Source organism: Noviherbaspirillum album (genome assembly GCF_035916955.1).
Classification (GTDB): domain Bacteria; phylum Pseudomonadota; class Gammaproteobacteria; order Burkholderiales; family Burkholderiaceae_D; genus Noviherbaspirillum; species Noviherbaspirillum album.
On the sequence record NZ_JAWIIV010000008.1, the window covers coordinates 1 to 112,628 of the forward strand.

At 62.0% G+C, this 112,628-nt stretch carries 110 protein-coding genes (1 of these 110 running past the window's edge); 53 read left to right on the forward strand and 57 right to left on the reverse strand.

Features of this window, described 5'->3' with window-relative positions; all coding sequences use genetic code 11:
* Positions 1–92: 92 nt before the first annotated feature.
* The 4 genes from pstB (at position 93) to RY831_RS11275 (ending at position 3,543) form a co-directional block, all read left to right on the forward strand.
* Positions 93–875: a phosphate ABC transporter ATP-binding protein PstB gene (gene pstB, locus RY831_RS11260; protein ID WP_326506438.1), complete on the forward strand. Its 783-nt coding sequence runs from the start codon at positions 93–95 to the stop codon at positions 873–875.
* Between the two features lie 18 nt (positions 876–893).
* Positions 894–1,604: a phosphate signaling complex protein PhoU gene (phoU, locus tag RY831_RS11265; protein WP_326506439.1), complete on the forward strand. Its 711-nt coding sequence runs from the start codon at positions 894–896 to the stop codon at positions 1,602–1,604.
* Between the two features lie 140 nt (positions 1,605–1,744).
* The gene (locus RY831_RS11270) at positions 1,745–2,287 is read left to right on the forward strand and encodes a type II toxin-antitoxin system HicB family antitoxin (protein WP_326506440.1); all 543 of its coding nucleotides are present in this window, start codon (positions 1,745–1,747) and stop codon (positions 2,285–2,287) included.
* 137 nt (positions 2,288–2,424) lie between these two features.
* Positions 2,425–3,543, forward strand: a complete 1,119-nt coding sequence (locus RY831_RS11275; RefSeq protein ID WP_326506441.1) for a glycerophosphodiester phosphodiesterase — start codon at positions 2,425–2,427, stop codon at positions 3,541–3,543.
* Between the two features lie 23 nt (positions 3,544–3,566).
* Here the strand turns inward: RY831_RS11275 and RY831_RS11280 are convergent, their stop codons facing one another.
* The 7 genes from RY831_RS11280 to RY831_RS11310 form a co-directional block, all read right to left on the reverse strand.
* Positions 3,567–4,565 (reverse strand): phytoene/squalene synthase family protein, encoded by a 999-nt coding sequence (locus RY831_RS11280; RefSeq protein ID WP_326506442.1) that lies wholly within the window; start codon positions 4,563–4,565, stop codon positions 3,567–3,569.
* The gene (locus tag RY831_RS11285) at positions 4,565–6,079 is read right to left on the reverse strand and encodes a phytoene desaturase (protein ID WP_326506443.1); all 1,515 of its coding nucleotides are present in this window, start codon (positions 6,077–6,079) and stop codon (positions 4,565–4,567) included. Before RY831_RS11285 ends, RY831_RS11280 begins: the two co-directional genes overlap by 1 nt.
* On the reverse strand, positions 6,040–7,203 hold the full coding sequence (crtY, locus tag RY831_RS11290; RefSeq protein WP_326506444.1) for a lycopene beta-cyclase CrtY: 1,164 nt from the start codon (positions 7,201–7,203) through the stop codon (positions 6,040–6,042). The genes RY831_RS11285 and crtY overlap by 40 nt, the downstream gene beginning before the upstream one ends.
* A complete protein-coding gene (locus RY831_RS11295) occupies positions 7,196–8,491 on the reverse strand; it encodes a glycosyltransferase (RefSeq protein WP_326506445.1) in 1,296 nt (431 codons plus the stop codon). The genes crtY and RY831_RS11295 overlap by 8 nt, the downstream gene beginning before the upstream one ends.
* A complete protein-coding gene (locus tag RY831_RS11300) occupies positions 8,488–9,183 on the reverse strand; it encodes a fatty acid desaturase (protein ID WP_326506446.1) in 696 nt (231 codons plus the stop codon). Before RY831_RS11300 ends, RY831_RS11295 begins: the two co-directional genes overlap by 4 nt.
* A 35-nt stretch (positions 9,184–9,218) precedes the next feature.
* Positions 9,219–9,698: a sterol desaturase family protein gene (locus RY831_RS11305; RefSeq protein WP_326506447.1), complete on the reverse strand. Its 480-nt coding sequence runs from the start codon at positions 9,696–9,698 to the stop codon at positions 9,219–9,221.
* A gap of 371 nt (positions 9,699–10,069) precedes the next feature.
* Positions 10,070–10,540, reverse strand: a complete 471-nt coding sequence (locus RY831_RS11310; protein WP_326506448.1) for a host attachment protein — start codon at positions 10,538–10,540, stop codon at positions 10,070–10,072.
* 156 nt (positions 10,541–10,696) lie between these two features.
* Here RY831_RS11310 and RY831_RS11315 point away from each other — a divergent pair, with 156 nt between their 5' ends.
* Positions 10,697–11,425, forward strand: a complete 729-nt coding sequence (locus tag RY831_RS11315; protein ID WP_326506449.1) for an SDR family oxidoreductase — start codon at positions 10,697–10,699, stop codon at positions 11,423–11,425.
* A 62-nt stretch (positions 11,426–11,487) separates the two neighbouring features.
* Here RY831_RS11315 and RY831_RS11320 read toward each other — a convergent pair whose 3' ends face one another.
* Positions 11,488–11,688 carry a hypothetical protein gene (locus RY831_RS11320; protein ID WP_326506450.1) on the reverse strand — a complete coding sequence of 67 codons (201 nt, stop codon included), beginning with the start codon at positions 11,686–11,688 and terminating at the stop codon, positions 11,488–11,490.
* Between the two features lie 235 nt (positions 11,689–11,923).
* Here RY831_RS11320 and RY831_RS11325 point away from each other — a divergent pair, with 235 nt between their 5' ends.
* The gene (locus RY831_RS11325) at positions 11,924–12,664 is read left to right on the forward strand and encodes a hypothetical protein (RefSeq protein ID WP_326506451.1); all 741 of its coding nucleotides are present in this window, start codon (positions 11,924–11,926) and stop codon (positions 12,662–12,664) included.
* A 138-nt stretch (positions 12,665–12,802) separates the two neighbouring features.
* On the opposite strand, the gene RY831_RS11330 is transcribed toward RY831_RS11325, so the two are convergent.
* Together RY831_RS11330 and RY831_RS11335 are read right to left on the reverse strand one after the other, a co-directional pair.
* Positions 12,803–13,765, reverse strand: coding sequence for a CvpA family protein (locus RY831_RS11330; protein ID WP_326506452.1), 963 nt, complete (start codon positions 13,763–13,765; stop codon positions 12,803–12,805).
* A 39-nt stretch (positions 13,766–13,804) separates the two neighbouring features.
* Positions 13,805–14,467, reverse strand: a complete 663-nt coding sequence (locus RY831_RS11335; RefSeq protein ID WP_326506453.1) for a GntR family transcriptional regulator — start codon at positions 14,465–14,467, stop codon at positions 13,805–13,807.
* Between the two features lie 307 nt (positions 14,468–14,774).
* Here RY831_RS11335 and RY831_RS11340 point away from each other — a divergent pair, with 307 nt between their 5' ends.
* From RY831_RS11340 to RY831_RS11375, 8 genes are all read left to right on the forward strand, one after another.
* On the forward strand, positions 14,775–15,752 hold the full coding sequence (locus RY831_RS11340; RefSeq protein WP_326506645.1) for a Bug family tripartite tricarboxylate transporter substrate binding protein: 978 nt from the start codon (positions 14,775–14,777) through the stop codon (positions 15,750–15,752).
* 28 nt (positions 15,753–15,780) lie between these two features.
* Positions 15,781–17,448, forward strand: a complete 1,668-nt coding sequence (mdcA, locus tag RY831_RS11345) for a malonate decarboxylase subunit alpha (RefSeq protein ID WP_326506454.1) — start codon at positions 15,781–15,783, stop codon at positions 17,446–17,448.
* A gap of 133 nt (positions 17,449–17,581) precedes the next feature.
* The gene (mdcC, locus tag RY831_RS11350) at positions 17,582–17,896 is read left to right on the forward strand and encodes a malonate decarboxylase acyl carrier protein (RefSeq protein WP_326506455.1); all 315 of its coding nucleotides are present in this window, start codon (positions 17,582–17,584) and stop codon (positions 17,894–17,896) included.
* Positions 17,893–18,828, forward strand: coding sequence for a biotin-independent malonate decarboxylase subunit beta (locus RY831_RS11355; RefSeq protein ID WP_326506456.1), 936 nt, complete (start codon positions 17,893–17,895; stop codon positions 18,826–18,828). Before mdcC ends, RY831_RS11355 begins: the two co-directional genes overlap by 4 nt.
* A complete protein-coding gene (mdcE, locus tag RY831_RS11360) occupies positions 18,825–19,541 on the forward strand; it encodes a biotin-independent malonate decarboxylase subunit gamma (RefSeq protein ID WP_326506457.1) in 717 nt (238 codons plus the stop codon). The genes RY831_RS11355 and mdcE overlap by 4 nt, the downstream gene beginning before the upstream one ends.
* Entirely contained in the window at positions 19,513–20,226 is a 714-nt protein-coding gene (gene mdcG / locus RY831_RS11365) for a malonate decarboxylase holo-[acyl-carrier-protein] synthase (RefSeq protein ID WP_326506458.1), read from the forward strand. Before mdcE ends, mdcG begins: the two co-directional genes overlap by 29 nt.
* Before the next feature lie 50 nt (positions 20,227–20,276).
* Positions 20,277–21,170 carry a triphosphoribosyl-dephospho-CoA synthase MdcB gene (gene mdcB / locus RY831_RS11370; protein ID WP_437126260.1) on the forward strand — a complete coding sequence of 298 codons (894 nt, stop codon included), beginning with the start codon at positions 20,277–20,279 and terminating at the stop codon, positions 21,168–21,170.
* Complete coding sequence (locus RY831_RS11375; RefSeq protein WP_326506459.1) at positions 21,167–22,108, forward strand: ACP S-malonyltransferase; 942 nt, start codon at positions 21,167–21,169, stop codon at positions 22,106–22,108. Before mdcB ends, RY831_RS11375 begins: the two co-directional genes overlap by 4 nt.
* Before the next feature lie 30 nt (positions 22,109–22,138).
* Here RY831_RS11375 and RY831_RS11380 read toward each other — a convergent pair whose 3' ends face one another.
* From RY831_RS11380 to RY831_RS11395, 4 genes are all read right to left on the reverse strand, one after another.
* On the reverse strand, positions 22,139–24,487 hold the full coding sequence (locus tag RY831_RS11380) for a cytochrome P450/oxidoreductase (protein WP_326506460.1): 2,349 nt from the start codon (positions 24,485–24,487) through the stop codon (positions 22,139–22,141).
* Positions 24,488–24,948: 461 nt separating this feature from the next.
* Positions 24,949–25,557: a hypothetical protein gene (locus RY831_RS11385; RefSeq protein ID WP_326506461.1), complete on the reverse strand. Its 609-nt coding sequence runs from the start codon at positions 25,555–25,557 to the stop codon at positions 24,949–24,951.
* 139 nt (positions 25,558–25,696) lie between these two features.
* Positions 25,697–26,875, reverse strand: coding sequence for a YsnF/AvaK domain-containing protein (locus RY831_RS11390; RefSeq protein ID WP_326506462.1), 1,179 nt, complete (start codon positions 26,873–26,875; stop codon positions 25,697–25,699).
* Between the two features lie 209 nt (positions 26,876–27,084).
* A complete protein-coding gene (locus RY831_RS11395; RefSeq protein ID WP_326506463.1) occupies positions 27,085–27,927 on the reverse strand; it encodes an IclR family transcriptional regulator in 843 nt (280 codons plus the stop codon).
* 194 nt (positions 27,928–28,121) lie between these two features.
* Between RY831_RS11395 and RY831_RS11400 the strand changes: the two genes are divergently transcribed.
* Positions 28,122–29,096, forward strand: a complete 975-nt coding sequence (locus tag RY831_RS11400) for a Bug family tripartite tricarboxylate transporter substrate binding protein (RefSeq protein ID WP_326506464.1) — start codon at positions 28,122–28,124, stop codon at positions 29,094–29,096.
* Positions 29,097–29,161: 65 nt separating this feature from the next.
* On the opposite strand, the gene curA is transcribed toward RY831_RS11400, so the two are convergent.
* The 3 genes from curA to RY831_RS11415 form a co-directional block, all read right to left on the reverse strand.
* On the reverse strand, positions 29,162–30,202 hold the full coding sequence (gene curA / locus RY831_RS11405) for an NADPH-dependent curcumin/dihydrocurcumin reductase (RefSeq protein WP_326506465.1): 1,041 nt from the start codon (positions 30,200–30,202) through the stop codon (positions 29,162–29,164).
* A gap of 120 nt (positions 30,203–30,322) precedes the next feature.
* Positions 30,323–30,937, reverse strand: a complete 615-nt coding sequence (locus RY831_RS11410; RefSeq protein WP_326506466.1) for a TetR/AcrR family transcriptional regulator — start codon at positions 30,935–30,937, stop codon at positions 30,323–30,325.
* A gap of 75 nt (positions 30,938–31,012) precedes the next feature.
* Entirely contained in the window at positions 31,013–31,840 is an 828-nt protein-coding gene (locus RY831_RS11415; protein ID WP_326506467.1) for an NAD(P)H-dependent oxidoreductase, read from the reverse strand.
* 88 nt (positions 31,841–31,928) lie between these two features.
* On the opposite strand from RY831_RS11415, the gene RY831_RS11420 reads away from it, so the two are divergent.
* The 11 genes from RY831_RS11420 (at position 31,929) to RY831_RS11470 (ending at position 43,439) form a co-directional block, all read left to right on the forward strand.
* A complete protein-coding gene (locus RY831_RS11420; protein WP_326506468.1) occupies positions 31,929–32,822 on the forward strand; it encodes a LysR family transcriptional regulator in 894 nt (297 codons plus the stop codon).
* Between the two features lie 191 nt (positions 32,823–33,013).
* Positions 33,014–34,213 carry an NnrS family protein gene (locus RY831_RS11425; RefSeq protein ID WP_326506469.1) on the forward strand — a complete coding sequence of 400 codons (1,200 nt, stop codon included), beginning with the start codon at positions 33,014–33,016 and terminating at the stop codon, positions 34,211–34,213.
* A gap of 82 nt (positions 34,214–34,295) precedes the next feature.
* Positions 34,296–34,745: an RrF2 family transcriptional regulator gene (locus tag RY831_RS11430; RefSeq protein WP_326506470.1), complete on the forward strand. Its 450-nt coding sequence runs from the start codon at positions 34,296–34,298 to the stop codon at positions 34,743–34,745.
* Positions 34,746–35,033: 288 nt separating this feature from the next.
* Positions 35,034–36,650, forward strand: a complete 1,617-nt coding sequence (locus RY831_RS11435) for an AMP-binding protein (protein WP_326506471.1) — start codon at positions 35,034–35,036, stop codon at positions 36,648–36,650.
* 59 nt (positions 36,651–36,709) lie between these two features.
* On the forward strand, positions 36,710–39,121 hold the full coding sequence (locus RY831_RS11440) for a bifunctional salicylyl-CoA 5-hydroxylase/oxidoreductase (protein WP_326506472.1): 2,412 nt from the start codon (positions 36,710–36,712) through the stop codon (positions 39,119–39,121).
* On the forward strand, positions 39,118–39,900 hold the full coding sequence (locus tag RY831_RS11445) for an SDR family NAD(P)-dependent oxidoreductase (protein WP_326506473.1): 783 nt from the start codon (positions 39,118–39,120) through the stop codon (positions 39,898–39,900). The genes RY831_RS11440 and RY831_RS11445 overlap by 4 nt, the downstream gene beginning before the upstream one ends.
* Before the next feature lie 10 nt (positions 39,901–39,910).
* On the forward strand, positions 39,911–40,495 hold the full coding sequence (locus tag RY831_RS11450; RefSeq protein ID WP_326506474.1) for a MarR family winged helix-turn-helix transcriptional regulator: 585 nt from the start codon (positions 39,911–39,913) through the stop codon (positions 40,493–40,495).
* A 21-nt stretch (positions 40,496–40,516) separates the two neighbouring features.
* On the forward strand, positions 40,517–41,371 hold the full coding sequence (locus tag RY831_RS11455) for an enoyl-CoA hydratase family protein (protein WP_326506475.1): 855 nt from the start codon (positions 40,517–40,519) through the stop codon (positions 41,369–41,371).
* Positions 41,372–41,392: 21 nt separating this feature from the next.
* Positions 41,393–42,580 carry an acyl-CoA dehydrogenase family protein gene (locus RY831_RS11460; protein ID WP_326506476.1) on the forward strand — a complete coding sequence of 396 codons (1,188 nt, stop codon included), beginning with the start codon at positions 41,393–41,395 and terminating at the stop codon, positions 42,578–42,580.
* A complete protein-coding gene (locus RY831_RS11465; protein WP_326506477.1) occupies positions 42,577–43,050 on the forward strand; it encodes an acyl-CoA thioesterase in 474 nt (157 codons plus the stop codon). Before RY831_RS11460 ends, RY831_RS11465 begins: the two co-directional genes overlap by 4 nt.
* Positions 43,047–43,439 carry a RidA family protein gene (locus RY831_RS11470; RefSeq protein ID WP_326506478.1) on the forward strand — a complete coding sequence of 131 codons (393 nt, stop codon included), beginning with the start codon at positions 43,047–43,049 and terminating at the stop codon, positions 43,437–43,439. The genes RY831_RS11465 and RY831_RS11470 overlap by 4 nt, the downstream gene beginning before the upstream one ends.
* A gap of 3 nt (positions 43,440–43,442) precedes the next feature.
* Here the strand turns inward: RY831_RS11470 and RY831_RS11475 are convergent, their stop codons facing one another.
* The 3 genes from RY831_RS11475 to RY831_RS11485 are packed head-to-tail and all read right to left on the reverse strand — an operon-like array spanning position 43,443 to position 45,326.
* Positions 43,443–43,958, reverse strand: a complete 516-nt coding sequence (locus RY831_RS11475) for an SRPBCC family protein (protein ID WP_326506479.1) — start codon at positions 43,956–43,958, stop codon at positions 43,443–43,445.
* The gene (locus RY831_RS11480) at positions 43,942–44,277 is read right to left on the reverse strand and encodes a saccharopine dehydrogenase family protein (RefSeq protein WP_326506480.1); all 336 of its coding nucleotides are present in this window, start codon (positions 44,275–44,277) and stop codon (positions 43,942–43,944) included. The genes RY831_RS11475 and RY831_RS11480 overlap by 17 nt, the downstream gene beginning before the upstream one ends.
* Entirely contained in the window at positions 44,274–45,326 is a 1,053-nt protein-coding gene (locus tag RY831_RS11485) for a zinc-binding dehydrogenase (RefSeq protein ID WP_326506481.1), read from the reverse strand. The genes RY831_RS11480 and RY831_RS11485 overlap by 4 nt, the downstream gene beginning before the upstream one ends.
* 231 nt (positions 45,327–45,557) lie before the next feature.
* Between RY831_RS11485 and RY831_RS11490 the strand changes: the two genes are divergently transcribed.
* The 10 genes from RY831_RS11490 to RY831_RS11535 all read left to right on the forward strand — a co-directional run bounded on the left by RY831_RS11490 (position 45,558) and on the right by RY831_RS11535 (position 56,298).
* The gene (locus RY831_RS11490; protein ID WP_326506482.1) at positions 45,558–46,859 is read left to right on the forward strand and encodes a hypothetical protein; all 1,302 of its coding nucleotides are present in this window, start codon (positions 45,558–45,560) and stop codon (positions 46,857–46,859) included.
* Positions 46,860–46,927: 68 nt separating this feature from the next.
* The gene (locus RY831_RS11495; protein WP_326506483.1) at positions 46,928–47,266 is read left to right on the forward strand and encodes a hypothetical protein; all 339 of its coding nucleotides are present in this window, start codon (positions 46,928–46,930) and stop codon (positions 47,264–47,266) included.
* The gene (locus RY831_RS11500) at positions 47,263–47,712 is read left to right on the forward strand and encodes a hypothetical protein (RefSeq protein ID WP_326506484.1); all 450 of its coding nucleotides are present in this window, start codon (positions 47,263–47,265) and stop codon (positions 47,710–47,712) included. Before RY831_RS11495 ends, RY831_RS11500 begins: the two co-directional genes overlap by 4 nt.
* Positions 47,709–48,017 (forward strand): hypothetical protein, encoded by a 309-nt coding sequence (locus RY831_RS11505; RefSeq protein WP_326506485.1) that lies wholly within the window; start codon positions 47,709–47,711, stop codon positions 48,015–48,017. The genes RY831_RS11500 and RY831_RS11505 overlap by 4 nt, the downstream gene beginning before the upstream one ends.
* Before the next feature lie 20 nt (positions 48,018–48,037).
* A complete protein-coding gene (sctV, locus tag RY831_RS11510) occupies positions 48,038–50,131 on the forward strand; it encodes a type III secretion system export apparatus subunit SctV (protein WP_326506486.1) in 2,094 nt (697 codons plus the stop codon).
* A 227-nt stretch (positions 50,132–50,358) separates the two neighbouring features.
* Complete coding sequence (locus RY831_RS11515; RefSeq protein ID WP_326506487.1) at positions 50,359–51,585, forward strand: hypothetical protein; 1,227 nt, start codon at positions 50,359–50,361, stop codon at positions 51,583–51,585.
* 243 nt (positions 51,586–51,828) lie between these two features.
* Positions 51,829–52,611 carry a 5'-3' exonuclease gene (locus RY831_RS11520; protein WP_326506488.1) on the forward strand — a complete coding sequence of 261 codons (783 nt, stop codon included), beginning with the start codon at positions 51,829–51,831 and terminating at the stop codon, positions 52,609–52,611.
* Between the two features lie 205 nt (positions 52,612–52,816).
* On the forward strand, positions 52,817–53,518 hold the full coding sequence (locus tag RY831_RS11525; RefSeq protein ID WP_326506489.1) for a hypothetical protein: 702 nt from the start codon (positions 52,817–52,819) through the stop codon (positions 53,516–53,518).
* Between the two features lie 691 nt (positions 53,519–54,209).
* A complete protein-coding gene (locus RY831_RS11530) occupies positions 54,210–54,866 on the forward strand; it encodes a hypothetical protein (RefSeq protein ID WP_326506490.1) in 657 nt (218 codons plus the stop codon).
* A 700-nt stretch (positions 54,867–55,566) separates the two neighbouring features.
* The gene (locus RY831_RS11535) at positions 55,567–56,298 is read left to right on the forward strand and encodes a hypothetical protein (RefSeq protein ID WP_326506491.1); all 732 of its coding nucleotides are present in this window, start codon (positions 55,567–55,569) and stop codon (positions 56,296–56,298) included.
* A 324-nt stretch (positions 56,299–56,622) separates the two neighbouring features.
* Here the strand turns inward: RY831_RS11535 and RY831_RS33215 are convergent, their stop codons facing one another.
* Complete coding sequence (locus RY831_RS33215) at positions 56,623–57,066, reverse strand: substrate-binding domain-containing protein (RefSeq protein WP_367576087.1); 444 nt, start codon at positions 57,064–57,066, stop codon at positions 56,623–56,625.
* Between the two features lie 194 nt (positions 57,067–57,260).
* Between RY831_RS33215 and RY831_RS11545 the strand changes: the two genes are divergently transcribed.
* On the forward strand, positions 57,261–57,968 hold the full coding sequence (locus tag RY831_RS11545) for a hypothetical protein (RefSeq protein WP_326506493.1): 708 nt from the start codon (positions 57,261–57,263) through the stop codon (positions 57,966–57,968).
* A 226-nt stretch (positions 57,969–58,194) separates the two neighbouring features.
* On the opposite strand, the gene RY831_RS11550 is transcribed toward RY831_RS11545, so the two are convergent.
* Complete coding sequence (locus RY831_RS11550) at positions 58,195–59,292, reverse strand: substrate-binding domain-containing protein (RefSeq protein WP_326506494.1); 1,098 nt, start codon at positions 59,290–59,292, stop codon at positions 58,195–58,197.
* A gap of 457 nt (positions 59,293–59,749) precedes the next feature.
* Here RY831_RS11550 and RY831_RS33220 point away from each other — a divergent pair, with 457 nt between their 5' ends.
* The 4 genes from RY831_RS33220 to RY831_RS11565 all read left to right on the forward strand — a co-directional run bounded on the left by RY831_RS33220 (position 59,750) and on the right by RY831_RS11565 (position 64,737).
* Entirely contained in the window at positions 59,750–59,851 is a 102-nt protein-coding gene (locus RY831_RS33220; RefSeq protein WP_367576089.1) for a hypothetical protein, read from the forward strand.
* The gene (locus RY831_RS11555) at positions 59,845–61,443 is read left to right on the forward strand and encodes an NADH-ubiquinone oxidoreductase-F iron-sulfur binding region domain-containing protein (protein ID WP_437126261.1); all 1,599 of its coding nucleotides are present in this window, start codon (positions 59,845–59,847) and stop codon (positions 61,441–61,443) included. Before RY831_RS33220 ends, RY831_RS11555 begins: the two co-directional genes overlap by 7 nt.
* Positions 61,440–64,256, forward strand: coding sequence for a formate dehydrogenase subunit alpha (fdhF, locus tag RY831_RS11560; RefSeq protein ID WP_326506496.1), 2,817 nt, complete (start codon positions 61,440–61,442; stop codon positions 64,254–64,256). The genes RY831_RS11555 and fdhF overlap by 4 nt, the downstream gene beginning before the upstream one ends.
* Before the next feature lie 154 nt (positions 64,257–64,410).
* Complete coding sequence (locus RY831_RS11565; protein WP_326506497.1) at positions 64,411–64,737, forward strand: hypothetical protein; 327 nt, start codon at positions 64,411–64,413, stop codon at positions 64,735–64,737.
* Between the two features lie 386 nt (positions 64,738–65,123).
* Here RY831_RS11565 and RY831_RS11570 read toward each other — a convergent pair whose 3' ends face one another.
* The 8 genes from RY831_RS11570 to RY831_RS11605 all read right to left on the reverse strand — a co-directional run bounded on the left by RY831_RS11570 (position 65,124) and on the right by RY831_RS11605 (position 70,126).
* Positions 65,124–65,552 (reverse strand): hypothetical protein, encoded by a 429-nt coding sequence (locus tag RY831_RS11570; protein ID WP_326506498.1) that lies wholly within the window; start codon positions 65,550–65,552, stop codon positions 65,124–65,126.
* A gap of 122 nt (positions 65,553–65,674) precedes the next feature.
* The gene (locus tag RY831_RS11575) at positions 65,675–66,139 is read right to left on the reverse strand and encodes an AAC(3)-I family aminoglycoside N-acetyltransferase (protein ID WP_326506499.1); all 465 of its coding nucleotides are present in this window, start codon (positions 66,137–66,139) and stop codon (positions 65,675–65,677) included.
* 45 nt (positions 66,140–66,184) lie between these two features.
* A complete protein-coding gene (locus tag RY831_RS11580; protein WP_326506500.1) occupies positions 66,185–66,430 on the reverse strand; it encodes a hypothetical protein in 246 nt (81 codons plus the stop codon).
* A 19-nt stretch (positions 66,431–66,449) separates the two neighbouring features.
* Entirely contained in the window at positions 66,450–67,037 is a 588-nt protein-coding gene (locus RY831_RS11585) for a DUF3299 domain-containing protein (protein WP_326506501.1), read from the reverse strand.
* A gap of 66 nt (positions 67,038–67,103) precedes the next feature.
* Complete coding sequence (locus RY831_RS11590; RefSeq protein WP_326506502.1) at positions 67,104–68,375, reverse strand: ABC transporter permease; 1,272 nt, start codon at positions 68,373–68,375, stop codon at positions 67,104–67,106.
* Complete coding sequence (locus tag RY831_RS11595; RefSeq protein ID WP_326506503.1) at positions 68,372–69,091, reverse strand: ATP-binding cassette domain-containing protein; 720 nt, start codon at positions 69,089–69,091, stop codon at positions 68,372–68,374. The genes RY831_RS11590 and RY831_RS11595 overlap by 4 nt, the downstream gene beginning before the upstream one ends.
* A gap of 8 nt (positions 69,092–69,099) precedes the next feature.
* Positions 69,100–69,606 (reverse strand): DUF2796 domain-containing protein, encoded by a 507-nt coding sequence (locus RY831_RS11600; protein ID WP_326506504.1) that lies wholly within the window; start codon positions 69,604–69,606, stop codon positions 69,100–69,102.
* Between the two features lie 187 nt (positions 69,607–69,793).
* A complete protein-coding gene (locus tag RY831_RS11605) occupies positions 69,794–70,126 on the reverse strand; it encodes a hypothetical protein (protein ID WP_326506505.1) in 333 nt (110 codons plus the stop codon).
* A gap of 187 nt (positions 70,127–70,313) precedes the next feature.
* On the opposite strand from RY831_RS11605, the gene RY831_RS11610 reads away from it, so the two are divergent.
* Positions 70,314–70,706, forward strand: a complete 393-nt coding sequence (locus RY831_RS11610) for a VOC family protein (RefSeq protein WP_326506506.1) — start codon at positions 70,314–70,316, stop codon at positions 70,704–70,706.
* 183 nt (positions 70,707–70,889) lie between these two features.
* Here the strand turns inward: RY831_RS11610 and RY831_RS11615 are convergent, their stop codons facing one another.
* A complete protein-coding gene (locus tag RY831_RS11615; protein WP_326506507.1) occupies positions 70,890–71,234 on the reverse strand; it encodes a hypothetical protein in 345 nt (114 codons plus the stop codon).
* A gap of 193 nt (positions 71,235–71,427) precedes the next feature.
* Complete coding sequence (locus RY831_RS11620; RefSeq protein ID WP_326506508.1) at positions 71,428–71,772, reverse strand: BON domain-containing protein; 345 nt, start codon at positions 71,770–71,772, stop codon at positions 71,428–71,430.
* Positions 71,773–71,984: 212 nt separating this feature from the next.
* On the opposite strand from RY831_RS11620, the gene RY831_RS11625 reads away from it, so the two are divergent.
* On the forward strand, positions 71,985–72,473 hold the full coding sequence (locus RY831_RS11625) for a L,D-transpeptidase family protein (protein WP_326506509.1): 489 nt from the start codon (positions 71,985–71,987) through the stop codon (positions 72,471–72,473).
* A gap of 90 nt (positions 72,474–72,563) precedes the next feature.
* Here the strand turns inward: RY831_RS11625 and RY831_RS11630 are convergent, their stop codons facing one another.
* From RY831_RS11630 to bcsR, 7 genes are read right to left on the reverse strand one after another with little or no spacing between them, the layout of a single operon-like run.
* Positions 72,564–72,944: a tetratricopeptide repeat protein gene (locus RY831_RS11630; protein ID WP_326506510.1), complete on the reverse strand. Its 381-nt coding sequence runs from the start codon at positions 72,942–72,944 to the stop codon at positions 72,564–72,566.
* Positions 72,945–72,946: 2 nt separating this feature from the next.
* Positions 72,947–77,080 carry a cellulose synthase subunit BcsC-related outer membrane protein gene (locus RY831_RS11635; protein WP_326506511.1) on the reverse strand — a complete coding sequence of 1,378 codons (4,134 nt, stop codon included), beginning with the start codon at positions 77,078–77,080 and terminating at the stop codon, positions 72,947–72,949.
* Entirely contained in the window at positions 77,065–78,204 is a 1,140-nt protein-coding gene (gene bcsZ / locus RY831_RS11640) for a cellulose synthase complex periplasmic endoglucanase BcsZ (protein WP_326506512.1), read from the reverse strand. The genes RY831_RS11635 and bcsZ overlap by 16 nt, the downstream gene beginning before the upstream one ends.
* Positions 78,205–78,209: 5 nt before the next feature.
* Positions 78,210–80,606 (reverse strand): cellulose biosynthesis cyclic di-GMP-binding regulatory protein BcsB, encoded by a 2,397-nt coding sequence (gene bcsB / locus RY831_RS11645; RefSeq protein WP_326506513.1) that lies wholly within the window; start codon positions 80,604–80,606, stop codon positions 78,210–78,212.
* Positions 80,603–83,260: a UDP-forming cellulose synthase catalytic subunit gene (gene bcsA / locus RY831_RS11650; RefSeq protein WP_326506514.1), complete on the reverse strand. Its 2,658-nt coding sequence runs from the start codon at positions 83,258–83,260 to the stop codon at positions 80,603–80,605. The genes bcsB (RY831_RS11645) and bcsA overlap by 4 nt, the downstream gene beginning before the upstream one ends.
* Complete coding sequence (gene bcsQ / locus RY831_RS11655) at positions 83,260–84,024, reverse strand: cellulose biosynthesis protein BcsQ (protein WP_326506515.1); 765 nt, start codon at positions 84,022–84,024, stop codon at positions 83,260–83,262. Before bcsQ ends, bcsA begins: the two co-directional genes overlap by 1 nt.
* Positions 84,025–84,026: 2 nt before the next feature.
* On the reverse strand, positions 84,027–84,236 hold the full coding sequence (gene bcsR / locus RY831_RS11660) for a BcsR/BcsP family cellulose biosynthesis protein (RefSeq protein WP_326506516.1): 210 nt from the start codon (positions 84,234–84,236) through the stop codon (positions 84,027–84,029).
* A 216-nt stretch (positions 84,237–84,452) separates the two neighbouring features.
* On the opposite strand from bcsR, the gene bcsE reads away from it, so the two are divergent.
* The 3 genes from bcsE to bcsG are packed head-to-tail and all read left to right on the forward strand — an operon-like array spanning position 84,453 to position 88,005.
* Complete coding sequence (bcsE, locus tag RY831_RS11665; RefSeq protein ID WP_326506517.1) at positions 84,453–86,147, forward strand: cellulose biosynthesis protein BcsE; 1,695 nt, start codon at positions 84,453–84,455, stop codon at positions 86,145–86,147.
* Positions 86,144–86,323, forward strand: a complete 180-nt coding sequence (locus RY831_RS11670) for a hypothetical protein (protein WP_326506518.1) — start codon at positions 86,144–86,146, stop codon at positions 86,321–86,323. The genes bcsE and RY831_RS11670 overlap by 4 nt, the downstream gene beginning before the upstream one ends.
* Complete coding sequence (gene bcsG, locus RY831_RS11675) at positions 86,320–88,005, forward strand: cellulose biosynthesis protein BcsG (protein WP_326506519.1); 1,686 nt, start codon at positions 86,320–86,322, stop codon at positions 88,003–88,005. The genes RY831_RS11670 and bcsG overlap by 4 nt, the downstream gene beginning before the upstream one ends.
* A gap of 50 nt (positions 88,006–88,055) precedes the next feature.
* Here bcsG and galU read toward each other — a convergent pair whose 3' ends face one another.
* Positions 88,056–88,919: a UTP--glucose-1-phosphate uridylyltransferase GalU gene (gene galU, locus RY831_RS11680; RefSeq protein ID WP_326506520.1), complete on the reverse strand. Its 864-nt coding sequence runs from the start codon at positions 88,917–88,919 to the stop codon at positions 88,056–88,058.
* Positions 88,920–89,078: 159 nt separating this feature from the next.
* Here galU and RY831_RS11685 point away from each other — a divergent pair, with 159 nt between their 5' ends.
* Together RY831_RS11685 and bcsB (RY831_RS11690) are read left to right on the forward strand one after the other, a co-directional pair.
* Entirely contained in the window at positions 89,079–89,516 is a 438-nt protein-coding gene (locus RY831_RS11685; protein WP_326506521.1) for a surface-adhesin E family protein, read from the forward strand.
* A 73-nt stretch (positions 89,517–89,589) separates the two neighbouring features.
* Entirely contained in the window at positions 89,590–91,884 is a 2,295-nt protein-coding gene (gene bcsB / locus RY831_RS11690; RefSeq protein WP_326506522.1) for a cellulose biosynthesis cyclic di-GMP-binding regulatory protein BcsB, read from the forward strand.
* Positions 91,885–91,928: 44 nt separating this feature from the next.
* On the opposite strand, the gene RY831_RS11695 is transcribed toward bcsB (RY831_RS11690), so the two are convergent.
* The 4 genes from RY831_RS11695 to RY831_RS11710 form a co-directional block, all read right to left on the reverse strand.
* Positions 91,929–92,234, reverse strand: coding sequence for a hypothetical protein (locus tag RY831_RS11695; protein ID WP_326506523.1), 306 nt, complete (start codon positions 92,232–92,234; stop codon positions 91,929–91,931).
* Positions 92,235–92,382: 148 nt separating this feature from the next.
* Positions 92,383–93,324 (reverse strand): DMT family transporter, encoded by a 942-nt coding sequence (locus tag RY831_RS11700; RefSeq protein ID WP_326506524.1) that lies wholly within the window; start codon positions 93,322–93,324, stop codon positions 92,383–92,385.
* Positions 93,325–93,452: 128 nt separating this feature from the next.
* Positions 93,453–94,265 carry an AraC family transcriptional regulator gene (locus RY831_RS11705; RefSeq protein ID WP_326506525.1) on the reverse strand — a complete coding sequence of 271 codons (813 nt, stop codon included), beginning with the start codon at positions 94,263–94,265 and terminating at the stop codon, positions 93,453–93,455.
* Between the two features lie 64 nt (positions 94,266–94,329).
* Positions 94,330–95,736: an NAD-dependent succinate-semialdehyde dehydrogenase gene (locus RY831_RS11710; RefSeq protein ID WP_326506526.1), complete on the reverse strand. Its 1,407-nt coding sequence runs from the start codon at positions 95,734–95,736 to the stop codon at positions 94,330–94,332.
* Between the two features lie 563 nt (positions 95,737–96,299).
* On the opposite strand from RY831_RS11710, the gene RY831_RS11715 reads away from it, so the two are divergent.
* Positions 96,300–96,938, forward strand: coding sequence for a tetratricopeptide repeat protein (locus tag RY831_RS11715; RefSeq protein WP_326506527.1), 639 nt, complete (start codon positions 96,300–96,302; stop codon positions 96,936–96,938).
* Positions 96,939–97,081: 143 nt separating this feature from the next.
* Here the strand turns inward: RY831_RS11715 and RY831_RS11720 are convergent, their stop codons facing one another.
* From RY831_RS11720 to lspA, 3 genes are all read right to left on the reverse strand, one after another.
* Positions 97,082–97,411 (reverse strand): hypothetical protein, encoded by a 330-nt coding sequence (locus RY831_RS11720; protein ID WP_326506528.1) that lies wholly within the window; start codon positions 97,409–97,411, stop codon positions 97,082–97,084.
* Positions 97,412–97,484: 73 nt separating this feature from the next.
* Complete coding sequence (locus RY831_RS11725; protein ID WP_326506529.1) at positions 97,485–97,763, reverse strand: hypothetical protein; 279 nt, start codon at positions 97,761–97,763, stop codon at positions 97,485–97,487.
* Positions 97,764–97,896: 133 nt separating this feature from the next.
* Entirely contained in the window at positions 97,897–98,406 is a 510-nt protein-coding gene (lspA, locus tag RY831_RS11730; protein WP_326506530.1) for a signal peptidase II, read from the reverse strand.
* A gap of 277 nt (positions 98,407–98,683) precedes the next feature.
* Between lspA and RY831_RS11735 the strand changes: the two genes are divergently transcribed.
* Positions 98,684–99,034 carry a DUF1488 family protein gene (locus RY831_RS11735; RefSeq protein WP_326506531.1) on the forward strand — a complete coding sequence of 117 codons (351 nt, stop codon included), beginning with the start codon at positions 98,684–98,686 and terminating at the stop codon, positions 99,032–99,034.
* Positions 99,035–99,437: 403 nt separating this feature from the next.
* Here RY831_RS11735 and RY831_RS11740 read toward each other — a convergent pair whose 3' ends face one another.
* The 10 genes from RY831_RS11740 to RY831_RS11785 form a co-directional block, all read right to left on the reverse strand.
* Entirely contained in the window at positions 99,438–99,761 is a 324-nt protein-coding gene (locus RY831_RS11740) for a hypothetical protein (RefSeq protein ID WP_326506532.1), read from the reverse strand.
* A 481-nt stretch (positions 99,762–100,242) separates the two neighbouring features.
* Entirely contained in the window at positions 100,243–100,371 is a 129-nt protein-coding gene (locus tag RY831_RS11745; RefSeq protein WP_326506533.1) for a hypothetical protein, read from the reverse strand.
* A 2-nt stretch (positions 100,372–100,373) separates the two neighbouring features.
* Complete coding sequence (locus RY831_RS11750; RefSeq protein ID WP_326506534.1) at positions 100,374–101,075, reverse strand: ABC transporter ATP-binding protein; 702 nt, start codon at positions 101,073–101,075, stop codon at positions 100,374–100,376.
* 18 nt (positions 101,076–101,093) lie between these two features.
* Positions 101,094–101,861, reverse strand: a complete 768-nt coding sequence (locus RY831_RS11755) for an ABC transporter ATP-binding protein (protein ID WP_326506535.1) — start codon at positions 101,859–101,861, stop codon at positions 101,094–101,096.
* A complete protein-coding gene (locus tag RY831_RS11760; protein WP_326506536.1) occupies positions 101,858–102,913 on the reverse strand; it encodes a branched-chain amino acid ABC transporter permease in 1,056 nt (351 codons plus the stop codon). Before RY831_RS11760 ends, RY831_RS11755 begins: the two co-directional genes overlap by 4 nt.
* Before the next feature lie 3 nt (positions 102,914–102,916).
* Positions 102,917–103,789 carry a branched-chain amino acid ABC transporter permease gene (locus tag RY831_RS11765; RefSeq protein WP_326506537.1) on the reverse strand — a complete coding sequence of 291 codons (873 nt, stop codon included), beginning with the start codon at positions 103,787–103,789 and terminating at the stop codon, positions 102,917–102,919.
* 83 nt (positions 103,790–103,872) lie between these two features.
* On the reverse strand, positions 103,873–105,057 hold the full coding sequence (locus tag RY831_RS11770; RefSeq protein ID WP_326506538.1) for an ABC transporter substrate-binding protein: 1,185 nt from the start codon (positions 105,055–105,057) through the stop codon (positions 103,873–103,875).
* 25 nt (positions 105,058–105,082) lie between these two features.
* Complete coding sequence (locus RY831_RS11775) at positions 105,083–105,889, reverse strand: alpha/beta fold hydrolase (protein WP_326506539.1); 807 nt, start codon at positions 105,887–105,889, stop codon at positions 105,083–105,085.
* Positions 105,886–107,484, reverse strand: coding sequence for a benzoate-CoA ligase family protein (locus tag RY831_RS11780; protein ID WP_326506540.1), 1,599 nt, complete (start codon positions 107,482–107,484; stop codon positions 105,886–105,888). The genes RY831_RS11775 and RY831_RS11780 overlap by 4 nt, the downstream gene beginning before the upstream one ends.
* Before the next feature lie 228 nt (positions 107,485–107,712).
* Entirely contained in the window at positions 107,713–108,186 is a 474-nt protein-coding gene (locus RY831_RS11785; RefSeq protein ID WP_326506541.1) for a DUF4863 family protein, read from the reverse strand.
* 212 nt (positions 108,187–108,398) lie between these two features.
* Between RY831_RS11785 and RY831_RS11790 the strand changes: the two genes are divergently transcribed.
* From RY831_RS11790 to boxB, 3 genes are all read left to right on the forward strand, one after another.
* The gene (locus tag RY831_RS11790; RefSeq protein ID WP_326506542.1) at positions 108,399–109,304 is read left to right on the forward strand and encodes a helix-turn-helix transcriptional regulator; all 906 of its coding nucleotides are present in this window, start codon (positions 108,399–108,401) and stop codon (positions 109,302–109,304) included.
* Between the two features lie 277 nt (positions 109,305–109,581).
* On the forward strand, positions 109,582–111,240 hold the full coding sequence (gene boxC / locus RY831_RS11795; RefSeq protein WP_326506543.1) for a 2,3-epoxybenzoyl-CoA dihydrolase: 1,659 nt from the start codon (positions 109,582–109,584) through the stop codon (positions 111,238–111,240).
* A 28-nt stretch (positions 111,241–111,268) separates the two neighbouring features.
* A protein-coding gene (gene boxB, locus RY831_RS11800; protein ID WP_326506544.1) for a benzoyl-CoA 2,3-epoxidase subunit BoxB crosses the window boundary here: on the forward strand, positions 111,269–112,628 show its 5' portion. The gene runs 68 nt beyond the window's last position; 1,360 of the gene's 1,428 nt are visible here — the first part of the coding sequence; the start codon lies at positions 111,269–111,271; its stop codon lies off the right edge, out of view.

Sequence of the window (112,628 nt, forward strand, 5' to 3'; positions counted from 1 at the left end):
GCGGTGCGCTGCTGATCACCTTCAGCGTGCTGGGCCTCAATATCCTGTCGCGTACTTTGTTCAGCCAGAAAATTCCCAACTGATCACCTGACATGAATGCACCGAGCGAACCGATGACTCCCAACGCCACACTGCAGATATCCGGCCTTAATTTCTACTATGGCAGCTTTCAGGGCTTGAAGGATGTCAGCCTCGACATCTTCAACCGCAAGGTGACCGCCTTCATTGGCCCGTCGGGCTGCGGCAAGTCCACGCTGCTGCGCACGCTCAACAGAATGTATGAGCTGTATCCAGGGCAGAAGGCCGAAGGCAAGATTTTCTACCGCAACCGCAACATCCTCGACCCCGGCCAGGACGTCAACATGCTGCGCGCCAAGGTCGGCATGGTGTTCCAGAAGCCGACACCGTTCCCGATGTCGGTCTATGAAAACATTGCCTTCGGCGTGCGCCTGTATGAAAACCTGTCCAAGGGCGAGATGGACGAGCGGGTCGAATGGGCGCTGAAGAAGGCCGCGCTGTGGGGCGAGGTCAAGGACACGCTCAACAAGAGCGGCCAGAGCCGGGCGGGCGGCCAGCAGCAGCGCCTGTGCATCGCGCGCGGCGTGGCGGTCAAGCCGGACGTGCTGCTGCTCGACGAGCCGACCTCGGCGCTCGATCCGATCTCGACAGTGAAGATCGAGGAACTGATCCATGAGCTGAAGCAGGATTACACGATCGCCATCGTGACCCACAACATGCAGCAGGCGGCACGCTGCTCCGATTACACTGCCTACATGTATCTTGGCGAACTGGTCGAGTTCGGCGAAACGGACCAGATCTTCATGCAGCCTGCGAAGAAGGCGACGCAGGACTATATCACCGGGCGCTTCGGCTAGCCCTCATTGGAGAAACCCATGTCTGCCGATCATTCATCCACGCAGTACGATATCGATCTTGAAACCATACGGGCCAAGATGCTGATGGTCGGCGGCATGGTGGAAAACCAGCTGTACGATGCCATCGGCTGCTTTCGCACTGGGAACATGGGCCAGGCGGACAAGGTCATCAAGGGCGACGAGAACGTCAACCGGATGGAGGTCGATCTGGACGATGCCTGCAGCCATCTCATCGTCAAGCGCCAGCCCGCGGCCAACGACCTGCGCTCGGTCGTCGCTACCCTGAAAGTCATCACCGACCTGGAGCGCATCGGCGACGAGGCGGTCAAGATCGCCCGCACCGCCCAGGCACTGCATGAGCGCGGCCCGGTCAGCGTGCTCAATCATTACGAATCGATCCGCATCCTCGCAATGAGCGCGATCCAGCTGCTGCGCGATGCACTGGACTGTTTCGCGCGCCTCGACGACAAGCAGGCAATGCTGATCATTTCCCAGGATCAGAACATCGATCACGAATTCCGGGCGACGACGCGTGAAATGATCACCTTCATGATGGAGGATCCCCGCACGATCTCGGCGGCGCTCGATACGATCTGGGTTGCCAAGGCCATCGAACGCGTCGGCGATCATGCAAAGAACATCGCCGAGTATGTCATTTATGTCGTTGAGGGCAAGGACATCCGGCATACCGACTATGCCTATACCAGGCTCAACAGTGAGACGCCCTGACGTTCGGACACAGTTTCCGACGCAGTAAAGAATAGTAATACCAATCCCAAGCCAATCCATGACATAACATGACATGAGATCACGTCTTTTGACTTGGGATTGGTGCAAGTTCGCGATGCATTTGCATCCGACGTACCCGCATGCAGCTCAGACACTCCATTCACCTGTATTTTGACAATGGCAGATACATCGCCGTTGTTCCTGACCATCCCGATTGCCGCGCCGATGGCGCAAGCTATGCCGAAGCGCTGGGCCGCCTGGAGTCGATGCTGCAACGCTCGGCCCGCGGCCTGCCCGCGAATACCTCGAGTACCTCGAATACGTCGGATGTCTCCGGCGCCGCCGGCACCGATACCGGCAGCCGATGCCGGTCGAGCGCCATCAAGGCACGGCTCATGGCAAAGTTCGGCAGATTGTCCAACCGCCAGCTCGCGGCCAGGATTGGCATCGTCGCACCGGATGCGCCGGTGATGCTTTCGTCGGCGCTGGGCGGCCGGGGTTCAAGGCAGGTACGATGCGCGATTGCGCTGGCATTGGACGAGTTGCCATCGATCCTGTGGCCGGACTCCTCAAGCCGCGTCAGGGCAATAGACGACAGCTGCTTCCTCGATGCCCGACGAACCGTGAGCGAGGTATCGCCGTCCGCCATTGCACAGGCGGCAAACGGCGTCTATGCTGGTTGAAGAGGAAGGGGTGCATCAACGTCACTGATTAAAATCAATCCATGATCATGGCAATCGATTCCTGGCCGCCGTGACATGCGCCTGTCACGAAGCACCGGAATAATCGGGGCTCTTCTCCTCGATGCAAGGACAACGACATGAAACATGCATGGAATGCAGCATTGATCGCAGGTGCTTTCAGCCTGCTCCCCTTGAGCGCGCAGAGCGCCGACATCGGCGTGAAAGCCGCCCATCTTCCCGCCAAGCTGGTGGTCGGCCATCGCGGCGCGAGCGCATTGCGTCCGGAGCATACGCTGGCTGCCTATGAGAAAGCCATCGACGACGGTGCCGACGTGATCGAGCCGGACCTGGTCAGCACCAAGGACGGCGTGCTCGTGGCGCGCCACGAGAATGAAATCTCCGGTACGACCGATGTCGCCGCCAGGCCTGAGTTCGCCTATCGCAAGACCACCAAGACCATCGACAATGTTTCGTACACCGGATGGTTTACCGAAGACTTCACACTGGCCGAGCTGAAGACGCTGCGCGCAAAGGAACGCATTCCTGCAAACCGTCCCGCAAACACCGCCTACGATGGTCAATTCCAGATTCCCACCCTGCAGGAAGTGATCGATCTTGCGCAGCGCAAGTCGAAGGAAAAGGGCCGGACCATCGGCATCTATCCCGAAACCAAGCATCCCAGCTATTTCAAGGCGATCGGCCTGCCGATGGAGCAGCGCCTGGTCGATGCGCTGCATGCCAATGGCTATCGCGGCAAGAAGGCGCCGGTATTCATCCAATCCTTCGAGGTGGCGAATCTGAAGGAAATCCGCTCGATGACCGACCTGCCGGTTGTGCAGCTGCTGTCGGGCTCGGGAAAGCCTGAAGATTTCCGCCTGTCCGGCGACAGCCGGACGTATGCCGACATCGCCAGCGCCGCCGGGCTGCAGGAAGTGGCGACCTACGCGAACGGCATCGGTCCCTCCAAGGAAATGGTGATTCCGCGCGATGCCGGCAACAATCTTGCCTCGCCGACCAGCCTCGTCCGCGATGCGCATGCCGCCAAGCTGATCGTGCATCCCTATACCTTCCGCCCGGAGAATCCGTTCCTGCCCGCGAATCTGCGCCAGGGCAACCCGGCGTCGCCATCGGATCGCGGCGACATGGCGGCGGAACTGGAAGCGTTCCTGAAGGCCGGCGTCGACGGCTTCTTCACCGACGACCCCGCGATCGGCAGGGCCGTGGTGGATGCGCTTCCGAAGAAGGAAAGAAAATAATTCCGATTTAAGGCCGCTATGGTCTATGGTGCGTCGCCGCGCCATGCGCCCGGCAGGCGTCCGGGGTCGGATGCCTGCTGCGGCAATGCATGCGGGGCACGGGTCCATAGCCCGGTGCGCGGCGCGGTGTTCGCAGCCTGTCCGCGGCTGCGGGCACCGGCGGCCATCACGCCGCCATGGCACAGCCGCCACAGCTTGCGGCCGCTCGATACCTGCGTTCTTCCATCCCAGGCCTTGATTCCGGCCTTCCTCACCTGCAGCCCGATATCGCGGTAGATCAGCAAGGCGCTGGAAATGGCCCACGCGCATCGCCAGGGCAGGTGCGCGATGCCGACGCGGGCGGAGTCGTAATACCGCTCGGCCAGCTCCACCAGTTCACCGGCCAATGCATGAAGATTCGCCTGGTGCTCCGGAAGATGCATCTCCCCGCGCGGAATGCCTTTTGCCCGCAGCCATTCCTCCGGCAGATAGCATCGGCCGATGCCGAGGTCGTCCATCACGTCGCGCGAGATATTGGTGAGCTGGAATGCGATGCCGAGGTCGGCCGCGCGGTTGATCACATCCTCGTCTTCGGCGCCCATGATGCGCGCCATCATCACGCCGACCACGCCGGCCACGTGATAGCAATAGCGCAGCGTGTCGTCCAGCGTGACGAAGCGTACCTCGTCGGCATCCATCGCGAAGCCGTCGAGCAGGTCGAACAGATGACGCCGCGCGATGGCATGCTTGCGCACCACCTGCCGCAGTGCCGCGAAGGCGGGAATGTCGCTGTCGTGGCCGGCGCAGACGCGGTCCGTTTCCTGCCGCAGCAGGTCGAGCTGCCGTAGCTTTTCCTGCGCCGTCAGCGCCTGCGCTCCATGGCCCAATGCCTGGCCATCGATCACATCGTCGCAATAGCGGCACCAGGCATAAAGCATCATCACGCTGTTACGGGTATCGGCGTCGAACAGCATCGCCGCCCTGGCGAAGCTTTTCGACCCTTGCCGTATGGTGGCTTCGCTGTAGCTTGCCAGGTCCTGCATCAGGCAGCCCTCCTTGCCGGAAAGTCATCGAGGATGATGCGCGCCGTCGCCTTGGCCGAGCCGACCACGCCCGGAACGCCGGCGCCGGGATGCGTGCCGGCGCCGACGAAGTAGAGGCCTGGTATCTGCTGGTCCTTGTTGTGGGTGCGGAAATAGGCGCTCTGCCACAGCACCGGTTCCAGCGAGAACGCGGAACCGACGTGGGCATTGAGCTCGTTGCGGAAATCCGAGGGCGTGAAGATGCGCGACGTGACCAGGTCGCGCCGCAGATCGGGAATGGTGTGCTGTTCCAGGTAGGCGAGGATGCGGTCGCGGTAGCGCGGACCCTCGACCGCCCAGTCGATGTCGGCATGGCCGAGGTGCGGCACGGGCGCCAGCACGTAATAGGCGCTGTGCCCCGGCGGCGCAAGCGAAGGATCGGTCACCGTCGGCGCGTGCAGGTAAAGCGAAAAGTCTTCGGGCAGCTCGGCGCCGTGGAAGATATCCTTCAGCAGCTCGCGGTAGCGCGGCCCGAACAGCACCGTGTGATGCTGCAGGTCCTGGCGCACGCCGCGCAGGCCGAAATAGATTACGAACAGCGACATGCTGAATCGCTTCTTCTTCAGGCTGTCCGCCTTGCGCGTTGCCGGGCTGTGGTTGCGCAGCAGCTTGTCGTAGGTATGCACCACATCGGCATTGCTGGCGGTGAACAGGCAGGGAATGCGTTCGCCGGACTGCAGGCGCACCGCGCTCACGCGGCCCTGCTCGACGCAGATTTCATCGACTGTGGCGTTCAGGCGCAGCTCGCCCCCCAGTTCCTCGAACAGGCGAATCATGCCGCGCACCAGCGCGCCGGTGCCGCCCTGCGGAAAGAACACGCCCCATTGCCGTTCCAGCGCGTGGATCAGCGCGTAAATGGACGAGGTTTCGAAGGGATTGCCGCCGACCAGCAGCGAGTGGAAGCTGAACGCCTGGCGCAGGTGCGGATCGCTGATGAAGCGCGAGACGATGCCGTAGACGCTGCGGTAGCTTTCCAGCTTGATCAACTGCGGCGCCACCCGGATCATGCTGCGGAAATCCGGGAAGGGCACGTGGCCGAGCTTGACGTAGCCCTCTTCCAGCACCGCCTTCGAATAGTCGAGGAACTTGCGGTAGCCGTCGACATCCTGCGGCGACTTCAGTCCGATCTGGCGGTCCAGTTCCTGCTGATCATTGACATAGTCGAAGCGGTAGCCGTCCTCCCAGCAGAGCCGGTAGAACGGGCTCACAGGCAGCAGCTTCGCATAGTCGCCTAGATTGCGGCCCGACAGCGCGAACAGTTCCTCCAGGGCCGTCGGGTCGGTAATGACGGTCGGCCCGGCGTCGAAAGTGAAGCCCTGGTCTTCATAGACATAGGCGCGTCCCCCGGGCTTGTCGCGGCCTTCGAGGACGAGGGTCGGTATGCCTGCCGACTGCAGGCGGATGGCCAGGGCGAGGCCTCCGAATCCACTGCCGATCACGATGGCTTTGATGATGTTTCCTTTCGAAGATCGCATATCGCCCGCAGCGCGGCCGCCACGGGCACGGGCGGCTTGCCGGACAGGATGCGGAGTTGATCGAGCCGCGTCAGCCGTGCCGCATAGAAGCGCTCGATCAGCTGTTGCGGAAGGGTGTAGAAACGCTGCAGCACGCGGTAGCGCTGCGCCGGTTCGCCGGCGAAGAACAGCATGCGGTTCAGTGCGCGCAGGAAGCGCTGGCCTCGCCACTGATGCGCGGAAAAATGCCTGATGCGCTGGTAGACCTTGTCCGCATGCAGATCGTCGAGCGCGGCGATTTCGTCGGCCAGGCGCGCGGCGAACAGCAGCGAATAGCCGGTGGTCGCATGGAACAGTCCGGCTCGCAGGCCGCTGCGCGGCAGGACGTCGGGCTTGTCATCCCAATACCGCTCGATATCACCGGACAGCGCGATCGGCAGCACGCCGGTCTCCTCGCGCAGCATGCGCGCGATCCGCCAGCCCCGGCTGGCGGCATAGGCTTCGATATTCAGGCGCAGCGCGGCCGCATCGAGCGCCGGCGATGTGCTGTAGTAGGTATCCTCGATCAGGATGCGGCGCTCGTCGAAAGGCAGGGTATAAACAAAGCGGTAGCCGTCGCGCTGCGCGACCGTGGCATCCATGATGATCGGCATTGCCTGGCCGTGGGCTTCCTCCAGTTCCACTTCCCAGCCGAGGAATTTTTGCCAGGCATGGCGCATGTGAGCGGAGGATTCATGTCCGCGCCCGTCGATCACGGCGCGCGCCTCATGCCGCCAGCCGTTGATGACGGCGCCGCCGGCATCCATCTCGCCGACCTCGGCGCCGAGCATTACGCAATCGGCCAGGTCCTTCATCAGCACCGCATGGAAGCGCGCTGAGTCGATGCTGTAGCAGGCGGTGCGCAGCATGCGCCGGTGTGAAGGAAACCGAACTTCATAGGCCGGCCAATGCCGCACGACCAGAGGCGCGAGCCAGGCATGCTGCGCCGGCGTCAGGTCTTCCTGATAGAACGACCAGGTATGGTTGCCGCCGAGGGTGGATTCGCGTTCGACCAGCAGGATGCGGAGCGCCGGCCGCATCATCTTGAGCCGCCATGCGATGAGGCCGTTGGCGAGGCCGCCGCCGATGAGGATCAGGTCATGCATGGCCAAGCTGCTCCTCGATCTCGTCGCAGGCCCTGGCCACGCCGTCCTCTCCACGTGTTTGCAGCGCCGCCGCAGCGGCGCTTTCCTGCATCCGCCGGTCCGCCAGCACGGCTTGCAACGCATTTCGCAGCCTGCGCGCGCCGGTACGCCTGCCCGGAAGCACTGCGGCCACGCCCAGGCGCGAAAGCCGCAAGCCATTGTCGAGCTGGTCATGCGCATGCGGCACCACGATCTGCGGCTTGCCGGCCTGCAGCGCTTTGAACGAGGTGGCCACGCCGCCGGAATGCACGATCGCCGCGGCATGCGGAAACACCTGTTCGAAGGCGGCATAATCGACGCGCAGCGCCCACGGCGGCAAGGGCTGCGGCAGGGTGGCGCCAGCGGCGAGTCCGCCCATCACCAGCAGGGCCCGTACGCCAAGCGTTTCCGCCGCGCGCAGGCTGTCGCGGTAGAAATCGCCCGCATCGTTGCTGGCGGCCGATGACAGCGTGAATACCACCAGCGGCAGCGACGACTGCCGCAGGAAGCGCTGCAGCTCCGGCGATGCCGGCTGCTCCTGCCGGTACAGCGCGGTGCCGGTCTGAACCGCGGGCTGCGGCCAGTCCGGCTGGGGGCTGCCCAGCAGCGGCGAAAACATCGCCAGCACGCGGCTCGGTGAATGCTGGCCTTCATACATCGGATGATCCTGTGCGGCACTGCCGGCGATGCCGAGTTCGCGCTTCAGGTCCAGCACCGGCCGCACCCATTCCTCGGTATGCTTCCTGACGTAATGAAAGACGCGGCCGTGCAGTTCCGGCGAGCGTCCGCACATCCACGACAGGAGCGGCAGGGGCAGGTAGTTGGGCCGTTCATGCAGGGAGAAGAAAGACATCGGCTGCAGCACCGCCGAGATCCAGCGGATGCCGGTGCTGGCCGCCACCAGCGGCGCGGCCAGCGCCATCAGCGACTGGCTGACCAGCAGGTCGGCCTTGCCGGCGGCCTGCGCCAAGTCTTCATAGCTGGTGCGGATCGCCGGAGCCAGATAATGCCGGTAGACGAACTCGCCGCCGGTCTTCGGATGCATGTAGCGCGCATGGAAGGCCGGCGAGTCCTCCGGGTCCGGCCGCATGTGGTGGAAGTCCAGTCCGGCCGCCCGCACATGTTCGCGGTGGACGGCGCTGGTGGCCAGTGTTACCCGGTGGCCTCGCTTCTTCAGTTCATTGCCGAGCGCGAGGAAGGGATGGAGGTCGCCGAGCGACCCGGTGGTCGCGAAGACGACATGGCGGCCATTGGAAGGCACGGCGTTCATCGGCTGCGCGCTCCGGGCAGGCGCCACCAGGGCAGTCCGGGCTGCAGGTGATGCTCATGGTGATAGCCGAAATGAAAGCAGCTCAGCAGCGACCACAGGTAATGGTATTCGTTGCTGCGTGCCCGGTGGTGATCAATGAAAGGCGGCGCGCTGCCGTCAGGCGCATGCCGGTGCGGCAGATAGGTGCCGAAATAAAACAGCTGGAACGAGGACAGCAGGCCCGGCACGGCGAAAAACAGCAGGATGTTCTGCAGCTTCGCGCCAAGCAGCAAATAGACGCCGGCCCGCGCGGCAATGCCCAGCACCTCGCGCCGGCCAAGATAGGTAGTCATGAAGCGGCCGTACCAGGCCAACGGACGGTTCGCCGCCTCGGGCGCGAAGTCGGGATCATCGGCCGAGCCCGGATGGCGATGGTGCGACTGGTGCTTGGGCAAGAGTCTGCGGTAGGAAAAGCCTGCATACAGCCACAGCGCGAGCGTACCGGCAAGATCCCCGGCGCGCCGCTTGCCCGGCCAGAGCGAGCCGTGCATCGCATCGTGCGCGACGATGTATAGCCCGACGGAAAGCCAGACCAGTGCGATAACCGTCAGCAAGGCAGGCAGCCAGTGCCCGGAGTCCGCCAGATCGATGAAAAATACGCCGGCCACGTGCAGCGCGGTCCACGCCGCCATGATCAGCAGCGCCAAGGCCATGCCTATGCAAGCTTGGCGTCCTTGCGCGGCGACGTTCATCTTCGCGGACCATTGCGGCGCAGCTCTTCGCGTATGTCGTCGAGCGGCGGCGCGTAAAGAAAGCCGAAAGACACGCCGTTTTCCCGGGTCTTGACGGCATGATGCAGGTAATGAGCCTTGATCAGCCGCTGCAGATAGACATTGCGCGGCTTCCATTTCAGAGGCAGCCTGCGGTGGATCAGCACATCATGCAGGATGCCGTAGAGCAAACCGTACAATGTGATGCCGAATGCCACCCACCACAGCGGCGCGTGCTTGTCGCCTAGTGCGAACAGAAGAATGGTGGCAGCGGCGAACACGACGGCATACAGGTCATTCTTTTCCCACGCCAGGGCCCTGCCCCCGTGGTGATGCGAGGCGTGCCAGCCCCATCCGAACCCATGCATTACATGCCGGTGAAAGAGCGTAACAGCGACTTCCATGACCAGCAGGGTCACAACCACGATCAGCAAGCGGGAAAGGATCAGGAAGGTCATAGGAATCGTGAAAGTCTTGGGCCGTGCAAAGAACGGTGATTGCAGCGAACGATGCAGTCATCACAGGAAACGCGAATGTCGGGACGGAGTACCACGACGCAGCCATCCGTCCTTCTACGGCATCGTGCAGGAATCGGCGACATCACTGCTTGATCGTGTTCAATGTAAGGGTGTTTTGTCTTGGACAAGTTCCGGCATGCTCAGTTGCCTGGCATGAGAAATTCCCCTGCGGACGACGATGGCGGAAAAGAAGGCTTGCCTGGAAAGAATGCGTGACAATGCAGAACACTGCGGAAGCGCGGCAGTGAAGCATGGAGCAGCGGCCGCCACTCCATGCAGTTGAAAGGCGGGGATCAAGTCAGCGGGCCGCCTCAGCTCTTTGCCTTGTACGTCTCGATATGGTCGAGCAACTGTCCCGGGTTGAACTGCGTATAGTCCTTGTCGATTTCCAGGTTAATGGTGGACTGCACCTGGGGATCAAGCACCTTGCGCAGCATGCCGAGGAACTGCGGCGCAGCGACCACCGACAGCTTGTCGAAGCGACCGTCGCGCTGATTTTCCAGCAGGTAGCTGGCAATGTCCCGGGCGAACAGTTCCGCCTCGCGTACGTCCGGAGTGGTGGGCGGTTCGTACAGCTTGTTCGGCAAGGCGCCACCTGTGTTGTGCATGCTCTTCGTGCCGGCCATCGGGCCGCGCTTGTCGGACTCGGTGGGCTCCACCATTCTCAGGCGCGAGGCCGCGTTCACCATGTCGTTGACTTCTTCCAGAGGTTCGGTCAGATTGCCCTGGGAAAAGAACCTTGCTCGGCTTGCGTTTGCGGAAAGGATCCAAGTAGCGTTCATATCATCCTCGTGAGTCTATTGGTAAGGGGATTCGATGCGCGGACCAACGGAATGTTCCGGCTTCCCTGCCTGTGGCGCGCAGGCACTATCGGCAAACATGCCGACAGCAGCGGACGGCCGTTTTGCGTAGACTGGCACATTACTGGAGGGACCAACATGCTGAAGGCAATACTGACCGGCCACAGCCGCGGCCTGGGCGCGGCAATCTGCAATGAACTGCTCGGGCGAGCGATTCCCGTCCTCGGCATCTCACGCCGTGCGCTCGGCGATGTTTCCCGGAACGCGGAGTTACTGGAGCAGGTTGAACTCGATCTGTCAGCTCCGGCCGCACTTTCCGCCTGGCTGGCGGCGGGCGAACTGTCGCGGCGGCTGGAAGGATGCAGCCGCCTTCTGCTGATCAACAATGCAGGCATGGTGGAGCCGGTCGGACCGCCCGGCGTGCAGGACCCGGCGGCGGTTGCGCGCGCCGTCAGCGTGAACGTGGCGGCGCCGCTGATGCTGGCCGACGCCGTCTGCGCCCAGCAACGCGCGGGCGAAGTCCGCGTGCTGCATGTATCGAGCGGCGCGGGCCGCAGCGCCTATCCCGGCTGGAGCATCTACTGCGCGACCAAGGCCGCGCTCGACCATCATGCGCGCGCGGCGGCGCTCGACGGCGTTGCGGCGCTGCGCATCTGCAGCCTTGCGCCGGGTGTCATCGACACCGATATGCAGGCCGCCATCCGGGCCACGCCGCTGGAACGTTTTCCCCTGCGGGAGCGTTTTGAAGGCATGAAGCGCGACGGCTCGCTGGCCAGTCCCGAGGAATGCGCCGGCAAGCTCGTGAGCTTTCTGCTCGACGACGGTTTCGGCAGGGAGCCGGTAGCCGACTTGAGAACGTTGTCCTAGGCCGGGATGCTTGCAGCCGCTCCTCGTCAATCGATCAATCGATCAATCGGTTAATCGGTCGATCAGCCGTCCAGTGACGCCTGCGCGGCTTCTTCCGGTGTCAGGCCGTCATAGAAGAGATCGGTAAGCCACTCAACCTGCTCTTCGATGAATTCCTGTGCCTGCGCTACCGTGGCACCGCCCTTGACTAGAAACCCTTCTACCTCGATGCACCACTTGATCAGCGCTTCGGTTTCCGGATCAAGTTTCTCTTTCTTCGCCATCCATTCATCTCCTGTTCACGCGCAATCGGCGTGCGAGGCAAAGACTATACACATTCCACGGACAAAGGCGTATCAGCGCGGCCCGCACATGCCCATGTTGCCGTGCGCTTCGCCCAAAGTTCGATCCGGCCGGAAATATCGACGAGGAAGACAAGCCAGCGCTCGACCGGACATTCCGGGAACGTCGTGCCGGAATGATAATCCCATGGTCACCAAGTCTTTCTCCTTGATGTCCATGAAATCAATCTGGAACCGGATCATGCGCCCGCGCGGCACCCTGCATGCTGGGCGCTATGCCGCTATTGCCTCGCTGCCGGAAGGACTCGACACCGTGTGGCTGGAACGCATCTCGCAGCTGCATCCGGGTTCCGGCATCAATGCGAAGGCCGTTCCGCACGTTGCGGAAGCCCTGATTACGTATTTCGATTGCCTGACCCGCACCGACAAGCCCTGCGCCTTGCCATCGCTGGCCGCGCAGGTGCTGTGGGATGCCTGGTCCACCTTGGACAGGAACGGACTCGACCGCCTGCGTGCCGATCGCTTTCCATCGTCTGCTGACGACAGCCGGTCGGGCATCCGCGCGGAATGGGAGCTGGCGATTGCCAACTGCCTGGTCCAGGCCAGAGCTGTCGCCGGCCTGTCGCAGGCGGCGCCCGTGCTGCCGGCCTTGTTTCTCCTCGACCAGCAACTGGCGCTGCCCGGCGGCCATGGCTGGCTGATCAGTAACGGGCGCGTCGGTTATGTAAGGCTCGATGCGCGCGGCATGATGTCGGGCGCTCCTGCATTTCCCGAAGTGATGGCGCCAGCGGGCATGCTGATGGCGGGACTGGTGTCAGCCACTGCGTTCAACGATTTCTTCGCCGCGCCGCATGCCGGAAATGGCTTGGCCGGCGGTGGTGACGGCGAAGGAGGAGGCATGGGAGAGGGCACGGGAGGCGACGGCTGCGGCGATGGGGGAGGCGACGGCGGGGACTGACACGATCGGCAGTTCGCCGGTGACTCCCATGCCGGGAGACAGCGGCGGCGATGACGGAAACCGACGGACGTTCCGCCTATGCAAGGTCTGGAAGGATCATGAATAGGTGCCGGCAACCCATACCAATACCTAACGCCTTCAGTTGCTGAACTGCTGGGTCACCATGATGCCGCGCCGTCCGGCGTCGATGATGCCAATACCCACCTTGCCGAACTGCGGGCGAAGGATGTTCGCCCGGTGGCCCGGCGAATTCATCAGCCCCGTATGCGCCAGCTTTAACGTGGGTGCGAATGCCAGGTTTTCACCCGCAAGGCGGAATGTGATTTTCGCGGCGCGCATGCGGTCGAAGGCACTCTTCCCTTCGGGAGAATGGTGCGAGAAATAGCCGCGCGCCAGCATGTCGGAAGAATGCGCCCGCGCCACCTCGGTCAGGTCGGCGTTCATCACCAGCGGTTTCAGTCCGGCGGCAAGCCTTTCCCTGTTGACGAATTCGAGCATCTGCGCTTCCAGTGCCGGCAGCGGCCTGGAATCCTTGAGCGTGAACGGCAGCTTCACCATCTCCGATGACTCCGGCCGCACGGTCAGCATGTTCAAGGTTTCGGCGATCGCATCGTCGAATACCGGCAGCAGCCGGGCCTCCGCCACTTCGGCGTAACCGGCGAAGCGGTTGGCGAGTTCGCTGTCGCGGGCCGCGCGCTGCATGGCGTCCGGCAGCGGAACGGCCAGCAGCAGGGCGGCGGCAATGACGGCGTGGATCAGGCCATTGACCAGACCCGGCAGCACACCCAGGACCTTGTTGGCCGGATGCAGGTGTGCCTGGCGCGGCAGGCGCGCAAGCAGGATGGAGGCAAGCAGCCGCGCGGCCAGCAGGCCGGCGAAGAAGATCGCGAGGAAAGCGATGGGCCGGCTCCAGGCCGCAGGCCAGCCCGAGAAGCGCGCCAGCCATTGCGCGGCCGGCGCATACAGCCGCAGGCCCAGCGCCAGTCCGGCCAGCCAGGCAGCCAGATCGACGAACGCGAACAGGAAGCCGCGACGCCATGCCACGGCCATGCTGAGCAGGATGAACGTGCCCAGCAGCAGGTCGATCCAGTTGAGTTCCATGAGCAACTTACCTGCAGCGCCCGGTACGGGGTTGCCGCATCACGCCGCCTTGTTCGACAGATGGGCCAGCGATGCGATCAGGTCGGCGAAGCGCTGTCCCTGGATCATGATGTGGTCGCGCAGCAGGGCGGCGGTGCGTTCGCCGTCGCCGGCGACGATGGCGTCGACAATCTCCTGGTGTTCGGAAAACGACGTAGCCACGCGGTCGCGCACCCTCAGCTGCAGCCTGCGATAGGGGCGCAGGCGGCGGTGCAGGTTGCGCGCCTGCTCGGCGAGAAAGGCATTGTGGCTGCCGGCGTAGATCTGCTCGTGGAAGGCTTCGTTGCGGTAATAGTATTCATCCGAATCCACTGCCTCCCGGGCTTCCCGGCAGGCGTCGTGCGCCGCCTGCAATTGCGCATGTTCTTCCGTGAACATGCGCCGCGCGGCGAGGCGGCCGCACATCGCTTCCAGCTCGGCCATCACCTCGAACATTTCCACCAGCTGCTGCGGCGCGATCTCGGCAACCACGGCGCCGCGCCGCGGGCGAATCACCACCAGCCCCATCGATGCGAGCTGGATCAGCGCTTCGCGGATCGGCGTGCGCGAGACGCCGAAGCGGGTGGCGAGTTCGGTTTCATCCAGATGCTGTCCGGGGCGCAGTTCGCCGACTGCGATCTGTTCTTCAATCGCATCGCGCAGGGAATGGGAACGGCTTGTCATGAGTTTTTCAGATTTTCACTATCGTGTACTTTGCGTTGCATGCTTTGCTTGCTGCAAACCTTCCGGTTTTTGCAATGACCAGACTTGTTTGGGGCGTTCCAGGGCTAACAGTTCCATCGCTTGCCTCCTGGCAGCCTGAGGTTTCTCAAGCCTCTTGTATTTTATTTTATGATTCTTGTATACATGAGGCCGTAAATAAGTATACGATCTGCCACATAATAAACCGTAAAACGGAATTTGCCTAAAAAGGCTTTGGCCCCGACAGGCATGTTGCTGCAAACCCAACCTTCTATTGGTGGAGACAATGATGACGCTCAAACACGCCTTATTCCTTGCGGCCGGACTGGCCGTTGCATCCGCTCCCGGCCTGAGTATGGCGGCCGATCCCTGGCCGTCGCGGCCGGTGACCATCGTCGTACCGTTCCCGGCGGGCGGCGGCACGGACGCATTCGCGCGTCCGCTCGCCGCGCAGCTGACCAAGCAGCTGGGCAAGTCCATCATCATCGACAACCGGGGCGGCGCAGGCGGCAATCTCGGCGCCGGCGTGGCCGCGAAATCGGCGCCGGACGGTTATACCTTCTTCATGGGCGGTGCCCACCATGCGATTGCGCCTTCCATTTATCCCAAGCTGGACTACGACATCCAAAAGGATTTCATCCCGGTCGCGCTGGTGGCTACGCCGCCGCAGGTGATCGTCGTCAATACCCAGCGGGTGCCGGTCAAGGACCTGGCTTCCTTCATCGACTATGCGAACAAGAATCCGGGCAAGGTCAATTTCGGCTCGGCCGGCAACGGCACCTCGCATCATCTTGCCGGCGAACTGTTCAAGATCCAGACCAAGACCGCGCTGACCCATATTCCCTACCGCGGCGCCGGCCCGGCGCTGCAGGACCTGGTCGCGGGACAGGTCGACATGATGTTCGACGGACTCGGCTCGTCGGCCTCGCATATCAAGGGCGGCCGCATCAAGGCGCTGGCAGTGGCGGCATCCAAGCGCGCGCCGGGCTTCCCCGACGTGCCGACCGCGGCCGAAGCCGGCGTGCCCAACTACGAAGTCTCGACCTGGTACGGCCTGTTCGCGGTCAAGGGCACGCCGCCCGAGGTCGTCGAGCGTATGGCTGCCGAGGTGAAGAAGGCGCTGGCCTCGCCGGAACTGACGACCAACTGGAACAACGCCGGCTCGGAAACGCCGACCATGACGCGGGCGGAGTTCGGCTCCATGCTCAACTCGGAAATCGCGCGCTGGAAAAACGTGGTCAAGGCCGCCAACGTCAAGATCGACTAAGTCCGACTTCGTAACGGGAGAATGCAGCATGGGTGCGCGTGAACACGCTTGGAACCGGCAGCAGGGCAATCGGGCGGACCGCCTGGCACGCGCGCATTCCGTGCTCGCCGGCGGATTGTCCGGCAAGGTGTGCGAAGCAGGCCGCATCGCCGATCTGCTGCATGCGGTGCTGGAACCGGGCGACCGGGTCTGCCTGGAGGGCAACAATCAGAAGCAGGCCGACTTCCTCGGCAAGGCGCTTGCCGGCCTCGATCCGGCGCGCATCAATCAGCTGCACATGCTGCAGTCGGTGATTGCCCTGCCCGAACATCTCGACGTGTTCGAGCGCGGCATCGCATCGCGCCTGGATTTCTCCTTTTCCGGTCCGCAAGCGGGGAGGCTGGCGCGCCTCGTTGCGTCAGGCAAGCTCAACATCGGTGCGATACATACTTACCTCGAACTGTTCTCGCGCTATTTCATCGACCTCACGCCGCGCGTATCGCTGATCGTGGCCGAAGCGGCCGACCGCGCCGGCAATCTCTACACCGGGCCCAATACCGAAGACACGCCGGCGATCGTGGAAGCCACCGCTTTCAAGAGCGGCATCGTGATCGCCCAGGTCAACCGCATCGACGACACGCTGCCGAGGGTCGACATTCCGGCAAGCTGGGTCGACTTCGTGGTGCAGTCGCCGTCGCCTTATTACATCGAGCCGCTCTTCACGCGGGATCCGGCGCAGATTTCCGAAATCCAGGTGCTGATGGCGATGATGGCCATCAAGGGCATCTACGCGGAATATGAAGTCGAGAGGCTCAATCACGGCATCGGCTTCGATACCGCCGCCATCGAGCTGCTGCTGCCGACCTATGCGCAGTCGCTCGGGCTGAAGGGAAAGATCGCACGCCACTGGGCCCTGAATCCGCATCCGGCGCTGATTCCCGCCATCGAGGCGGGCTTCGTGGAGTCGGTGCATTCCTTCGGCTCCGAACTCGGCATGGAGGAATACATCCGCGCGCGGCCCGATGTCTTCTTCGTCGGACCCGACGGCTCGATGCGCAGCAACCGCGCGCTGTGCCAGGCGGCCGGACACTATGCTTGCGACATGTTCATTGGTTCGACGCTGCAGATCGACCTTCAGGGCAATTCCTCGACCGCCACGCTGGGACGGGTTGCCGGCTTCGGCGGCGCGCCCAACATGGGCGCGGATGCGCGCGGCCGCCGCCACGTCAGTCCCGCCTGGCTGAAGGCGGGCAGGCAGGCGCGAGAAGGACGAAACCTCATGCCGCGCGGACAGAAGCTGGTGGTGCAGATGGTGGAAACCTTCCGCGAACACATGCAGCCGGCCTTCGTCGACAGGCTCGATGCCTGGCAACTGGCCGAGCAGGCCGGCATGGAAATTCCGCCGGTGATGATCTACGGCGAGGACGTGACGCACATCCTCACCGAGGAAGGCATTGCCAACCTGCTGCTGTGCCGCAGCGACGAGGAACGCGAGCAGGCGATCCGCGGCGTGGCCGGCTACACCGCGGTCGGGCTGGCGCGCGACAAGCGCATGGTCGAAAACCTGCGCGACCGCGGCATCATCCGCCGCGCGGAAGACCTGGGCATCGACAAGCGGCTCGCCACGCGTGACTTGCTCGCCGCGAAAAACATGAAGGACCTGGTGCGCGCCTCGGGCGGGTTATATGACCCGCCGAAGCGGTTCAGGAACTGGTGAGCTGAATATGTGTTGTGCCTGCGAACTCCAAGCCGCTTGCAAGCGGCGAGGTGGAAGGACAATAAAGGATGCTCCTTCCCTTTGAAGGGGAGGGAGTAGCAAACACCATCCATCAAACGAAGACATCCGACTCATGGAAACCCTGACATTTCGTTTCGAGAACGGCAGCCGCAGAAACGGCGCGCAGCCGCAGCTGGTCGGTGTGGTCAGCTCCGGGAATCTTGAAGTACTGATCGAGCCGGCCGCATTGAACGGCGCCTGCGAGATCGAGGTCAAGACCGCCGCGGTCGGCTTCGGCGCGATCTGGCAGGCGGTGATGCAAGACTTCCATGCGCGCTGGCCGCTGGCCGACGCGCGCATTTCCATCAACGACATGGGTGCGACGCCCGCCGTGGTCAGCCTGCGGCTGGACCAGGCCGCCGAATCCGCATTGCAAGGACAGCCATGAGCAGCTACCTCGAAGCCACTGCGCGCGAACGCATCGCCAAGCTGCTCGATGCCGGCAGCTTCACCGAAGTCCTGCCGCCGGCAGCGCGCTTCATCAGCCCGCACCTGGCGCAGCTCGATGCGCCGGTAGCTTTCGATGACGGCGTGGTCATCGGCACCGGTTGCCTGCAAGGCAGGCGCGTAATGGCCGCCGCGCAGGAAGGCGGCTTCATGGGCGGCGCGGTCGGCGAGGTGCACGGCGCCAAGCTGGTCGGCCTGCTCAAGCGTGCAGTTGCCGAAGGGGCCGATGCGGTCATCCTGATGCTGGAAACCGGCGGCGTGCGCCTGCATGAAGCCAATGCGGGACTGATCGCCGTCTCGGAAGTGATGCGCGCGCTGCTCGATGTGCGCGAGGCAGGCATCCCGGTGATCGTCCTGATCGGCGGCGCCAATGGCTGCTTCGGCGGCATGGGCATCGTTGCGCGCTGCGCCAACGCAATCATCATGTCCGAAGAAGGCCGGCTGGCCATGTCGGGGCCGGAAGTCATAGAAACCGCGGCGGGCGTCGAGGAATTCGATTCGCGCGATCGCGCGCTGGTATGGCGCACGACCGGCGGCAAGCACCGTTACCTGCTGGGCGACTGCGATGCGATCGTATCCGACGATATCGCCGCCTTCCGCGCCGCCGCCTGCGGCGCGATGCAGCGCCTATGTCAGACCGGGGCGGCGCTCGCGCTGCAGGAGCTGGAAGCGGAGCAGCGCATGCTGGAACACCGGCTGACCGCGTTCGACCGGCATACCGAGCCGATGCAGATCTGGGCCGAGCTTGGCATCCCGCAGCCGGCGCAGGTGCCGATGCTGGATGCGCAGGCATTCACCGAGATCGCGGATCGGCATCGCGCAGCAATGCGGGCAGAAATGCAGATCGAAACGCAGACGGGAGCGCAGGCATGAACTGGCAGGAACTCGCATCGCAACTCTTTCCCGGCGGGCATGACATCGTCGAGACCGATCATTTCCTGTCGGGCAGCGCAAGCGTGGGCGGGCGCACCGTCACCGTGATCGGTACCACCGGCCATACGCCGATCGGCGTCGATATCGCGCTGGCGCAGGCGAAGGCGGTGCTCGATACGGTGCGCAACCATGCGCAGCGGCCCATCGTGATTCTGGTCGATACCCAGGGCCAGCGCCTGCGCCACCGCGATGAAATGCTCGGCATTAACAGCTACATGGCGCATCTCGGCAAATGCATCGATCTGGCCCGGCGCCGCGGCCATACCGTTATCGGCCTGGTATACGACCAGGCGCTGTCGGGCGGCTTCATCACCAGCGGCCTGATGGCCGACGCCTGCTACGCGTTGCCGCAGGCCACCATCCGCGTCATGGGCCTGCCGGCGATGGCGCGCATCACCAAGGTGGCGGAAGAGCGTCTGGCCGAACTGGCCGTGGACAACCCGGTCTTCGCGCCCGGCGCCCATAATTACCTCGCCATGGGCGGCGTCGAGGCAATCTGGGAAGGCGAGCTTGCCGCGCAGCTGGAGCAGGCGCTGGACCATGCCGTGCCGCAGGACAGGCGCGCGGAACTCGGCGCGCAGCGGGGCGGCAGGAAATGGTCGCAGCGCGTCGTGCAGGCAGTGCTTGCCGACAGCCATGCTCGCGCGGCATAGCCTGATCTGGCTGCATCCGGAAGGATGGCGGGAAGCGGAAGCGTCGGCGGCAGCCGATTGCACAGACGCCATCCGGCAATGGAGGCAGGCCGACCGTCCGCTGGTTGCGCGCCGACCGGATGCCGATGCAGCCGACGACTCCTGCTGCCTCGGCCTGGCATTGCCGCCCGATCCGGAAAGCAAGAGCAAGCGGCGCATCGGCCTGCGTGTGTCACGCAGCCAAGTGCGGCGGATCGATGCGCCCCTCGCAATCGGGCAGACTATCGGTTATGCGCCGCAGTCGTGGCAGCCGGCGCTGGCGCGCCTCGACGGGCAGTGCGGCGGGATAGGCGCGACATTGCGGGTATTCGGTTCGCTCGCCTTGCAGACGCTGACTGGCCTGCCTTACCTCACGCCGTCATCGGACATCGATCTGCTGTTCGCCCCCGTCAGCCTCCGTCAGCTCGATGAAGGCATGCGCCTGCTCGCCGAAGCAGCGGAACAGCTTCCGCTCGACGGCGAACTGGTCTTTCCCGGCGGCCAGGCGGTGGCCTGGAAGGAGTGGGCGAATGCGGCATGCGCGGGGGACGGGATGCGGGTGCTGGCGAAGGACATGCACGGCGTGCGGCTGATGAAGCCGGCGGAGCTGCGCATGCAACTGGAGCCGGAATCGAAATCCGAACTGGAAGCGGAGGCCGCAAGATGATCGCGCCAATGACACAAGGCCGGACCATTGCTGCCGCCGCCCACACCGAAATGCGTGCCTCCATGTTGAATGGCTGGAACGCGGCAGGGCGGCGCGCCTTTTGCCTGCATGCGGCGCAAGTCGCCGTGTCCAGCCTTTACGACGAACTCGTTCTTTATCCGAAGCCCGGACTGGTGTCGCTGGTGGATAGCGGCAGCCATGACGACATGACCGCGGAAACCTTCTTCCGCAGCCTGTTCTCGCTGCGCGGCTATTTCGTCCGCATCACCGCAGCCGGCATGCATGGCGCGCCTTTCCATGTGCTGAAGCAGCTCGGCATGGAAGCGGAGCATCGCATGCTGCGGGCGACCGGCGGCATCAATACCCATCGCGGCGCCATCTTCGCGCTGGGCCTGCTGTGCGCGGCGGCCGGCCATTGCCAGGCCCGCGGCCTGCCCTTGAACAGCGCGAATATCCGCGCCGCGCTGATGACGGTCTGGGGCCCCGACCTGGCCATGCATGCGCGCCAGTGCGCGGGCCATTCGCATGGCTTGCAGGTGGCTCAACGATATGCCGCGTCCGGCGCGCGCGAAGAAGCGGCGCTCGGCATGCCGTCGGTATTCAATCTCGCATTGCCGGCAATGCAGGCAAGCCTTGCGGGGAGCGGCTGCTGGGAGCGTGCCCGCATCCAAGCGCTGTTTGTCCTGATGGCGAATATCAGCGATACCAACGTGTATTTTCGGGGCGGCGAAGACGGCGCGCGCATGGTCAGCGAATGCGCCGCCGGTTTTCTTGCTCGCGGCGGCACGGCGGCAGCGGACTGGCGCTCGCATGCGCTCGCTTGCCACGAGCGCTTCGTTGCCGCCCGCCTGTCGCCGGGCGGCGCGGCCGACCTGCTCGGCGCCGCCTGCTTCGTGCACAAGCTCGACCGGCAGACAGCGGATGGACATCGCCGGCGGCCATGAGCAAGCGCCTCGCCATACTTTGTCCCGGGCAGGGCGCTCAGCATGCCCGCATGTTCGAGCTGTTCGGCGATACAGGGCAAGGGGCGACCCTGGCCGAGCAATGGTCGCTGCGGGATGCGCTTGGCATGCCGCTCGAACAAGTGCTGAATGATCCCGCGTACCTGTATGCGAACCGTTTCGCCCAGCCGCTGATCGCCGCGGCATCGCTGGCAGCATGGGAAATCGTGAGAACCGTCCTGCCGCCATCGATGCAGCCCGCGCTTGTTGCCGGCTACAGCATCGGTGAACTCACCGCCTACGCCGTCGCCGGCAGCTTGTCGCCGCAAGATGCCGTGGCGCTGGCGGCGCGGCGCGCATCGGCAATGGATGCCTGCATGAACCCCGAAAGCCGGCAAGCCATGCTGGCGGTGTCGGGCTTGGCGCTGCCGCAATTGCGCGAGATGCTGCAGGAGCATGCATTGCACATCGCCATTGAAACCGGGGAAGACAGCGCCATCGTCGGCGGCCTGCAGGGACAGGTAGATGGGCTGCGCCTCATCGCCGAGCAGCGCGGCGCGCGGGCGCTGCCGCTGCCGGTGGAGGTCGCATCCCATACGCCGTTCATGCGCGACGCGGTCCCGCCGTTTCTCGCAGAGATGCGCGGGCATCGCTTTACCGATCCGCAACTACCTGTCGTCTGCGGCATCTCCGCCGAGAGCGTACGCGACAAGGATCGCGCGATGCAGACGCTGGCGCGGCAGCTCGCGGAACCCGTGCTCTGGCAGCAATGCATGGACAACTGCGCGGAAGCCGGGATTACGATCGCGCTCGAACTTGGCCCGGGCAATGCTCTGTCACGCATGCTGAGCCAGCGCCATCCGCAGATCGCCTGCCGTTCCGTCTGCGAATTCCGTTCCGCCGCCGGCGTGGCCGGCTGGATCGGACGGCACTTCGATTAACGCGGCAACCGCATCAAGGCGGTAGTTGAATCAAAGCTCCAGCGTCAGCTTCGACCCCGCGGCGCGGGAGCAGCATGCCATCATCTTGTTGTTTGCTTCCCGCTCGGAACGTGTCAGCACCACATCACGGTGATCGATCTTCCCGGCAAGCACGCGCACTTCGCAGGAGCCGCACAAGCCTTCGCCGCAGTCGCTCTGCACGTCGATGTTGGCGCCGCGCAGGGCATCGAGCAGGGTCTGGCCGGCCGGCACGGTGACGGTAATTCCGGAATCCTTCAGCTCCACTTCGAAGGCATGCTCCTTCGCCGGGTCGAGCGTGCCGCGGCTGGATTCGAAGTGCTCGATGCGCAGCGCATCTTCCGGCCACGACGCGCAGCACTGTTCGAGCGCCTCCAGCATCCGCAGCGGACCGCAGGCATAGATATGCGTGCCCGCTTCAGGAGAGCGCAGCAGCGCGGAAAAATCATTGCGCCGACCCTCGTCTCCCGCATGGACATGCAAGCGGTCTCCATGCAGCTTAGACAATTCATCGAGATAGGCCATCGTGGCGCGGCTGCGGCCGCTGTAATGCAGCGCATAGTCGATGCCGAGTTCCCTGGCCCGCCGCGCCATTGCGATGATGGGCGTGATGCCGATGCCGCCCGCAATGAAAATGACTTTCTTCGCGGTCTCGTCGAAACGGAAATGGTTGCGCGGCCCGCGGATCTTCAGCCGGTCGCCCGGTTTGAGCGCCTGGTGAATCCAGCGCGAACCTCCCCGGCCCTCGGGCTCGTGAAGCACGGCGATTTCAAGCGTTGCGGGATCAGCGGGATCTCCGCAAAGGGAGTACTGCCGCGATAGTTCCGGTGTGCCGCATTCCACATCGATGTGAGAACCGGGCAGCCAGCGCGGCATCGGCCTGCCGTCCGGCGCGACCAGGCGCAGGCGCATGATTTCGCTGGTCAGCGGTTCGATGCTGTCGACCACCACCGTGCGGCTGATTGCGTGGCCGGACGGTTCGCCGATGCGCACCGGCGAAACCGATTCCAGCAGCGCCGGATTCGCGCGCTCCGGGTTCTGCGCCGGGTCCCATTCCACCAGCAGGTGTTCCGGCCCCCGGAACGAGGTGTTCGGCACATAGGTGAAGCTTTGTTCGCATAGCCGCATGTGCGGCAGCCGCCTGGTGAGTTCCTCGAGGAAGATCTGCATTTCCATGCGCGCCAGGTTCTTGCCCATGCACTGGTGGGCGCCATAGCCGAAGGTGAGGTGATCGCTTGAATTGGCACGGCGGATGTCGAGCATGTCCGCATCGTCGAAGTGGCGCTGGTCATGGTTGGCCGATGCCATCACGATCAGCAGCTTGGAGCCGGCGGGAATGTCGATGCCGCCGATCTGCACATCCTTCGTCGCCAGGCGCCTCCAGGCCGGCACCGAGCCGTTGTGGCGCAGGCATTCTTCCACCGCGTTCGGTATCAGGCTCGGGTCCTCGCAGATCTCGCGCCAGGCGGTCGGATGCTGCAGCAGCAGCTTCAGCGCATTGGCGGTGGCGTTGGCGGTGGTCTCGTGCGCGGCGACGATGCCGGCCATCATCATCGAATGCAGATAGGAATCGGTGACCACTTCCGGGTATTCCGCCTGCTTGCGAATGCCGTACTTCATCCATCCGGGGCCGGAAGGGTCCTGGCGCATCTTGTCCAGGATCTTGCCGGCCAGCTGCCAGAAGTTGCCGACCGCATGCGCGACCTTGAGCTGTTCCTCCGGTCTCGGCCGCCCCCAGGTATTGACCGTGTGGGCAATCGAGTACTGGCGCAGCATGTCCATGTCTTCCTCGGGCACGCCTAGGAAATGCAGTGCCACCGTCAGCGGCACTTCCCACAGCATCTGGTCGACCAGGTCCGCCTTGCCGTCGTCGATGAAGCGGTCCACGTAGGCACGGGCAAGTTCGCGCACCATGGGTTCATGGTGCTTGAGGGCTTCGGGCGTGAACGGTTCCATCAGCACCCGGCGGCGGGCCATATGGGCGGGCTCGTCTTCATTGACCAGGGTGCGGTTCATCGCATAGTTGTAGGAAGCCAGCACGGCGTTGGCTTCTTCGCTGGTCGGCGTGATTTTTTCAAGCGCGATGGAAGGGCTGAAGGTCAGGTTATCCCTGAAAACAGCCTTGATGTCGTCGTAGCGGGTCACCACCCAGTAGCCGAGCTTCGGGCTGAAGAACACCGGCTCTTCCTCGCGCGCCCAGCGCACGTATTCCGGCGGGTCCTGCTGATAGGCATCTTCGAACGGATCGAAGGCAGCTGCGCGGTGGCTGACCGGGCAACCCGTGGGAGACCTTGCCTCCGACAGTGCGCGGTGGTCGACAGGGCATGCTGAGGCAGCGGTAGAAGAAGCAGGGATGTTCATGGGAAGTCCTTCCGTTTTGCATGGCGGCATTCATTGATCGGCTACCGTTACATCGTCTTGGGCAGCGCAATACGCGTAATCATACTACGTTATGCGTAACAGAAAAGCGGGCATGAGAGGCTTGTTTATCCGCAAGCGCAGGCGGTGGAGGGTGTAACGGAGTGCCAACGGTGAATGTTGCGGACCTGCGGCGAACGTCATATCACATGTATCAGCCAGTAAGGAAGCTGCGGAAAAGGGAAGTGGTAAGAAGAGCTTTTAACTGGGAGGCGCGCCGCAAAATGCGGGACGTGTTTCATTGCTTTCGCAATGAAGGGGGCAGAGAGGGCGATCGGGGGACTTAATGACGGAGCACTACGATTGAAGCTCTATGGCGGAGCTTGATGAGCAAGCGCGGTTGCTTGATACCGCACATCGCACCCGCCGGGCGGTGGCGCGATGTGCGGTTTGTACTGATGTCGTCAGCGTCCGCGCTGCGACATCCTGCCGAGTGCAATGGCGAGCGCCGCGCCGCCGAGCGCTTTCACCAGTCCCGGATTCTGCGCATAAAAGCGGCTCATCTGGTCGATGACGCCAGGATTTTCACGTTCGGCGTTCCGAGCCAGTTCCTCGAATTCTTCAGGGCGCATGCGCTCCACGTCTTCCGGACGGACACGCATCTGCTGCTGGTCCGACCCGCCGTTGAGCAGTCCGCCAAGGATGCCGCCCAAGCCACCGCCCAGACCTCCACCCATGCCGCCGCCCATGCCGCCGAGGCCGCCCATGCCACCACCGCCCATCCCCCGGTTCAGCATCGACCCAACGACCGCAGGGCCGAGCGCTGCCAGCAGCTGGTTCATCATGCCCGTGCGTTGATGGGTATCCGCCTGCCCGAACATCTGGCCAAGCATGTTGGGAAAGGGGGGAGTCTGGTCGGAGCGGAAGGCCTCGCTCAGACCGTCGGCGAGATCATCGTTCGGCGAATTTTGCGCTACCTGATCGAAGTGCTGCTCGATGTCGTTCGGTGGCTGGTTCGGATTGACGCCGCCATACTGTTGCAGAATGTTTCCAATATCAAATCCTAGTCCCATGATGCTCTCCTTCAAATTGGAAATTTTGGGAAAAAAGAGGGCTGCATTGCAGCCCTCGTGGTGAGGCATGTGGTGACACGCCATGCCGGTCGATTTCTGTCGAAATTCATGCCGGAAATCGCGGCAAAGTGATCAGTGATTAGTGGCGGCGATTGCCTGTCACTCGTTCCGCGCCATAGCGCACCGCGTCCTTCACCTTGTCCCAGGTGCTTCCGGGGTGGCTCGATTCCCAGTCGCTGCGCAGCTGCGGTTCGACTTCCGACCACTGATAATTCTTGTAGCGGTCGCTGCCTGCCATGGTGGTGCCATAGCGATAGGCATCGTCGTAGTCCTCATAGCGTCCGCCGGAGGAGCCGTAGGTGGTTTGCCAGTGGCGGCGGAATTCGTCATCGCCGGCCAGACGGCTGGTGCCGGAGCTTGTGACTCCAAGCTGCTCGACCTCGACATCCGTACGGCGGACCGTATCGTTGATGTCTTCCGTCCTCTGGGTGACTTCCTTGCCGATGACGACTTCCTCGACCACGCGCGCCGTCTTGGCGACCACGGCTTCCTCATCCGTCTCGCGCAGCTCGATGGCACCGTCCTTCATTGCTGCCAGGTCGGCCTGGGTTGCAGGCTTGTCGACGGCATGACGTTCCACCTTGATTTCCTCGTCGCGCAGCTGGACGGATTCCGATACCGGTATTTGACGTACGCGCTGGAACACTCGCACGCCGCCACGCTGCACTTCGCGCTTGCCGACCTGCAACTGCTCCTCGACGACGGGAATGCGGGTTTCGCCAGTAGTAGTGCCCGTGGCGGTCCCGGTGCCGGTGCCGGTGGAACGCAGGCTTGCATAGCTTGCGCGTTCCTTGGCAATCTCGTCCTTTGTATAACGCGGTGCGGACGTGTCGTGGGAGGTCCAGCCCTGCTGTTTCCAATGGCTTACGCGCTCGTCGATGTCGACCGCATTGAAGCTGTTCATGATGCCGGTCGCACGGTCGACATCCTCCTGGCTGTGTACCGTCGCCGTCAATACATAGCTGCCGCGGCGTACCGATTCGGCGTAGGTATCATGATGCCCGGCGTTCTCGTCGCCGCCGAACAGGGAGTAGAAGAAGCCGCGGATGCCGCTGGGGGCATCGCTGGTTGAAGAGCTGGTACCGGCGGATGTGGTTCCTTCGTCATCCCTCTCCGGATTCAATTGCACATCGGCGCGGCTGAAGCCTGCGGCCAGAAGCGCCTGAACTGCTGATTCCGCCTCCGAGAAATTGTCATACACGCCTACTACGGTATTTTCGGATGCGCTGTTACCAATATCACCGGTTGTCAATGCCATGATCGTTCTCCTTGCTGCTGCGAAAATTGGCTGCAAGTGCAGCTAACGGTTGAAGAAATGCCAATAAAGGAATAGGAGAGTAATCAATCGCAGAGGTTCACTCGGAGACTGTAAGAAGGCATGACGCTGCCGTATCTATCTATCCATGCATTGTCTTGGCATGGTGAAATGATCACGTGCAATGCGAAGGTGTACCGCAGGGCCGGTGCTTACCGTTTGCGCTCCGTTACCGGCAGTCTTCCATCAAAGCCGAGCGCCGCACTGATATTGGCCGCCTCGGCGGTCACAAGCGACACGATGCGGCCATCGTGGCCGGTATCGAAACCGCCGCTTGCGCCAAGGGCGGTCAGCACGGCGGTGACGCGGGCGTTGTGATCGAAGATCGGCGATGCCACCGCGCTGATACCGGGAAGCAAGGTATCGTTGATGACCGCATATCCTTTCGCACGTATGGACTTGCGCAGGTTTTCCACCGGATTCCTGCCATGCAGCGATGCCCGCTGCTCGCGGGTGGCATGCGCGAATTCTTCCTCCGCCAGGCCCTGTATGCGTGCGTCATCCATGAAGCTCAGGAATACTTGGCCGGTCGCCGACCAGAGCATCGGCAGCACCGAGCCGGCGCGGACATTGATCGTCACGGGCAGTCCCGGCTCCTCGAAGCGCAGGATCGTGGGCCCCTTGTTGCCCATGACGGCAATGAAACAAGTGACTTGCAGCTCTTCGCGCAAGCGCTTGAGCGCAGGTTCGCCCAGGCGTATCGGATCGCACTGCCGCAGCGCCGCCAATCCGATCTGGATCGCTTCCTGGCCCAGGCAATAATGCTGCGTCGACGGGTCCTGGAACACCAGGCCTTCCTGGCTGAGACTGGCCATGTAGCGATGCACCTTGGCCGTGCTCTCGCCGACTTCGGCCGATACCGCAGTCAGGCTCGCGGCGCCGCCCAGGCGTCCGAGCGCCTTGAGTATGCCCATTCCCATTTCCGCCGATTGCACCCGCTGGCGCCTTTCCTGCAGACGTTGCTGCGGCAGCCGTTGCTCCACCTGCTTTGTCATTGTTTATTCTTCCCCATGCATTCCGGTAAAACACAATTCGATACCGCGATTATGCCGTGCAATGCCAGTCGCCCGGTTCATGACGTCGAACAAGATCCGGCGCTTTCAATGCATGACAGTAGATTATTTTACGATTAGCGTAGTAGTATTACGCAAAAAGACAACATGGTTCCACCGATATCCAGGAGAAGAATGTGAAGAAGATTTTCGCTGCATGCCTGCTTACCCTGCCGGCACTGATCGCAACCACGGCTGCCCACGCGCAGCAAGCCTATCCGTCCAAGACGATCCGGTGGCTGGTGCCTTATCCGCCCGGCGGCGGTTCGGATTTCCTGGCCAGAACCGTGGGCCAGACGCTTTCCCAGCAGGTCGGGCAGCCGGTCATCATCGAAAACAAGGCCGGCGGCAATACCGCGATCGCGGCATCGGAAACGGCGCGCTCGGCGGCCGACGGCTATACCATCCTCAACGCCGACAACGGCACCATGGTGTTCAACTCCGCGCTGTATTCCAAGCTGACTTACAACCCCGAGAAGGATCTGGCGCCGGTCACGCTGGTCGGCCGCTTCCCGATGATCCTGGTTGCGGGCCCGGGGTCGGATGCGAAGGATGCGAAGGATTTCATCGCCAAGGCCAAGGCACGCCCGGGCAGCGTCAACTACGGATCGGCGGGCGCCGGCAGCCCGCATCATCTCGCGATGGAATTGCTGAAGGTGAACGCCGGGCTGCACATGGTGCATATCGCTTACCGCGGCGCGGCGCCCGCCTTGAACGATCTCGTCGGCGGACAGATTCCGGCCATGATGGTCGACCTGGCCGCTGGCGGCGCCTTCATCAAGAGCGGCAAGGTGCGCCCGCTGGCGGTGGCGAATGCGACACGCCTGCCGCAGCTGCCAGACGTGCCGACCTTCGCCGAGCTCGGCTTCAAGAACGTGGAAGCGGCCGCGCTGGTCGGCGTGGTGGCTCCGGCCGGAACACCGGCCGACGTGCTTAATACGCTGAACAAGCAGCTCGTGACCGCCATCAATCAGCCGGCCGTCAAGCAGCGCCTGGTCGAGTTCGGCGTGGAGCCGGTGGCCAGCACGCCGCAGCAGTACGCCGACCTGCTGCGTACCGAAACCGTGCGCTGGCACAAGCTGATCAAGGATCAGAAGATCACGCTGGACTGAGCATCGCTGACCATGGATTGCAGGCCTCTCGGCCTGCGGCATCACAGTCGCGGACGAGCCCGTTTTCATTCGTCCGCGACGCGCACCACCACCTTCCCGAAGTTCCTCCCCTCAAGCAACCCGATCAATGCCGCCGGCGCATTGTCGAGACCGTAGACGATGTCTTCGCGCAGCTTGACCCTGCCGTCGGCAACCCATGCGCCCATGTCGCGCCGGAACGGCTCGAAGCCTTCCTCGTATTGATCCAGGATGATGAAGCCCTGCATGCGGATGCGCTTGTACACCAGTGCGCTCATCAATTGCGGAAGGCGGTCCGGACCCGATGGCAGGCCGAGGTCGTTGTAGTGGGCGATGAAACCGCATACCGGAACGCGCGCGTGCTCGTTGAGCAGCGGCAGCACCGCATCGAACACGGCGCCGCCGACGTTCTCGAAATACACATCAATGCCGTCCGTGCAGGCTTCGGCGAGAAGCTGCGCAAACTGCGGATCGTGGCGGTCGATGCAGGCATCGAATCCGAGTTCCTCGACCACGTAGCGGCATTTGTCGAGGCCGCCGGCAAGGCCGACAACGCGTGCTCCCCTGAGCTTGGCAATCTGTCCGACCACCGAGCCGACCGCGCCGCTGGCCGAGGCGACCACCACGGTTTCGCCCGGCTGCGGGTCGCCGATCTTCAGCAAGCCGTGATAGGCGGTGAATCCCGGCATGCCGAGCAGGCTCAATGCATGAGACGGATGTTTCGTATCGGCGATCGGCATCAGGTCCATGCCGTCGGACAGCGCGTACTGCTGCCAGCCGGCGTTGCCGAGCACCAGGTCGCCTTCGCGGAACTTCGGATTCCTGGAGGCGACAACGCGATTCACCGTGCCGCCGACCATGACTTCGCCCAGCGCCAGCGGCGGCGCATACGAGGGACTTTCGCTGATCCGGCCACGCATGTAGGGGTCCAGCGAAAGATACAAGGTGCGAAGAAGGACTTGTCCGTCAGCCGGCGCCGGCAGGGCGGTTTGTTCGAGGCGGAAATCCTGCACCGAGGGTAAGCCTTGAGGGCGGGCGGCAAGGACGATGCGGTGGTTGCTGTCGGCGCCGCGGATGGTTTGCTGCATGTTGTTCTCCTTATTTGAAAGTTGGATGTGGTCAGCGGTGTATTTTGGGACGAGTTCTATTAGACCAGTCGTCTAGTGGGTCGGTAAAAAAAGGCCGCGCATCATGCACGGCCCGGAAAATCAATCAGCCGTTGCGCAAAGTCCGAGCAGCTGCCTCGTGCTCGCCATGGCGTTGTCCAGCGGCGAGCGCGAGCGGGTGATCTTGGCCAGCAGGCTGGCGCCCAGCCATGTCTGGTAGAGCCTGGTGGCCAACTCCGCCGGATCGGCCGCATCGGCCTGAAGCGGCAGCGATCCGTCCGCCTTGCCGGCTTCGATGCATCGCGCCAAGCGTTCAATGATGCGCCGCGTGCCTTGGTCGAGCACGGCGCGCATGCGCTCCGACAGGTCGCAGACTTCCGCGCCCAGCTTCACCACCAGGCAGCGGTCGGCGGGATTGTCGCTGATCTGGGTGGCGAGCCAGTAATCCCAGAAGGCCATCAGGCGTTGCGCCTCCGGGCCGGGACGGGCAAGCAAGGCATCCAGGTGCTGCAGGAAGCCGCTGAAGTACTGCCCAAGCAGCGCTTCCCCGAAGCCTTCCTTGGAGTCGAAGTAATGATAGAAGGAGCCCTTGGGGATCTGCGCGGCGGCCAGCAATTCGGTCAGGCCGACGGCGGTGAAGCCCTTGCCGAGAATCAAAGGCTTGGCCACGTCCAGGATGTGCTGCCTTACGTCGGTACCAGTGGTTGCAGTGTTCATGCAGCGTATGCTAACTCGACATTAGACCGGTCGTCTAGTAATTTCTCGCCCGCCCCCATCTGATGGATCCAGTCCCTAGGCCGCGAGCTGTCCGGCGTGCAATTGAGGCAGGTTTTCTTCCCCGCGATCGGCGACATGCACCGCAAGCCCGGTTTGCCCGGGGAGAATGTCGGACCGCAGCGTCAGTGCCGGAATCTCGTAGTCGCCGGCATTCTGGGGCCGGAATGGAATCGGTTCGGCGGTGAAGAGCGTATCGAGCCGCTGCCCGAGCGCGTCGCAGATTCCCGCGAATCTGTCCTCGTCGGTGCGGCCCGTCCGATAGACCATGAACGGCGGCAGTACCTCGAAGCCGGGATAGAACAGGATGCCGTGCTGGATCGGGAACAGGATGTCGTCGATCGGGCCGTTAATGCCGCGCGGGCCATAGTGCGATTCCCATCCGCCCGTGGTCACGATCAGCATCGCCCGCTTGCCCGCCAGCGTGCCTTCCCCGAAACGGTCGCCCCAGCGGTTATCGGAATGCTCGCCGACACCATAGGCGAAGCCATATGCATATACGCGGTCGACCCAGCCCTTCAGGATCGCGGGCATCGAGTACCACCACAACGGGAATTGCAGGATCACCGCATCGGCCCACAGCAACTTCTCCTGCTCGCGCGCGATGTCCTCGCTCTGGCAGCCATTTTCGAAAGCATGCTTCGAATCGAGGGAGGGATCGAAGCGCGCTCCGGGCCGCCGCTGCGTGCTGTCGTCGGCATCGAGCGAGGCTTTCCACTGCATTGCATACAAGTCCGAAACCTGGACCGAATGCCCGGCGCCTTTCAGCCGGCTTACCGCGAAATCCTTCAGCGAGCCGTTCAGTGACCTGGGTTCCGGATGCGCATGGACGAGAAGTATGTTCATGACTGGCCTTTCAATGTGATTGGGAAAGGGCAGGATAGACCGGCCTCCGGTATATTGGAAATGAATTACCAATATTCCAGGTATTAAGATGATTAATCTCCGCAAGCTCGACCTCAACCTCCTGGTGACGCTCGACGTGCTCCTCGCCGAACACAATGTGACGCGGGCGGCACAGCGCCTCAATTTTTCCCAGCCCTCCGTCAGCGTTCATCTTGCCAAGCTCAGGGACATTTTCGGCGATCCTCTTCTGCTGCCCGGACCGCGCGGGATGCAGCCCACCGCCAGGGCCGAAGCATTGCGCGAACCCTTGAGGGAAGCGCTGGAATCTCTGGAGCGTGCGGTGGCGCCGGCCCGCCCGTTCATTCCTGCGGAGTCCAGCCACACATGGCGCTTGGCCGCTTCCGATTCCAGTGAATCGAGCATCCTGCTGCCGGCGATGGCGGCCCTGCGCGCGGCGGCGCCGGCAATGCGGCTGGCGGTGCTCGACCTGCAACCCTCGCGCATGGCAAGGCAGGCCGAACAAGGCGAGATCGATCTTGCCTTCCATACCAGCGAAGACTCGCCGCCCGGGCTGCGCCGCCGCACGCTGTTCGCGGAGCGGTATGTGCTTGCCGGCAGGGCGGGCCATCCGCGCCTGAAGCGGAGGCCGACGCTGGCGCAGTTCTGCAAGCTCGAACATGTCATCGTGTCGCCCGACGGCGGCGGCTTCCACGCCGTCACCGACGATGTGCTGGCCGATGCCGGCCTGACGCGCAAGGTGGTTCTCTCCGTTCCGCACTTCCTGTTCATGATGTCGGTGCTGGCCAGCACCGACCTTGTCGCGATGCTGCCGTCACGTTTGGTGCGCAATACCACGGTGCTGCAGGTCGTCGAGCCGCCGGTGGATGTGCCCGGCTATGAAATGGCCATGCTCTGGCATGAGCGTTCCCATCGGGATCCAGCGCACCAATGGCTGCGGGAAACGATCGCAGCGTCGGTGTGAGACCGGATGAAAAGCAGGATACCGACCTCGGCCGGCAGCGATGACCGCGGCGCAGCTCTCCGGTCTGCTGAGGTGAATGATCCAGATCAACTTTCCCCGGATTTTTGCGAGCTCGATCACAAGTATTTTCGTTGCCCCGGCGGATAGCCTCATTTAAGATGCATTTAATCAGCATCTTAAAAGGGAGTGACATGGCACTGATCATCATCGAGGACGGCGTCCTCGGAAGCCGCGAACCGCAGGCCTCGGGAAGGCCGCTGCTGCGGCTCGGCTTTCGTCCTTTCTACCTGCTCGGCGCGGCCTTTGCAGCGCTGAGCGTGCCGCTCTGGATCGCCCATCTGTACGGCTGGCTCCGGCTGTCGTCCAACATCACGGTGGGCTGGCATGCCCATGAAATGGTGTTCGGATTCGCCGTCGCCGTCATCATCGGATTCATGTACACCGCAGGCCGCAACTGGACCGGGCTGTGGACGCCGCGCGGCAGCACGCTGGCCGCGATCTGCGCGCTGTGGCTGGCGGGACGTGCGGCGATGCTGTTTGGCAGCGGCGCATCGGCGGCGCTGATCGATCTCGCCTTTCTGCCTGCCGCCGCCTTCCCGCTGTACCAGGTGCTGCGGCGCGCCGGCAACAAGCGCAACATGATGCTCATCGTACTGCTCGGCCTGTTGACGGCAGCCAACGCGGGCTACCATGCCGCGGCGCTGGCATGGATAAGCCGGTCGCCGCTGGAGTTCGTCAAGGCCGGTATCCTGGTCATCGTTGTCATCGAAGCGATTATCGGCGGCCGGGTGATTCCGATGTTCACCAGGAATGGCGCGCCCGGCACCGAACCGGTGATCAATGCCAGGCGCGACCGCATCGTGATGGGCGCGACCGTTGCCGCCGCATTCGGTTTTGACGCCGATCTGCCGGCGCCGCTGATGGCGGCGCTGGCCGCCGCCGCCGCGGTTGCGCAGGCCACTCGCCTGATCGGCTGGAAGCCGCTTGCCAGCCTGCGCCAGCCGCTGTTGTGGATTCTGCATCTTTCCTACGGCTGGATTCCGATCGGCTTCGCGCTGATGGCGCTGCATGCACTTGGCGCGGTGCCGGAAAGCGCGGCGCTGCATGCGCTGGCCGTGGGATCGATGGCCGGGCTGATCATCGGCATGATCACCCGCACCGCGCTCGGCCACACCGGACGTCCGCTGAAGGCTGGACGCGTCGAGATTGCGATGTACCTGCTGATACAGGCGGGTGCGGTCGCGCGCCTGATTGCGGCACTCGGCATGGACGGCAGCGGGATGGTGGCACTGGTCACGGCGGCCATATGCTGGAGCGCGGCGTTCGGGCTGTATCTTGCTCTGTACGGTCCCTACCTGTTCGCTGCACGCATCGACGGGCGCGAAGGCTGAAATGCAGGGTGCCTGAGATGCCTCGATGCCGGCATAAAGCTGTAAAATACATGCGTCTTATTGTACGAACAGGCGGCCCCAAATGCGACTGACCAGCTACACCGACTATGCGCTCCGAACACTGATGCACCTGGCCGCCAATCCAGATCATCTGGTCACGATCAGCGACATTGCCGACACCCACGGCATAGCAAAAAATCATCTGACCAAGGTCGTCCACCAGCTCGGCGTGCAAGGCTTCATCGAAACCGTGCGCGGCAGGAGCGGCGGCCTGCGCCTGGGCAAGAATCCCAAGGACATCCGGATCGGCGACGTGGTACGCCAGACCGAAACGGATTTCTACATGGCCGCCTGTTTCGATATCGAAGACCAGGGATGCGCCTACGCGAGCGGCTGCGGCCTGAAGGGTGTGCTTTCCCGCGCCACCGACGCCTTCCTCGGCGTGCTGGATGAAGTCACGCTGGACAGCCTGATGCAGAAAAAAGGGCGCACGCTGAAGGGGATAGAAATACGCGACGCGAAGCTGGCCTGAGAGGCGGACGCGATACGCGGATCCCATCGCCTGGGACACTGGAATAGCAGGAGTAATCAAATGAAAACACGCGGCCATGTGCCGCGTGTTTTCATTTGTACGCCGCGCACCCCGGAAGCAATACGGCAAGCCAGTTGACTGCGGCACCCCGGCAATCTATTGACCAAAATCAACTGTCCGGGAAACGATCAATAAAACTTGAAGCCAAAATAGTTTAGAGTTAAAGTATATTGCGGTTGCCACGAAGAGGGCGCCGGCCCCGCACCATGCTGACCATGAGGAGCGCACATGAAGCACACCAAGCAGACGGACAGTTTTGCCGTGGACAGCCTTCCGCCGAAGGAGCAATGGCCCCAGTTCCTGTTTGAATTGCCCGCACTTCATTATCCGGCGCAACTCAACTGCGCTACCGAGTTGCTGGACAAGGCCGTTGCCGCAGGTCTGGGCGGCAAGCCCGCCGTGCGCAGCCGTTCGGAAACCTGGACCTATGCCGAACTGGCCGACAAGGTCAACCGCATCGCAGGCGTGCTGGCCGAGGACATGAAGCTGGTGCCCGGCAGCCGCGTCCTGCTGCGTGGCGCAAATCAGCCGATGATGGCGGCATCGATACTTGCGGTATGGAAGGCGGGATGCATCGCGGTGCCGACCATGCCGCTGCTGCGCGCGCCGGAGCTGGCCGTCATCATCGAGAAAGCGCGCATCGGCGCCGCATTGTGTGCGGACGGGCTGCGTGAGGAAATGGAAAAAGCGCGCGAGCAAGGCGACATCCTCAAGCAGGTGGTGTATTTTGGCGGCAATGCGCAGGACGGGCTGGAACGGCTGATGGAATCGAGGTCCGGCAATTTCGCGGCGGCCGAAACCTCCGCGGAGGACGTCTGCCTGATTGCCTTCACCTCGGGCACCACCGGCAAGCCGAAGGGTACGATGCATTTTCACCGCGACATTCTTGCCGCCTGCGACTGCTTTCCGAAATCCATCCTGCAGGTGCAGCCGGATGACGTATTCATAGGCACGCCGCCGCTGGCGTTCACCTTCGGCCTCGGCGGCCTGCTGCTGTTTCCGCTGCGCGCAGGCGCCACCGCCGTGCTGCTCGAAAAGCTGACGCCGGAGACACTGATGCAGGCGGTGCAGGAATTCCGCACCACCGTATGCTTCACCGCGCCAACCTTCTATCGACAGATGATCGGGTTCGCGGACCGCTACGACATTTCCAGCCTGAAGAAATCCGTTTCCGCCGGCGAAGCCCTGCCCACCGCAACGCGGGATGCCTGGCAGCGCGCTACCGGCATCGAGATGATCGACGGCATCGGTTCGACGGAGATGCTGCACATCTTCATTTCCGCCGCCGGCGCGGACATCCGCCCGGGAGCGGTCGGCAAGCCGGTTCCGGGGTACCAGGCCTGCGTGCTCGACGATGAAGGCCGCCCCTTGGGTCCCGGTGCGGTAGGCCGGCTCGCGGTAAGAGGCCCTACCGGCTGCCGCTACCTGTCGGACCCGCGCCAGGCCGACTATGTGCAGCACGGCTGGAACCTCACCGGCGATGCCTTCGAGATGGATGCAGACGGTTATTTCTGGTACCGGGCGCGCACCGACGACATGATCATCTCGGCCGGTTACAACATCGCCGGTCCCGAAGTGGAAGATGCGCTTCTGAAACATCCCGCCGTTGCCGAATGCGCGGTCATTGGCGCGGCGGACGAGGAGCGCGGCCAGATCGTGAAGGCCTATGTCGTGCTCAGGCCAGGCAATGTGCAGTCGGCCGAACTTACGCGGCAGCTGCAGGATCATGTAAAGCAAAGCATTGCGCCGTACAAATATCCGCGTGCCATCGAATACCGTGATGCCCTGCCGCGCACCGAAACCGGAAAGCTGCAACGCTTCAAGCTGCGCCAGGAAACCAACTGAGAGCAAACTGCAAGACACGGCTGCAATCCGGTCAACCGGGCGGCAAAGGAGGAAGACCCATGAAGATAGTTTGCATCGGCGGCGGACCCGCCGGACTGTATTTCGGCCTGCTGATGAAGAAGAAGGATCCGCGGCATGAGATCACGGTGATAGAACGCAACCGCGCCTACGATACCTTCGGCTGGGGCGTGGTGTTTTCCGACCAGACCCTCGGCAACCTGACTGCGGCCGACGAAGACACCGCGCGCACCATACTGCAGTCCTTCAATCACTGGGATGACATCGAGGTCAATTACAAGGGCAAGACCATCCGTTCCGGCGGCCACGGCTTCTGCGGCATCGGCCGCAAGCGCCTGCTCAACATCCTGCAGGAGCGCTGCGAACAGCTCGGCGTGCGGCTGGTCTTCGAGAACGACGTCGCCGACGACCAGGCGATCGCCGCCGCCTACGACGCCGACCTGGTGATCGCCAGCGACGGGCTCAACAGCCGCATCCGCAACCGCTATGCCGAGACTTTCCGGCCCGAGGTCGAGACGCGCAACTGCCGCTTCGTCTGGCTGGGCACGAAGAAGATGTACGACGCGTTCACCTTCGCCTTCGAACAGACCGAGCATGGCTGGTTCCAGGCGCACATCTACCAGTTCGACGGCGATACCTCGACCTTCATCGTCGAGACGCCGGAAGACACGTGGAAGAAGGCCGGCCTGGACAGGATGAGCCAGGAGGAGGGAATTGCTTTCTGCGAAAAGCTCTTCGCCCGCTACCTCGACGGACATCCGCTGTTGAGCAATGCCAAGCATCTGCGCGGCTCCGCCATCTGGATCAATTTCCCGCGCGTGGTCTGCAACACCTGGGTGCAATGGAACGAAGTGAACGGCAGGCGCGTTCCCGTGGTGCTGATGGGCGACGCCGCGCATACCGCGCATTTCTCGATCGGCTCCGGCACCAAGCTGGCGCTGGAAGACGCGATCGAACTGGCGAACTGCTTCCGCCAGCATGGCAAGGATGGCGAAGCAACGCTGGAGCAGGTGCTGGAGCGCTACCAGCAGCTGCGCTCGGTCGAAGTACTGAAGATACAGAACGCCGCCCGCAATTCCATGGAGTGGTTCGAGAACGTGGACCGCTATTCGCGGCTCGATGCCGAGCAGTTTGCCTACTCGATGCTCACCCGCAGCCAGCGTATCTCGCATGAGAATTTGCGGCTGCGAGATCCCGACTATGTGCGACGCTATGAAGACTGGATCGCGCGGCGCGCCTTCGAGCAGGCCGGTATCGACTATGCCGCGCCGGCCGACGGCAAGAGCATTCCCCCCATGCTCACGCCGTACCGCCTGCGCGGCGCGGTGCTGAAGAACCGCATCGTCGTGTCGCCGATGGCGCAGTACTCGGCCGTGGACGGCACCGTGGGCGACTATCACCTGGTGCACCTCGGCAGCCGTGCCATGGGCGGCGCAGGCATGGTGTTCGCGGAAATGACCTGCGTCTCGGCCGATGCCCGCATCACGCCGGGCTGCCCCGGACTGTATGCGCCCGAGCATACGGCGGCCTGGAAGCGCATCGTCGATTTCGTGCACCAGAGCACCGACGCCAGGATCGCGCTGCAGCTTGGCCATGCCGGCCCCAAGGGATCGACCCGGCTCGGCTGGGACGGCATCGACCTGCCGCTCGACGAAGGCAACTGGCCGCTGGTCGCCGCCTCGGAACAGCAATACATCGAAGGCGTGTCGCAGCGGGCGCGCGCCGCCACGCGCGACGACATGGAACGCATCACCGCCGATTTCGTGCGCGCCACGCAGGCGGCGGCGGAGGCCGGCTTCGACTGGCTGGAACTGCACTGCGCGCATGGCTACCTGTTGTCGAGCTTCATTTCACCCCTGACCAACAGGCGCACCGATGACTTTGGCGGCACGCTCGAAAACCGCTGCCGCTTCCCGCTGGAGGTGTTCGCCGCCATCCGCGCGGTGTGGCCGGAGGACAGGCCGATCAGCGTGCGCATCTCGGCGCACGACTGGGTGGAAGGCGGCATCACGCCGGCCGACGCGGTGCAGATCGCCAGGCTGTTCAAGGAAGCCGGCGCCGACATGATCGACTGCTCGTCGGGACAGGTATCCAAGCAGGAGCAGCCCGTCTTCGGGCGCATGTTCCAGACGCCGTTCTCGGACCGCATCCGCAACGAGGTTGGCATTCCCACAATCGCGGTGGGCGCGATCTATGAAGCCGACCATGCCAACAGCATCATTGCCGCCGGCCGCGCCGACCTGTGCGCAATCGCGCGCCCGCACCTGGCGAACCCGGCCTGGACGCTCAATGAAGCCGCGAAGATCGGCTATACCGGCATCGAATGGCCGAAGCCATACCGCCCCGCGAAGATTCAGCTGGAACGCAATCTCGAACGCGAGCGGCAGATGGCGGCCGCCAGCAGCGGCCTGACGCCGCAGCAGATCGCAGCCCGGCTGATGGAGGGTGCATGACTGCCGGCGAACGTCCGCTGAGCGGCAGGCATGCGCTGGTGACCGGCGGCGGGCGCGGCATCGGCGCCGCGATCGCCCGGGCCTTGCTGGAGCAGGGCGCCGCCGTCAGCCTGCTGGGCCGCGACAGGTCGACGCTGGAAGCGGCGGCGCGGGAAATGTCGGCACTTGGAGAAGTCGCCTGCTTCACCGCCGACGTCGCAGACCCCGATGCCGTCAGTGCGGCATTCACCGACGCGGCGGCGCGCGGCGCGATAGACATCCTGGTCAACAATGCAGGGCAGGCGCATTCCGCGCCCTTCCTCAAGACCGATGCGAAGCTCTGGCGCGACATGCTTTCGGTCAATCTCGAAGGCACTTTCCATTGCACGCAGGCTGCATTGCCCGGCATGCTCGACAAGGGATGGGGACGTATCGTCAATGTCGCCAGCACCGCGGGCCTTACCGGCTATGCCTATGTGTCGGCCTACTGCGCGGCCAAGCATGGCGTAATCGGCCTGACACGCGCGCTGGCGCTGGAGCTTGCCGCCAAGGGCGTCACGGTGAACGCGGTCTGCCCCGGCTATACCGATACCGACATGGTCAGGGAGACGGTGGCCAATATCGTGCAGAAGACGGCGCGCAGCGCGGAACAGGCGCGCGCCGAACTGGCGGCCGGCAATCCGCAGAAGAGGCTGGTGGCTCCGGAAGAAGTTGCCAACGCCGTGGTCTGGCTGTGCCTGCCGCAATCGGCGGCGATGAACGGCCAAGCCATCGCGGTGGCCGGCGGCGAAGTCATGTAAGGAAACATCGATGTCACGCAAATCCATCAGCACCATCGCCGTGCAGGCGCAGCAAGCGGAACGACAAGCGGAACAACAAGCCGAACACGAATCGGCGCAGGTTTTTGACCTGGAAAGCCGGCTCGATAAGGACCACCACGAGGACCATCACCAGTCGCTGCGGCTGTGGCTGCGCATGCTGTCCTGCACGGTGCTGGTCGAAGACCGCATACGCTCTAGGCTGCGCAGCGAATTCGGCATCACCCTGCCGCGCTTCGACCTGATGGCGCAGCTGGAGCGCCATCCCGACGGCTTGCGCATGGGCGAACTGTCGAAGCGGATGATGGTCACCGGCGGCAACATCACCGGCATCACCGACCAGCTGGAACAGGAAAAGCTGGTGGTGCGCGTGCCGGACCCGAACGACCGGCGCGCCTTCAGCGTCAAGCTCACGCCGGCCGGGCGCCGCGCCTTCCGCCGCATGGCGGCCGTGCATGAGGGCTGGATCGAGGAAATGCTGGGCGGCCTGAGCGCCGGCGAGAAAGGCGCGCTGATCGACCTGCTGTCGAAGATCAAGCACCATCTGAACGGCCCTGCGGCCGAGAACCATGAATAGCAAGGAAACAGGGGAACCAACATGCGCTACCTGCAAGGAGAACCACAACAACTGCCCGGCAACCGCAAGTCGCTGGCCGCCTATGCGGCGCGGCACTTCCGCTTCGAGGTGAGGGAAGGCGTCGCGACGCTGACGCTGAATCGCCCCGAGCGGAAGAATCCGCTGACCTTCGAATCCTATGCCGAACTGCGCGACCTGTTCCGCGAGCTGGCGCATGCCGACGACATCAAGGCCGTCGTCATCGCCGGCGCCGGCGAGAACTTCTGCTCGGGCGGCGACGTGCATGACATCATCGGCCCGCTCACCAAGCTCGACATGCCCGGCCTGCTCACCTTCACCCGCATGACCGGCGACCTGGTGAAGGCAATGCGCGCCTGCCCGCAGCCCATCGTCGCCGCCATCGACGGCATCTGCGCCGGCGCCGGCGCCATCCTCGCGCTGGCGTCCGACATGCGCTTCGGCACGGCGCGCAGCAAGACCGCATTCCTGTTCACCCGGGTCGGTCTGGCCGGCTGCGACATGGGCGCCTGCGCGATCCTGCCGCGCATCATCGGACAGGGCCGCGCGTCGGAGCTGCTGTACACCGGCCGCGCCATGGGCGGCGAGGAGGCGGAACGCTGGGGCTTCTTCAACCGTCTCGTCGCGCCTGAAGCGGTGCTCGCCGAAGCGCAGCAGCTTGCCGCCCAGCTTGCAGGCGGCCCGACCTTCGCGCACGGCATGACCAAGAAAATGCTGCACCAGGAATGGAACATGGGCGTGGACGAGGCGATCGAGGCGGAAGCCCAGGCCCAGGCCATCTGCATGGCGACCAACGATTTCCACCGCGCCTATCATGCCTTCGTCGCCAAGCAGAAGCCGGAATTCGAAGGCGATTGAAGATCGAAAACAGGAAAACACATGTCCGATAAAAGCTACCTGAACTGGCCTTTCCTCGACGGCCGCCACCGCGAGCTCGAAGCCTCGCTCGATAGCTGGGCGAGCGAACACGTCGCCCAGCAGCATGAAGCCGATGTGGATGCCGCCTGCCGCGCGCTGGTGCGCAGCCTCGGCGCCGGCGGATGGCTGCGGCATGCGGTCGGCGGAACGGCATTCGGCGGCGCCGGCGAAGCCATCGACACTCGCGCCATATGCCTGATCCGCGAAACGCTGGCGCGTCATTCCGGCCTCGCCGACTTCGCCTTCGCCATGCAGGGCCTGGGCTCGGGCGCAATCACGCTGCACGGCAGCGATGCGCAGAAGCGCCGCTATCTGCCGCGGGTCGCCGCCGGCGAAGCGATCGCCGCATTCGCCCTGTCCGAGCCGGATGCCGGGTCCGACGTCGCCTCCATGCAATGCGCGGCTGAGCAGGAAGGAGACGGCTACGTGCTGCGCGGAGAAAAGACCTGGATCTCGAACGGCGGCATCGCCGATTTCTATGTGGTCTTCGCCCGCACCGGCGAGGCGCCCGGCGCGCGCGGTATTTCCGCATTCATCGTCGATGCCGATGCGCCGGGGCTGGAAATCGCCGAGCGCATCGACGTGATCGCGCCGCATCCGCTGGCGCGGCTGCGCTTCGCCGATTGCCGCATTCCGGCGTCGAGCCGGCTGGGCGCGGCCGGCGAGGGTTTCAAGGTGGCCATGGCCACGCTCGACATTTTCCGCACCTCGGTCGCCGCGGCCGCGCTCGGCTTCGCCCGGCGCGCGCTCGACGAAGCCCTGCACCGCGCCGGCACGCGCAGCATGTTCGGCCAGGTGCTTGCGGATTTCCAGCTCACCCAGGCCAAGCTGGCGCAGATGGCCACCGGCATCGATGCGGCGGCGCTGCTCACCTACCGTGCCGCCTGGCAGCGCGACCAGGGCGAGCGCGTCACCAAGGAAGCGGCCATGGCGAAGATGACGGCGACCGAAACCGCTCAGCAGGTGATCGACGCGGCGGTGCAGATGTTCGGCGGGCTGGGCGTGGTCAGCGAACAGCCGGTCGAGCGCCTGTATCGCGAGATCCGCGCGCTGCGCATCTACGAGGGCGCGACCGAAGTCCAGCAGCTCATCATCGCGCGCGAACTGCTGCGCCAGGCTGCAAACAGCAATGCAAAGGCGGCGGCATGATGAACGGCATGCCTGGCGGCGAGAGCTTCCGCAGGTATATACCGGTGCGTTTTGGCGACTGCGACCCCGCCGGCATCGTGTTTTATCCCCGCTATTTCGAAATGTTCAACAACCTGGTGGAAGACTGGTGCGCGCAGGAGCTCGGCGTCGGCTTCCGCGACATGCACCTGGCACAGCATTGGGGCGTGCCGACCGTGCACCTGGAGACCGACTTCGTCGCGCCGAGCGAACTGGGCGAAGTCCTCCAGGCCCGCCTGCAGGTGCGCAGGATCGGCGGAAGCTCGCTGCATGTCGCGATACAGCTGTGCGGCCCCGACGACGGCGAACGCGTTCGCGCGAAACTCGTGCTGGCCGCCATGGACTTGCGCGAACGTCGCGCGATACCGCTGCCGCCGGAATTCGCCAGGAAGGCTTCCCGCTTCCTGGTAGCAGCCGCAGATGACAATCAAGAACAGAAAGGAACAGCATGAACATCCTGCAACCACCGGACTGGGCGCGCCCGAAAGGTTATGCGAACGGCATCGCCGCCAGGGGCAAGATGGTGTTTGTCAGCGGCATGATCGGATGGGACAAGGAATGCCGCTTCCAGACCGCGGACTTCGCCGGCCAGGTGCGCCAGGCGCTGCAGAATGTGGTCGATGTCCTGCGCGAAGCCGATGCCAAGCCGGAGCATATCGTGCGCATGACCTGGTATGTGGTGGACAAGCAGGAATACGTCGGCGCCTACAAGGAAATCGGCGAAGCCTACCGCGACATCATCGGGCGCCATTATCCGGCGATGACGGCGGTGCAGGTCACCGCGCTGGTCGAAGACCAGGCCCGGGTCGAGATCGAAGTGACCGCCGTCGTTCCGGACTGAAGGTCATCCCTGCTCCGCATCCTTTGCGGATGCATGCTGCCAGCGCACGATCTCGTCGGCATGCGCCGCCAGAAAAGCCTGCAGGCGATGGAAGCGCCGCGTCGTCTGGCGGTCGAACAGGCGTTTCACCACAGGCTCGATCAGCCATCTGAGGAAAGGCGGCCCCGCCTCGAAGGTGTAGGTGTACACCATCACGGACCGGCCTTCCCGGCCGGGCCGGTGCTTCATCGATGCCGCCCAGCTCCGGAATGGAAATGAGCGACCGACCATCGCGGCGGCTGCGAGCCGAGGCCTTTCGAATGACACGAAGCGGGTCGACATCGCCAGTCCGCGCATCCAGCCGCCGCCGGTGTTCTCGGTGACCGCGCCGACATAGGGGCAGGGCGCGCCGTCGGTCACATGCGTATCGCTGACCAGCGAATCCCAGCGCAGGCGCCAGCAATGGTAGTGAAAGGCATCGAATACCACCTCGGCGGGCGCCGGCATGTCGAATTCGAAACGCTCATGCGCCATCGGCATGCCTCTCGTGCGCGATATGCGTCTTCATGCCCCAGCGTTCGAATTCCGGCATGAAGTCCGGCAGCGCCAGCCAGCCCATCGCCACATGCGCGCCGGACGCGGCCAGGCTGCCGCCGGCGATGCGTTCTGCCAGGAGGATCGCGGCCATGCAGGGTATCTCCGGGCCGTGGTTGTTGCCGGCGGCGATGTGCCAGGACCGCCGCGCGGCGCGCTGCGCATCGCGCCCGGACACTACCAGTTCGAACCCGGGCCGCTGCGCAAGCGCCCGGCAGATGCGTTCGCCGAAATTGCCGTAACCGCCAGGTACGATGGTTTTCAATCCTGTGGCCCTTCCCCGCCGTCGATCGCGATTGCGACCTTGCCGAACTGCCTGCCGGCTTCGAGATGATCCAGCGCGGCATGGATATCATCCAGCCGGTAGCGCGCCGAAACGATGGGTTGCAGCGCGTTGCTTTCGACGAAGCGCAGCAGATCGGCGAATTCACCGAGGCTGCCCAGGGTCGATCCGAAGATCTGCAACTGGCGGATGAATACCCGGCGCAGGTCGGCTCCGGGCTGGTCGCCCGTGGTCGCGCCGCAGGTCACCAGGCGTCCGCCGCGCACCAGCGACTTGAGCGCGCTCGACCATGCGGCCTGGCCGACGTTTTCGATCACGACATCGACGCCGCGTCCGCCGGTCAGCGCGAGCACCGCCTTGGCGACATCCTGCTCGCCGGCGTTGATCGCGTGGTCGGCGCCGGCTTCCAGTGCGCGCTTGAGCTTGCCGTCGTCGCGCGAAGTGACGATGGCTTTTGCGCCGGCCATCTTCGCCAGTTGCAGCGCCGCCAGCGACACGCCGCCGCCCACGCCGAAAATCAGTACCGTTTCCCAGGGCTTGAGCTGCGCCTTGGAAAACAGCATGCGCCAGGCGGTGAGATAGGTCACGCCGAGCGCGGCGGCCTGCGCATGATCGAGATGGGATGGCATGGCAAAGACGTTGGCTGCGGGCAGCGCGACATATTCCGCCAGTGTGCCGTCGCGGTGTTCGCCCAGGTAGCTGACCGCAGTGCACAGCACGATATCGCCGCGCAGGCAGAATTCGCAGCGGCCGCAGCCGATGGCCGGATGCAGCACCACCTGCTGCCCGGGCGCGAGCAGCCTCTCCCCGGCATCCACTTCTTCCACGATGCCCATGCCGTCCAGTCCCAGGATCTGCGGCAGCCGGTGCGTGATGCCGGCGCCGCTGTCGCGCATGTACAGGTCGACGCGGTTGAGCGTGGCCCAGCGCATGCGCACCAGGACTTCGCCGGGCCGCCGGACCGGGTCCGGCCGTTCGGCGATGGAAACCACTTCATTGCCGCCATGGCCGGTCAGGAATGCCGCTTTCATCTTGCCTCCACAATGTTGTGTCTCCGGAAAGGATACTACGCCCGCAGGCCCCCCAGCGAAAGCTTTCCCGAGCGGCCGGCGCGGCTGAGTGGCGAAAGGCATGCAAGGGTTCCATCTCCGCCCCTGATCATGAATTTCTTTTTACCTGAAGGCGGCGCCAAGCCGCAGGCCGCCATAAAAATTGCCGTATGGAACCATGTTCTTTCAGCCTGCCACAGATTGAACATGAACATGTCTGTCAAATCCCCCTTCCAGCAACCTCCTTCGTCCCACGGCATGCATCCGGTCAAGGATGGACACCATGTGCCGGATGCCGCCGCCTTGAAGGCTGCTATCGGGAAGGGTGCCGAAGCGTTGGGCGCGATGCAGCTGACTTCGCACGCCGCCTTTCATGAACTCGCCGGCATGGTGCACGGCCGTGAGGCGCATGCGCGCCAGGCCAGGCAGCCGCAGCCGGGCGGCGCCACGCAGAACCAGCAGCGAAGCAACAATGTGCCGGCACGCGGGGCCGTCCGCCAGCGCGGCCCGCAGCCTCCGGCAGACGCAAAGGCCGGACAGGGTGAGGAAAGTTTGCTCGACAAGGCCGCCAGCAGCATTCTGAGCCGGCTCAAGAACGGAGACAGTTCCGACAACCTGCAACAGGACTTGAGGGATCAGCACGATCCGCTGGAGCGTTATCGGCTGTTCGAAAAGGCGCTGAAGAAGCTCGACGAAGAAGAACAGTCCGATGAAGACAAGGCACCGCCGCGCAAGCAGTTGCTCCGATTGCTCGGCGACCTCGACAAGGAGCATGGTGCGGCGATCCGCGAAGGGCTGGAAGCGACCGGCGACATGCATGCGCTGCTGCGCTCGCTGGGAGAGGCATCCGTCAATGCGGTGCGCGGATGGTTCGGCACGGCCAGGACGGGAAACACCTTCGGCCCGCCGTCGGCGATCGATCTAGCCACCCGGCTCCGGGACACGTTCGGCGCCGGCGAGTTTGCCGACGCGCTCTCGCAGCTGGGCCAGAAGATTACGAAGAACCTGTCCGTCCGAAGCCAGCGTGTCGCCGGCGAGCCGCCGCTGATGGCGTTGCCGGACACCCGGGCATTCACCACCGTGAAAAGCTGCCATGCAAAGGCGAAAGAATTGATGAGGGACCTTGCCGAACTCAATGTCGTATTGCGCGACGGCCAGGGATCGGTGGATCTGGCCATCACGCTGATGAGAATGGCTGGCGGCGGCAGGGAGCATGCCGTGGAACTGGCCGACTCCATCATCGACTTGAAGTCGCTGTCCGACCGTCGCCAGAGCCATGCCTGGAACAGCATTCGCAAGGCGTTGGCGGACCTGCCGCCGTCGGTGTGGCCGCAGGATGCCGGCGTCATGGGAGCGGTACTGGCCGAGTTCAGCGACAAGGTTCGGGAACTGGATGCGAAGTTGCCTCCTGCTTCTGTTCCCGCGGAACAGAAGCGGGAGGCCGAGCTGCGCGAAAAGAACACGGAGCGCATGCAGGGCACCACGACCCGCCCCACGGTCCGCTCCAGGGGATGAGCGGATGGGCAAGGCAAGGGCATCCGTACCGAAATAACAAGCAATAACAAGCAAACAGGGACGTGAGCATGGAAAACATATTGGCGCAAATGATCAGAGCGGCCTTCCTGGAAAATGCCGTCGCCCGGCAGGACCTCACCAACGGCCGGCAACTGCTGGTCTACCCGATGGGAAGTGCGGCGCTGATCGGCCTGGGCAGAAGCGCCGGGGAGTCATCCGCCGGTTGGCTGGAAGACCTGCTGCGGCGGCGCAGCGGCGACATGCCCCGCATGGGCGCCTGGTTGCCGGCGATGCTGGCGGACGGAAGCGTCTATGTCCTGCGACGCATCGCCGGCATCGATCCTGGCGGTGACACGGCGCCACTGTCGGCCGAAGACCTGCACGCCGCCGAGGAGCTGTTGTCGTGAGCGCCGTCGCCGGTAACACCGTCCGCCGCGGCGGCGGAGCAGGGGCGCCCGCCGATTCGGTTGGCATCTACAGTATTCCCGAGCAGTTCGAGGTTCCCTCGGTATCGCTGCTGCAGCTGGAACCGGCGGAAGCCAAGCTGTCGATGCCGCCGGAGCGGAGCGACTCCGACGCAGGTCCGATCAGTGCGCTGACGCGCTTCATCGGCGATGCGCTCACCGTGGCCAATCCCGCATGGAGCGGCGACCCGGTGCACACCATGCGCGGCCTGCAGAAAAGGCTGGTGGAGCATTCTCTCACCCTCGATGAAAAGCAGCGCGCCCCCTGCCTGGCGGCGATCGCCGTCGTCGAGGATGCGGTGCAATGGCGTTTGCGGCTGCAACAGATGCGAATGAACGAAGTGGAACGCGAAATCGAACTGCAGGCAAGAAAGGTGAAAGCGGCATGAGAACCAAGAAGAAGCGGCAGATCTATGCCGATCCGGAATTGACGCTGGCCATCGGCCTCATCTGGGGGCACCTGAACACCCGCCAGGTGGAAGATGCCTATGACCTCGCGCGCGGCTGCATCCAGCTCTGGCCGGAGGACACCCGGTTGCGCCTGATGTATGCCTATGCCGCGGTGGAACTGCTGAAGCCGCTGGATGAGCAGACCCGGACCGCGCTCGAACAGAGCCAGTGCAAGGAGTGGGTTCTGCTCGTCAAGCGCCGGGAAGAACTCCAGGCCAAGCATGCCGCCGGCGGAAACGCCTGAAACCCGACCAGGACGTTTTCATGTTGCTCAACCTTGTCATCAAGCTCAACAAGTTCGCCAATCAGGCCGCAAAGCGCGCCGAACTGGCGGCTGCCGGCGTGGTGATCGCCATCGTGCTCATGCTGGTGCTGCCGATGCCGGTGTGGCTGCTCGACATCCTCATCGCGTTCAATCTTTGCGCGGCCGGCCTGATGGTCGTGGTGTCGATGTACATGCCGGGGCCGACCGCGTTTTCCACCTTTCCCGCGGTACTGCTGCTCACCACGCTGTTCCGCCTTGCAATCGAAGTCGCGACCACGCGCCTGATCCTGCTCGAAGCCTATGCCGGACATATCGTGGAAACCTTCGGCAATTTCGTGGTCGGAGGCAACCTCGTCGTGGGCATGGTGGTGTTCCTGATCCTGACCGCGGTGCAGTTCATCGTCATCACCAAGGGTTCGGAGCGCGTCTCGGAAGTGGCCGCGCGCTTCTCGCTGGACGCGATGCCCGGCAAGCAGATGTCAATCGACAGCGACCTGCGCTCCGGTCTCCTCACCGCCGAAGACGCCAAGCGCAAGCGCGCCGAACTGAGCAAGGAGAGCCAGCTGCACGGCGCGATGGACGGCGCGATGAAGTTCGTCAAGGGCGACGCCATCGCAGGCATCCTGATCGTCGCGGTCAATCTCATCGGCGGCGTTGCCATCGGCGTCCTGCAGCGCGGCATGACCGCCGGCGAGGCGATCCAGGTGTACTCCATCCTGACCATCGGCGATGCGCTGATCGCGCAGATTCCCGCTTTGCTGATTTCCCTGTCCGCCGGCATGATCACCACCCGAGTGAGCGACGACGGCGACGAAAAGGAAGGCGAGGAAACCAATATCGGCCAGGCCATCGTCGGCGAACTGTTCGGCCGTCCCAAGGCGCTGCTGACCTCGGCCTTCATCATGCTGCTGTTCGGTATCATTCCAGGCATGCCGCTTGCCGTTTTCGGCCTGCTGGCCCTGGGGCTTGCGATTGCCGGCGCGGTCGGCATGCTCAAGCCGCTGGCCGACGCGGAAATGAACAAGCGTGCCGCCGTGGAGGAATCCAAGAATGCGCGCATAGTTGATCTCACCGCATTCGCCGCCACTCGCCCCTTCGTGGTGCGCTACTCGACCGCACTATCGAACAGCATGGCAGTACCGGCGATCACCACGGCGGTTCGGCTCATGCGCAACGCGGTTCTGGAAAGCAAGGGCATTCCCGACCTGCAGCCCATCGACTTCGAATTCCACGACTCCGTGCCCGAGGGACGGGTTTATTTCATGATGTCGGAAGTGCCGCTGATCGATGTCGAGATCCGCTTCGGCGAGGTGGCGGTCGTCGAAACGGTGGAACGGATGCGCGAACTCGGCTTCGATGCCGTCGAGGAAAACATCAGCGGCACCCGCCGCCACCGCGTCTGGGTCAAGATTTCCGAGGCCGAAAACCTGCAGGCCGCGGGAATCAAGTTCATGCCGTGGGAAAACGTGTTCGCCGCCGACGTCGAAGTCGAGATGCTGCGCAACTGCCAGATGTTCGTCGGCGTGCACGAGGTGCAGCGCTTCCTGCGCTGGGCCGACCGCCGCTTTCCGGAGCTCGGCAAGGAAGTCACCAAGACCGTCACCCTGCCGCGCCTGTCGGAAGTGGTGCAGCGCCTGGCGCGCGAAGGCGTTTCGCTGCGCAACGCGCGCCTGATGCTGGAAACGGTGCTGGAATGGGCGCCGAAGGAGCGCGACGCCGATGTGATCGCCGACTACGTCCGGCTTGCCTTCAAGCGCCAGCTTTGCCATGAGGTGGCGCGTGACGGCCTGATCGAAGTGGTGCTGCTGTCGCCTGAAGTCGAAGAACAGCTGCGCGAAGCGATGCGCCAGACCAGCCAGGGCACGTATCTCGACCTCTCGCCGGAAATCGAGCAGGCCTTCCTTGACCGGCTCGGCGAACTGGCCGGCACCGGAGGCACCCCGGCACTGCCCCCGGTCCTGGTCACGGCGGCGGATATCCGCCGCTCGGTACGCAAACTCATAGAGGAGGAATTCTTTGCGGTGCCAGTGTTCGCGTTTTCCGAGCTGACCCAACATGCGCGGGTACAGCCGGTGGGCATGATTGAACTGTAACGGAATGCGGATAAAGAGTAGGTGCGGCCGGGGAAAAACCCGATGACGGAGGCATCGTGGCGACCGGGAACTAAGCAGTGTACGGCACCACTCACCATTAAGCTCATGACATGGGGCCGACCTGAATTTTGATTTCCCGAGCAGGCGCGGATCGCCACGCGGCCAGCCGGTTTTGTTCCGCAAACTTTGCATCTGTTCAGAGACATCACACATCACAAGAGGAAATCGTGAACATACCCACTACGTCGAATTTCAATATTCCGCCGCAGATCGTGATCACCACGAATCCGCCCGTATCGAACTTCAGCAAATCGTCGCAGCACCCGAACGACATCAATATTTACTTGAACAACTGCAGTTGCCCGCCACCGGGATCACCCACTACTTCGTCCTCATCAAATTCGACAAGCGGACTTCTCGATCTGCTCTATTCGCTGCTGTCGTATTTGACTGGCAATCAGTACGGCGGCGGCGGAGGTGGTGGCGGTGGCGGTGGCGGCGGTGGTGGCGGACATGGCGACGACGATGCTCATCACCATCATCACCACCACCATCACTATCATGGCGGCCACGGTAACGGTAACAGTTACAGTAACGGCAACGGCAACGGCAACGGCAACGGCAACGGCAACGGCAACGGCAATGGCAATGGCAATGGCAATGGCAATAGCAATAGCAATAGCAACGGCGTCGGCTATTCGGCCGCGGTGGTAGAAAACACCAATAACAATAACAATAACAATAACAACACCAATAACAATAACAACACCAATAACAACAATACCAATAACACCACCGATCCAGGTACGAAACCCCGGAGCTTCGAAGATGCGAAGACAGCAGCCCTTGAAAGATTCGGCGGCACGAATGGCTTGGTAGATTATATTAAGAAGCAAAGCGGCACTACGGACACCTACATTACTCCCAATCACGTTCGCATGGCCATGGACCTGGAGAAAGATCCTGTCAAGAAGGCCGACCTGAAATACTTTTTCGATTATTTCGGCGATATCGACAAGACGAAGGGGCAGCGATATGGTGCTAATGCCAGGGGCACGGACGGCTTGATTGGTGCGACCGACATTGAGAAATATTTTGGATGGAATGGCGATCTTGGAAGACAAAACAACCCGAATGCGCCAGTGGACTTCGAGAATTCCAAAACCAGACTGAGAGATCTGTTCGGAGGCCCGAATGGCGTGGTGAAATACATCAAGGAGAAGAGCGGCGCCACGGGCGAGTGGCTTAGACCCGAGGATGTTCGCAGCGCCGCTGACTTGGAAAAAGATCCGGCTAAGAAAGCTCTTCTGCAATACTACGCTGATCATTTCGGCGACATCGATAAATCGAAGGGGCAGCGACACGGCGTTGATAAAGGTGCCAATGGTACGGACGGGTTGATTGGCTCCGGCGATATCGAGCAGTACTACGATTGGCCGGCCAGTAACCTCTAAGCTGTCGGGCCAGATGGCGACGTCGGCGATACTGATCGTCTGCCGGGATATGCGCAGGCAGACCAGTCCGGCATGCCTGCGCTAGCGGTTCCCGCTCCGCGGAACGCCATTCCCCGAGTCGCCCTTCCAATACATCCTGAAGTTTGCAGGCAGCCGGCATGAACGCGGCTGCCTGCGTCCGTTTTCGGGTGCGGACAACGTATCCTGTGAAGTGGCACCGCCTGATGCGCTAAACTGCCCGTCATGCACAAGCTCCTCGCCATCGATGGCCTGAACATTGTCCGCCGGGTTTATGAGGCCAGCCCGGAACCGGACTCCGCGCACAAGGCGGAGACCGCCGTCAGGAATTCCATCGCCTCGTTCCAGCGCCTGCTGACCACGCACCGGCCAACCCATGCGCTGGCCGCCTTCGACCACGGCGGCGCGACCTGGCGCCATGCCCTCCATCCCGACTACCGGAAGAACGCCGCCTCCACGCCCGAGGCCCTGCGCGGGGAACTGCCGCATCTGTACGAGGCTCTCGCCGACATGGGCCTGATGGTGGTATCGGTGCCGGAGGTCGAAGCCGACGACGTGATCGCCACCGTGGTGCTGCGCTGGCTGGGCGAAGGCAGGGGGCAGGCCATCGTCGCCTCCACCGACAAGGACCTGCATGTGCTGATCGAACAGGGTGCGGTACTGTGGGACCATTTCAAGTCGGAGGCGCACGACCGCGCCTGGGTGGAGCAGCGCTTCGGCGTGGGGCCGGACATGCTGGCCGACTTCCTTGCCCTGGTCGGCGACAGGGCGCACGGCGTTCCCGGCGTGCAGAAGGTCGGCGAAAAGACGGCGGCCAGGCTGCTGCAGTCCTACCGGACGCTCGAAGGCGTGATGAACGGCGCCGGCATTCTCAAGGACGCGCTCGGCGAGCGGCTGCGCAAGGACCGGGACAATGCCTTCCTGTCGCGCGAGCTCGTGACATTGAAGACCGATGTGCGGGTGGGCGTGACCTGGAACATGCTGGTCTGGCGCCACGACATGGCATAGCCCCTTTGTCGCGCCTGGGCCGAACCTGTCGACTCTGATCTCTCCCGGTCATGGAGGTCCTGCAACGCTTGCGGACCCGGCCCGGAACTCATCTGCGCTGCCGGCCACTCACAACCATATGAGCCATTGGCTCGGCTGTCATTTTCCGCTACGCGTTCAACCGAGGTCGGCGTCAATCCCAACCCGCAAATTAAAGGAGAGCATCATGTCTGATCCAGTCACCCGCAAGACCCATAACTATGACCCGAACAATTTCAAGGTGCCGGAATTCAGGAAGGATAAGGACGGCAAGCTTGATCCCACGGATTATCAGGCTGCAGTGGGGTTGAAGGACTTCATGCAGAGGAACAACGTGTTGTTTGTCAACGGAGACCACCAATGGGAGGCGAACAGTAAGGGCACGGTGACCTTCGGGGACCGGGTCGTTCAGCTGAACGACCAGGAGAAGGCGATGTTCAAGAAGCTGTCGGATGGCCTACTTGACAGGCTGGATGCCGGCGATAACGGGACTCATGATAACGTGGTCGGCGGAAAAGATATTGACAAAGCCATTAGGAATTCATGGATACTGCATGGTAACAAGACGTCGTCAGAGGGGTATTGGACGGATCCAAACAAGTCGGTATCAACGACGAAGCAGCAGGCTAAAGAGCGTCTGGTGGAGTTGATGGAAAAAGGCCATGGAGCGAGAGATCCTAAGGGAGAACAAACATTCAGCAGTGGCACGATTGAAAGTGCGGTCAATCGTCAAAGATTAGCGGATCTGAAGAAGAATGAATTCGATAAATATCTTGATGATCCTACAGCGGTTCAAGGATTTGTGTTGTTGCATAAAGATTTCCATAACGTTGATACTGACAAGAATGGCAACCTGACTTTAGAAGAACTCAAGAATTGGAAAGTCTAATGGTGCGAGTTATAAATTTGTAGGTCAAATGCGGACGAGGATCGCGCCGATACTGCGTCAAAAATGCTCGCAAAATGCTTACAAGGGCGCGGCCTTGCTGTGCCTTTCTCCCTGCCTCAACACGATTTCGCCCCATTTGTCTTCAACAAATTTCCAGCTCACCCTACTAGGGCGCTTAACGAAGTAAACGAAATATCGTCATCTGCGAAAGTTGAAAGTATCGACAGCAGGCGATTTGGCATGACGCGGATTCAACTTGGAAGTGCAACTTGAAGAACTAATACCAATCCCAAGTCATTCCATGACATGAGATCGCGTCTTTTTCCGTCTGGCCGTGTTGCGCTCGTCATCCATAGCCCGCTATGGATTCCTGATCCGCACCTCGGCCTCGCCAGGCGAAAAAATTCTTCGATCTCATTTGTCATGTTATGACTTGGGATTGGTATAAGGCGGAAGGCAAAATGCGGTAGCATCCGCACCCCAAGACCGCCAGGTCTCAATTGCCCGGAACGCGCTACACACCTCTCACCCAAGAGGAGCGATCCCGGTTTTACCTACGGATGAAAGCCCGGAACTCATCTGCGCCGCCGGCCACTCACAACCATATGAGCCATTGGCTCGCCCGCCTTGTCCTCTGCCTGCTCAACCGTGGCTGGGGTTAATTTCGACTTGCCAATTCAAGGAGCGCAACATGCCTGATCCCGTCACCCGCAAGACCCATAACTATGACCCGGACAATTTCAAGGTGCCCGAATTCAGGAAGGATAAGAACGGCAAGCTTGATCCGACGGATTATCAGGCTGCGGTGGGGTTGAAGGACTTCATGCAGAGGAATGACGTGTTGTTTATCAACGGTGATCACCACTGGGAGGCGAACAATAAAGGGACGGTGACCTTCGGCGACAAGGTCGTTCAGCTAAACGATAAAGAGAAGGCGATGTTCAAGAAGCTGTCGGATGGCCTATTTAGAAGGCTGGATGCCGGCGATAATGGGACCCATGATGGTGTAGTCGGCGGAAAAGATATTGATACGGCTATTAAGACTCCATGGAAGCTGCATGGTCAATCTACGTCGAAAGAGGGGTATTGGACGGATCCGGCAGAATCACTCTCAATAACAGAGCAGCAAGCCAAAGAAAGAATACAAGCGTTCTATAAAGAGCGTGGTGGCGGTTTGTATCTACGAAAATTTGAATGGATAGCTAATGTAAGTGGAACGGACGACCTCAAGACCGGCGACCCCACATTGGTTCAAGCAGCTGTGATGTTCCTTAAACATTCAGATAAGGTTGATGCTGATAAAGATGGGTATATCAGTTATACGGAAATCAGAAACTGGAAAATCTAGCTCGTCTAACGAAATGAACGAAGCACTCTCATCTGCAAAATTTTAAAGTATCGACTGCAGGCGATTTGGCATGATAGAAAGTTGAGGAGGGCCTGTGGAAACAGTCCAGCCAAAGCTGCCGGTCAAGTGACGCAACGTCGGTCTTGAGCGCAAGATACTCGACGAGCGACGGCTATTGAGCAGCATCTTTTCGTATCGGGGCTTCCTTGGAAATTAGTCTGTCGGACACGCCCATCATTCCAGACATCAAGTCATGTCAAAAGCGATGAGGATTCTTTCGATACGTCGATAGCTTTGCATCATCTCCCAATCCGGGCACGCTGGCGCGTGCAGCGTTATTAAATACGCCTCGCCACAAGCCCTGCCTTCTGTCGTCATTCCCGTCATTCCCGTCATTCCCAGCCTGCCGGAAACGCTTTCTCCACGCCCGAAGCCCTGCGCGAGGAAATGCCGCACCTGTAGGAGACCCTCGCCGGCATACGCCTGAAGGTGGTGTCGGTACCGGAAGTCGAAGCTGACGACGTCGCTTTGAATCTCTCCTGGTCATGGCGTGCCTGCAATGCTCGCTGGCCTGACCCGGAACTCATATGCGCCGCGCGCCACTCACAACCATAAGTGCTGATGGTTCAGCTGTCATTCGCCTCCACGCGTTCAACCGGGGACGGCGTCGATCCCGACCCGCAAGTTAAAGGAGAACATCATGTCCGATCCCGTTACCCGCAAGACGTCTAACTATGACCCAAACAATTTCAAGGTGCCGGAATTCAGGAAGAATAAGGACGGCAAGCTTGACCCGACGGATTATCAGGCGGCAGTGGCGTTGAAGGATTTCATGCAGAGGAATGACATGTTGTTTTTCAACGAAGACCAACTCAAGGAGGGAAATGAAAAAGGCACGGTGGCCAACGGCGACCGGGCCATTCAGCTGAATGATAAAGAGAAGGCGATGTTTAAGAAGCTGTCGGATGGTCTATTTAATAGGCTGGATGCCGGCGATAATGATACTCATGATGGTGTGGTCGGCGGAAGAGATATTGACAAGTCTATTAAGACTTCATGGAAGCTACATGGTGACAAGACGTCGGAAGAGGGGTATTGGAAGGATCCAACAGCGTCACTATCAATGACGCCGCATCAGGCTAAAGAGCATTTGTTGAAGTATATGGACGAAAATAAGGACAATCATCTAGTCCCGTATTATTCAAGCAAGGATAATAAAGTAATCAGCCGTGAAATCCTTGAGAATGCAATCAATTTTCATAAGTTCGAGACTCGTTTTAAAGATGGTATAGACGACCCTGAAGTGATTCAAGCATTAATATTGTTACGCAAAGACTTTGATAAAGTTAATATCGGCGATAGTGAAAATCTTAATTCAGGAGGAGATGAGTTTTTTCTTACTTTAGAAGAAATTAAGAAGTGGAAAGTCTAGTGAGTCTAACGAAGTGAACGAAATACTGTCATCTGCGAAAGTTGAAAGTATCCACCGCAGGCGATACGGCATGAAAATAAGTTAAGGAGAAACTGTAAAGCAGTCAGGTCACAGCTATCGATCAAGCGGCGCAACTGCGGCCTCGAGCGCACGCCGCTTGACGAGCAACGGCAGTTGAGCGGCGTTTCGTTGCCCCGGTGCTTCTTAAAAAATCCATGCTGGACACGTCCATCATTTTCAGGCATCAAGTCATACCGAAAGCGATCAGGTGTTGCTTTCGCTACGTCGATAGCTTTATATGATCTGCCAATGCACGCATGTCATTTAATGCGAACACGCAGGCGCGTGTGCCGTTATCAAAGGCGCCTCGTCACAAGCCCAGCCTTCTGTCGTCATTTCCGTCATTCCTGTTTCCCCCGGCCTGCCGCAAACGCTTCTTCCACGCCGGTCACCCTGCCCGCCGCCGAGGCATCGTATCCCTTCAGCTCCGATACCGCGGCCAGAAAAGCCTCCGAGCGCAATAGACCGACGGCCGTCGTTACCGTCGGCAGATCGAGCGCCTTCTTCTTGACCGCGAAGAAGTAGCGCTCCTCTGCCAGCGGAATGAAGCCCGAAGCGCGCCGCCGCCGTCTCCACCCCGAATCCGGCATCGGCCATGCCGCCGGCGATATAGGCAGCCACCGCCGCATGGGTGAATTCCGCTGTTTCAAAGCCATTGATGCCATGCGCTGGCATTGCATCTTTCTTCAGCATCAGCTCGAGCAGCATGCGCGTGCCCGTCTCCGAGCCGCCCTGGTCCCTCTAAGTCATGGCGGGCCGGCCAATGCATGCTGACCTGAGCCGGAACTCATCTGCGCCGCCGGCCACTCACACCAGAAGAGCCGATGGCTCGACCGTCATATCCCCTATCTATTCAGTCGTGGCTGGGGTTGATTTCGATTTGCCATTACAAGGAGAGCAATATGCCTGATCCAGTCGGCCGCAAGACTCATAACTTCGACCCGGACTCATTTAATGTGCCGAAATTTAGAGAGGATGAAGGAGGTAACCTTAACCCGACGGATTATCAGGCTGCAATGGCGTTAAGGAATTTCATGAAGAGGAACAATGAGCCGTTCATCACCAGCGAGCACCTCTCGGAGGCAAATAGCAAGGGGACGGTGACCTTCGGCGACCGGGTCATTCAGGTGAACGCTCAAGATGGCGCAATGTTTGCAAAGTTGCAGGGTGGATTGTTTAACAGGCTGGATGCCGGCACGAGCGCCACTCATGATGGTGTTGTCGGCGTAAAAGATATCAATGATGCTATTAGGAATTCATTGAGTCTACATGGTAATAAAGAAGGGCATTGGACGCCTCCCGCAGAGTCTGTATCGACAACGAAGCAGCAGGCCAAGGAGCGTCTGGTGGCACTTTTGGAAGACAATAAAGGATCCTCTAATAGCAATGATAAACAGTTTAAAATTGATGAGGTTCATTATGCAATTAATCATCATAAGGTTTTTGATAAGACGAAAGAAAATGTGATTATTTTTGCGGACGGGGAGGTTTTTTTGGATGATCGGGCTTCGGTGGAAGCGTTTTCACTATTACTTAAAGATTTCGACATGGTTGATGCCGATAAAAATAAGGCTGCTTCTATAGAAGAAATCCGGAACTGGCAAATCTAGGGCATTTAACAAAGGAACGAAATACTCTCTTTTGCAACGGTTGAACGTATCGAAGGTAAGCGGCATATTGATAGTTGTTCCAAAACCAATCCCAAGTCATTCCATGACATGAGGTCGCGTCCTTTTCCGTCTGGCCGCGTTGCACTCGTCATCCATAGCCCCGCTATGAATTCCTCCCGCGCCTCGCCACAAGCCTTGCCTCCCGTCGTTATTTCCGTCATTCCCGTCATTCCGGTTTCCCCCGGCCTGCCGAAAACGCTTCCTCCACGCCGATCACCCTGCCCGTCGCCGAGGCATCGTATCCCTTCAATTCTGATACTGCCGCCAGGAAAGCTTCCGAACGCAATAGACCGATGGCCGTCGTTACCGTTGGCAGATCGAGCGCCTTCTTCTTGACCGCGAAGAAGTAGCGTTCCTCTGCCAGCGCAATGAACCGCAGCCCGAAGCGCGCTGCCGCCGTCTCCACCCCGAAGCCGACGTCGGCCATGCCGCCGGCGATATAGGCAGCCACCGCCGCATGGGTGAACTCGGCTGTCTCGAAGCCATTGATGCCTTGCGCGGACAATCCCTGTTTCTTCAACATCAGTTCCAGTAGCATGCGCGTGCCGGAACCGGCCTGGCGGTTGACGAAGCGCACGTCGCTGCGCACCAAATCCGGCAGGCCCGCGATGCCTTTCGGATTGCCCTGGGCGACGAACAGGCCCTGGCGCCGCGTTGCCAGTTCAATCAGCATGTGTTCGGGAGACAGCCATGCCATGTACTGGCCAAGCGCCTCCCGCTCGAACTCGCCAACCGGCACATGGAAGCCGGCGAGCTCGCATTCATCATTGGCCAGCGCGGCGAGCGCCTCGGTGCTGTTGCGGTAACGCACTTCCACCGGAAGCTCACGCGAGCGCATCAGGGCCAGCAGGCTTTCCACCGCAAAACCGTGGCTGGCGAACAGGCGCAGCGCGGCCGGAGGCGCGGGCAGAGCCTTGCGGATTTCCGTTTCAATCTCGGATGCCAGCGATTCCAGCGTTGGCGCCAGGCGCGCATGGATGCGTCGGTCGGCCTGCAGCAACGCGCTGGCGAGATCGCTCAGGCGCGTGCCATGCCCGGGGCGCTTGACGATCAGCGTCGCGCCGAATACCTCCTCGGCCTCGCGCAGCAAGCCCCAGACATGACGGTAGGAAAGTTGCATGGCCCGGCCGGCGGAAGCGATCGAGCCGAGGGAGTCGATATGCGTGAGAAGCCGGATCAGCAACGAGGTATCGATCACCTGGGCGGGGGTGCCGGGCTGCGATTTTCCGGCATGCCAGCAAGGGGAGAGGGTGATTTTCAGCATTATGCAAAATGATACATATTTCTGGGGCGGAGGTGGTCTGTTAAAGTCGCGGAGGAGACGTATTGGACAAGGCTTTGCAATGGAAGGCTGATGCGGTTGGCTCCCTTCTCCCGCAGGCGGGGCGGAGGCAGGGTTTCGCAAACCATGGTTTGCGCTGCCATAGCCGAAGTGGCTTACAAGCCACTTCGTGCAGAAGGGCAGGGGATGAGGGTAGTAGCAATACCTCATGTGGTTTCATTACCGCCCTCACCCCCGACCCCTCTCCCGCATGCGGGAGAAGGGGGTGATTAACGGCATCCGAAACCGCCGGGATTCTTGTCTGTGCAGAACGAGAGAATAGTGTAAAAGCCAGCTTATGATATGTAAGGAATTGCATATTTGCGGCTAAAACCATCGGATCGAACCCATACCATGGACCAGCGAGTCATTCCCATCCAGCCTTCGGCGCCCAGCCGGCATCGCCGCCGCCAGGCGCCGAAAGGACGCCAGGTCGATGCGGCTGCGTTGCTCGACGTGCGGCAGTTGCTCGGCGACCTGCCCCGCCGGCGCGATCTGCTGATCGAGCATCTGCATCTGCTGCAGGATCGCTACCGGCAATTGTCCACCGCGCATCTCGCCGCGCTGGCGCAGGAAATGCGGATGAGCCAGGCCGAGGTGTATGAAGTGGCGAGCTTCTATCATCACTTCGACGTGGTGCGGCATGATGCGCACAATGGAGATGGCGCCGCGCCGCAGGCGCCTGCATTGACGGTGCGTGTCTGCGAAAGCCTGTCCTGCGAGATGGCCGGCGCTGGCGATCTGCTGGAGCGGCTTCCCGGCTTGCTGGGCGCGGAGGTGCGGGTGGTCGCGGCGCCTTGCGTCGGCCGCTGCGAACAGGCGCCGGTGGCCGTGGTCGGGCAGCATCCGGTGGCGAGAGCCGGCGCCGGGGACGTCGTGGCGGCGGTCAATGCCGGACGGACGCAGGATACGCCCGGCGCATATACCGGCCTTGCGGCCTATCTCAGGCAGGGCGGTTACAGGGTGCTGAAGGAATGCGTTTCCGGCGCACGCAGCGTCGAGGCGGTGATCCAGGCGATGGAGGATTCCGGCCTGCGCGGCCTGGGCGGCGCGGGATTTCCGGCCGGCCGCAAATGGCGCATCGTGCGCGACGAGCCAGGTCCGCGCCTGATGGCCGTCAACATCGATGAAGGCGAGCCCGGCACGTTCAAGGATCGCACCTATCTCGAACGCGATCCGCATCGCTTTCTCGAAGGCATGCTGATCGCCGCCTGGGCAGCGGGCATCGAAGCCATCTACATCTACCTGCGCGACGAATACCACGGCTGTCGCGAGCTGCTCGCCGCCGAGCTGGACAGGCTCATGGCCGATCCGCCGATGAGCGGCATGCCCGCAATCCATCTGCGGCGCGGCGCCGGCGCATACATCTGCGGCGAAGAATCGGCGATGATCGAATCCATTGAAGGCAAGCGCGGCATGCCGCGGCTGCGTCCTCCTTACGTGGCGCAGGTCGGCCTGTTCGGACGGCCGACGCTGGAGCACAACTTCGAAACCCTGTACTGGGTGCCGGAGATCCTGCGAAAGGGCGGCGACTGGTTCGCTTCGCATGGCCGCCACGGCCGCAAGGGCTTGCGCTCGTTCTCGGTCTCCGGCCGCGTCAATAAGCCGGGCGTGCATCTCGCGCCCGCCGGCATCACCATCCAGGAATTGATCGACGAGTATTGCGACGGCATGCTGCCCGGGCACCGGTTCTATGCCTACCTGCCCGGCGGCGCCTCCGGCGGCATCCTGCCGGCCGCGATGAACGACATCCCGCTCGATTTCGATACGCTGCAGCCGTATGGCTGCTTCATCGGTTCGGCGGCGGTGATCGTTCTGTCCGACCACGACAGCGCCAGCGCGGCGGCGCGCAACATGATGAAGTTCTTCAAGGACGAATCCTGCGGCCAGTGCACGCCTTGCCGCGTCGGCACCGCCAAGGCGCTCGACCTGATCCAAGCGCCGCAATGGGATATCGAATTGCTGGCCGATCTCTCGGCGGTCATGCGCGACGCCTCGATCTGCGGCCTGGGGCAGGCCGCGCCGAATCCCGTCGACTGCGTGATCAAGTATTTCCCGCATGAGTTCAACGAGCCTGGAGCCGCCACATCATGAATGCCATTCTCCGTCATGAACAGCTGCTGCAGGATACGCCAACGGTCAGTTTCGAGCTGAATGGCCGCACCGTTTCCGGCGGCGCGAACGAAACCATCCTGCAGATCGCGAGGCGGGAAGGCATAGCGATTCCCCACCTGTGCTACATGGACGGCCTTGACACCGCAGGCAATTGCCGCGCCTGCGTGGTGGAAATCGGCGGCGAGCGCGTGCTGGCGCCGTCCTGCTGTCGCCATCCGAGCAACGGCATGAAAGTAACGACCGACAGCGCGCGCGCGGTGAGGGCGCAGAAGCTGGTGATCGAGTTGCTGCAGTCCGACATGCCCGAAGCCGAATACACCAGGCACAATGAAGTCGACCGGTGGGCGGAACAACTGGCCCTCGGCAAGCCGCGCTTCGCCCCGCGTGCGAGGGCTGCTGCCGATCTCAGCCATCCTGCAATCGCCGTCAACCTGGATGCCTGCATACAGTGCACGCGCTGCCTGCGCGCCTGCCGCGACGAACAGGTCAATGACGTCATCGGACTGGCCTATCGCGGCAGCGGCGAAAAGATCGTGTTCGACATGGACGACGCCATGGGCGCGTCGACCTGCGTGGCCTGCGGCGAATGCGTGCAGGCCTGCCCGACCGGCGCGCTGATGCCGGCGCGCGATGCGGCGCTCGCGGTGCCGGACAAGATGGTGGATTCGGTCTGCCCCTACTGCGGCGTCGGCTGCCAGCTGACCTACAACGTCAAGGACAACAAGATACTTTACGTCGAAGGCCGAGACGGCCCGGCCAACCACAAGCGCCTGTGCGTGAAGGGCCGCTACGGCTTCGACTATGCGCACCATCCGCAGCGGCTGACCAGGCCGCTGATCCGACGTGCCGATGCGCCCAAGCGCGTTGACATGGCCATGGACCCGGAGCGGGTGATGGAAGTGTTCCGCGAAGCGACATGGGAAGAAGCGCTCGACCTCGTCGGCCGGCAGCTGACCCGCATCCGCGATACGCATGGCGGGAAATCGCTGGCCGGCTTCGGCTCGGCCAAGGGCAGCAATGAAGAAGCCTATCTGTTCCAGAAGCTGGTGCGCACCGGCTTCGGCAGCAACAATGTCGACCACTGCACCCGGCTTTGCCACGCATCGTCGGTGGCGGCGCTGCTCGAAGGCATAGGCTCGGGCGCGGTATCCAATCCGGTGATGGATGTGACGAAGGCGGAAGTGGTGATCGTGATCGGCGCCAATCCCACGGTCAACCATCCCGTCGCCGCCACATGGATCAAGAATGCGGTGAAGAACGGCACGAAGCTGATCGTCGCCGATCCGCGCCGCTCGGACCTGGCGCGCCTGTCGCACCGCACCCTGCAGTTCAAGCCCGATACCGACGTCGCGCTGCTCAATGCGATGATGCACGTGATCGTGCATGAAGGCCTGGTGGATGAGGGCTTCATTGCATCGCGCACCATCGGCTACGAGGAGCTGAGGCAGAATGTCGATGGTTATAGCCCGGAAAGCATGGCGCCGGTCTGCGGTATCGACGCCGAAACCATCCGCGAGGTGGCGCGCCTGTATGCGAGCTCAAAGGGCTCGATGATCCTGTGGGGCATGGGCGTGTCGCAGCATGTGCACGGCACCGACAATGTGCGCTGCCTGATCGCGCTCGCGCTGATGACCGGCCAGATCGGCCGGCCCGGCACCGGCCTGCATCCGCTGCGCGGCCAGAACAATGTGCAGGGCGCATCCGACGCCGGGCTGATCCCGATGATGTTTCCGGATTACCAGCGCGTCGACAATCCCGCCGCGCGTCAAAAGTTCGAAGCCTTGTGGGGCGTGCCGCTCGATCCGCAACCCGGCCTCACCGTGGTGGAAGTGATGAACGCCATCACCGAGGGCAAGGTGCGCGGCATGTACGTGATGGGCGAAAACCCGGCGATGTCCGATCCGGATGCCAGTCATGCGCGCGAAGCGATGGCCGCGCTCGACTTTCTTGTCGTGCAGGATATCTTCCTCACCGAAACCGCCTACCTCGCCGATGTGGTGCTTCCGGCTTCCGCTTTCCCAGAGAAGACAGGCACCTTCACCAACACCGACCGCCTCGTGCAGCTGGGCCGGCAAGCGATCGATCCGCCCGGCGATGCGCGCCAGGACCTGTGGATCATCCAGCAGATCGCTATGCGCATCGGCCTTGCATGGAACACCGCCGACGTCTCCGAGGTGTTCGATGAAATGCGGCGCAGCATGCCTACTATCGGCGGCATCACCTGGGAAAGATTGCAGCGCGAGCATGCGGTCACCTATCCTTGCACGCAGGAAGGCGACGCGGGCCAGGCGGTGGTTTTTACCGAACAGTTTCCCACCGCGAGCGGCAAGGCCCGCTTCGTCCCGGCGGATATCATTCCCGCCGCGGAAAAGCCGGACGCCGAATATCCGAACGTGCTGATCACCGGCCGCCAGCTCGAACACTGGCATACCGGCAGCATGACAAGGCGCGCCACGGTGCTCGACGCGATCGAGCCTGATCCTGTCGCGCTGATCCATCCGCTCGACCTGGCGCAGATCGGCGTGCGTGCGGGCGAACTGATCACGCTGCAATCGCGGCGCGGGAAGGTGTCGCTGTATGCGCGCGCAGACGAAGGCACGCCGCCCGGCGCGGTGTTCGTGCCGTTCTGTTACTACGAGGCAGCCATCAACAAGCTGACCAATCCGGCGCTCGATCCCTTCGGCAAGATCCCGGAATTCAAGTATTGCGCGATACGCATTTTGCCCGGCGGCGACGCGCCGGAGCAGGGCAGTTACGGAGGCGGGCAGATCATGGGCGCGCACGCGGCGTGAGCGATGTTGCAATGGGAAGGGTTGGAAGGAAGGGAATAAGGGAACCACAGGAACTCGGACGGACGCGAGTAGACAAACAAGCCCGTGGCTGCAATGGCATTGCCCGTGCCGTTGCAGACGCGAATGATGAGTCCAGTCCAACCAGGAGAGTCCCATGCAAACCAAGCTTGCAAAAGAGCAGTTGCCGAAGATTGACCAGCATGTCCGCAACGCGGCCCAGCTTTGCCAGACCACCGACAACGTTCCCGACGCGCTTCGGGACTGCATCGGCGAACTTGAGCGGGAGACCGGCGAGGCCGCTGCCATGGTCACCGGCGAAGAGAATGATCAGCGCATCCTCGATTGCGTGGATCATCTCGAAGAACTCGGCGACCGGGCGATGCAGGCCTGCAAGCAAGCCAGCAATCTCGATGACCAGGTTCAGAAGGCGGTTCAGACTGCGCATGGCGCGATCTCGGATCTCAAGCACCGGCTGCATTGAATCTGCACCAGTTTGATTCCGAAGCGGCCGAGGCAATTTCCTTCTTTATCCCTTTCCATTTTTTACAAAGGTGATTGCATGCCGGAAGCGGCATGCGCACCGGCGGAAGTGGCATGCCGCGCCCGCACGGCTGGCCCGCAATCCGGATGCGCCGTTCGCCAGTCCCGAAGCGATCGCGGCTGCGGAGTGCGTGCAGTGCGGTCACGCGTTCGGCGACCGGCTGCAGCAGGAATGGGGCCTGCACCTGGTCGATATCGAACTCGCCCAGGGCAGCCTGGTCGCGGTCGTGCGCCAGCAGGCCCAGGCATGGGCCGCGGCAGATAAGCTGTCAGGTCACATGGCCAGCGTAAGTCAGCGCTGCGCCATGATGCCCGCCAGCCTATGGCCTATAGCGCCAGACCGGTCAGCATTCCCACCTTCGGTTTCTGCACGCGCGGCAGCGCATCAAGCTGCGCTCGGGCGCCGGCGGGAACCCGGTTGGGAATGCTGACATGCTCCCTGATGTCGAACTCTTTCGCCACGCAGCAGTACTCCGGCGAGAGTACCGCGTAGCGCCCGCCGCGCCAGAAAAACGTCGGCGTGCCTTCTTCGAGCTGGAACCAGTTGAGATCGGCGGCTTCCTTGCCGCAGGCCGGCAGCCTGCGCAGCAAGCGCAGCGCTTCTTTCGAGACGCCGAGATGACGGGCCGTGTCGCATATCAACTGGCCCGGGAAACGCGGGTTGTCCTGCGAGCTGAGGACTTCGCCGGGAATCGAGCGATTCGCCAGCAACGTGATGATGAGCCTGCCGCGGTAAGCAGTGATTTCCGCATGCATACATTCTCCTTGCATTGGCTGACACATTCATCAGGCATGCAAGAAGAATGCCATGATGGCATATGATCTTCGTCAATAGCAGGGAGTAGCAGAGAGCCGGTGGGGACACGCCCAGCGGGCCTTTATTTGATCGGGATGTCGAAGTGCAGGACGTCTTCGCGCACGCCCAGCTTGGTGTACAAGGCAATCGCAGGATCGTCGCCGTAGTCGGCCTGCACGAAAACGACGTAGCTTCCCAGCGCCGCCGATATCGCCTTGAGTTCTTCGATCAGTGCGGTGGCAATGCCTTGCCGCCGGTACGCGGCGGACACCGCGAGATCATAGATGTAGACCTCGCTGCGTTCCTGCTCGAACTTCGTCAGCACATAGGCAGCCAGTCCGCCGACGACTTCTCCGTCTTTTACCGCCGCCAGCGCAATGAACGTGTCGCTGTCGAGCAGGCGGCTCATGTAATCCTTGCCGGGCCGCTTGCCGCCGTAGGTGTCCGGATCGTCGAAGGCATTCCCGAACATCGTAAGCAGGCCGCTCATCAGGTTTGAATCATCGCCGCGGAGACGACGGATAACGAATCGGTCGGGTTGTGACATGGCTTTAATATCCTGAAGTGGCGTGGCCGCAGTGTAGCGCGCGTTTCAATGGCGGTGCTTGCGCATGCCGCACAGCGGTCCAATGATCGGCAGCTGCTTGCAGGTCTTGTTCAATTCCTGATGACAGGCTTCCTCGCTCTTGCCGGAGGCCAGGCATTGCGCCGCCGCCAGGTGGGCGGCGGCGATGGCCTTGTGCTGTTCTATCAGGGTCTTGGCATGTGCCGGGTCATCGGCGGCATGCGCGGCTCCGGCCAGGCCGGCGATCATGATGAGTACTGCGGTGAAGCGCATTTGATTTCTCCTGTCTTGCTTATTGATATGGCGCCAGCATGTCGGCCTTGAGCCGGTATCCGGAATCGCCGAACTCGGTGGTGCTGCGCGCCGTCTCCAGCGTGCCGCTGACCCAGACCGCCGACATCACCTGCACTTCCTTGAGCGGCTTGACCGCCACTGCGTGAATGATCTGGTTGGCGGGCGGCGGCGGCGTGTGGATGCAGGCGCCGAAGTAGGGCACCAGCAGGAATTCCTTCACTTGACCGCGCTTCGCATCGAGCGGCACCAGGAAGCCGGCGATGCGGACGCGCGCGCCATTGAGCGAGGGCTCCACCGGCGCTTCGCTCCAGGCTTTGCGCATCTTCTCCAGCGCTTCCATCGCGCGCGGATCGCTGTCGCTGAGCCTGCTCAGGTCCAGGCCCTTCATCATCTGCGACGGATCCCAGTTCTTCGGGACCAGGCCTTCCCAGGTCAGTTCCTTGTAGGCTTGCATGGCGGCCGGCGCTTTCGGCTGCGGCAGGCGCTCGCCGACCTTGTAGTCGGACTTGTCCTGCTGCGCATGAAGCGAAGGGGTGCTGGCAGCCAGCATGACGCAGCAAAGTAGGGCGGGCAGGGCTTTCATCATGTTTCTCCTGAGAGTGATGGGGGTCGACAATGCGGATTGTGCCCGCACGATCTGTTCATATTGCATTCAAAGCCGCGGCGTGAGTCCGTCCGCCAGCGACAGGCGGTAGGCGCGGTAACCGGGCACCAGGCTGGCCAGCAGGCCGACGCCCACCACCGCGAGCAGCAGCGGCATTTCCTCCGGGGCCAGCAGGCGCAGCGGCAGCGCCAGGCCGAAGCGCGATTCGGCCAGCGGCCCCAGCAACGCGCTTGCGCCGGCCAGCAGCAGCACGCCGACGCAGCAGCCGATAATGGTCAGCAGCAAGCCTTCGATCACCAGCATGACAAGAATATCCCTCGGCTGCGCGCCCACCGAACGCAGGATCGCCAATTCCCGGCGGCGTTCATTGAGACCGGCCAGCACCACGGCCACCAGCCCGCACAGGCCCACCAGCACCACCAGCGCCGAGATCAGCAGCAGGCTGCGCTCCACCACGCCGACCACCTGCCAGAGCTGGTCGAGCGCCACCCCGGGCAGGATTGCCAGCAGCGGCTCGTCGCGGAATTCATTGATGAAGCGCTGCATGCGGAATACTGCCGCGCGTGATTTCAAACCGACCAGCACCGCGGTCACCTGCTTGGGCGTGAGATCGAACTTGCGCACGTGCTCGGCGGGAATGTCTAGCCCCGGCATGCGCGCTCCGCCCTGCCAGTCGAGATGGATCGCCTCCATCGCTTCCAGGCTGATATGCACGGTCCGGTCGACCGGCGTGCCGGTGCGCCGCAACACGCCGGTGACGACGAAGGGCTTGTCGCCGTGTTCGCTCAGAGAAACATCGCGCATGCCGTGCGTGAGCGAGATCTTGTCGCCCGGGCGGTAGCCGAGGCGCTCCGCCACGTCCGCGCCAAGCACTGCGTCGAAGAGTTGCGCGAACGGCTTGCCCGACGCGAATTCCAGCGTCCTCGCATCGCCGTAGCGGAAGTGCTCGAAATATGGCGTCGTGGTGCCGAGCACCGGATAGCCGCGATGCGAATCGCCGAGCGACAGTGGAATGGTCCAGGCAACCAGCGGATGGCTGGCGAGCCGCTGCGCGCTGTCCCAGCCGATGTTGTTGGTGGCCTCGCCCATGCGGAAGATGGAGTAGAGCATGAGCTGCACCGGACTGGTCCGCGCGCCGACAATCAGATCGGTGCCCGACACCGACTGTGCAAAGCTGTCCCGGGCGTCGCGGCGCACGCGATCGACACCGAGCAGCATGCTCACGCTCAGCGCCACCGTCAGCATCACCAGGCCGAGGGTGAGGCGGCGGTTCCAGGCGCTGTGCAGGGCGAGCGATACGAGATAGGCAAGATGCTTCATGCGGCATCCTCTGCGCGTTGCGTGCTTGCCCGGTTGACCTCGGCCAGCGCCAGTTCGCGGCTGAAGTGCGCTGCGAGCCGGCGGTCATGGCTGACGAAGAGAATGGTGGCGCCTCCCGCCGCCGCTTCCTGCAGCAGCAGCTGCAGGAAATCCGCCTGCCGCTCCGCATCGAGCGCCGAGGTCGGTTCGTCGGCGATCAGTATTTCCGGTTGCCCGATCAGAGCCCGCGCGGCCGCCACCCGCTGCTGCTGGCCGACGCTGAGCTGCGTTACCGGCTTGTCCAGCACCGACGCGCCGAGTCCGAGTGCGTCCAGCAGGCGGCGTGCCTCGTCCTTCACGCCGCGCTCCCGGGCGGCGCGCGCATGGCGCCGCTGCGAGAAGCGGCAGGGCAGCAGCACATTGTCCAGCACCGGCAGATGCGCAATCAGGTTGAACTGCTGGAAGATGAAGCCGACATGGTCGACGCGGAAGCGATCGCGCGCGCGGCCGGAGAGTGCCGCGAGATCCGTATCGAGCAGGCGCACGCTGCCGCTCTTCGGCAGCAGCACGCCGCCGAGCAGGCCGAGCAGGGTGCTCTTGCCGCTGCCGCTGGGGCCGTGCAGAAAGACGCGCTCGCCCGGCAGCAGGTGCAGGCTGTCGACATCGAGGCACGGCGCGGTCGCGCCGCGCCACTGGAAACGCAGCCGCTCGACTGCGACCACGGGCTGATCGGACATGCGCGCTCCTACCAGGCGAGTCGGCGTTTCTGGCGGGTCAGCTCGGTGCCCGACTGCTTGCCGCCGGCGACCAGCTGCACTTTCAGCCGCTGCAGCCTAGGGAAGCTGTCGAACAGCTTGACCTCAAGGCCTTTCAGCGCAGCCGGCGTCTTGCATTCGAACACGACAGTGGCATGCATGTCTGCATGACCGTCCTTGCTGTCGCCTCCCGGCAGTTCCACCTCCGCCGGCGAAGCCGTGCATTGCGCCGCCGCGCTCGGGACGAACAAGGCTTCCGGCTTGCGGAAGCTGTCCTTCATCGCCTGCACTGCCTTGCGCTCCTTGTCGTTGCGGGGTTCGTGTTCGAAGCCGACCAGACTTTCCAGGGGGGAACTCAATTCCAGTTCCAGGCGATTGTCTTCGGCGGCGACGGTCAGCCGGGCTACGCCATGCTGATGCGCTCCCGCCGCCGATGCGCCACCCGAGCACGCCAGCATGGCGAGAAGCACCGCGATTGAAGCCGTGACCTTATGCATGCGGCCTCCCTGCCACGGGACATGGCACTGGTTTTGAACGGCAATGATTGCGGGCATTAACGCAGCCCCTGGCGTTGAAACGTGGTGAATATGCATATAAATTCCTCATCATGAAATGCGGTTGCGGTTGCGGTGGCAGGCAGCGGCTCCGTGCCATAGGTGCGGCCGGTGGCGAAGTACGTGCAGTTCAGAAGAGAGGAGGGCCGCGCGGCGAAAAATGCCGGAACGGATGGGCATGCGGAGGCGATGTCTGCCGCGACCGCGCTGTGGACATGACGGCGCGCGGGCAGACCGGACGGAAGAAGGCGGAGTGCAGCGTGGCGCCGAGCGCGGCGGCATCGAACAGCGTGCAGGAATGCGCAAGGTCCGGTGCCTCATCGTCATCCGATGCGCTGGCATGATCGGCGCTGGATGAGGAAATCCAGGCATGCTCGATGCGATGCTGCATACCCGTCCACTGCATGCCCAGCAGCATCAGCAGCAGTGTCAGCAGTGCTGCGGCGGCGCGTGCGGAATGCATGCTTGTTATGGACGGACGGAAATAGGTTTGCGGCACAATGACGACTTTGAAGTGCAACCAAGTTGCAGGATCATAGCATACAGCGCTGGCGGCCTTTTGGAGACTGCAATATGATTTGCACCGGGCAAAACAAGTAGCCCCAACGTACAAACCCGGCAGTACCGGAGATAAAGAGAGAGAGAAAAACATGCTTAACCACGTAATGATCGGTTCCAACGATATCGAACGCTCGAAGCGTTTCTACGACGCCGTGCTTGGAACGCTTGGAGCGGGAGAACCGCTGCGCCACAAGGCGAATTCCGGCCACACCCGGCTTTTCTACCGGCATGACGGAAGCACCTTTTGCATCACCGAACCGATCAATGGCGAAGAGGCGAACCCCGCGAACGGGGGCACCATCGGCTTCAAGTGCAGTTCGCCCGAGCAGGTTCTCAAGTTTCATGACACTGCCATCGCGAACGGAGGCAAGTCCATCGAGGAACCGCCCGGCCTGCGCGAAGGTAACATGGGTGCGATGTACCTGGCCTATGTACGCGATCCGGACGGCCATAAACTCTGTGCCATCTATCGAGGCAAGTAGAAGCCGAAAGCGGCAACTCCATCGGCGGCAGGCGCAGTTCTCTGCTTGTCCCGTTTCAGGAGATTGCAGCCCAATATCTCTTTCAGCCCATGGAAACGTTGCCGGTGTCGAACTCCCCACCGTTCACACACAAGACCATGGGTGCAAAGACTCGCCGGTTTCGCCCGTGGGAGGCGTGGGATTTCATGCGGGAGCCGGCTTCAGCTGGCGCTGGCGTGCGGACGAATCCGTCCATTTGCCGGTGCGCAAGGGGATGATGATGGCATTGTGCCGGCTTGCGAGTTCCTGCGCTTCCTGAGTGAATACGGTGCCGACAATGAGCACGCCATCCGGCGCCGGCTCTCCCATCCTGCGCAAGGCCCGCTCGAGCGGCGCCGACATCACGACGTCGCGTTCGCCATGGTCGCAAAGGATCAGCGTGTAGACGGCGTCGGGGCGTGTCGCCTTTGCCGCCGCGTCGCGGTAAGCCGGCGGAACCGCGTCCTGTATCCGGCTGCCTTGAACTCTTGCTCGAATGTTCGCTTTCATCCGCTGTCTCCGTGCCCGGGTTGGACCTTCGACAGTCTGTCCGATTCCAAGTTGCATTCGAAAGGCTGCCTGCGGATGACGCTTGGCAGCCCCCTCGCAGCCTCCCCGTAGGCAGGCGCGTTTGTCCGGCCCGGCTGGAGAAACGCGCGCAAGAACGGTGGTTAATGCGCGCGTGGCGAATGCCGTTGATGCTTTACTTGCAAGTCATGCAGACGATGACCCGATTGTCCACTGCCGTGACGCCGGGCACCTTCTTGGCGATGGCTGCCGCTTTCTGGAATGCCGCAACCGACTTCACTTCCCCTTTCAGCAGAACCTTGCCCTGCTCCGTCTCGGGCTTGATGCCGGCGGTTTCAGGATCGGCGGCGAGCGCGGCTGTGACATTCTGCGTGATCGCAGCATCACCGCCCGGCGCGACGGCAGCTTTCTGTCCGCCTGCCGTCGACGAGGCGGATGTGCCCCCTGTGCCTCCTGTGCCGGCGCAGCCGACGAACAGGGCGGCCGACATCAGCAGACCAAGTATATTTACTGTTTTCATAGAGTTCTCCTTGCTTTGTCAGTGGTTTATTCTGGACGATAATTTACCTTGGAATCCATGTTTTTGCTCAACACGGTTAAGACTATGGCTTTTGCCGGCCTTGCCGGTTTCCATTTGAGAGCGGCGCCCGCGCTTCAATGCTTGAAAATGGATTCGCATTCTCCGGTGGCATACCGCAGAGAAAAGGCGCTCAAGAAGCCGCATTGAATCAGATGACGAACAAAAAAATCATTGTAAGTATCGCGAACCAGACACTGTTCCTGATGAATGACGAACTGCAAGTCCGGTCATACCCGATATCGACGGGACTAAAGGGTGCTGGCGAACAGATGGGAAGCGGCTGTACGCCGCGCGGCTTGCATCGCATACGAGCAAAGATCGGTGCCGGTTGCATCGAGAACACGGTATTCGTCGGAAGGCGGCCGACCGGCGAGACTTATTCAAACGCGTTGCGGGAGCAATATCCTGACAGGGACTGGATCCTGTCGCGCATCCTTTGGTTGTGCGGGTGCGAACCGGGACGCAACCGGTTCGGCGAGGTAGATACCATGCGCCGCTACATCTACCTGCATGGCTGTCCGGACAGCGAGCCCATGGGAATTCCGAAGTCGCATGGCTGCGTCAGAATGCGTAACGCGGACATCATCGAATTATTCGACATGGTGGAAGCAGGAACGGCCGTGCACATTCTTGATGATTGATATCCATGAGCCCCTATCTGCAATTCAGTAAGGTCATTGCATCGAGTTCAAGAATGTTTCAGGGAACAACAGCAGTCAAGCGGGGGCGGCTTACTGTCCCGGCTTCTTCCAGAGCGGCCCAATAGGCAATTCCGTCAATTGCTCCACGCCGGAAACCTGCGTGGCCGCCGCGGTGCCGACCGCCGCGGTATCGACCGCCGCAGCTTCCACAAAGGGCTTGCCGTCTCGCTGCGCACGCAGCATGCCGAGATTGCGGCGGATGCGCGCGTCATGCGGAGCAAGCAGGTGCGCGCGTTCCAGGAGAATCAGCGCGGAGCGCAGGTCGCCGTCGCGGTATTTCTGCAAGGCGAATTCGTTGAGCACCACCGGGTTGAAATGGTCGTAGCGCATCGCCGGCGCGGTGCCGTCGACCGTGGCCGCGCGAGTTGTGCAGGCAAGAATCAGGCAGAGAGAGAAAAGGATGGAACGCATGATCAGTATTGCGACGTCGGGCTGATGGATTCGGGCAGGAAGGACACCGGCTTGGCGGAGCTTCCGTCGAGCGCATAGCGCAGGTAAAAGGCGAAACGGTTGGGTGAATAATCGGGCGAGCGGTCAAGCTCGATGCGCCCGCCCAGGAACAGGCGCGAGTCGGCCTGGTATTCCCACGACAGCGCCAGCGAGCGGCCAACACCGCGTCCGCGACCGCCGCTGTAGAAGGGCGTGACATCGTTGGCGGCGGCGAGGCTCTCCGCCTGCGCCTGCAGCAGCGGATCGGTCGGGAAATACGGTGCATCCTTGGTATTGGAGCGCGACGTCGAAACCGAACCGCGGATCGCGTACGAAAAGCGTGAATAGCGCTCGCCGAAGGTCACCGGGAAGGATATCGACTTGTACATGCCTGGGCTGTAATAGCCGCCGTGGCCGAGCGTGTATTCGCCAGCGTTTTCCGACATGCGCCAGTACATGCCGGTCATGCCGAACTGCAGCAGGCGGTCGTCTTCATTGATGACGCGCCACTGTCCGCCTGCCATCAGCTGCATCCGGTTGTTGCCCTTGACGTTTTTGCCGGACAGCCGGTGCAGCCCGAGCGAGGACCAGCCGCCAAAGCGCCCGCCCTGGTCGAGGCTCAGGCCGAAGCGCACGCCGGTGGCCAGCACGCCACCCCAGGTCTGCCCGGTATTCGGGTCACGCGTGCCGGCATACGACAGCATGCTGCCGGTGAGCGGACGGCGTGATGCATCCACCGAAAGTCCGAACGGTCCCAGGTCGGTCTTGTGCAGGATGCCGCCGATCAGGTTCTGCACCGGAAAGCCGAGCGGCGTGGTGCCGATATCGTAACGTGTGCCGTTCCGCTCCAGCGCGGCGTTCAATGCCACGCCGCTGGCGCGCTGCGCATGGATGCCGGTATTGCAGTCGGGCAGGCAGAGCAGCGTGGAACCGAAGGTTTCGGCTGAGCCGGTATCGGCCAGGTCGAGGCCGCCGGCATTGAGCCTGACGAGGTCGGCGCGGTAGGTCCAGCGCCCGCCGGGGCCGGTCGCCTGCTTCCATTCGAGCGGCACCTCGGTGGCGTCGTACTGCGAGGTGCCGGCGGAGCCGCTGCGGGTGCGCTTGTCGACCGCGCCGGACAGCCAGGTGGTTCTGCGGTCGAGCAGATCGGCCATGCGGCGGTAGCCGCTCGCAGCGGCGGCCTCGGAGCCGAGCGCTTCGGCGGGAGCCGGCACGATCTCCAGCGCGGGCGGGGTCGAGCCGTCCGGCATCGGCGTCTGCCGCAGGCTGGACAGCACCGGCGCGCCGGCGGCCCCCGTAGCTCCCGCAACCTCACGCTGCGACATCTCGCTGGCATACGAGCGGCGCAGGTAATCGAGCGCATCGTCGATCTGGCCTTCGCGCTGCGCGATTTCCGATGCATAGGAAAGCGAACGCGGGTTGTCCGGCGCCGCGCTCAGCGCCGATTCGACCAGCGTGCGTGCACGTTGCCAATCCTGCAGCTCGATCAGGATCCCGACGAGGTCGGCGACCTGGTCCGGCGTCGCGCCTTCCAGGGCTGCCAGTTGCTGGTCTGTTAGCTGCCGTGCCTCAGCGGTCCGGCGGGTTTCCGCCAGCACTTCGATCAGGCCGATTGCGGCATCGCGGTTGTCCGCGCGCAGCCGCAGCAGTTCGCGGTAATTGCGCTCGGCGGATTCGGGCCGGCCGGCATTGCGCAGGAAGCGTGCTTCGGTCGACAGCAGGCGTTCGCTTGCCGGCTGCTCGGCGCGCAGCGGCGCCAGCAGCTGCAAGGCTTCGGCCAGGCGGTTTTCCCGACGCAGGTTTTCGGCACGGCGCAGGGCCAGCGTGGTGCGGATGTCGGTCATTGCGCCCGCTTGCTCCGGCGTCAGCGGCTTGCCGGCCAGACGCTCCAGCAGTGGAGGCACCGCATCGTCGGCGCCGGCACTGGCGGTCAGGCGCGCATGCCGCAGGCTCCAGTCGATCGAAGGCGCATCCGCCGCCGACAGGCTGCCCAGCGCCGCCTTGGCGCCGACGTTGTCGCCGACGTCGATGCGGGCGTCGGCCAGGTCGAGCAGCAGTTCGCTGTCGTCGCCGACCGCCTGGCTGGCATCGTCGATCAGCGTGCGGGCGGCCACGCCTCGGCCGTTCTTCGCCAGCTCCAGCGAACGCTGGATCACGACCCGCACCCACAGCCTGCGCTGCAGGCTGGTCATATTCTCATTGCGGTTCTGCGTGGCGATCCGCTGCAGCGTGCTCAATGCCACCACGTCCTTTTCCTGGTTGGCCAGGAACAGCGCATACGCATAATGCGCGGCGGCGTCCTGCGGCTGGCGTTCCACCAGTTCAGTGAACAGGGCAATGCCCTTGCCGGCCTCGCCGCGTGCCGCATACATGCGCGCCAGGTCGAAGCGCAACCAGGGGTCGGCGGGATCGTGTTCGGCGGCGCGCTCCAGCATCGCCAGCGCATCGTCGCTCCTGCCTTCGACCAGCAGCGCCTGCGCCTTTTCCTTGAACAGCGTGGCTCGCACCGCCGCGACCGTGGCGGCGAATTCCTTTTTCTGCGTTGCGCTCAGCCTAGCCAGCACCGCCTCGGCATCCTGTTCGCGCCCGGTGCGCAGATATAGCGTCACCAGGCCCTGCAGTGCATTCGCGTTCGCCGGTTCCAGCGCAAGCGCTTCGCGATACGCTTTCTCGGAATCGGCGGCGCGTCCCTGCGCCGCATAGGTGCGGCCGAGGCCGACGATGGCGGCCGGCTCGCGCGCATCGACGGCGCGGGCTTCCTTGTACTTGAATTCCGCCAGTTCGAATTCCTGCGCATCGTCGGCGTCCGATGCTTCGCGCATCAAGCCCCAGTAGCGGGCGACGCGCGCCATGGTCTTCCAGCGGTCGCTGCCGGGATCCTGCTTCATCGCTTCCATGAAATAGGCCTGGGCTTCGGCATGATGGCCCTGCCGCATGCGGATCGTGCCCAGGGCGCCAAGCACGTTTGGATCTTTGGGCCGGCCGCCGATGGACTGGGTCAGCTTGTCTTCCGCGATGTCCAGCTTGCCGCCTTCCAGCATCGCCAGGCCATCGAGGCCGGCGCGGTAGTAGGGGTCGGCCATCAGCCGCCGCCGCTCCTCGATCGCCAGCCGGAGCTTGCCGAGATGTTCCTTGACCGCCAGGTCTTCCACCTTTTCGCGTTCCAGGTATTGTTCGATCAGCGGCACGCTGGAAGGAACCGGTCCGAGCCGCAGCATGGCGCGCCGCCATGCCGCTCGCGCCGCCTTTTCATGCTGCGGCAGTTCGCTCAGCTCGCGTATGGTTTTCAATGCCGAAGGATCGGCCGGCCGGCGCACCGAGATATGCTCGGCCAGCGCCAGCCGGAAGCGATAATTTTCCGGATACTCGCCCACCAGTCTCGTCAATCCGACCAATGCGCGCTCCCAGCCAGCGGCGGTGTCGCCGACGATCAGCCAGTATTCCAGCGCAAGGTCGGCGGTGGGCGGACCCGAGGGATAGAGCTGGCGAAGAATCGTTAGCGCGTCTTCCGGACGGCCGGTCTTGGCCAGCATGCGTGCCTGGCGGATCCGGTCCTTGTCGCCTTCCTCGAGGCGCATCACTGTCTCGAGGCGCAGCAGTTCCGCGTGATTGGGATGGGTGCGCCGCAGCTGCTCGAGATATTGCACGGCCTTGTCCTTCTGGCCGATGCGCAGGTAGACATAGGCCAGGCGCGCCAGGCCGACGGGATGATCGGGCGCGCTGCGCAATAGCTTGTTCAGGGTTTCGATGGCAAGGTCGTCGCGATTGCGCGACTCCCACAGCCGCGCCTGGCTGAGCAGGGCCGAATGCGCCGGATCCTCGATCGGCGCCGAAGTCGATACCCTCACCAGCTGCGCCAGCTGCACTACGGCCGTGTGCGGTGCGAGCGCCGCGTCGATGCGCAGCGCCAGCGGCCTGGGCCGCTCCGGCAGCGGCGTCGGAGTGCGCTGCCGGCGCGGCTGCGTTGCCAATGTAGTGGACAGCTTGAGCGCCAGGCGCGGCTCCGACGGCAGGGAGGGCATAGGGGGCGCAGAGGGCTGGACGTCGGCCGTCAGCGCGCCTTTCGAAAAGACACCCAGGCCGAGGCCGACCGCCAGGGAAATCAGTTTGCGTTGCATGTCCAGCGGGCGGTCAGTGTGCCGTCGCGGCTGAAACGATAGCGGCCATCCATCGCGCCGAGGCCGAACAGCGTCAGCACTTGCTCGTAGTAGTTATCCTTGCCTTCCAGCGGCGCCTTGGCATCGACCCGCAGGCGCTGCTGCCTGACTGCGTCGGGCAGGCGCGAGGCGGCGAGAAATGGCAGCATCGCGGCGGAGAAGCCGGCCGGACCGGCACCCTTTGCGGCACCGTCGCGGGTATTGACTTCAAGCGGCGGCGTGCCGGTCTTGACCACATGCTGGGCGGCGGGCGCCAGCGCCTTGAGCAGCACCGGGCGCACCGGATCGTCCTCGGCCATCGTGCCGGCCCACAGGTAGACGCGGATGGCGTTGTAGCTGCCGACCGCCTTGGTGTCCGCGTCGGGCAGGAAACCCCCGCCGGCCTTCACCATTACCCAGTCCGGCGCGAAGCCGCGCGGCGACGAGCGCACGATGGTATCGACCGAGCTCGTGACCAGCTGCTTCCATTCGGGTTTCGGAGTCAGGGCCGCGAGCCGCCGCATCAGCTGGATCGGCACATAGCTGGGATTGAGGCGATAGACGCCGGGCTGCGGCTGGAAGCCGCGCGGGCCCGGCAGCAGCGTACGTCCGAGGCCGGCGATGTCGACGGTTTCCTCGCGCACGATGCGGTCGGCCAGCAGCTGCGCAAGCGCGGTGTACTTCTGCACCTTCCACAGGCGGCCGGCCTCGGCCAGCGCATAGGCGATCCACAGATCCGAGTCCGATGCCGCATTGTCGTCCATGACGCCCCAGCCGCCGTCGGGCTTCCTGCCCCATTGCCATGCGGGCAGGCGGGCGGTGAGATCGCCGCCGGCGAGATTGTCCTCGGTCCAGCGCAGGATGCGCGCGAACCCGTCGCGGTCGTTGGCCACCAGCGCGAAGAACAGGCCATAGGACTGTCCCTCCGAAGTGGTCTGGCTTTCGGCGGTGGAAGTGTCGACCACCCGCCCGCCTTCATTGACGTAGCGGCTCTTGAATGCAGTCCACTCCGGCCAGTTGTCGCAGGATGCAGCCAAGGCCAGCGGCGCGGCGAGTGAACCCGCGGTCAGCGCGAGCAAGGTGCGGCACAGGCTTTTCAGGGACATTCGCATCATTCTTCACCTTTCGGGCGACGGGTGGTCAGCAGCTTCAACAGCTTCCAGAAGCCGAATACGGAAGCCACCAGCGCGGCCAGCATCACCGCCATCATCAGGATTGGGCGCTGGGTCAGCGGATACCAGAGCACGGTCCAGAACGGCAGGGTGCCGATGGTGTAGGTCTCGCCGGCCAGTACGCTTTCCGCCTTGTCGCCGCGTACGAAAGCGGCGCTGCCGTACATGGAGCGGGCAATGGCATCATTTTCCAGCACATCCAGCACGCGCGTCAGGTCGCGCGGCTCCACCGCGGTGACGGCGACCACGCTGCGGCCCGACGACAGCGGCGATTCGAAGCCGAGCAGCGCCGCCAGCGGGCCGTCGCCCTGAATATGCTCCTGGGTGGCTACATCGGGATCGGGCCGGGTGTCGAAGCCGAGCCAGTCGTACAGAAAATTCACAGAGCGCGCCGGCTGGCTGATGCGGCGGTTGGGGCCGGAAATGATGGCCGGAAGTTTTTCTCCCCACTTGGCGAGCAGGCTCTGGCCGGGGGCGGTGCCGATCAGCAGCAGGTCCTTGCCCTTGAGCGCGCTTTCGTCCTGCGGGCCGGCCACGCTGACCCGGGTCGCCGGGTAGCCGGTGGACTCTCCCATGCGGCCCAGCAGCGTCAGCATCACTTCGATGTCCTGCGCATTGGCGTTCTCCGGCATCACGACCGCGGTCTGGGCGAGATCGGCGTACTTGGTGAACGGGAAGCCGGCGTTCGAGAAGTAGCCGAGGTTGGGCATTTGCGCATAGTGCGGAAAGCCCGAGAAATCGATCGTCGAATCGGAGTCGATCATCGCCCGCACGTTCTCGACCTGCGTGTCGCGGCAGGCGCCCTCCTTGTGGTAGGTGAACGAGAACGAATACTGCATCTGGTTGCGGCTGCCCAGCTTGAACGGCGGGATCAGCATTTCCTTCTGCTCGCCCAGCATGGCGCCGTCGAGCAGCGGCAGCGGCAGGCGGATGAACTCGTTGCCCTGTCCGGCGGAGCGCAGGTTGACCGCCTGCACCAGCTCTTCATTGATGCCCATGCTCATGCGCGACTCGCTGGCGCGAATCGGCGGCGTATAGCGGAATTTCAAATCGACCGGAATGCCGCGGCTCTTCCAGGTGAACAGATCCGGCGGCATGCGCAGGTCGATGCGGATGGGATCGGGCACATGTCCGAACACCTGCAGCTGCTGCTGGAATTCGATCAGTTCGCCAAACTTCATCGGCCGGTCCAGGCGCACCCAGTTCGGCGCATCGTAGGCCTGGCGCGGCGCTTGCTCGCGCGACTGCTTGATGTCGACGTGGGTGCCCGAGACCACGGCATTGCCGAGCACCAGCGAGGTGGCGGCAGCCTTGAGGTCGTTGCCGTCGCGGCCGCTGATGAGCAGCAGCTTGGAAAACCCGTCGCCCGGATTGGTGATCACGCTGATGCCCGGACCGGCAAAGGGTTCCAGCTTGCTCAGGAAGCCGGGGCGCTCGGTATTGGTAGCAAACACCACCGCGTGCCCCCTTGGCGCGCTGTCGAGATGTGCCGGGAAGCGTGCACCCCGCCATTTGGCCAGCTTGCCGAACCAGGACGAGGTGATGCCCGCCGCGCGCAGCGTCTCGTAGGACGGCTTGGCGGCGAAGATGTAGGGCAGGCGCAAGCGTGCATTGTCGCGGCCGTCGAAGAAGGGTTCGGGCAGCGCCGCCAGGTCGCTCTTGAGCACGACTGGGCGCACCGACAGCTGCAGTTCGCTGCTGCCGCTGACGTCGGCCCACAGGCTGGTGTGCAGCGGGTCTTCGCATTCGTTGGCGTAATGGCCGACGAAGATCAGGTTCAGGTTGTTGTTGGAAGTGATGAAGCGGGGGTCGAGTTCGATATCCGCCACCAGCGGCTTGCCCGCGTCTTCCTTGGTGACCGGCAGTATCCTGACGACTTCGTCGTTGAGCACGATCTTCAGGTGCGACTGGCTGACGATCAGCGCCGGAGAATAGGAGTAGCGCAGGCGCAATGCAGCCTTTGTCACCAGTTCGTCGGCGCGCAGGCCGAAATTGATGGTGGCCTTGCCTTCGGTGGTGCGCAGCTTGAATACGTTGGTGTTGGCCAGCTTGCCCAGCGTCACGCGGCGCGTTTCGACCGGCAGGTCGGACGGATCGACGGCCGGCAGCGGCGCATCCGCCGGCATGGCCGGAACCGCCGGTGCCGATGTCGGCGCCCCATCGTCGGCAAGCTTCGTCTTTGTCCCGGCAGCGGTCGCCGTTTCGGCCGAAGGCAGCAGCGCAGCCGCCAGCGAGAGCGCAAGAATGGTGCGGGTAATCGGCAGGCCGCTTTTGCCGCGCCGGCCTGCTGGTGTTCGGCCGTGCGGCTGCGCCATCGGACAATGAGTGATTTTCATAGGTGATTATTGTTCTTGACAGGCTGCGGCGGTCGCGGCAGCAGGCTAGCGATCCAGTGCATCGCGGATGCGGCCTTCCGCGCCAGGGGCATCGAGGATGGAAGTGCATGTTCGGCAACCCGACGGTAGCCTTCGACGCCGGTCGTCAACACCTTGCGCAGGCCCAGCAGCGGCTTGTCGCGATGCCGGCCTTCGGCCCAGGACACCCAGGCGTCGGCGCGGGCGAAGGTGCATTGCACTAATGTCATTTGCTGTTCCGTGGTGCTCAGTTCCCAGCGCAGCCGCAGCCGCGTGGTGGACTGGCCTACGACACGCGCGGGGAAAGTAAATTCCTCGTCGCCGCGCCACAGGGAGACCATGACGAGTTCTTCCGCCGGGAGTTCCGGCACCTGCTCCATCTGCAGCGCGGCACCGCCCTCGGAAAAATCTTCGGTTTCGCAGCGCATGAGCTGACCGCCCGGCAGGTGCAGCACCGCCGGCAACCGCATGTTGACGCGATGCGAGCGGCGCACTTGCTTGGTTTCCGATGCCACCGAAATTGCCGCGCCGAGCAGCAGCACGTTGTAACCGGTCCAGAACAGGTTCAGCAGGGTGGTCGGAATCTCGTCGGCCGGGCCCCAGATGATGCGGCCGATGCCGACCACGAAGCCGAGCAGGTTGAGGCCCACAATGATCAGGTAGGGCAGGGAGATGGTCCAGTCGAAATAATTCTTTTCCACCAGGCCGCCCTTGGCGGTGACGTTGAACTTGCCTTTGTGCGGATCGAGCAGCGCCACCGTGGTCGGGCGCACGATGTACCATGCCAGCACAGTCTCATATACCTCCGCCCAGAAGGAGTGGCGGTGGCTGCCCTGAATGCGCGAATTGGTGATATTGGCATGCACCATGTGCGGGAGCACATAAAGGATGACCGAAATTGCCGGAGTATAAATGACGTAGGCGTGGAACAGCAGGAATGCCAGTGGCGCGGTCAGGAAGATCAGGCGCGGCCCGCCATTGAGGAAGTGCAGCATCGCGTTGCCGTAGCAGATGCGCTGCGCCCAGTTCAAGCCCTTGCCCAGAAACGGGTTGTCGAGCCGGAAGATCTGCGCCATGCCGCGCGCCCAGCGGATGCGCTGGCCGATATGGGCCGACAGGCTTTCCGTGGCCAGGCCCGCGGCCTGCGGCAGATTGATGTAGGCGGAGCGGTAGCCGAGTCGCTGCAGCTTGAGCGCGGTATGCGCATCCTCCGTCACGGTTTCCACCGCGATGCCGCCGACCTGTTCCAGCGGCCCGCGCTTGATCACCGCGCAGGAGCCGCAGAAGAATGTGGCGTTCCACAGGTCGTTGCCGTCCTGGATCACGCCGTAGAACAGTTCGCCTTCATTGGGCATGCTGCGGAACAGGCCGAGATTGCGCTCGAAGGGATCGGGCGAAAAGAAATGGTGCGGCGTCTGCAGCAGGGCCAGTTTCGGGTCGCGCACGAACCATCCCATGGTCGCCTGCAGGAAGGAGCGGGTCGGAATATGGTCGCAATCGAAGATGGCGATGTATTCGCCACTGGTCTTGGTCATTGCATGATTGAGGTTGCCCGCCTTCGCATGGAAGTTGTCGGGCCGGATGATATAGCCGATGCCGGCTTCCGCCGCGAAGCGCCTGAACTCGTCGCGCCTGCCGTCGTCGAGCAGGTAGATATTGATCTTGTCGCGCGGCCAGTCGATGCCTAGCGCGGCATAGACCGTAGGCATGACAACCTTGAGCGGTTCATTATAGGTCGGGATGAACACATCGACTGTCGGCCACACGCGATCGTCATCCGGCAGGGGCGTGGGTCCGCGCCGCAGCGGCCAGGACGTCTGCACGTATCCCAGCACCAGGATGATCCAGGTATAGATTTCGGCGAACAGCAGCAGCACGCCCCAGAAGAAGTCGAAAGTCTCGTCCCAATTGAGAGTGTAGGCGACGCGCCACCAAAGATAGCGGGTGGAAGCGGTCACGGAAAGAACGATGAGCAGCAGCGTGGCCACGGGGCCTGGAATGCGCCGGATCAGCATGGCGATGATCCACAGCAGCGTCACGAAGATCAGCTGGGCCAGCGTGCTGAACGGCGTGGTCACGCAAAGCAGCGCCAGCGTCGCGGCGCAGGCATAGGCGACGTAACGCACGGTCGGATGGTCCCAGATGCCGTGCCTGGCAAACTCTTCCGCCTTGGCTTCCATCGCATTGACGTCTGATGATGCATGGTTGACGCGCTTGCTCAGGCGCGCGGCGGCCTCGCGCAATGCATTCGGCATGGCCGAGGCCACCATCTTCAGCAGCATGTCCAGCGCCGGCTCGATCCGGCTTTTCCACGGGCGGGACGCCGGCAGCGGCTTGATCCTGACAATGAGCAGCCATGCCAGTTGCAGGGGAATGCGGATCATGTCGGCGGCGCGCGGACGGCGGAAATCGACATGCGGGAAACAATTGGAGAACAGTCCGCGCCAGGTCTCCGGGCGGGTCAGGGCGCCGTCGCGGAATAGCAGGCACAGCAGGATCGCCTGCCACGACTGGCACGGATCGATGCCCGCGGCGCGGAGAAGCCGTTCGAGGCGAGCGCGAACCAGGGTAGCAAGGCAGGCGACTTGCGACGATGTATCGGGTGAGGCGGATGAAGCAGATGAAGCGGACCGCATCAGGCATGCACCTCTTCATGTCCCAGGCGAGCCATGGTCCAGGTAGCCAATGCAGTAAAGTCATAGGCGGCCTGGCTGGAAGGGGCGAAGTCGAACACCGTCTGCTTGCAGGCCAGTGCCTCGCGCAAGGACTCGTCGCGGTGCACGACCACCGGGGAAAGCGATTGCTTGTGCTGGGTCCGCAGCAGCACGGAAATGTCGCGGTCAAGCCTGCGCGACGGGTCGAAACCGCTAAGCACTATCATGGTCGACGGGCCGTGCGCCATCCTGACTTCGGCCGCGATGCGGGTTGACGATGCATACGAGACGGTATCCGGACTGCAGACCAGCAGGACCATGTCGGCAGCGGCCAAGACCTGTTCGCGCAGTGCGGCCGGCATGCGCGGGCAGTCGCAGATGGTGATGGTGTCATGGGGCGCCTGGATGGCGGACAACTGATTCCTGAACCAGCCCGGATGTTCCCTCAGCCATCCGGTCAGTTGATCCAATGCCTCTTCGCTCGCCAGCTGGCCGAACGGCACGAAATCGACGCCGGTGGAACTGCGATAGGCCGACTTGTGCCAGTCGCGTCCATTCAACAGATCGGCCGCGAATCCTCCGTGGTCGTTCCACGGCATGCCGAAATGAAGACGCAGCAGGTTATCGGTGCAGAAGTCGAAGGCCAGCGTCTGGCGCTTCTGCATGTGAAGCGCCGTGGCAAGGTGCGCTGCGACGGTCGTCGCACCCGCGCCGCCAATCGCGCTGAGAACGGCAACGACCTTCATTGTTATTTCGCCGCAACGGCTGCGTTATCCGAGCCGATGCCTTCGATCTCGGCCAATAAGGGCCACCGGCAGGCAGCAATGACAGCCGCGTCCTGCCTCACTACCTCATGGTAGGTAGTCCGATTGGAATAATCGCCGAAATGCGAAAAAAGACTGTTGACGTCATTTTCCGCGGCGTAAGACTGTGGTTGCTTTGGGGCGTGCTGCGCCATAATTCGGGTCCATTATCAAAAAAATTGCATCGAAGCAATTTGCGTCCCGTTAGAGGGGGGACCTTGATGAATGTTCCTTCCGGCATTTTTTAGGCTAGACACGGAACCAAGTTGGTTGGGGGAAATCCGATACTTTCCTCCGATGCATATGGTAAATTCATTTCCAAGCAGTTACAAATGGTAACGCCAAATCTGTTTCAGAATTGAGCCAAATTCATGTTTTCCGACAACAATATTCCATCATTCGGCTGCAAATTGCGGTTGGAAGGCCTGTCGCCTGCTGCATTATTGCTGTCCGGGAATATTTATGCGGTAGCTGAAGAAGATGACCGTCTTGCCGCTTCGCTTATCTGGGGCACACTTGCCGAGAATTGCGGCAATGGCAATTCAAGTTGTCTCGTTTCCCTGTCCGACCCGGAAAAGACAATCGCTGCCAGCGCATTGGAAGAACAGATTCTGCCGTATTTTGAAAACCGGAAATTAACCGTGCTGGAGGCCGGCAGCGGCATTGAAAAATTATCTGCCAAGGCAAGGCTGCGCCGGTTTGTGGAAGAGTTGCAGCACTGGAAACTGGCGCGTCGACAACTGATCGTCGTCGACGGCGCGGAGTTGCTGTTCGCGGAATTAAATATTTCAGTGCTGCATACGCTTCGCGACTGGGCGGAACGGCACGGCAGCATCCTGCTGTTTGTTTTCCGCCAGGGCGGGCACAACAGTAATGAAGCGCTGGATGGCGTCGTCCGTTGGGCGCAATGCTTTGCCGGAATGGCGCGCATCAAGAGCCGCTATGGAGCAGCTTCATGGGAAATTTTCCATTGGTTCAATCCGGGCGGGTTGGTGGCCAATAAAACATTTCCGCTGCGTTGCGGGCCCGAAGGCTTGCTGGAAGTGATCGAGGAATCCAATTCCAGCATGCAGGCGGTGGAGCCCGCGGTCGACGAGACCCAGATCATCGCGGTGAGAACGGCATTCCTGCCGAAGGAAACCATGCCGGGCGAATGGCGGATCGTGAATGACGACCTGGAAGCCATGCCGGCCCTGGTATCCGGCGCGGTGGCCGCGACCGTGGTGCTTTCGTTTACTCCGTCCACCAATTTCAACCTTGTCGCACGCTGCGTGTTTGATCTGCGCAAGCAGTGCGGCCCGCGCTTGAAGATCGTCATTCGTGAAGTCAACTCGCGCTTCCGCTACAGCCAGGAAACACTCGCAGTGAGGCTTGGAGCGAACCTGATCGTGCCCGCCGAAATCAGCTATGTGCGCTTCCTCAGCCTGACTTCCATGGTGCAGGGCCAGGTATTTCCGCATAACCTGCCGGCCAGCTACGAAAAGGCGCTGGCCGACGCCATGCCCGAACAGGAGCAGGGTTACCTGGCGCCGGAGGATTTCACCCGTTCCGTGCAGACCATCCTGGAGCGCAGCCGCGTGCTCAATGTGCAGAACGCAATGGTGCGGCTGCCGCTGGCTTACGGCCTGCAGCCTTTCGACGCTCTGCGTTATTGCACGATCAAGCGCGACGGCGACCTTTGCACATCCGACGACACCAATGTCTATGTCTTTCTTTATGCCTGCCGGGAATCGGACATCGACAAGACGCTGGACCGCCTGTTCGGCCTGCCGGTCAGCGAACTGTTCTCCACCGAAGAACGCTACCTGACCGCGCGCGGGATCGAAGAAGGCATACAGGAATTCGAAGACCGCCGACTTGCCGGCAACTTCCCGGACCTGACGATTGAACTCGCGGCTATCGCAGAAGCTACAGTCCGACCCGAGCGGACCGCGGCGCCGCTCGCGGCGGTCGAGCAGAAAGGACCTGCGACGGTTCGCTACTCGGCCCCGCCACCGGCGGTGCGGCGTCCGCTGCCCCTGCGCGGCACGCCAACCCTGACTGATGTATCGGTAACAAACTCATGACCTTCACTGTTGCATTTCTGATCCTGATTGTCGGCATCGCGATCGGCTATCGTCTGCCGGGCCCGCTCGCGCGGCTCAAGGAATTCTACCGGCGGCAGACTTACAAGCCGGTCATGCTGCGCAGGTATGTCCATGGCAAGAACTCGCCGGTTTCCGCCAAGCGTGATGCGCAATGAAACTCGGTGACATGAACCAGGCCGCGCCGGAGGAGCCTGCGCAATCCGCGCCTGCATCCAATGGATCCAATGCATCCGGCGCACCCGAGGCTATTGCCGAGCCGTCCATCCGCCTGGGGGCCTGGAGCTTCTATTTCCTGGCGAAGATCCTGCTGTACTGGCGTGAACTGATCGGTTTTCACCCGCTGGAAAATATCGCCTTCGCCGCGTTCCTCCTGATGCCGGTGCGCTCGCGCACCGGGCGCTGGTTGCGCAATGCGGCGGCCGTGCCGCTGGCACTGACATTGCTGTACTACGATTCCTGGCTGCCGCCAATCGACCGCGTGCTGTCGCAGGCCACGCTGCTGTCGAATTTCAGCTTCGGCTATCTGCTTGAGCTGTCCGGCCGTTTCATCAGCTGGCCGGTGGTGGCGATGCTGGTGATCGGTTGGGTGGGCTACCGCATTGCCGCCCGCTACCTGCGCACCGGCGTCGCGGTCATGGCGGCCCTGCTCGCGCTGGCGATTTCGAGTTCGAGGGACGAGGTCAACATCGCCTCGGCCCCAGCCGCCTCCGGGCGGGAGGAGCCGGCAAGACAGGCTGCCGGGGCAGGCAGCGGCAATCTGGATGCCATGGTGCAGGAGTTCTATGCCGGCGAGGCGCAGCGCATTGTGCACTTCGCCAAGGCAGACCAGGGCGCGCCGTTCGACATCATCTTCCTGCATGTCTGTTCCCTGTCATGGGACGATCTGAGAGCCGTCGGGCTGGACTCCCATCCGATATGGAACAGTTTCGATTTCATGTTCCGCCAGTTCAATTCGGCGGCGTCGTATAGCGGTCCGGCTGCAATACGCATCAATCGCGCTACCTGCGGGCAGACGCCGCACAAGTCGCTTTACACTCCGGCGGCCGACAGCTGCTATCTGATGCCGAGTCTGAAGCAGGCGGGTTTCGAGACCAACATTGCGCTCAACCATGACGGACACTTTGACGACTTCCTGACGGAGATCCGCAAGCAGGGAGTCAACGCGCCATTAATGCCGCTCAATGGTGTTGCGGTTCCGCAGCGGGGTTTCGACAATTCCCCGATCTATGACGACTACGGCGTGTTGTCGCGCTGGCTCGAAACGCGGCAGAAAACCGATGCGGAGCGGGTTGCACTGTTTTACAACACGATCAGTCTGCATGACGGCAACAAGATCGTGTCGGGACCGGATTCGAAACTGAACAGCTTCGCCAGCTACAAGCCGCGCGTGGAAAAGCTGCTCAACGATATCAACGGATTCATGGAGCAGATCCGAAAGAGTGGAAGACGCGCTATTGTCGTCGTCGTGCCCGAGCATGGCGCCGCGCTGCGTGGCGACAAGTTCCAGATAGCAGGGCTGCGGGAGATACCGACGCCGCTCGTGACCACCGTTCCGGTGGGCGTCAAGGTCATTGGGCCGGATGCCGTGCGCACTGGCAGCAGCGCACAAATCATGGAGCCGGCCAGCTATGTCAGCCTGTCGCAAATGATTGCTCAGATGATTGCAAAATCGCCTTACGGCGAAGCCGGCTTCTCGCCGGCCGACTACACCGAAAGCATGACTCCTACCGAGTTCGTGGCAGAGAACGAAGGCATGGTCATGGTGAGGCGCGATAACCGCTTCTACCTGAAGCAGGGCAGCGATGGATGGAAGGAGTATGTGAACCCGGCGAATTGAACGTTGATGGACAAGTTCGGTTGCGCCGGGCCTTGCCGCCCTGGCAGGCTTTACTGGCTGTCCAGCCAGCGGCTGAACTGTTCGCCCACTTCGAGATGCTTGCGGCCGAGATCGACCGTGGCTTGCAGGTAGCCCAGCTTGGAGCCGCAGTCGTAACGGGTGCCTTCATAGCGGCAGGCTACGACGGCTTCGTCGGCGATCAGCGAGGCGATGCCATCGGTCAGCTGTATTTCATTGCCGCTGCCGCGCTCGATCCGTTCGAGATGATGGAAGATGCGCGGCGAGAGCACATAGCGTCCGACCACCGCGAGCGTCGACGGCGCGGCATCGGGATGCGGTTTCTCGACGATATGCTCGACGCGCTCGATGCGCTCCGACACGGTCTGGCCGCGGACGATGCCGTAGCTGCCGGTTTCATGGCGCGGCACGTTTTGCACGCCCAGCACGGATGCATTGTGTTCGGCGGCGACATCCATCAATTGACCGAGCACCGGTTTGTCGCTGTCGATGAGGTCGTCGGCCAGCACCACCGCGAAAGGTTCGTCGCCAATCACGTTCTTGGCGCACAGGACAGCATGGCCCAGGCCGAGCGCGCGCGACTGACGAATGTAGACGCAGCGTACGTTGGACGGCAGCATGTCGCGGACCAGCGCGAGCAACTTGTCGTTGTTCCTTGCGGCGAGTTCCGCTTCGAGTTCGTAGGCGGTGTCGAAGTGGTCTTCGATCGCGCGTTTGCTGCGTCCCGTGATGAAGATCATATCGGTGATGCCGGAGCGGATCGCTTCCTCGACGGCAAACTGGATGAGCGGCTTGTCGACGATGGGAAGCATTTCCTTCGGATTGGCTTTTGTCGCGGGAAGGAAGCGCGTTCCAAGGCCGGCAACCGGAAATACGGCTTTTCGGATTTTCTGCATGGTAGTTGTGTGCTAGGCTGCGTGAGAATTGGACATGCCGGCAGGGGCGCGGGCGGCATTGAAAATTGTGAACTTAATTTAACACTATTGAAATGGTCTGTGTTGGCTTTTGCTCCAACTCGTGCTGGACACGGCGGTACTGCAATAAGTTTCTAATATATGGTAAACACCAAAATTTTCGCGGCCATGCTGCTGTTGTCGGCCGCTTCGATGAGCGAGGCCAAGGTCAACTGGATACGTCTCGGCGAGAACGCGCGCGCGGAAATTTTCATCGACTCCGCCAATATCGAAAGACCTCCCGGCTATGTCAAGGCCTGGACCATGCTCTCCTTCAAAACGAAGCAGCGCGGCGGATGGCGTTCGGAGCGGCGCATGTTCATGTTTTCCTGCAAGGACCGCACGCTGGAATGGCAGCAGTCGATGTATCAGGCTGAACCGATGGGCGAAGGCGATTTTCTCCATTCGCGCTCATTGAACCGCTACGGGGTCGGCGACTTGCGCCTGGTGGAACTCGATCCGAGCACGAAGGATGAAAGCGTGTACAAGGACGCCGTGCCCGAGTCCGAGTTCATTGCCGTTTTCAAGGGCCTCTGTTGAGCGGCACCGATTATCAAGCATGTTGCGGCGGGCGCTTCGGCGGACTTGCCCGCACGGTATTCAAAGTCGTCAGATGATTTTCCTTCGTATTCTCGGCGTGCTGTTTTTACTGCTTGGCGCATCGCAGCCGATGGCACAGTCAAGACAAGCCGACAAGCCGGCAGCAACAGGTGCGGCAGCCCCTGCTGTACCCGCTGCTGTTCCCGCTGCGGTCGTGCCGCAGCCGACCAGCAAGCGCAACTTCGGTTTTTCCGCGCTGGACAGCAAGCCGCTGATGAGGCTGGTCCCCACCGACGGCCCGCCTTCGATCGGCTTTGGCTTGCGCAGGGATGAAAAGCCGGTCAAGGCGGTGTTCAGGATCAAGAACACTTTCTCTCCTGCGCTCATTCCGGAGCAGTCTCATATCCGCGTTCTGCTCAACCAGGAAGTGGTCGGCACCGTGCAGATGAACCGGCAGACCGCGGGCAAGCAGACCAGCAAGGAGTTCGAACTCGATCCGACGCTGCTTCGCGAGTACAACAATCTGACGCTGGAATTCGTCGGCCATTACACGAACGAATGCGAAGACCCCCTGCACACCAATCTGTGGGCCGACATCGGCAAGGGTAGCGAGGTCGAACTCACGGTGCAGCGGGTACGGATCGAGGACGACCTGGCGCTGCTTCCCGAACCCTTCTTCGACAAGCAGGAACTGATCCGCCTCAAGCTGCCGTACGTATTCGCCGCCAAGCCTTCCCATGCAACCCTCAGGGCCGCCGGCATCACCGCATCCTGGTTTGGCAAGCTGGCCGGATGGCGCAATGCGCGCTTCCCCGCGCATCTCGATTCCCTGCCGGCGGGTCATGCGGTGGTTTTCGCAACCAACGCAGAGCGCCCGGCATTCCTCGCCACGGAGCCGCCGTTCGCCGGCCCTGCGCTGCGCATCATGGCCAATCCCTCTGACGGCATTTCCAAACTGCTGCTTGTCAGCGGAGCCGATGCCGACGATCTGGCGGTAGCGGCGCGCTCGCTGGTGCTCGGCAATGCCGCGTTGTCGGGAAGGCAGGCCGAGATCCGCGAGACCGGCGCCGCGGTGCGGCGCAAGCCCTATGACGCGCCCAACTGGGTCCGCGTCGACCGGCCGATGAAGTTCGGCGAGCTGATCGACTCGCCGCAGCAGCTGCAGGTGTACGGGCATGTGCCCGAACCCGTGCGTGTCAGCCTGCGAATTCCCCCGGACCTGTTCACCTGGCGCAGCCGCGGCGTGCCAGTGGACCTCAAGTTCCGTTATACGCCTCCCGTGCGTACCATCGACTCCATGCTCGGCATGAGCATCAACGGCGAACTGGTGCAATCGGTGAACCTGCGTTCCACCGGCCAGGGTGGCGAGTCCGCGCGCGTTATCCTGCCGCTGCTCGACGGCGGCCTGCTCGGCGACAGCCGGGAAATGCTGATCCCGGCGTTCAAGCTGGGCAGCCGCAATCAGCTGCAGTATGCGTTCAGTTTCAGCTATCACACCGCGGGCAACTGCCGCGATACGCAGATCGAAAATATCCGGGCAATGATCGACTCCGACTCCCGGATCGATTTCTCCGGTTACCCGCATTACGCGGAAATGCCTCACCTCGGCTACTTCTCGACAGCAGGTTATCCGTTCACCAAGTATGCGGATCTATCGGAAACGGTGATCGTGCTGCCCGAAAACGTGTCGGCCACCGACATTGAAGTGATGCTTTCCTTGCTGGGCCGCATGGGAGAGTCCACGGGCCATCCGGCAACCTATGTCCAGGTGACTGGCCCGAAGGACGAAGCGCAGTTCGTCAACCGCGACCTGCTGGTGATCGGCCCCGAGCGCCAGCAGGCATTTCTCGACAAATGGCGCAGGCTTGTGCCTGCTGTCATCACCGGGCCGCAGCAGAAGGTGATGCGGCCCGAGAATTCGCTGAGCTGGTTCAACAACCTGCTCGACGATGCGGTCACCGACAGGAGAGCCGCGCAAAAACAGAAGCATCTCAGGGGCGATGGCCCGTTGGCCGCAATGCTGGGATTCGAATCGCCTTATACGGCGGGACGCAGCGTCGTCGTCGTGACCTCGGCGGAGCCGGGCGATGCCGCCCAGGTGCTCGATACCCTGAATAATGACGACATCGCTAAGACACTGCATGGCAGCGTGGTGCTGATGCACGGCGGTGTCGTGGAAAGCATCTTCGCGGGCAAGACCTATGCGGTGGGCGAGCTGCCGATCTGGACCGCGATCTGGTTCCCGTTGTCGGACCGGCCGGTGCTGCTGGCGATCATGTCGGTGATCGCGGTTCTTGTGTTCGCTTTCGCGTTGTGGCGTTCGCTGAGGGCGGTCGCCGCACGCCGTCTGCGGGAGAGCGGCGAGTAAGCGTCGCGGATCCGACAGGTCCGCGCGCTCCGTTTGAATGAAGCTTACTTCTCCGTCTGCAGCTTGAAGCGCAGGCGGCGCTCGGCTTCAAGTTCTTCCCTGGTCATGGCGCCGGTTTTCAGCAGCACGTTGTTCATGAATTCATGGCGCTGCCCCGGCGTATGTTGAAGCGCCATCACGTAGCCATCATTCAAGCCCTTGAGATGCTGCGACTGGGTGCCGAGCTTGGAACCCTTTTCCAGCCCATGGCGATAACCGATCATGCGCCCGCTCTGATAGGCGGCCCAGTAAATCAGCGCGCCGCCGATGCCGATCACGAAAAGAAGTGCCAGGACAATATCGTTGCTCATGGAAATGTTCTCTTGCGGAAAAGGCGAATGTTACACCGTCACGATGCTTCGCGTCATCGCCTTTTTCCGCGCAAGGCCTTGTTGTCAAAGGGCGTAATGCGATTGGCAATACATATTGATAAGACATTTCCATGATGCGCTTGAGCATTCAGACCTGCCTTGACGACGCGGCTTGGCCCGCATCGGGCACGTCTTTCTCCTTCCTTTTGCCCTTTGATGCCCATCCAAGCATGAAGACCGCCATCAACACACAAGCAATTCCCGCGACCTGGTTCCAGCCGACGTGTTCGTCGAGCATCAGCACCGCCAGCACCAATGCCGATAGCGGCGCGAAGGCCGTGAACAAAGAGGCTTCGGCACCGCTCACGCGCGCGGTGCCTGCGTACCAGAGCAGGAAGCCGCCAACGGTCGGCACCAGAGCGTAGTAGGCCACCGCCCCCAGCGACAAGGCGGTGACCGAAAACATGTCCGGCAGTTCAAAGGCCGCCGGAACCAGCGCGGCGGCGAGGCCGAGTCCGGTCATCAAGGTCGATTGCACCAGCGGTGAAATGCTGACCCTGAGCCGCTTGTTGAGAAGAATGAACAAGCCTTCGCAGACCACTGCGCCGAAGATTAGTGCATTGCCCGCATTGCCCGAAAGCGAGGCAGCGTCTCCCGCGTCGCCGCGAATCACGATGGAGAGTACGCCGAGCGCGGCAAGCGCAATTGCCGCCAGCGTCGCAAGGCTTGGCCGTTCTCCGAGGATGATGATGGAAATCGCCGCCGACACCACTGGCAGCGTGCCGATGATCACGCCTGCATCCGCGGCCGAACTCATGCGCATGCCCGAGATCAACAGCGTCGTATAGCCGACACTGCCGGCGACCGCCTGTACCAGCAGGATCAGCCAATCGTGCCGGGTCAGAGTCGGCCACGGTGCCGAAGTCAGGCGCATCAGTATCAGAAACAAGGGAAAGGCGATGGCGAAGCGCAACGCGGTGGCGATAAACGGCGGCAGGCCGCCTGCGATCAGCTTGCTGGCAACGACGGTGCTGCCTACCAAAATCATTGCGGATACAAGATAACAATAGCCCGACAGGCGCTGCGACATGACGGCTCCTTTGCATGTGAAAGGCGCAGCATAGTCGGGCGATGGTGAGGTTGGCTTGAACGAAATTGCAGGCAGGGCGGAGTTCGTGCAATCAGGCCGGCGATCCGGCAATCCGGCGCTCCGTTCGTTCAGCTGATGGCATCCGCATAGGCGCGCGGCGAGATGCCGTACTTGCGGACGAAGATGCGCGTCATGTGGCTCTGGTCGGCAAAACCGCTGCCGGCTGCCGCCTCCGCCAGCGGACTGCCGTGCGCAATCATGCGGCGCGCCGCATCGATGCGCCGCTGGATCAGGTAGGCATGCGGGGTCATTCCCAGCGCGCGGGAAAAGCCCCGCACTACCTGGAAACGGCTGAGTCCCGTGACGCGCGACAGGTCTTCAAGACTGACCGCTGCGCATGGATCGTCATCGATAAGCGCCCGGGCCGTGCGGATTGCCGCAGGCACCATCAGCCGCTTGCCGGCGTCGGCGCGCGCGCATCGCGCGTCGGCCAGCAGCAGCAACAGCGATTCCTCGCACAGCAGGGATTGCGCATTCATCCCGCCGCCTGTGACGGCGGCATACAAGCGATGAAAATGCGCGGCGAGCGCACCGCTGCGGATCACGGGAAATGAAAATTCATAGGCGGACGACTTGCCTTCGCTGATGTCGGCGCTTATGTTCCCGACGATGGCGGGCTCGAAATACAGAATCTTCCATGTACGTTCCGCGCCGCCGACCGGCGCGCCGTCATGCACCTCGCCGGGATTGACGGTAATGGTGTCGCCGCGGGCGGCCTCGACCTTGCCGCGGCCGCTGTGCGAGGTATGCGCCCCCTGCATGATGACGCCGAGGCCGAACTGCTCATGCGTATGCCGCGCGAAGCTGCGCCGCGTTCTTGCTTCCACTGCATGGATGCCTGCCACGCCGCAGCGGGGCATTCTGAAATCGGCTTGTGTCATTCGACTCGGCTCCGGGTTTGGATGCCGCCATTCTACGCCGGGTAGCTGCGGGGCGGCGTGCGCTTCACTCCGGCTGGCTGCTTGATGCGTGTGCCGCCGATGCCGCCTGCGATTTTGCGTGATACACCGTTTTCACATTGACGAATTCCTGGATGCCGAACCAGGAAAGCTCCCGTCCATATCCCGATTGCTTGACGCCGCCGAACGGAAGCCGCACGTCCGACTTCACAAAAGCGTTGATGAACACGCTGCCGGCTTCGATGCGCCGAGCAATCCTGTCGGCACGCGCCTTGTCGCGCGTGAATAGCGCGGCGCCCAGGCCGAACGGCGACTGGTTCGCGAGCTCAATCGCATGGTCTTCATCATCGGCTTCGATGATGGCCGCCACCGGCCCGAAGATTTCCTCGTCGAACGCGACCACGCCGGGCTTCACGTTGCCCAGCACCGTCGGCGGATAGTATGCGCCTTCGCCAGCCGGCACTTTTCCGCCCATGAGCAAGCTTGCCCCTTCCCGCAGGCTCTGCTCCACCTGCTGGTGAATCTGGTCGCGCAGATCGATGCGCGCCATCGGGCCGATGTCCGAGCTGTCGTCGCGCGGATCGCCATGACGGATGCGTGCGAAGCGCTCGACATACGCGCGTTCGAATTGCGGCCGCAGCTTTTTGTCGACGATGAAGCGCTTGGCAGCGATGCAGCTTTGCCCGCCATTGATGAGGCGGCTCTTGACGCAGAGATCGACGGCGGCGTCGAGATCGGCATCGTCGAGCACCAGGTAGGCATCGCTGCCGCCAAGTTCAAGCACGGTCTTCTTCAGCTCGGCGCCGGCGATCGACGCCACCGAGCGCCCGGCCGGCGTGCTGCCGGTCAAGGTGACCGCCTTGATGGCCGGATGCCGGATGACGCGTTCTACGTTCGCGCTCTCTATCAGCAGCGAAGAGAATGCATGCTGGGGAAAGCCGGCGGCACGGAAGATATCCTGGATCGCGAGCGAGCATCCGGTTACGTTCGACGCATGCTTGAGCACGCCGACGTTGCCGGCCATCAGTGCCGGTGCGGCGAAGCGGAATACTTGCCAGAACGGAAAATTCCACGGCATGATCGCCAGCACCGGACCGAGCGGATCGAAGGCGATATAACTGTCCTCTGCATCGGTGGGAATGGTTTGACGGGTGAGAAAGCGCTCTGCATTGTCGGCATAGTAGTCGCAGCAGCCGGCGCATTTCTCGATTTCCGCGATGCCGTCGCGGACCACCTTGCCCATCTCGTCGGCCATCAGCTCGGCCAGTTGCTGCCTGCGTTCGCGCAGGATTCCGCTCGCACGCTTCATCAACGACGCGCGATCGGCGAAGCCGCTCCTTCTCCAGTCGTCGAATGCCGCTGCAGCCATGGCGAGCTGCCGGTCTATCTGCGTATCGTCTTGCGTGTCATAGGAACGGATGAGCCGGCCGGAATGCGGGTTGATGCTTTTCATTGAGAACACCAGAATAATTTAACGTGCATTAAGAAAATACTTTCGAATACCTTATTGAAACTCTTGTGAGAGTAGGCGTCCTCGCCTGCTTTTTCAATATTTCTTTATGTCATAAAACACTCGGCTTGCTTAAGATCAGCTGACCTGATTCATTGAATTAGCCCGGCATTAATTATCGGATACGGTCAACCATTTTTCCTTTGGAAAGTGAACTTCGACACCAATTCCATTAATGTTGAAACATCGGTTTTGCCAACAGGTCTAAATCGGTTAACTACTCTGTGTTCAAGGGTAAAAAAGTTCTGCTGGGCTGAGTATTTGCATTGAATACGGAAGTCTCATGCAGGTAGCGTCGTCTTGTGTTCAATCGCATCGTATAGAAACACCTTTCTGGACATGAGCCTCATCCTCGGCTATGTCCGAGCCTGAGAAGCCTGCGAGAGCATTTCCCTCTGACCACGGACAGAGGGAACCGGCCGCTGAAGAGTGTCTCCGGACAGATATGCGTCAGGTGACGCCTGTCCTTTCTGCATGCATTGAACGTTTCATAGAAGCGGATGGCTATGCGCAAGCAAGCATTGTTTCTGATTACTCTGATTGCCTTTCCAATTTTCAAAGAGAGCGTATCAGCACCGGCTCACCTAATGCCGATGTTTGGAGGCCAATCGCAACGCACTTCTTCCAAAAACCAGAAAGCGCTTGTCGCCTTCTATGAAAAACGAGGGTTTACTAGAAAAGAGGGTGCGAGGGAACTCGTTGTGATGGGCTGGAATGCGCTGGAGAAGAAAGATTATGCCAATGCAATCTCTCAACTGAACCAAGCTTGGCTTCTCGATCCTGAAAACGCAGACGTCTATTATGGCTTTGCGCGTATCGTTGAAAAGCGCGATAAAGACATGAAAAGTGCGGAAGTGCTGTATCGTCAGGCAATCACAAAGGAAGATGTCGCACCTGAAACATATGTCGATTACGGCCGTATCCTATTGGTCCAGGGGCGCGTTGATGACAGTCTTGAGGTTTCATACAAGGCGCTGGACATATCTCCCAAAGTACGAGACGCTCGAATAAATATTGCACAAGCTCATTACCGTAAATCAGATTTTTTCAAAGCATGCAGATGGGCAAGAAGCGCTCGTCAAAACGGTGACAACCTGCCAGCGGGTTTGCAAGACCAGGCGTGCCGCCGTGCGGATGGCGGTTAAACCAGGTACCGCGCAACCTACCGGCATTGCTTGGTGCGGTATGCCGCAGTCGTATGCGCGATTGACGGCTCCGGTGCCAGGAGGAGAGTTTTCAGGCAAAGCCTTGTGTCTGGCAAGGCAGGAATTCAGGAGTGCCTGTCAGTTTATCTAGAGAGGCTCGCTTTCATTATTTCCTGCCTGACTACATCGTTCAATGCAGTAGATGTTCTAACTGCCGGGCAGCTGGGCACACCGCTATTGGCCTGCGGGGCAAGTCCTTCAGCAGTCAGGTTACAAACCTCTTTCGCCGTTTCGACAGGTACCTTGACCATCAACGGGACTTTTTCAACATCGGCCTGAACTTCTTTCGCAATGGCAGCTTTAATATTGGTGAGGCTGACTTCCACCATTTGCGGAGTCTGCGCAGTGGCAGTCCCCGCCATCACTGCCGCAAGAATGAAGGCTTTGCGCAATAGGTATCTTGAGCTGATCATCACTCAGGCTCCTGCAGATAAAGCTCCCGGAATACGTCACTGCAACAGGGGCGACGCATCCAAGGCGCCACAATTATTTCTCTTTCGCAGGTGTAATATCCACGTTGGGTACCTGCACGGTCCGTTCCTCTTTCTTGATAGTTGGAACTTCAACCGTCTTTTCTTCCTTCTTAACAGTAACCTCGGGCGTTTTCACATCATATTCTGGGAGCTTCATATTGCCCTCCTGAGTCTTTTCGACTTCATACTTGGGCAGGCTCACGTTTCCTTCTTTCGTTTTTTCGACGTCACAAGCGGTAAGGCCAACGGCGAACAATGCAGAGGCAACAAGGACAATCTTTCTCGCATTCATGACATTCTCCTAGAGAACAACACCGAAGTAAAAAGATAGACCTCCAGATCGCCTCAGGGTTGTAGCGAAGTTGTTATCAATCGTGACAGGGAAAGAAATTGCGGATTTTCTCCAAATTGAACACCACCATTTTTTAGTTCTGCATGGCAGACTTTTCATTTTTGGATGTGTTGGGCACCTGAGCCGACGCTAGGGTAATTGCCCCGGCAACGATTGCACAATCGGCGAGGTTGAAGACTGGCCAGTGCCAGCCCGCCCAATGCAAGTCTATCCAGTCAATCACCGCTCCTCGGGCTATACGATCGTAGAGATTACCGGCAGCGCCCCCCACAATAAGGGCGAACGCCGTACGCAGTGTTTTGGTCAGCGCATCGTTGAAGAGCATTCCGGCGCCAAGCCATACGATCACGGCAACGGCAAGCGCGGAAAAGAGGTAGCGCTGCCAGCCTCCCGCGTCGCTTAGAAAGCTGAATGCGGCCCCTGGGTTGAGCCAATGTCCGAGGTTGAGAAAAGATGTTAGCGCCATCGATTCACGCAGCGCGAAAGTACGGAAAACAGCTTCCTTGGTCGCAATATCGATAACGAAAATGAAAATCGCTACAGCCACTGCGAATTTCCTGGCAATCTGGTTGGGTGATGTCATAACATTACGTTGGCAGTTTTATTCAATGTGGCTGGAACATTCACCGAGCATTGTGCGTTTCTACCCTTTTGATCGGGTCAATCATCATCTTGCGATACATCGCGTAAGTGGCACTCCGGAATCGATTCATTGATTCGCCTAGTATTTGCACATTCGAAAATAGCTTGTGTTTTCCTTGTTGCATTTCAACCAAGCTTATCGCGATGGGCATAACATATTAGTGGGTTAAAGGAGTTTGACCAAACCCCAGCCTACACGCAACAGTCAGGAGGAAAGTATGAATGACGCTGCGCCTGCAAATCCGGCTTCAGATTGCGTTGCTTTCTCAATCAGCATCAATGCGCAGGAAAGAGAATGCTCGATTTCGCGTGAAGCCCTCAACACGCTTTCAAAGCTGAAGAACATTGACAGCACGGATGCCGATACCTTGGAGCTTTTCAAAGCGTTCGAAACCTTCATTCGACCTGTAGCGCAATCAATCTGTAACGGGAAAATTTCCCAAGCGCCGCTTCGGCTTACTCCCGAGAACATGGAGAGTGCTTACAGCAGCCCTATAAAGTTCAAATCCGCAATACGCGTGATGACCTTTGCTTCGCAAAATGAAGTTAGAAAGGATACCGTACCTTAATACGTGTTATCCCTAATAGAGCAGCGTAGAAACTTGGCGCAAAGTCAGTCCGTCGTACGGAAAATCCAACCCAAAGAGGTGGAGGAGACAGACAAAAGCCCACACTTGTAAAAGTGTGGGCTTTTTACTTTGCAACTGTCAGCTCCGAAGGAAAAGAGCCCATGTACTACAACCGGCGGGGAGCGTACACGAGCCGAAGCCCCCGTGCGGGGGGAGGAGACGAGTAGAGTTGAGTGAATTGCGAGCCGACCGTTCCTTAAATCTTTCACGGTTCAGATTCGAGAATGTGCACCTGTGCGCTCGGGAAAGCCTGACGTCCTCAATCCTTGTAGGTGCATATCCGCTGAACTTCGCAACGTCAACTTCTTGCCTTGTGGTCTTGCTGACCTCGTCAAGAAATAGCTTATCCAAGACTCGTACTTTCAATCTCATTGCGGTTCAGATACTTCTTTACACTGGCAGAATCGTAGACAATTGTGAGATGCCTGAATTTAAGGGCTTCTTCGGCAATTTCGAAAATCGAAACTCCGTCCATGACCATTAAACGCCCGTCTTTAAGTATCCAGGTATAGGAGAACTGCAGGGCAGCGGTTCGTGCCTTGCCCAGGCCGTCGAACAAATTTGTCAGGCGAGCTATCGCCAATCGGCTATTGGAAAATAGCCGAGTATGAAATTCCTTAACGCCCAATGTTCCTGATATTGGTGCCTTGACGGTAGCACTATCCATGAATAACTCAAGTACGGCTGCAAGGTCCTTGCGTAGAAGTGCCTCCTGGTATTGGCGACAGAGTTCGTATGAATACATGTAGAGGCATCCTCTGGCTGAACATCGGAAAGCAGCATTATTCGGCTTACCACAGCGTTTAAACTTTGACCCAGGTCAATTTCACCGAGATGCCATTTATGTTTATTAGTGGAAACGGAGTGCGCTCTAATGCAGGCGATGCTGTGAAATTTATCGGTATAGCGGCAGCATTAACTCCGGGAGTCTGTTCAAAGTCTCCACAGAAAGACGTCAATAAAGGCCGCCGCGCCCTATGCTGGTTGTGATGTAGCGTGCATTCGCAGTTTTTCCGGAGGTGGCTGGACTCATCGAGCCGGGCATACTCGCTCGTAAGCAGGTTTAGAGTGGCGCAGACCACATCATAGACTTCGTTGCGTGGTCTTCTCGCCAAGTCCATGCCCTTGCGGGCAAGGCAGGATGACACTTATTCGATGAATGGGGACTTGAGCTGGCGGTTTTCCTGTCCGGCATAGGGCGACGCGGTCGCGGCGGAACAAACGCCGGCCGAAGCGGGAATGCCTGCAATAAGCAGATGAAGGCAGGCGAGTTTCATGGTCACACGCCGAGATACTTCGCCAGCGCCTCGGGCGCGTCAAGCAATGCCTTCGATTCTCCCTGCAGCACCACCTTGCCTTTTTCCAGCAGCACCGCCGAGTCGGTATGCGAGAGCACCGTGCGGTAATTACGGTCGACGATCAGGGTGCTGATACCGGTCTCGCGGATCTTCGATACGACGCGCCAGATTTCCTGCACGATCAGCGGTGCCAGGCCTTCGGTGGCTTCATCGAGGATCATCAGGTCGGGATTGGTCATGAGCGCGCGGCCGATCGACAGCATCTGCTGCTCGCCACCGGACAATTGCTGCCCGCCGTGCTCCAGCCTTTCCTTCAGGCGGGGGAAGGTGTCGAGCACGCGCTCGTAGGTCCAGTCGCGCCGGCCGCCGGGCCCAGGGCGGGCGCTCATCAGCAGGTTCTCGCGCACCGACAGGTTGGGGAAAATGCCGCGCCCTTCGGGCACGTAGCCTATGCCGAGGCGCGCCATCTTTTCCGGCGGACTGCCGGTGACGTTTTTGCTGCGCCAGGACACCGTGCCGGATTTTGCCGGCACATAGCCCAGCAGCGAGCGGATCAGCGTGGTCTTTCCCATGCCGTTGCGCCCGAGCAGCCCGATCGCCTTGCCGCCGGGGATGTCGAGATCGACGCCATGCAGGATGTGGCTGTCGCCGTAGTAAGTGTTGAGCGATTTGATCTGAAGCACGTCGGTCCCCGCGATTGATTAGTGGTCGCCGAGGTAGGCGGCCTGTACGTCGGCATTGCTGCGGATTGCGCTTGGCAGGTCGCTGGCAATGACCTCGCCGTTGACCATGACGGTAATGCGGTCGGCGATGCGGAATACCGCATCCATGTCATGCTCGACCAGCAGCACCGCATGGCCGTGCTTGAGCTTGGCGAGCAAGGCCAGCATGCGGTCGGTTTCCTCCGCGCCCATGCCGGCCAGCGGCTCGTCCAGCAGAAGCACGCGCGGGGAGGTCGCCAGGCACATCGCGATTTCCAACTGGCGCTTCTTGCCGTGGCTGAGGCTGCCGGCCTGCATCGGGGCCACGTCGGACAAGCCGGTGTCGTCCAGTGCCTGGCGGGCGATGGCATTGCTCTGCCGGCATTGGGCCGCCGATTCCCAAAGGGCCCATGGTCGCTGCAGCGCCGCCTGGGCCGACATGCGGCAGTTCTCCAGCACGGTGAACGTGGGGAAGATGGTCGTGCGCTGGTAGCTGCGACCGATGCCCGATCGCGCGCGTTTCGGCTGCGGCAGCCGGGTGACGTCGGCGCCGTCGAGCAGGATTGTGCCGTCCGATACCGGGATTTCCCCCGACAGCATGTTGATCAGCGTGGACTTGCCGGCGCCGTTGGTGCCGATCACCGCATGCACTTCGCCGACATGCAGATCGACCGAGACATTGCTGACCGCCTTGAGTCCGCCGAAGCGGCGGGTCAGGCCGTTGGCGCGCAGCAGCGCGCCGGCGGATGTGCCTGGCTGGTTCATCATTGTTCAGCTCCTGCAGCCGGTTTCTTCGATGCGGTCTGACCGATGCGTCCGAAGCGCCCGCCCATCGATGCCAGGCCGATCAGGCCCTTGGGCAGCAGTGCGACGAAGAAGATCATGGTCAGCCCGAGCGTCAGTTGCCAGCGCAGCGCGAAGCTGCCGAAGATGGCTTCCGACGAATAGAATTCCTTGAGCAGCACGAACGCCGCAGCGCCTATGACCGCGCCGCGCAGCGAACCGAGGCCGCCGAGGATGATCATCAGCAGTACGGCTCCTGATTCATGCCATGACAGCATTTCCGGATTGACCGTGCCGTTCTTGGTCGCCATCAGGAAGCCGGCAAGGCCTGCCAGCACGCCGGCCAGCACGAAGGCGGCCAGCTTGTACCAGTAGGTCTGGTAGCCGGCGGCGCGCATGCGCTGTTCATTGATGCGGATGCCAGCCAGCGCATGGCCGAAGCGCGAGCGCTTCACCATCGCCAGCACGCCGAAGGTGAAGGCGAGCGAACCGAGCGCGAAGAAATAGAGATGGCTTCCCTTGTCGAGATCGATCAGCACCGTGTCGCCCATCGTCAGTGCCGGACGCAGCGTCAGGTACATGCCGTCGCTGCCGCCGCCGATATTCGTATCGTGGAATACGTAATAGGCCATCTGCGCGAAAGCCAGCGTCACCATGATGAAGTAGACGCCCTTGGTGCGCAGGCTGAGCGCCCCCACCGCCAGCGCGTAGACGCCGGCGGCCAGCATCGCCAGCGGCAGCAGCTTCAGGATGGAACCCTGTTCGGTATCGGGCGAGGCAAGTCCGGTGACATAGGCGGCCAGTCCGAAGAATGCCGCATGGCCGAGACTTACCAGTCCGGTCGTGCCTACCAGCAGTTCGAGGCTGAGGGCGAAGATCGCATAGACGACGATGCGCAGCACCAGGTCCTGCATGTAGGAGGACAGGAAGTTGGGCAGGACCGCCAGCAGCGCGAGCACGGCCAGCGGCAGCAGCCAGTGAAAGCGTTGCGGTGGAGCAGGCATGGCGGCATTGGTTGCGAGTATGGTGGTGCTCATGGTTTAGTATCCTTTGCTCCTGAGGCCTTCCGGACGCCAGATGAGCAGGATGGCCATCACCACATAGATGCCGATACCGCTCATCTGGGCGAAGAACACCTTGCCGAAGGTGTCGACGAAGCCGACCAGCAGAGATGCTATCAGCGCGCCGGAAATCGAGCCGATGCCGCCGATGACCACGACGACGAAGCAGATGATCAGCACCTGTCCGCCCATGCCTGGATAGACCGAGGCCATTGGCGCGGCGATCATGCCGGCCAGAGCCGCCAGAGCGACGCCGGCGGCGAACACGATGCGGTACAGCAGGCGGATGTTGATGCCCAGGCCGCGCACCATGTCGCGGTTGCTGGCGCCGGCGCGGATCATCATGCCCAGCCGGGTGCGGTTGACCACAAAGTACAGGCCGATGGCGATCACGATGCAGGCGGCGGAGGCGAACAGGTTATAGACAGGATAGGTCATCACGTCGCCGAGCGCGATGCTTCCGGTCAGCCACTCGGGCGCCTTGACGCCATGCACATCGTTGCCGACCAGTATGCTGCGCAGTTCCTCGAATACAAGAATCAGCGCATAGGTCATCAGCACCTGCTGCAGGTGGTCGCGCTGGTAGAGATAACTGAAGAACACCCACTCCAGCACGAAGCCGAACAGGGCGGACAATATGATACCGGCGAGCAGCATCAGGATGAACTGGTCGCCGAAGAACGGAGCAATCGAAAAGGCCAGATAGGCGCCGATCATGTAGAAGCTGCCGTGCGCCAGATTGATGACGCCCATGATGCCGAAGATCAGTGTCAGGCCGCTGGCCACCAGGAACAGCAGCAATCCATACTGGATGGAATTGAGGCACTGGACCAGGAATGTGGATATGTCCATGAGAATCGTTTGCTCGGGGTGGAAAAGATGCGCCGCCGGGGAAGGCGGGGCGGCGCATCGGCAGGTGTGAGCGTGATCGGCGATCAGCCCTGCTTGCAGCCGCGTGCCGGATCGGCCAGTGCCTTGATCGCTACACCCTTGACTTCATTGTTGTTGCCCTTGACCTCGCGCAGGTAGATGTCCTGGATCGGATTGTGCGCCGGCGACAGCGTGAACTTGCCGCGCGGGCTGTCGATGGCGGCGCTGCGCATGGCGAGGATCATCTGGTCGCGCTTGCCGATATCGCCTCCAACCGCTTTCACGCCGGTGGCCAGCAACTGCGCGGCGTCATAGCCCTGCACCGCGTAGACATCGGCGTTGGTCTTGTAGGTCTTGGCGAAATTGAGGCGGAAGGTGTTGTCGCGCGGCGTGTTCAGGTTGTCGGCGTAGTGCAGGGTGGTGACCATGCCCTGCGCCGCCGCACCCTGCGCTTCCAGCGTGCCGTCGGTCAGGAAGCCGGGGCCGTAAAGCGGGATGGTCTTGTTCAGGCCGGCGGCCACATAATCCTTGACGAACTTGACCGCGCCGCCACCGGCGAAGAACGCGTACACCGCATCCGGCTTCTGCGAGGCGATCTGCGTCAGCAGCGCCTGGTATTCGACGTTGGGGAAGGGCAGGGTCAGGGACTGGCTGACCTTGCCGCCGGCCTTTTCGAAACCTTCCTGGAAGCCCTTGACCGACTCGTTGCCGGCGGCGTAATTCCAGGTGATGGTCATGACGTTCTTGTGGCCGCGGTCTGCCGCGACCTTGCCCATCGCATAAGCCGGCTGCCAGTTGGAAAACGATGTGCGGAAAATGTTCTTGGCGCACATGGCGCCGGTAATGACGTCGGCGCCGGCGTTCGGCACGATGAGCAAGGTGTTGGTTTCGCGGGCGACCTTCGCCATGGTCAGCGCCACGCCGGAGTGCACCGTGCCGACCAGCACGTCGACCTGGTCGCGCTTGATCAGCTTGTTGACGTTGTCGGTGGCCTTGGCCGGGTCGGATTCGTCATCCACCTTGAAATACTGCACCTCGCGCCCGCCGATCTTGCCGCCCTGTTCGGCGACATACATCTTGAAGCCGTTCTCGATCATGTTGCCGAGATTGGCAAAGGTGCCGGTGGCCGGCAGCATGAAGCCAACCTTGATCGGTCCCTGCGTCTGCGCCACGGCTGGGGCAGCGGAGAGCGCGCCCACGACTGCAGCGGCGATGGCTGTTGTAACGGCCGGCTTGAAGAGGTGTTTCATTATTGTCTCCTTGGTATTGAACGCGTCAGCCTTGGCTGACGATGAATCGAGCTGCTTCTTTCATGAGCGCTTCAGGTTGATCCCGGTGCGGCGAATGGCCGCATCCGGGAAGTATAACTAGGCGTGTCCGAGGCGCTTTTCTCCGGATGCCGCGGATCTGTTCTAGCGTACCATACTCATCGTCTTCTCCCTGTATCGCCAGCACCGGGCAGGTGATGTTCGGCAGTTCCGGTTCGATGTTCCATGCCCGGAATGCGGGGTCGAGCCAGATGTCGTTCCAGCCCCAGAACGCCGAATCCGGATCGGCGTGGTAGCGTGCGAGTCGCGCGCGCATGTCGGTGGAAAGGTAGGTTTCCCTTGCCTGCCAGATGCTGGCGACGGAAACCTCCTCCACGAAAATATGCGGCGCAACAACCACGATACCGCTGACGGCTTCCGGATAGCGGGCCGCGTACAGCAGAGCAATCGATCCGCCGTCGCTATGGCCGAACAGCCAGGGTTTCTCGATGCCGAGCGCGGAAAACAGCAGCGGCAGCACCTCGTGCGCCTGGCGATGCATGAATTCGACCGGCCAGCGTTCGCCGTCCGGTCGCGGTGTCGAGTTGCCATAGCCGTAGCGCGAAAAGACCAGGCCGGTCAAGCCGCTGACTTCGCAGAACCGCGCCGGAAAATCCTTCCACATCGAAATCGAACCCAAACCCTCATGCAGGAAAACCACGACCGGATGCGCAGATTCCCGCGCGCCTACCCATTGGTATTCCATGCGCAGCGGACGGTTCCGCCAGTCGATATCGACATACCCGCTGACTGGCTGATGCGGCATGCCCGTCATGCATGCATTTCCTGCAAGGCGCGCAGCTTGAAGCGCTGTATCTTGCCGGTGGCGGTCTTGGGCAGTTCGGTGACGAACAGGATGTCGCGCGGGTACTTGTGCGGCGCTAGCTTGCCCTTGACGAAGCCCTTCAGTTCTTCGGCCAGCGCCGGCGTCTCGGCCTGGCCCCTGGAGAGCACCACGTAGGCGGAAGTCTTGGTCAAGCCTTCCGCATCGATCTTGCCGACCACCGCGCATTCCAGCACGGCCGGATGTTCAATCAGGACATTTTCGATTTCGATAGGCGATACGTACTGCCCGCTGACCTTGAGCATGTCGTCGCTGCGGCCGGAGTAGCAGTAGTAGCCGTCCATGTCCACCACATATTTGTCGCCGCTTCTGAGCCATTCGCCGATGAAGGTGGAGCGGCTCTTTTCCCGGTTGCACCAGTAAAACAGCGCCGAACTCGGGCCGCGGATATAGAGGTCGCCGATTTCGCCGGGGGCGACGCGCTGGCCGCCCTCATCCCTCAGTTCCACGTCGTAACCGGGCACTGGCTGGCCCGAAGTGCCGTAACGCACGCTGCCGGCACGGTTGGAGATGAAAATGTGCAGCATCTCGGTGGAGCCGAGCCCGTCGAGAATGTCGCAGCCGAAATGCCTCTTGAATTTTTCACCGACTTCGCGCGGCAGCGCCTCGCCGGCCGAGGTGCAGACGCGCAATGCGACATCTTCCTTCTTCGGCAGCGCGTCCGACGCCAGCATCGCGACGTACAGCGTCGGCACGCCGTAGAAAATGGTGGGCTTGTGGTCCACCAGTCGCTTGAACACGGCCGGCGGCGTCGGCCGTTCCGCCATCAGCACCACGGTGGCGCCGACGCTGAGCGGAAAGGTCAGGCCATTGCCCAGGCCGTAGGCGAAGAACAGTTTCGCCGCAGAAAAGACGACATCATTCTCGCGGATGCCGAGGATGGGTTTGCCGTACAACTCGGCGGTCCAGAACAGGTTGCCATGCGAATGCACAGTGCCTTTCGGACGGCCGGTGGACCCGGATGAATACAGCCAGAACGCGAAATCGTCGGCCGCGGTGTTGGCGCAGGCCGATACCGGCAGCGGCTCGGCGGCAAGCAGATCTTCCAGCGGACGCATGCCGCTGTTGGGGATGTTGGCCTCGCCGCCGCCGGCGACGATCAGTTGCGGGCGCATGTCGGTCATGTTGGCCATGTTGGCCTTGTGCAGCGCTTCCTCAACGCAGCTCTGCAGCGGCCTGGAAAAAACGACAGCCTTGGCACCGCTGTGCTCCATCATGTACGCGTAATCGTCGGCCGGCAGCAGGGTATTGACCGGCACCGGGATGACGCCCGCATACAGCGCACCCAGGAAGACCACAGGCATGTCCGTGGTGTCATGCATAATCAGCAGGATCCGTTCCTCGCGCCGGATGCCGCTGGCGAGGATCCCGGCTGCGAAGCGGCGCACGCGCTGCTCCAGATCGCCATAGGTCATGCTTCCGCCGTCGTCGATATAGGCAATCTTTTCGGCGCGCCCGGCATTGAGTTCCAGAATGTGGCGGGCAAAATTAAAGCGCTGCGGCAGCGCTGCGGTAGGCTGGCTCATCTTTATCTCCTGTACGTGAGGCCGGCTTCCACCTGGAGGTGCGGCCTGCCTGACGTTCTCTTCTGCTTGGTGAGGCGGCTGTTCTATCGGCGCCGCTCTGCTTTTGCTGGTTGTTCCGGTTTTTGCCAGTTTTGCCGGTTCAGCGCCGGTCGCTGCCTGCGCTTGCCGTACGAGTCATCGCCCGGGAATCCGCTTGTGACCGGCCGGCAAGGGTGGCGGAGTTCTACTTCAGGCGGCCGCGGCGGTGAAATGGATCGCGCCCTGCGGCAACAGGTAAAGAACCAGCGCACGGCCCTTGGTCACGGTCGGCCGGTGCGCGCTGCCAGGGCCGTACACGCACCAGCCCGCAGGATGGCCGTCGAAACTCGCACCCTCGGTCAGCGGCATGATCAGGTCGATCTCGCCATTGGGATGAGCATGATGCGGACCGGCAATGTCTTCCATCTCCACTACATCGACGCTGAAATTGTGTGTCGCCTCGGTGGCTTTCAGTACACGGCCGTAACGAATGCCGTCAGCCTGCCGGTTGCACAGCCAGCCGTCGCGCACACCGATCTTGCAGGCATCAAAAATCTGTTGATAAAGTTCGCTGCCGGCGCCGTGCTGTTGATTGAGGCGGGATGCGAGGGAGGACTCCAGGGGCAGCCCGTCGATCTCTTCGGTGACCTTGCGGATCAATTCGCGGAAACGGTCGACATCCATTGCATATCTCCTTGGAATGCACTCAAGTGCATGACATTGGAACAAGATTGCCTTTTTATGTCGCCGAGTTTAGGTGTACTATGTTGCATGTGTCAAGCGCTATTGGTAACTATATTTCACTTTACTTGATGTCGCATGCAATCGTTTTTTGCGATAATCGCGCATCTGTTACAAGCTGAAAATGCTGCCTTATCCAGGAGAAAGAAGCACGTATGACCGCGCAAAACCTAATGACCGAAAGCCCGGAAGAGGAAAAGGATCCGTTCCTGGTGGCCTTGGGCGAGCGGTTGCGTGCCCTGCGTTCCCGCCGCGGCCTGACCCGCAAGGCGCTGGCCAGGCTGGCCAACGTATCCGAGCGGCACCTCGCCAACCTGGAATCGGGTGTCGGCAATGCGACGCTGCAATTCTTGCGTCAGCTGACCTCGGTATTGAACTGCACCCTGGCGGAAATGATCGGCGATGAAACCGCCACGTCGCCCGAATGGCTGATGATTCGGGAAATCCTGCGCGGACGTTCCGACGAGGAACTCGCCAAGGCCCGTTCGACGCTGGCCGGCATGTTCGATGCGCCGACCAGCGAAACCGCCCGTCGCCAGCGCATTGCGCTTGTCGGCTTGCGCGGCGCCGGCAAGTCCAGCCTCGGCCGCATGCTGGCCGATTACTGGATGGTGCCTTTCGTGGAACTCAGCCGCCACGTGGAAACCGTGGCGGGATGCAGCGTGGCCGAGATTCATGCACTGTACGGTCCGAGCGCCTACCGCCGATATGAATACCGGGCGCTGGAAGACATCATCCAGCGTTTCCCGCGCGCGGTGATCGCCACTCCTGGCGGTATCGTGTCCGATCCGGCCACCTTCAATCTGCTGCTCTCTCATTGCTATACGGTATGGCTGAAGGCTTCGCCGCGCGACCACATGGAAAGAGTACTGGCCCAGGGCGATACGCGACCGATGTCGGGCAACCGCGAGGCGATGGAAGACCTGAAGAGCATCCTGGAGAGCCGCGCCGCGTTCTACTCCAAGGCGGATCGAACCTTCGATACTAGCGAGATGACGCAGGAGAACGCGTTTTTCGGCCTGATGGAAGAATTGCGCGACGAGGTGAAGCTTCCGGCCTGAGTTGCAATGGCGCAAGCGCCGCTTGCCTTTGTGTATGCCGATCAATGCCGGAAGACATTGTCTCCCGGCATTTTTCATTTCCTGCTCATTCCAGCCGGTAATGCGATGACTATGCGATGGCTGGCTCTCCGATACAAGTTTTCCGACTGAACGGCATTTGATGAAGAAAAATGCAGGTACACGAATTCAAGTGCATCTGAGTTCTTGACACTGCATCAAAGCTGCAATATAGTGCGTTTCAAGCCTGATCGATGCACCATACTTCACCGAGGAGCCCATGAGCACCGCACCCTACGTCAATTACGAAACCTCGCCCGAGCGTTACAAGCACTGGACCCTGGCAGTCGACGGTCCGATCGCCACGCTCACCATGAATATCGATGAGGACGGCGGCCTGAAGGAGGGCTACAAGCTCAAGCTCAATTCCTACGACCTCGGCGTCGACATTGAGCTGCATGATGCCGTCCAGCGCATCCGCTTCGAACATCCGACGGTGAAGACCGTGGTCATCACCAGCAGCCGCGACCGCATTTTCTGCTCGGGCGCCAACATCTTCATGCTCGGGAAGTCTTCCCATGCGTGGAAGGTCAATTTCTGCAAATTCACCAACGAGACGCGCAACGGACTGGAAGACTCCAGCCGCCACGGCGGTCTCAAGTTCGTCGCCGCCGTCAACGGCGCCTGCGCCGGCGGTGGCTATGAATTGGCTGCGGCCTGTGATGAAATCATCCTCGTCGATGACCGCTCCTCGTCGGTCAGCCTGCCGGAAGTGCCGCTTCTGGGCGTATTGCCCGGCACCGGCGGCCTGACCCGCCTGACCGACAAGCGCAAGGTGCGTCACGACCATGCCGACATCTTCTGCACCACCACCGAGGGTGTGCGCGGGCAGCGCGCCAAGGACTGGAAGCTGGTCGATGAAGTCGCCAAGCCGGCCCAGTTCGCCGAGACCGTGCGCCGGCATGCGATGGCACTCGCGGAAAAAAGCCAGCGGCCTTCCCAGGCGAACGGCGTCAAGCTGACGCCGCTCAGCCGCAGCCAGTCGGATAATGGCGTGGACTATGAATTCGTCAGCGTAGCGATCGACCGCAACAACCGCACCGCGACTTTGACCGTGAAGTCGCCGTCGGCCGCGCAGCCCAAGGATGCGGCGGGCATCGAGGCCGCCGGCGTCAACTGGTGGCCGCTGCAGTTCGCCCGTGAACTCGACGACGCCATCCTGCACCTGCGCACCAACGAACTCGACATCGGCACCTGGGTGCTGAAGTCCGCCGGCGATCCGCAGGCCGTGCTGGACGTCGATGCCACGCTCGCCGCCAACAAGGAACACTGGCTGGTGAAGGAGACCGTTGGTTTCCTGCGCCGCACGCTGGCGCGCCTGGATGTAACCTCGCGTTCGCTGTTCGCCTTCATCGAAGAAGGATCGTGCTTTGCCGGCACGCTGCTCGAAGTCGCGCTCGCCGCCGACCGCAGCTACATGCTGGCCTTGCCCGACGATGCCGACAAGGCGCCGAAAATCGCAGTCTCCGAACTCAACTTCGGCACGTATCCGATGGTCACCGGCGAATCGCGCATCGGCCGCCGATTCTATGGCGACGATGCCGCGGTCGGCGCGGTGCGCGAGACCAGGGGCAAGCTGCTGGATGCCGACGAGGCCATGGCGCTGGGCATGATCACCTTCAACCCGGATGACATCGACTGGGCGGATGAAACGCGCATGGTGATCGAAGAGCGCGCCAGCATGTCGCCGGATGCGCTTACCGGCATGGAAGCCAACCTGCGTTTCAACGGGAAGGAGACCATGGAGACACGTATCTTCGGCCGCCTCACCGCGTGGCAGAACTGGATCTTCATCCGTCCGAACGCCGTCGGCGAACTCGGCGCGCTGAAAGTCTACGGTTCCGGCAACAAGGCCAAGTTCGATCTGAACCGCGTTTGAACGATTCGACAATTTCAAGGAAACCACCGTGAGCACAATCAACTACAGCGAAAAGATTCCGAACAACGTCAACCTCTCCGAGGACCGCACCCTGCAGCGCGCGCTGGAACACTGGCAGCCCAACTACCTGCAGTGGTGGCAGGACATGGGCCCGAACGGCTCGACCAACTTCGACGTCTACCTGCGCACCGCGATCAATGTCACGCCGGAAGGCTGGGCCCACTTCGGCCACGTCAAGATGCCCGACTACCGCTGGGGCATCTTCCTGGCGCAGCAGGAAGAGGGCCGCAAGGTCAACTTCGGCGAGAACAAGGGCATGGATGCCTGGCAAGAAGTGCCGGGTGAGCACCGCGCCAACCTGCGCCGCATCATCGTCACCCAGGGCGATACCGAGCCGGCCTCGGTCGAGCAGCAGCGCCATCTCGGCCTGACCGCACCGTCCCAGTACGACATGCGCAACCTGTTCCAGATCAACGTGGAAGAAGGCCGGCACCTGTGGGCGATGGTCTATCTGCTGCACAAGTATTTCGGCCGCGACGGCCGCGAGGAGGCCGAAGCACTGCTGCAGCGCAACTCCGGCAACGATGACAATCCGCGCATTCTCGAAGCCTTCAATGAAGAGACGCCGGACTGGCTGGCGTTCTACATGTTCACCTATTTCACCGACCGCGACGGCAAGTTCCAGCTCAATGCGCTGGCCGAGTCGGGTTTCGATCCGCTGTCGCGCACCTGCCGCTTCATGCTGACCGAGGAAGCCCATCACATGTTCGTCGGCGAATCCGGCATCTCGCGCGTGATACAGCGCACCGTCGACATCATGAAGACCCACGGCATCGAGGATCCGGCGGAAGTGCGCAAGCACGGCGTGATCGATCTGCCCACCATCCAGCGCTACCTGAATTTCCATTTCAGCGTGACGATCGACCTGTTCGGCGCCGACCAGTCGTCCAACGCCGCGATCTTCTACAGTTCCGGACTGAAGGGCCGGTATGAGGAGACCAAGCGCGACGACGACCATCTGCTGAAGAACAACCAGTACAAGATCCTCGAGATCCAGGGCGACAGGATCATGGAAAAGGAAGTGCCGATGCTCAACTCGCTCAACGAAGTGCTGCGCGATGACTTCATCCGGGACTCCATCGCCGGCATCGGACGCTGGAACCGCGTGATCGAGAAGGCAGGCTTGAGCTTCCGCCTGCAGGCGCCGCACAAGGCTTTCAACCGCCATATCGGCACCTTCTCGGGACACAAGGTGTCGCCGGACGGCCGCGTGATTTCGGAAGCGGAATGGGCAGCGAATGTGCGCAACTGGCTGCCGAGCGAAGAAGACCGCGCATACGTCGCCTCGCTGATGGGCCGCGTGATCGAACCGGGCAAGATGGCCAACT

Coding starts and splice junctions, on each gene's coding strand:
- pstB (WP_326506438.1), top strand. CDS start 93: ATGAATGCACCGAGCGAACCGATGACTCCCAACGCCACACTGCAGATA.
- phoU (WP_326506439.1), top strand. CDS start 894: ATGTCTGCCGATCATTCATCCACGCAGTACGATATCGATCTTGAAACC.
- RY831_RS11270 (WP_326506440.1), top strand. CDS start 1,745: ATGCAGCTCAGACACTCCATTCACCTGTATTTTGACAATGGCAGATAC.
- RY831_RS11275 (WP_326506441.1), top strand. CDS start 2,425: ATGAAACATGCATGGAATGCAGCATTGATCGCAGGTGCTTTCAGCCTG.
- RY831_RS11280 (WP_326506442.1), bottom strand. CDS start 4,565: ATGCAGGACCTGGCAAGCTACAGCGAAGCCACCATACGGCAAGGGTCG.
- RY831_RS11285 (WP_326506443.1), bottom strand. CDS start 6,079: ATGCGATCTTCGAAAGGAAACATCATCAAAGCCATCGTGATCGGCAGT.
- crtY (WP_326506444.1), bottom strand. CDS start 7,203: ATGCATGACCTGATCCTCATCGGCGGCGGCCTCGCCAACGGCCTCATC.
- RY831_RS11295 (WP_326506445.1), bottom strand. CDS start 8,491: ATGAACGCCGTGCCTTCCAATGGCCGCCATGTCGTCTTCGCGACCACC.
- RY831_RS11300 (WP_326506446.1), bottom strand. CDS start 9,183: ATGGCCTTGGCGCTGCTGATCATGGCGGCGTGGACCGCGCTGCACGTG.
- RY831_RS11305 (WP_326506447.1), bottom strand. CDS start 9,698: ATGACCTTCCTGATCCTTTCCCGCTTGCTGATCGTGGTTGTGACCCTG.
- RY831_RS11310 (WP_326506448.1), bottom strand. CDS start 10,540: ATGAACGCTACTTGGATCCTTTCCGCAAACGCAAGCCGAGCAAGGTTC.
- RY831_RS11315 (WP_326506449.1), top strand. CDS start 10,697: ATGCTGAAGGCAATACTGACCGGCCACAGCCGCGGCCTGGGCGCGGCA.
- RY831_RS11320 (WP_326506450.1), bottom strand. CDS start 11,688: ATGGCGAAGAAAGAGAAACTTGATCCGGAAACCGAAGCGCTGATCAAG.
- RY831_RS11325 (WP_326506451.1), top strand. CDS start 11,924: ATGAAATCAATCTGGAACCGGATCATGCGCCCGCGCGGCACCCTGCAT.
- RY831_RS11330 (WP_326506452.1), bottom strand. CDS start 13,765: ATGGAACTCAACTGGATCGACCTGCTGCTGGGCACGTTCATCCTGCTC.
- RY831_RS11335 (WP_326506453.1), bottom strand. CDS start 14,467: ATGACAAGCCGTTCCCATTCCCTGCGCGATGCGATTGAAGAACAGATC.
- RY831_RS11340 (WP_326506645.1), top strand. CDS start 14,775: ATGACGCTCAAACACGCCTTATTCCTTGCGGCCGGACTGGCCGTTGCA.
- mdcA (WP_326506454.1), top strand. CDS start 15,781: ATGGGTGCGCGTGAACACGCTTGGAACCGGCAGCAGGGCAATCGGGCG.
- mdcC (WP_326506455.1), top strand. CDS start 17,582: ATGGAAACCCTGACATTTCGTTTCGAGAACGGCAGCCGCAGAAACGGC.
- RY831_RS11355 (WP_326506456.1), top strand. CDS start 17,893: ATGAGCAGCTACCTCGAAGCCACTGCGCGCGAACGCATCGCCAAGCTG.
- mdcE (WP_326506457.1), top strand. CDS start 18,825: ATGAACTGGCAGGAACTCGCATCGCAACTCTTTCCCGGCGGGCATGAC.
- mdcB (WP_437126260.1), top strand. CDS start 20,277: ATGCGTGCCTCCATGTTGAATGGCTGGAACGCGGCAGGGCGGCGCGCC.
- RY831_RS11375 (WP_326506459.1), top strand. CDS start 21,167: ATGAGCAAGCGCCTCGCCATACTTTGTCCCGGGCAGGGCGCTCAGCAT.
- RY831_RS11380 (WP_326506460.1), bottom strand. CDS start 24,487: ATGAACATCCCTGCTTCTTCTACCGCTGCCTCAGCATGCCCTGTCGAC.
- RY831_RS11385 (WP_326506461.1), bottom strand. CDS start 25,557: ATGGGACTAGGATTTGATATTGGAAACATTCTGCAACAGTATGGCGGC.
- RY831_RS11390 (WP_326506462.1), bottom strand. CDS start 26,875: ATGGCATTGACAACCGGTGATATTGGTAACAGCGCATCCGAAAATACC.
- RY831_RS11395 (WP_326506463.1), bottom strand. CDS start 27,927: ATGACAAAGCAGGTGGAGCAACGGCTGCCGCAGCAACGTCTGCAGGAA.
- curA (WP_326506465.1), bottom strand. CDS start 30,202: ATGCAGCAAACCATCCGCGGCGCCGACAGCAACCACCGCATCGTCCTT.
- RY831_RS11410 (WP_326506466.1), bottom strand. CDS start 30,937: ATGAACACTGCAACCACTGGTACCGACGTAAGGCAGCACATCCTGGAC.
- RY831_RS11415 (WP_326506467.1), bottom strand. CDS start 31,840: ATGAACATACTTCTCGTCCATGCGCATCCGGAACCCAGGTCACTGAAC.
- RY831_RS11420 (WP_326506468.1), top strand. CDS start 31,929: ATGATTAATCTCCGCAAGCTCGACCTCAACCTCCTGGTGACGCTCGAC.
- RY831_RS11425 (WP_326506469.1), top strand. CDS start 33,014: ATGGCACTGATCATCATCGAGGACGGCGTCCTCGGAAGCCGCGAACCG.
- RY831_RS11430 (WP_326506470.1), top strand. CDS start 34,296: ATGCGACTGACCAGCTACACCGACTATGCGCTCCGAACACTGATGCAC.
- RY831_RS11435 (WP_326506471.1), top strand. CDS start 35,034: ATGAAGCACACCAAGCAGACGGACAGTTTTGCCGTGGACAGCCTTCCG.
- RY831_RS11440 (WP_326506472.1), top strand. CDS start 36,710: ATGAAGATAGTTTGCATCGGCGGCGGACCCGCCGGACTGTATTTCGGC.
- RY831_RS11445 (WP_326506473.1), top strand. CDS start 39,118: ATGACTGCCGGCGAACGTCCGCTGAGCGGCAGGCATGCGCTGGTGACC.
- RY831_RS11450 (WP_326506474.1), top strand. CDS start 39,911: ATGTCACGCAAATCCATCAGCACCATCGCCGTGCAGGCGCAGCAAGCG.
- RY831_RS11455 (WP_326506475.1), top strand. CDS start 40,517: ATGCGCTACCTGCAAGGAGAACCACAACAACTGCCCGGCAACCGCAAG.
- RY831_RS11460 (WP_326506476.1), top strand. CDS start 41,393: ATGTCCGATAAAAGCTACCTGAACTGGCCTTTCCTCGACGGCCGCCAC.
- RY831_RS11465 (WP_326506477.1), top strand. CDS start 42,577: ATGATGAACGGCATGCCTGGCGGCGAGAGCTTCCGCAGGTATATACCG.
- RY831_RS11470 (WP_326506478.1), top strand. CDS start 43,047: ATGAACATCCTGCAACCACCGGACTGGGCGCGCCCGAAAGGTTATGCG.
- RY831_RS11475 (WP_326506479.1), bottom strand. CDS start 43,958: ATGCCGATGGCGCATGAGCGTTTCGAATTCGACATGCCGGCGCCCGCC.
- RY831_RS11485 (WP_326506481.1), bottom strand. CDS start 45,326: ATGAAAGCGGCATTCCTGACCGGCCATGGCGGCAATGAAGTGGTTTCC.
- RY831_RS11490 (WP_326506482.1), top strand. CDS start 45,558: ATGTCTGTCAAATCCCCCTTCCAGCAACCTCCTTCGTCCCACGGCATG.
- RY831_RS11495 (WP_326506483.1), top strand. CDS start 46,928: ATGGAAAACATATTGGCGCAAATGATCAGAGCGGCCTTCCTGGAAAAT.
- RY831_RS11505 (WP_326506485.1), top strand. CDS start 47,709: ATGAGAACCAAGAAGAAGCGGCAGATCTATGCCGATCCGGAATTGACG.
- sctV (WP_326506486.1), top strand. CDS start 48,038: ATGTTGCTCAACCTTGTCATCAAGCTCAACAAGTTCGCCAATCAGGCC.
- RY831_RS11520 (WP_326506488.1), top strand. CDS start 51,829: ATGCACAAGCTCCTCGCCATCGATGGCCTGAACATTGTCCGCCGGGTT.
- RY831_RS11525 (WP_326506489.1), top strand. CDS start 52,817: ATGTCTGATCCAGTCACCCGCAAGACCCATAACTATGACCCGAACAAT.
- RY831_RS11530 (WP_326506490.1), top strand. CDS start 54,210: ATGCCTGATCCCGTCACCCGCAAGACCCATAACTATGACCCGGACAAT.
- RY831_RS11535 (WP_326506491.1), top strand. CDS start 55,567: ATGTCCGATCCCGTTACCCGCAAGACGTCTAACTATGACCCAAACAAT.
- RY831_RS33215 (WP_367576087.1), bottom strand. CDS start 57,066: ATGCTGCTCGAGCTGATGCTGAAGAAAGATGCAATGCCAGCGCATGGC.
- RY831_RS11545 (WP_326506493.1), top strand. CDS start 57,261: ATGCCTGATCCAGTCGGCCGCAAGACTCATAACTTCGACCCGGACTCA.
- RY831_RS11550 (WP_326506494.1), bottom strand. CDS start 59,292: ATGCTGAAAATCACCCTCTCCCCTTGCTGGCATGCCGGAAAATCGCAG.
- fdhF (WP_326506496.1), top strand. CDS start 61,440: ATGAATGCCATTCTCCGTCATGAACAGCTGCTGCAGGATACGCCAACG.
- RY831_RS11565 (WP_326506497.1), top strand. CDS start 64,411: ATGCAAACCAAGCTTGCAAAAGAGCAGTTGCCGAAGATTGACCAGCAT.
- RY831_RS11570 (WP_326506498.1), bottom strand. CDS start 65,552: ATGCATGCGGAAATCACTGCTTACCGCGGCAGGCTCATCATCACGTTG.
- RY831_RS11575 (WP_326506499.1), bottom strand. CDS start 66,139: ATGTCACAACCCGACCGATTCGTTATCCGTCGTCTCCGCGGCGATGAT.
- RY831_RS11580 (WP_326506500.1), bottom strand. CDS start 66,430: ATGCGCTTCACCGCAGTACTCATCATGATCGCCGGCCTGGCCGGAGCC.
- RY831_RS11585 (WP_326506501.1), bottom strand. CDS start 67,037: ATGATGAAAGCCCTGCCCGCCCTACTTTGCTGCGTCATGCTGGCTGCC.
- RY831_RS11590 (WP_326506502.1), bottom strand. CDS start 68,375: ATGAAGCATCTTGCCTATCTCGTATCGCTCGCCCTGCACAGCGCCTGG.
- RY831_RS11595 (WP_326506503.1), bottom strand. CDS start 69,091: ATGTCCGATCAGCCCGTGGTCGCAGTCGAGCGGCTGCGTTTCCAGTGG.
- RY831_RS11600 (WP_326506504.1), bottom strand. CDS start 69,606: ATGCATAAGGTCACGGCTTCAATCGCGGTGCTTCTCGCCATGCTGGCG.
- RY831_RS11605 (WP_326506505.1), bottom strand. CDS start 70,126: ATGCATTCCGCACGCGCCGCCGCAGCACTGCTGACACTGCTGCTGATG.
- RY831_RS11610 (WP_326506506.1), top strand. CDS start 70,314: ATGCTTAACCACGTAATGATCGGTTCCAACGATATCGAACGCTCGAAG.
- RY831_RS11615 (WP_326506507.1), bottom strand. CDS start 71,234: ATGAAAGCGAACATTCGAGCAAGAGTTCAAGGCAGCCGGATACAGGAC.
- RY831_RS11620 (WP_326506508.1), bottom strand. CDS start 71,772: ATGAAAACAGTAAATATACTTGGTCTGCTGATGTCGGCCGCCCTGTTC.
- RY831_RS11625 (WP_326506509.1), top strand. CDS start 71,985: ATGACGAACAAAAAAATCATTGTAAGTATCGCGAACCAGACACTGTTC.
- RY831_RS11630 (WP_326506510.1), bottom strand. CDS start 72,944: ATGCGTTCCATCCTTTTCTCTCTCTGCCTGATTCTTGCCTGCACAACT.
- RY831_RS11635 (WP_326506511.1), bottom strand. CDS start 77,080: ATGCAACGCAAACTGATTTCCCTGGCGGTCGGCCTCGGCCTGGGTGTC.
- bcsZ (WP_326506512.1), bottom strand. CDS start 78,204: ATGTCCCTGAAAAGCCTGTGCCGCACCTTGCTCGCGCTGACCGCGGGT.
- bcsB (WP_326506513.1), bottom strand. CDS start 80,606: ATGAAAATCACTCATTGTCCGATGGCGCAGCCGCACGGCCGAACACCA.
- bcsA (WP_326506514.1), bottom strand. CDS start 83,260: ATGCGGTCCGCTTCATCTGCTTCATCCGCCTCACCCGATACATCGTCG.
- bcsQ (WP_326506515.1), bottom strand. CDS start 84,024: ATGAAGGTCGTTGCCGTTCTCAGCGCGATTGGCGGCGCGGGTGCGACG.
- bcsR (WP_326506516.1), bottom strand. CDS start 84,236: ATGGCGCAGCACGCCCCAAAGCAACCACAGTCTTACGCCGCGGAAAAT.
- bcsE (WP_326506517.1), top strand. CDS start 84,453: ATGTTTTCCGACAACAATATTCCATCATTCGGCTGCAAATTGCGGTTG.
- RY831_RS11670 (WP_326506518.1), top strand. CDS start 86,144: ATGACCTTCACTGTTGCATTTCTGATCCTGATTGTCGGCATCGCGATC.
- bcsG (WP_326506519.1), top strand. CDS start 86,320: ATGAAACTCGGTGACATGAACCAGGCCGCGCCGGAGGAGCCTGCGCAA.
- galU (WP_326506520.1), bottom strand. CDS start 88,919: ATGCAGAAAATCCGAAAAGCCGTATTTCCGGTTGCCGGCCTTGGAACG.
- RY831_RS11685 (WP_326506521.1), top strand. CDS start 89,079: ATGGTAAACACCAAAATTTTCGCGGCCATGCTGCTGTTGTCGGCCGCT.
- bcsB (WP_326506522.1), top strand. CDS start 89,590: ATGATTTTCCTTCGTATTCTCGGCGTGCTGTTTTTACTGCTTGGCGCA.
- RY831_RS11695 (WP_326506523.1), bottom strand. CDS start 92,234: ATGAGCAACGATATTGTCCTGGCACTTCTTTTCGTGATCGGCATCGGC.
- RY831_RS11700 (WP_326506524.1), bottom strand. CDS start 93,324: ATGTCGCAGCGCCTGTCGGGCTATTGTTATCTTGTATCCGCAATGATT.
- RY831_RS11705 (WP_326506525.1), bottom strand. CDS start 94,265: ATGACACAAGCCGATTTCAGAATGCCCCGCTGCGGCGTGGCAGGCATC.
- RY831_RS11710 (WP_326506526.1), bottom strand. CDS start 95,736: ATGAAAAGCATCAACCCGCATTCCGGCCGGCTCATCCGTTCCTATGAC.
- RY831_RS11715 (WP_326506527.1), top strand. CDS start 96,300: ATGCGCAAGCAAGCATTGTTTCTGATTACTCTGATTGCCTTTCCAATT.
- RY831_RS11720 (WP_326506528.1), bottom strand. CDS start 97,411: ATGATCAGCTCAAGATACCTATTGCGCAAAGCCTTCATTCTTGCGGCA.
- RY831_RS11725 (WP_326506529.1), bottom strand. CDS start 97,763: ATGAATGCGAGAAAGATTGTCCTTGTTGCCTCTGCATTGTTCGCCGTT.
- lspA (WP_326506530.1), bottom strand. CDS start 98,406: ATGACATCACCCAACCAGATTGCCAGGAAATTCGCAGTGGCTGTAGCG.
- RY831_RS11735 (WP_326506531.1), top strand. CDS start 98,684: ATGAATGACGCTGCGCCTGCAAATCCGGCTTCAGATTGCGTTGCTTTC.
- RY831_RS11740 (WP_326506532.1), bottom strand. CDS start 99,761: ATGGATAGTGCTACCGTCAAGGCACCAATATCAGGAACATTGGGCGTT.
- RY831_RS11745 (WP_326506533.1), bottom strand. CDS start 100,371: ATGAAACTCGCCTGCCTTCATCTGCTTATTGCAGGCATTCCCGCTTCG.
- RY831_RS11755 (WP_326506535.1), bottom strand. CDS start 101,861: ATGATGAACCAGCCAGGCACATCCGCCGGCGCGCTGCTGCGCGCCAAC.
- RY831_RS11760 (WP_326506536.1), bottom strand. CDS start 102,913: ATGAGCACCACCATACTCGCAACCAATGCCGCCATGCCTGCTCCACCG.
- RY831_RS11765 (WP_326506537.1), bottom strand. CDS start 103,789: ATGGACATATCCACATTCCTGGTCCAGTGCCTCAATTCCATCCAGTAT.
- RY831_RS11770 (WP_326506538.1), bottom strand. CDS start 105,057: ATGAAACACCTCTTCAAGCCGGCCGTTACAACAGCCATCGCCGCTGCA.
- RY831_RS11775 (WP_326506539.1), bottom strand. CDS start 105,889: ATGACGGGCATGCCGCATCAGCCAGTCAGCGGGTATGTCGATATCGAC.
- RY831_RS11780 (WP_326506540.1), bottom strand. CDS start 107,484: ATGAGCCAGCCTACCGCAGCGCTGCCGCAGCGCTTTAATTTTGCCCGC.
- RY831_RS11785 (WP_326506541.1), bottom strand. CDS start 108,186: ATGGATGTCGACCGTTTCCGCGAATTGATCCGCAAGGTCACCGAAGAG.
- RY831_RS11790 (WP_326506542.1), top strand. CDS start 108,399: ATGACCGCGCAAAACCTAATGACCGAAAGCCCGGAAGAGGAAAAGGAT.
- boxC (WP_326506543.1), top strand. CDS start 109,582: ATGAGCACCGCACCCTACGTCAATTACGAAACCTCGCCCGAGCGTTAC.